The organism is Armatimonadota bacterium, from assembly GCA_023511795.1.
Classification (GTDB): domain Bacteria; phylum Armatimonadota; class UBA5829; order DTJY01; family DTJY01; genus JAIMAU01.
Genome location: JAIMAU010000003.1, coordinates 115,343 through 230,685, shown reverse-complemented (window position 1 = coordinate 230,685; position 115,343 = coordinate 115,343). Strand labels below are relative to the sequence as shown.

Sequence of the window (115,343 nt, the reverse complement as noted above, 5' to 3'; positions counted from 1 at the left end):
CGCATATTTCTTATCCCAAGATGAAGTAAAGTTAGCAGGATTGCTACTGCTTTTTGTTCATACCATGAAAGTATAAGAGAAAGCGGCAGGTCATTTACGCCTACACCAAAAGCATCTGCAAGGGCCGTTGCTATTTGGATTGCCGAATAAGCATCATTGCACTGGCCAATGTCGAGTAACCTTGGGATTCCTCCAATGTCTCCCAGGTCCATTTTGTTGAAGCGGTACTTTCCGCATGCTAATGTGAGTATGACGGTGTCCTTTGGAGCTTTTTCAACAAACTCTGTGTAGTAATTTCGTCCCGCTTTGGCACCATCGCACCCACCGACGAGAAAGAAGTGGCGTATCGCTCCACTTTTGACTGCTTCTATGATTGCACCGGCTACACTGAGCACTGCCTGCCGCCCAAAGCCTACGGTTATATATTTCTCCTCGCCATCTTCTGTGAATCCGGGTGCAGCGAGCGATGCCTCGATTACTGGTGTGAAGTCTTTGTTCGCTATGTGTTTTACGCCCGGCCAGCCAACAAGACCTGTGGTGAAAATGCGGTCCTTATAAACGTCACTCGGGCGCTGCAGGCAGTTTGTTGTCATAAGTATTGCGCCTGGGAAGGCGGCAAACTCCCTTATCTGGTTTTGCCAGGCGCTTCCATAATTGCCAACTAGATGCTTATACGCCTTAAGCTTTGGATATCCGTGCGCCGGAAGCATCTCACCATGGGTGTAAATGTTTATTCCCTTCCCCTCCGTCTGCTTTAGTAGCTCCTCGAGGTCTTTGAGATCATGGCCAGAGACAGCAATTGCTTTTCCCTTAACAGGCTCGATGCGAACCTTTGTTGGCTTGGGATGACCATATGCACTCGTGTTTGCCGCATCTAAGAGCTCCATAGCTTTCAGATTTAGTTCGCCGACTTTTAGGCACATTCCAAGCAACTCTTCAACGGTCGCATTCTCTTTCGTAAGAAAGTCTAAGCCTTCATGAAATCTGGCATAGACTTCATCGGATTCCTTGCCGAGAATTTGTGCATGGTCTGCGTATGCAGCTGCACCTTTCAAACCATACAACACAAGATCTTGAAGCGCAGTAATCTCTTCGCCAAGTTTTTTCCTACGTGCAATGACGCCTACCGATTCACCTTGATGAAGAAGACCATCACGATCGGTTGCCGGAGTCCATCTCGCAGGGCCATCAAGTGCTTCGGGGGACTTGCCGGATTTTCGAGCAGCTTCTTCATAAAGCTTACGTGCTTTTTCTTTTATCTCTGCCGCTTTTCTTACGAGTTCTTCAATTCGGTCAGCGTCGAAATCGACGTTTGTCACCGTGGAAAATAACGCTTCGAGTACGAACACATCCACGGTGCGGTCGGATGATCCTAACTGTCTAGCTCGATGAGCGTACATGGATATGCCTTCGGTTGCATAGACAAGAAGATCCATCAAAGTTGCCGCTACAGGGTCTTTGCCGCAAACGCCTTGAATGGTGCATCCGGTTCCTTTTGCTGTTTGCTCGCACTGGTAACAGAACATTTCCATAATCTATCTCCTTTTCTTTAGTTTTATATTTTTCGCCGAAAACAAAGGTTGGCGGGTTGTAGCCTTCTTAGCTGTTTATCTCCTCACCGCGAATTGAAATAATAATCTCCTTAATGGGTATTTCTTTTCCCGATGCAGCGACCGCCATTTGGGCAATCCTTGTAAGGCCGCTACAGCAGGGAACTTCCATACGCGCAACCGTTAAACTTTTTATGTCAGAATAAGCTAGTATTTCTGTGAGTTTTTCAATGTAATAAGGTGCATCGTCGAGCTTTGGACAGCCAATAATCAGCACTTTGCCATGTAACATTTTGCGGTGGAAAGCCGAATATGCGAACGGTACGCAGTCTGCCGCTAGCAGAACGTTTGCGCCCTGAAAATAGGGAGCATTGGATGGTACCAATCGTAGCTGGACCGGCCAATTGCCAAGAGAGGATAGGGCGACGTCGCCTTGCTCCGATTCGCTGGTTGTGGTGGGAGTTAGTATTTGAACATTAGTACCTGGACATCCACAGGGGAGTTGTCCGTTGTTTCTTGTTTCTGGAGTTTGAAATCCAGTTCCCGACTTTTGAATTGTCAGTTGTTGGGCAACCCATTCTTTGGCTTTATGTTCGTCAAAGGAATCAGCTTCTCGTTCTTCAATCGTTATTGCTCCTTGGGGACATTTCCCAATGCATGCGCCCAAGCCATCACAATAGCTTTCGCTTACCAGTCGAGCTTTGCCTTCGATAATCTTGATTGCTCCTTCAGCACATGCGTCCACACAAAGCCCACACCCGTTGCATTTCTCTTCGTCGATTTTGATGATTTTTCTGACCACCATTTGCATGCTCCTTTTACGATTTGCAACACAGATAATCTAGCGTTGTAGAAGCTAGATATTCTTTGACTTGTGTGTTTACGGAATGAATGAGATTGCCGAAGATACACTTGTTTCTCTGGCACACAGGTTTGCCCAAGAAGCAGTCCATTGGTTTTAGGATACCTTCGATTGCCTCGTAAACCTCCAGAAGCGTAATTTCAGTCGGTGATTTTGCCAAACGAAATCCTCCACGTGGACCGCGGACAGACTCGACCAATCCTGCTTTAGCGAGACGCTGGCAAACTTTTGCCAAATGGTTTTCGGAAACACCTAGCTCAGAGGCGATCTCCCGAGTTGATACCCATCTCCCAGGAGATTGGACTAGAAAAGCCATGGTATGAAATGCCAGTGAGGCTCCATCTGTTATTCTTAACATATTTGACATCGCTTCACCAAATGAATTAGGTATTTCGGTACTCTTATACCCATTTTTTATCGCTTTGTCAACATGTTAGATAAACTTTTTGTGATTTATTTTTGCAAGGCTACTCTTCGGGTGGTGTGTTCCTCTGTATGTTGGGAACGCCCTTCGTCGTTAATCCAAGCGGACTAACTGGTAGGCGGATTATTGAGATGTCGTCAACCCAAGCTCGCGCTTTCGAGTGCTGGCGCATTACATTGATAAGTACTTCGATTGAATCTGTGCCTGCAGGAGTGGTATAAGTCATGCGGAACTCCTGCCATTGGGTGGTTGGGGTCATTGGCTCTCTTATCCAATTTATGATTTTGTTGCCACTTTTTGCATTTACCCTGAGACCATAAAGGGCGGCGACATTGTTTGGGCGAGGATGTTCCAATGAGCGTAGCCAGACAGAAATTAGGAATTTCTCGCCTGGACCTGCCTGAACCCTTTTAACGATACTTGATGATTTGCAGTTCCAAATAATCGCACACCGCTCGCCGGAGTGGGGTTTCTCATGTGTGATGGCTACTGAGCCTTGTTTTGGTTCATCGTGCTGTAGCTCAGGCTTTACTCCACCCTCAAAGCTGCCATCGTTAGCGAGGTTGGTTAAGTTTTGTTTCGATGCCATTGCAAGAACTGCCTGTGCGGACTGGGCAATAATTGGGTCGGGGTCTTTAGCGAGGCGTTGCCACTCCGGGTCTTTTGGATTGGCTTTAAACGCCATCTCGAAGCCTTTGTCTATTGCCTGGTGGACCTCCTGCGGTATTTCACCAACTTTAATAAAGTCATACGGCTCACGGTAAATCATGTGCCATTGTTTGATTGGTTCTTTTTCCATGACTTTCTCTTTATACTCGGCTTTTGCTCGAGCAAGGCGTAGAACCTCGCGAGCTTGACTGGCGGCTTCGGATGCACTGCGGCATTTTGGTAGCGACTTTGTAAGCCAATATTCATGGTCGCACATGCGCACAAATTCGAATATTGCTTTTACGATTTGAATACGTTCCTTCACTTTCGCATCTCGTGCTTTTGCTTCGGCTTTTTGAAGAGCTTCCCATGCTAAATCCGCGCCTCTCGCTGTCAGAACCTGGAATTGTTCATAATCATGGTCGAGATCAAGGTCGCTTCTGTCGGGCCCATAAGGGTGCGGTGGTGAGGTATTCTTTAGCCATGTTTCGTAATCTTTTTCGAGCAATTCATAAAATCTTTGCATTTCTTTTGCTGATTCACCGAACATATCGAAGTAATATTGCGCAAGGATTTTATCTTCGTCGAGACGAGGATCCCATTGAAGTTCAGCAGTTACGATGGCGGCATGGGCATCTAGCGGGTAGGTTGGATTAAATTCTTTATAGTAGCCGCGCTGTACTCCGCTGCCAACCATGTACCGAATTCGCCGTGCTTCTTGGTGGGGGTTAATCTTTGGGATGATGAACCATCGGTCATCATGGTAGCCATAGTGGCCCATGTTCTTAGCTCCAGCGGCAATCCACGAATCCCAGCCGCGATAAAGTCCTTGCCCCATGGCGCAGAAATAAGGCACAAGATTTGGGTGGAGTTTTACGGTTTTTGGTGGGAATCGGACGCCCCCATATGCAAGAAAACCAATCAATCTATCTGGGTGTTTTGCTGTTACTTTCTCGGCTACGGCATTCATAAATTTGACATACCTATCGGTCAGCTGGGTTGTGTTTATGTCGGATTCAGGCGCATCCATCGCTCTGCAATTCGTACACTCGCAATGACCTGCCCCATCGTTTACGGAGAGTGCGTGGCAGATTCGATAGGGGTCTCTGTCAAATGCGGCAGTGATTTTCTGTGCGCAAATATCTACTACCTCAGGATTGCTGACACAAGGTTGCCAATGTATCTGCTTAGTCGGGACAAAGCGTTTGCCGTTTATTTCGGGGAAGTACTCAGGATGCGTTTTTCCGTATTCTTCAGGCGAAACGAGACTAAAAAAGTTGTGCATCATCGAGAGTGTCGTTCCACACCGATACCAAAAGAACATCCAGGGTGGATTGCCTTCCTTCTGCGTAAATTCCCAGCCCTTGGGGTTAAAGCCTACATGGCGGCTAATAAGATACGGCCAGTCAATCCAGGTGAGCTTTGGCACAGTTAGCGTTGGTCGCTTTTCGAAGACGTCGCCAATCCCTCCAGGTTCTGATGGCCAATAACGCCGAACCCCTAGATACTCGCGGATAAAAGAGTAGGTTGCGTAATTATTGCCTATATCCTTATTGCCCCGAATTACTAGTGTGTTCTGGTTAACCGTCTTTACCATGAAGCCGTGTAGGTTCGGGAGCGCGAGGTCGCCATATTTAATCGGCGGCAGCTGGGGCATGGCTTTCTTGCCAACATCTGTGTTTCCAATATAAATTGCCGGGCCAAGCGTGAAAGGTTCTGACTTGATATCAAACTCGGCACCTGTGACCAATTTTAAGTAAAGCTTCAGTAATTCAGCGCATTTTGTTTCATAATTAGTTGGCTTCGCGGGAATTACGATTGTACATGCAGGTTTTCCGTCCTTGGCGATAGTAAAGTAGTCAGGTTCACCAACCTCTCTGGGTGGCGGCCAGTTGAAATCCACCTTCTCGACGGGTAAAATCTTTGGGTGCCACTCGTCAGCCATTACTGATGAGGTGATTGAGCAACTTGCGATTAAAGATATCAAAACAAAAAATGCTAAAATTCTCATAAGAACCATTATGCCTCCTACCGATATATTTTCTAAAGGTATTTGCAAGTCCTACATACTTTTACAAGTTTGCTTATTTTTGTGGAACTTTCGATTGGTGGAAAGGAGTATTTTGGATTTAGATGGCTGAAATAATATACCTTTTTCATTGGGTAACTTGGAATACTTTTCTTGCAATCATACCTGTTGCGGCGGGTTACAGCATCCGTTACCTTGCTGATAAGCGACGGATGCGTGGATTAAATTTGGCAACTGTGTTCTTGTTTTTTCTTGGTGTTATCTGGCTTGCTTTCCTGCCGAATACATGCTATCTCCTCACCGAATGGAGGCATTTCCTAAATAGAGTTGGCCACTCAGGGCTCTACGCAAAATGGACAGTAGACCACGGTGCGGCATTAGATCTCATGATCTACACGTTGTTTTACCTTTGCTATAGTGGCATAGGGGTGCTAACGTTCACGCTTGCTGTGCGGCCAATTGCTAGAATGCTTAAGGCGAGAGGGGCAACGCTGTGGGTGTGGGGAATTCCATTTTTCTTATTAATGTCAGTCGGCGTGTATCTCGGCTTGGTGCTGAGGTTCAACAGCTGGGATTTATTTACTAGACCCGCGAAAGTCTGGGAATCGGTAGTCAACCTGTGGTCACGGCCTGCGCCAAGCTTTTTTATTGTCTCTTTTGCCGCGTTCCTTTGGTTGCTTTTCATTGTTATGGATATTTGGGTAGATGGTTTAATTGCCCGCTGGAAATCAACCCACAAAGAACAATAGAAAAAGTTGTTAGGTTTATACTTTAAGCCAGATATTTACTGCCAGCTAGTGCCTACCTAGGTTTTGGCGTTTACTATTTTGCTTGGATTGGTCATCCCTCCCCGAACTTTCCCTATATTCGTATGAAGGATGAGATACTTGCACGCTATGTCTTCGTTTGTTACACTTGAGGGCGTATATTTTCTAAGTATGCTTGAGCTGATTAGAATGGAGGATAATAATGAAGAACGCATTGATGGTGTGGGGCGGATGGGATGGCCATGAGCCCAAACAGTGTGTTGACATTGTCGCGCCCGTTCTTGAGGCTAACGGTTTTTCTGTCGAGATTTCGAATACCATGGACTCGTATCTCAACGAGGAAAAAATGAGGTCGCTCAGCTTAGTAGTGCCATGTTGGACAATGGGGCAGATTACGCCCGAACAGGAGAAAGGGCTTCTCGATGCGATAAAGAGCGGCGTTGGAATCGCTGGCTGGCATGGAGGTATGGGAGATTCCTTTAGGAGCAACACAGCGTATCAATTTATGGTCGGCGGCCAGTGGGTAGAGCATCCAGGCGGCATAGTGGACTATGTGGTCAATATTACTAAGCCTGAAGATCCAATCGTCAAGGGGCTCGACGATTTCAAAATGAAGTCCGAACAGTACTACATGCATGTAGACCCTTCGAATGAGGTTTTGGCAACGACCACATTTAGTGGCGAACATTATCCATGGATTGCAGGATGTGTTATGCCTGTAGTTTGGAAGCGAAAGTACGGCGAAGGCAGGGTATTCTACATGTCGCTAGGCCACGTAGCGAAGGATTTTGAAGTGCCTGAAGTACTCGAGATCATCAAGCGTGGAGCAATTTGGGCGGCGAGATAGCAAATGGCCGCAACAAGTTATTATATGCCGATCCGATGTAATCCAAAGAGTAGAAATATTACAGCTGTAGGTTATAAAACGACCAAGCAAACCCAGAAAACTAATAATTCACTTTGCATGGAAAATGCATCGGTGTTTGCAATTTTAGGGAGGCTTCTATGGAAACTGCAAAAATTGGCATTGTTGGATGCGGAAACATTTCTGGTATTTATTTCCAAAACGCAAAGATGCTGGAGGCAATCGAGGTTTCTGCGTGCGCTGACATCATCCCTGAGAGGGCGAAGGCGAAGGCGGAAGAATTTGGGTGCAGGGCGGTGAGCGTCGAAGAGCTACTCGCGGACCCGGAAATCGAAATTGTGCTCAATCTTACGATTCCTAACGCCCATGCTTCGGTTGCAATGGCGGCGCTTGAAGCAGGAAAGTCGGTCTACAACGAGAAGCCGCTAGCTATTACTCGTGAAGATGGCCGCAGGATGCTTGAGTTGGCAAAATCGAAAGGTTTACTTGTTGGATGTGCGCCTGATACATTCATGGGTGGTGGGATACAGACTTGTCGGAAGCTTATTGATGATGGGTGGATTGGCGAGCCTGTTGCCGCGACTGCTTTTATGATGTGCCATGGTCATGAGGGGTGGCATCCAGACCCTGAGTTCTACTACAAACCTGGTGGCGGCCCAATGTTCGATATGGGGCCCTACTACCTCACGGCTCTAGTTAATCTTATTGGGCCAGTGCGCCGCGTGACCGGGTCGGCAAGGATAACATTCCCCGAGCGGATAATTGGAAGTGAGCCGAAGCGCGGCATGGTTATTAAGGTTGATGTTCCAACCCATGTTGCGGGAATCATGGATTTTGCAAATGGTGCAGTTGGAACGATAATCACCAGCTTCGACGTGTGGGCGGCGAACTTACCTAGAATCGAAATCTATGGCACAGAGGGTTCACTCTGCGTTCCCGACCCAAACATATTTGGCGGACCGGTTAGAATAAAGCGCGCTGGTGAAAAAGAATGGGCGGAAGTACCACTTTCTCACGGTTATGCTGAGAATTCCAGGGGGCTTGGTGTTGCGGACATGGCTTATGCACTGCGCTCGGGAAGGGCACACCGTGCAAGCGGTGAACTTGCTTATCATGTGCTAGACATCATGCATGCTTTCCATGATGCTTCGGAGAAAGGCGTGCATATCATGCTTGAAAGCACTTGTGAGCGACCATCAGCGCTTCCACTCGGACTTCCCAAAGGAAAGTTGGACGAATAGGCGTATTTTGCGGGTTGACGCCAACCATTTAACTTTACCATTCTTTGGTTAACTATTATGGCAACGCGGTTTGCATTGGGAGTAGATGGCGGCGGAACAAAGAGCGACGCCGTTCTAGTTGACGAATTCGGAAATATCGTTGGTTGGGGTCGAGGTGGGACTGGCCAGAGCCATTGGGCAGGTAGAGAAGGGGCACTCGAGTCCTATTCTACTGCAGTTCGCGGTGCCCTCGGAGACCGCTATCCTGAGGATTTGTGGGTTGCCGGCATATATTGGCCATATCTGGAACGAATTGGGATTAATATATCTTCCTCGAAATATGTTAATGCAGGCGAGGTTGAGCGTGGTTTAGCGGCTGGGTTGGAAACCCATGGTATAGTGGTCCTCTCAGGGACGGGTTCTTTCGTCGCTGGTTTAACAGAGGATGGCAGGTGTCTTACACTTGATGGGTTGGGGCCTGTGCTTGGAGACTATGGGAGCGGTTACCAGATTGGGCTTGCGGGAATGCGTGCGGCTATGGCTTCTTCATGGGGACCAAGCCGCAAAACAATTCTAGAGACATTGATTCCCCAATCGCTTGGGGTTGAAAATACCGAAGGCATTTTCCGCCTTGTCTACTTCGACGAATTTGGTAGATCGCAAACGGCATCGGTGGCAAAGGTAGTTGCTCGTGCTGCTGAAGAGGGCGATGATGTAGCTCGCAAAATAATCCTTCGTGCAGCAGACGACATATCTGAAGTGGCTGCGGATGTAATTAGGCAGCTTGGGCTCGAGAATAGCAACTATGCCCTTGTTGCTTCTGGTGGGGTGGCACAGGGTTGTTCCATGTATTGGGAGCGGGTTGTTGAGCGCGTGCTAGAAATCGCTCCAAACCTTCGGCCAATTCGGCCCATCCTTAAGCCATGTGTTGGCGCTGCTTTACTGGCTTTAAAGGCAATGGGCGTCCAATGGACACCTGAGCTAGTTGACCGCATAAAGGAAACTCAGCAGGCATTCGCTCAGAATTATGATACACTGCTTAAAGGGTCATAAAATGTATGAGAAACTTTGCGCGTTGTTTTTGCTTTTCATAGTCACGCCTATTTCAAGCATGGGCGGAGGGGAGGATAAAAAAGTGGCTTTCAAACTTGAGAATAAATATGCTATGTTTGCAGTTGGTGCCGATGCCAAGAGCGTTAGCCTAATAGATAAACGCACAGGAAAAGATTATTGCGTCTCCCCTCAGACTGCTTTTGCTCGCGTGCGGAAGGCGGGCAAGGTCTATGATGCGTCAACTGTCTCGTTTGCTGACGGGCTATTAGCCTTGAATTTCGGTGATTCTGGCATCAGGGCTATTCTCAAAACTGTGGTGAATGAGCGGTATTTTACATTTGAAGTAGAGGCTGTCACTGGCCAGCCGGATGAATTCATATTCATTAATGTAGATGTAAACTTCTTGCCGCATGATAAAGATCCGTTTTCAGCTTGTGTCATGGCGCTTAATCTCAAGACCAATGTCCTCGAAATTCCAGGGGTGAGCACCCATCTCAGAGCCATGTGCTATCCAAAATTTGGCTTCGAGGGTGCAAAGGTTGCCATCATAGCATGCCCTTTCAGCGAAATGCGAGGCATTATGCAAGATGTCGTGCTGTCATCTAGTGACCTACCACATTCTAGCTTAGGCGGCCCGTGGGCGCTTGACCAAGAAATCAATAGGGGCTCTTACATATTTAACTTCGACGGCATAAGCGAGGAGACAGTTGATGAATGGATAGCTTTGGCAAAGAAATACGGAATGACCCAGATTGATTTCCACGGTGGTTCGTCCTTTCGCTTTGGTGACTGTCAACCAAATCTTCAGCGCTATCCTAAAGGGCGCGCAAGCTTGAAGGCAGTCATTGATAAGCTCCATGCTGCAGGCCTAAAAGCTGGTCTGCACCCATATGCTTTTTTTATTGCAAAAGATTGTCCCTGGGTAACGCCGGTGCCCGACCCGCGGCTTGCGAAAGATGCCACGTTTACTTTGGCAGAAGATATTGCAGAGGATTCAAATGCCATTCCTGTCGTGGAACCAACTGATGAGATGTCTGCAGTTACGGGTTTCTTTGTTCGAAATAGCGTTACACTTCAAATAGATGATGAGTTAATAACATATTCTGGCGTATCAAAAGAGCCGCCCTATTCTTTTACTGGTTGTAAAAGAGGTGCATATGGGACAAAAGTTTCGGCGCACAAGAAGGGAGCGAAGGTTCACCACCTTAAAGAATGTTTCTTCCTCTTTGCGCCCGATGGCGATTCCACCCTGCTTGCGGAAGTAGCAAAATCAATCGCGGACACGTTCAGTGAGTGCGGCTTTGATATGATGTATCTTGATGCTTTGGATGGCGAGGATGTGCTCGGAGGCGGAGAATATGGCTGGCACTATGGGTCCAAGTTCGTGTTTGAAATATGCAAGCACCTAAAAAAGCCTGCACTGATGGAAATGAGCACTTTCCGCCACCACCTCTGGTATGTGCGGTCACGTATCGGAGCTTGGGACCATCCAACCCGAAGTTATAAGCGGTTTATCGATCTTCATTGCCGCGACAATGAAAAAGGTAAGTACATTTTTATGCCAGTGCATCTCGGCTGGTGGCATATAATTACCGGTGAAGGTCCTGCCGTGATTCAGAATGAGCGTACTTATCCAGATGACATTGAGTATCTTCTTTGCAAAGCCTTGGGAAATGACGCAAGCCTTTCCTTGACTGGTTTTGGACCAACAACACCTGGTTATCAAAGGCTTGCGACATTATTCCATAACTATGAGAACCTGCGCCATATTGGTTACTTCTCTGAGACAGTTAAGGCTCAGTTGCGCGAACCTGGTAAGGAGTTTACGCTAGAGAAGAACGGCGATAAGTGGCAGTTTCGCCGTATGAACTATAATGTCCATAAGGTGGATAGCGAGCATACCACTCAATGGGAAGTGAATAATCCTTTCGCAAGTCAGCCAATGCGACTTCGGATTGAGGCTCTTTTTTCGGCGGCAGATTATGACTCTCCTGAAAGCACGGTTATTGCAGATTTTAGCAACCCGTCGGATTACCCGGACCACGAAGCCGCGCAGAACGTAACAGCGAGTCTTTATGCCTCAACAGACCAGGCTATGGCTGGAAAGCCGTGTGCAGTATTCACCGCAAAAAGTGTCCTTCCGAAGCGAGATGCATCTTGGGCGAAGTTTGGTAAGATACTAAGCCCAGACCTAAATATTGCAGATAAGCAAGCACTTGGGGTATGGGTATATGGCGATGGACAAGGAGAGATTCTCAATCTTCAATTGCTCAGCCCTCCCCACATGGTTGGTGGTATAGCAGACCACTACATCAAGGTTGATTTTAAAGGTTGGCGCTACTTCGAACTAATAGAGGCTGAGGGAGGCAACATAGACAATTACTCGTGGCCATATAATGCTGGGGCTGCCGAACATGGCTATGGCTATCTTTATAAGGTTTACCGCGAATCGGTCGACTATGGGCATATTGGTTCAATTTCGCTCTGGTGTAATAACCTGCCTCCAGGGAAATCCATAAAATGCCTTCTTAGTCCAGTTAAGGCTCTTCCTTTGGTTAAGGCAAAGCTTAAGAATCCCTCATTAACGATAGGCGGCAAAACCATTGTTTTTCCTGTCGAAATGGAAAGTGGATCATGGCTTGAGTTCAACTCTCTTAGCGACTGTAAACTTTATGCTCCTAATGGTGAATTGATTCGAGAAGTAGAGCCAAGGGGTGACGTTCCCATGCTGTCGGCTGGCGGCAACGAGGTGGAATTCAATTGCGAGGTATCCCCAAGCGTTACTCCGAGGGTGAAGGTTACTATAATAACTAGCGGCGACTTGATAGGAGAATGAAATGTTAGCAAAAAATTATATTCAGACCCTCCACAGCCTACTTAATCGCATTGCCGATGAGCAGATGGCGAACATCCGTAGAGCAGGCGAAATGATAGCCGATACTTGGGCTTCGGGTGGAGCCGTGTTCATTACCGACATGGGGCATGGGGTTGCCTCCGAGCTTACTGGTCGAGCTGGGGGTTTAATGGCGCTGAGGAGGTTCGGCTTCTCCATGCACCTAGACAATCCAATTGCCGATTGTCAACGCAACCGCCCGAGAAGTGAGCCTATTGAGGTGGATTTAGAACAGATTCGCACAGCAGTTCGCACTAGCCAACTAAGAGCAGGCGACTTGGTGCTCGTCGGTTCGGTCTCAGGGCGGAACAAATGGCCGATTGAAGTGGCGATGGAATGCAGGAGGCTCGGAGTTAAAGTCATAGTTCTCACATCGTTGGAATACACATCGCAGGTCAATTCTTTGCATCCCTCGGGCAAGAAGCTCGCAGATGTTGGCGACCTTGTCATCGACATATGCGCTCCGTATGGCGATGCTTCCCAGGAAGTGGATGGGCTCCCTGTAAAAGTCCTTCCAGTTTCGGGCATTGGGTTTATTACCATCCTTTGGATGATTTGCGGAGAGGCAATCGAGAAGATGCTCGAAAAAGGGTTGCGGCCACATGTTTATATGAGCAACAACCGCGACGATGGCCCTGAGTTTAACGAAAGGGAGCTTGCCGAATACAACAAGGTGGGCTATTAGTTCGGTCTGCCACAATGTGGTATGTCAACCTTATGTGAATCACTCGCTGTTTTAAAAATGTTCCTTACGGCTTTTGCGATTTTGGAACGTGATGCCAGGAGAATATGCAACTCTCATTTTGAATTCTTGGCGGTAAAGGTAAGTAGTGAAAACCTGGCGATTTCAAAGTCTTTTCCTTCAATCAGCTGTTGGCATATGATTTATCATTTTCGAATGTAGAGTTTAATATCCTTGTGCCAACGCCAGGGGCAGTTTAACCTCAAAATGGTCAATAGAGGAGGACTATATCTTGGAGAAAGGGAATCTACGTTTGATGTTAATTGTCCTTTAGGAGCGCGCGGATGAAAGATACGTTTTTCGCTGCTTTGTTTCTCCTCACTTTGTGCAGTTTTACTAATGCAGATTTCTACGTTGCGCCAAATGGTAATGACGAAAATCCCGGGACAAAATCGAAGCCATTTGCCACCCTTGAGCGAGCCCGAGACGCAATCCGCGTCCTCAAAGAGAGTGTAGGCCTTCCGTCGGGAGGAATAACAGTATGGATAAGAGGTGGCGATTACCAGAGGGACAGTGTATTTCAACTGACTGCCGAGGATTCAGGTACAAAGGAATCGCCCGTTGTCTATCGGTCTTACTTTGGTGAAAGAGTTCGTTTGATTGGCGGGCGAAAAATCAAAGGATTTAAGCCTCTGAGTAAACAATATGATCCGTCAATTCTTCCGTCAATTCAGCCGAAGGCTCGCAGCAAAATATTCACAATCAATCTTCGGAAGTTGGGAGTGTCTGATTTAGGAAGGTTGTCACCCCGAGGTTTTGGGAGGGCTTCAACTCCTGCACACTTGGAGCTGTTTTTTAACGGGATGCCCATGACCCTTGCGCGCTGGCCCAATGACGCTTGGGCGAAGATTGCCGACGTTCCGAATGGTCCCCAGGGCGGGAAATTCACCTATCATGGAAGCCGACCTAGCCGATGGAGCAAGGCGGCGGATATTTGGTTGCATGGTTATTGGACGTGGGACTGGGCGGATTCCTATGTTAAGGTGAGGGCGATTGATACGCGGGCGAAAGAAATTATTACCGAAGAGCCCCACGGAGTGTATGGGTATAAGGCTGGTGCCAGGTATTATGCGCTAAACCTGCTTGAGGAGCTAGATCAACCTGGTGAATACTATCTCGACCATGTATCCGGAATCCTTTACTTCTGGCCGCCAGGTCCTCTCGACGAAGCTGAGGTAATGGTTTCGCTTCTTGAACAGCCAATAATGCGGCTGGAAAATGTGCAACATTTAACTGTTCGCGGGCTCACGTTTGAATGCACCAGAGGCAATGGGATTGAAATCAAAGGGTGTTCAGATGTCCTAATCGCAGGTTGCACCCTTTCAAATATTGGAAATACAGCTGTAATCATTACAGGCTCTATTAGAAGCGGCGTGTTGTCATGCAATCTTTCGCACATCGGCGATACTGGAATTTCAATCGCATGCGGTGACCGTCAAACGCTTAGCCCTGGCCGGTGCTTTGCCGTGAATAACTATATTCAATACTTCAGCAGATGGACGAGGACATACCATCCGGCCATTAGCCTCCATGGAGTTGGCAATCGTGCGGCATATAACTTGATGTGCAATGCACCCCATAGCGCCATACTGTTCGGCGGAAACGATCATATAATGGAGTTTAACGAGGTGCATCATGTTTGCATGGAAACCAGCGACGCCGGTGCCTTTTATGCTGGCCGTGATTTCTCTTGGCAGGGGAACGTGATAAGATACAACTTCTTCCACCATATGGGCACGGCCGACGTCCGCTCAGTATATCTTGACGACAACCTAAGCGGGGTGCGAGTTTACGGCAATGTCTTCTACAAAGCGAAGACGGGAGTGTGCATAGGCGGTGGTCGGAATAATGTAGTGGAAAACAATATCTTCGTGGATTGTGAGCCGTCGGTGCATATAGACAACCGTGGCCAAAACTGGGCAAAGCCGACTGTTGATGGGTATATGAAGCAACAACTTGAGGCAGTGCCATATAGGGAATTACCCTGGAAGGAACGTTACCCCATGCTTCTCACGATTTATGATGATGACCCTGGTACGCCGAAGTATAATAAGATTGAGCGCAACATCTCATTTGGCGGCAAGTGGTTGAATATCTATAGCAAAAATTATGATTCTACTATCTCGATTAAGGATAACCTGGTAGATGTTGATCCCTGCTTTGTGGATGCCGCCTCAATGAAATTTCAACTCAGGGATAATTCGCCTGCTTTTGAGCTTGGTTTCAAGCGTATACCCATTGAGAAAATAGGACTCTATAAGGATAAGTATCGCAGAGTCCTGCCGCCAAAGTAGTGCCAAGCCATGCGAAAATCCATTGCCACACGAATTAGTCATAAGAAAGCACAATATCTAGGCGCATTAACTATTGTTGTCCTAACGGCTGCTGCTTACATTCCGGCAATGCAGGCTGATTTTGTTTGGGATGATGACGTTTATGTCACGAAGAATCCGCTTGTAATATTTCCTGGCGGTTTAACGAAGATATGGTTTTCGCTTGATTCCCCATCTCAATATTTCCCGCTCGTCTACTCAATGTTTCGAGTCGAATATACCCTTTGGGGGTTGAACCCAGTCGGCTACCATGTAGTGAATATAGCACTTCATATCATGAATGCACTTCTCGTTTGGGTTGTATTGAGCTATCTTCGGGTTCGAGGTTCATGGCTTGCCGCTGTCCTTTGGGCTCTCCACCCAGTGAATGTAGAGTCGGTCGCTTGGATAACTGAACGAAAGAACACGCTTTCCACGCTTTTCTACCTCCTGGCAGTAATTGCCTGGGGAAAATTCATAGATAAAGAGACCAAACGTGCTTGGGGATATTACATCCTATCCATAGGTTTGTATGCGCTTGCGCTTTTTGCAAAAACAACTGCGTGCACTCTTCCCATAGCTTTGTTTCTAATATGGTGGTTGCAGAGAAATAGAGCAATTGAGGGTCAACCACATGGGCTTAATCATAATTTGGTTGGCAAGCATGAAGCAACCGCTCCAAGCTTTGCTAATGATGGCATGGTGAGAAGGATAATCCAGTTGGTTCCATTTTTGGTGCTGGGATTTACAATGGGGCTTATCTCAATATGGTGGGAGCAACATCATCAGGGCACAGCAGGGCAGGAATTTGCATTCACCCCTGTTGAGCGTCTCTTAATCGCCAGCAGAGCCATCTGGTTCTACATAGCCAAACTTATATGGCCCGCCCGATTAGCGTTTAGTTACCCAAGATGGGAAATCAACGCATCCGACCCAAATCAGTATATTTGGATTGTAGCATGCATAGTTGCCGTGGTTGTGCTGTGGATATGGAGACGGTCGCTAGGTAAAGAATCGTTAGCTGCTATTATCTTTTTTGTGTCAGCCCTTGCGCCAACTCTGGGTTTTATTTCCATTTATACATTCAAGTACTCATTTGTTGCGGATCATTATCAGTATGTTGCTTGCATAGGCCCCATAGCGCTCTTTAGTGGGGCAATCGTGAGCAGATTTAAAGCATGTAATATTCTGAGGAATGTAATTCCGGCTGTCATCATTTTAGTGCTTGCAATCCTTACTTGGCGGCAAGCCCACATCTATAGGGATGAAGAAGTTCTCTGGCGTGATACAATTGCAAAGAACCCAGGAAGTTCAATGGCTTACAATAATCTTGCGAACTATCTAGCAAACAAGCAAAGGCTTGATGAAGCGCTCGTGATATTCGGAGAAGTACTCAAACGCAGGCCAAAAGACCCCAATTCCTACTACAACATTGCTGGCGTTTTAATGGCTCAAGGGTATATTGAACAGGCAAAGGAATGGTATTTAAAGTCGCTAGAAATTGATCCTAGCTTCGGTCGTAGCCATGCCAACCTGGCAGTCATATTGAACATGGAAGGGAAGATTTCCGAGGCAATCTCTCACCTGCAAAAGGCGGCGGCTTCCGTCCCAAATAATCCTGAGATACGATATAATCTTGCCTGTTTGTTAGCAGAACAGGGGGACCTAGGGGGAGCCATTGAACAATACCGCGAAGCTATTCGCTTGGCTCCGTGGATGGTTGAGGCGCAATGTCATCTAGGGCAAAATCTGCTTCGTATTGGCAGAGTAAAAGAAGCTATCTCTCACTTTGAAACAGCCCTTCGCTTTAAGCCTGATTACCTCGAAGCCCAAAGTGCTCTTGAGGAGGCTAGAGATTTATTAGTAAAAGAAAACAACCGCTGACTTGTTGAAACAATAGGTTTGTAGTAGTATTCTAAATTTTTGAGTACTTTTGGGGCATTTTTAGTTAAACTGTTTAAGATAATTTGCCTGGGATTTTAGGGCATTTTGAAGCGTTAAAAATTTCTCAGAAACTTTGCATTTTCAATAGCGGGGGATGAAATATGGCGTTTCTTAATGAGGTAAAGGAGAAAAGCAAGGTTCTACGTGACCTAACAGCTTTTTACCAACGAGATGAGGGCCGTAGCCTTTTGGAAAAGCTATGGGCAATGGCCTCTCGAAGGCCGAGAAGCTTTATATTCACTGGCATGGGTACTTCCGAATTTGTTTCCCAGGTATTGGTTGAATACCTATCTAGGAAGTCGCCTGTGCCTTTTATTTTTTGGGAAGCCGGCGAACTGCTCCACTACGGTATCGAAAGCATTCGAGATGATGATGTTGTCATTGCTGTGTCGCAATCTGGTGAGAGCATAGAAACGCGTCGCATTACCGAACATCTTTCCTATCACTTACGGTTGGTGGCGGTTACAAACAATCCTGAAAGCTATATGGCACGCTACTCTAGAGTTAACCTTCCAATGCTTGCAGGCAAGGAGGCATCTATTTCGAATAAGACCTATTCAAACAGCATGGCTCTAATGCTCCTTATCGGGCGGGCATTGATTGGAGAAGATTACGATGAGGTATTTGCCGACCTTGAACAAGTTGCTAATGAAATGGATCGGTTTCTTGCCGAGCGTCAGAATGAAATCGCCCAGGCCGCAGGGTTGCTTCGGGATGCGACTTTTGTGTACTTTATATCTCGCGGGCCATCCCTTGCAGCTGCTAGGCAAGCTGGCTTGACCTACCAAGAAGGTGTGCGTATTTTTACCTCAGTCCTTCCAGGCGGAAGTTTTCGCCATGGGCCCTTCGAGATAGTAGGGCAAGGACACTACGCAATTATGTTTGCCTCCGATGGGCATGGCGGCGACTTGGTAAGAAACATGGCACTTGAGATGGCAGAACTTGGTAGCAAAGTTGTTTTATTTACGTCCAAAAATGCCGGTGAACATAAAAACTTGTTAAATATTGTGCTGATGCCTGCAGCTCCCGAACTTTTCCCACTTGCATGTGCCCTCCCTCAAGAACTTCTTCTTTACCATATGGCCGCAGACCGAGGATGGGAAGCAGGCGTTTTCCAACGTGGAAGTAAGGTAACTTTGCGAGAATAACAACAGAGAGCTGATAAAAAGAAACCCACCTTTCGGTGGGTTCGTTATGCTGCTACTTCTCTAAGGCACAACGAAGAAGACTCTTGCAATCACCCAATTAAATTATGAACGATTTTTATGAAATCTTGAGATAAATTCTGCTCCTTGACTAGAAAAAAGCTTAAATTGCCGTCTTGGGTATTTCCTTGAATCAAGCCATTGAGAAGGAATAGACATATTATATGCTTAACGTGACTCTAAAAATGCAAAGCATTTTTAATTGTATTGAGCCCAATCTTTTGAAAGGATTGATTGCAATGGCCGGACGTATGAACCGAAGAGAATTTTTGGAAACAAGTGGCAAAGCAGCACTGGGTGTCGGCCTCGGGGTGGCGGTGGCGGAGGCGCTTGCAACCCCCACTTACGCCCAAAAGCCGAAGGTTTCTCCTAACGACAAGATTGTGGTTGGCTGCATTGGGATGGGCGGTATGGGCATGGTAAATATGCGCGGTTTCATGAGCAACCCTGATGTAGAGGTTGCCGCCGTATGCGATGTGGACTCAAATAATCTCAAGAATGCCGCAAAGGCAGTCAATGAAAAATATGGCAGGTTACCACTTGCTGTTAAAGATTTTCGGCATGTGCTCGACCGCAAGGATATTGATGCAGTTGTTATAAGTACCCCAGATCATTGGCACGCGCTTCCATTCATAATGGCATGCGAGGCAGGTAAGGATGTCTTTTGTGAAAAGCCAATCTCACACGACATCGTTGAGGGCAAAGCAATGGTTGCGGCCGCCAAATACTTCAAGCGCGTATGCCAAATTAACACTTGGCAGCGAAGTGTGGGGTTTTTTCGGCAGGCGATAGACTTTGTTCGGTCGGGCAAAATGGGCAAAATAAGCATCTGTCGCGCATGGGTCTGCGGTCCAGGCGGTCTTGGCAAGAATCCAATTGAGGACCCACCTCCACACCTTGATTGGGACTTTTGGTGTGGTCCCGCCCCCAAGGTGCCTTATCATGACACGTATCACCCCGGCATGTGGCGGCTTTACTATGATTTTGGCACAGGGATGAGCGGCGATTGGGGAGTCCACATGATAGACATTGTCTTGCTTGGCATGAATGAGTGGCACCCCCTTGAGGTAGCGGCTTACGGTGGAAAGCTGAGGTGTGCGCCGGATGATGACCGAACGACGCCTGATACCATGATAGCAATTTATAAATTCTCGAACTGGATACTCCAGTGGGAAATACATGTTGGCGGCGAGGGTTTGGATGGCGGCGGCGGCCACGGCGCAGAATTTATCGGTGAAAAAGGAAAGTTAATCGTTGACAGGAGCGGGATTAAGTGGCATCCTTATGGCGATCATCCAGGGCCAGAGGAAGCTGGTAAAGATCAAGGTGGTGATGCACCTCATCGCTGGGCAGATGCAAACCACATTCGCAATTTCTTGGAGAACATTCGCACTCGGGGCAAGTGCACCTCAGATATCGAGACAATGCATTACACGACGGCGTGTTGCCACCTCTCGAACATTGCCTATTTGCACGGAAAAAGCATCAAATGGGACGGCGAAAAAGGCGTCATTGTAGGCGATAAGAAGGCGATGGAGGTTCAATGCTATCAGCGCGAATATCGAAAGCCTTGGAAGCTCCCAATGTATAAGATTTGATAGCGAGTTGCAAATATAGCCCGAAAAAGATAGAATGAGGGCGTGATGAAGAGATCCATATTCCTAATCCTAGTTGCTGTGAGCACAGCAGTACTGTTATTGGCTGCTGCTGGGGAGTCGCATTTGCGCGGTCAGCCGCAACTATATACTGCCGTCTATTGGTTCGGCGGCCTTGTCGCCATTGCTGTCTTTGGGATTATGCTCTCTGGGTATTACCTCCATTCACGGAGAATCTTCCTCTACCTCGGTGCAGGTTTTCTAGCAGCGGGCGTCATGGATGTTTGGATTGCGCTATCTTTCTCCATCCCTGGACACGATGCAATTAGGAGCCAAACAGGATATGCCATTTGGATGGCCAGCCGCCTAACGCTGGGCACCCTTGCGGTAGTTGGATTTATAAGACATCGAACGCCTGCCCTCAGGAGCCGAAGTGCGCTTGAGGTCGCTACTTTCACAGCTAGTGCTGTCCTTTGGGCATCAATTCTCATTTTTCTTGCTTCCACATTTCCACTCGGGAGGTTCTTCTCCGCAAGAGGTGTGAGCCCAATTGTAAATGCGGTCTGCACAGTGCTTTTCGCAGTCGCATGTGTTGGATACTCCAGAGCTAGCGTCCATCGTGGAAACCTTCTTGTTGCATGGATGACCTATGGTTTTATGTTTGCAACATTTGGCCAGCTTGCAATAGGATTGGCAAAGAATCCTGTAGGGCTTCTTTTCGGTTTTTCCAACGTTATGAAGGTTCTCGGCTACCTGACGCCGCTCGCTGGTCTTCTTGCAGAGCAGTCCAGGCTTCAAAGACGCCTTCATCGGCAGAGCAGCGAATTCTATGGACTTATGCAAGCTCAACAGGCCGTTGTTGAAACGAGTGATCCTCTTAAGGCATTCCAAAAAATTGTTGAAGCAGCGAAAGCATCCCTTGATGCACAAGCTGCTTGCCTAATGGTGCACGACCGAGCACGAAATATATTGGAAATAGCCGCTCATACCGGTTTTGACAATGAAGTGGCAGAGGCCCTAATTTTCAGACCAGCCGAGGGAGCCTTTGGCAGTGCCTTTGCCACAAAGGCGACAATCGCACTTTTTGAAATTTCAGAAGATTCAGCTCTGACAGGAAAGCTTGGAGATAGCGTAGGTTTGGCATCTGTTGTTTGTGCGCCCCTGGTTGTGAAAGGTGAGGCGACTGGCGTTTTGGGGCTTTTCTTCGAAAAGCCTACCAAGCTTACGAAAGAGCAAATGCGAGTTCTCGATGCTTTCGCTGGGCAAGCTGGACTTGCCATAGAAAACCTGCAGGTTCGTGGACAAGCAAAGGATTCGCTCAAGGCAATTTCCGAGCGGACTAAAGAATTGGAGATTGTCTATGAAGTTAGCCAAGCTATCACATCAAAACTTGAACTTCATGAATTGGTTGATACACTTGCAGAAAAGCTGAAGTCGAGTGTCCAAGCTCATGCGTGCTCGGTTCTATTGTTTGAGCCGGACAATGATTCTTTGCGGATACTGGGGCATAATAAGCTGTCGAGATATGTAGCGGTTGAAGGCCATGTGGACCAATGTGACATGGTTGCAGTCTCGGTGGCCAAGGAAGGGAAGGCAAGGCTGATTGCCAATGTGCCGAATAGCTTGCATTGCAAATACCCTGACCTTGCAGGAGACGATGGCGGCAAGCACCATCTGCTTTCTGTGCCGATGTTCTCACAGGGTGTATCAATTGGCGCAATTAATGTTTTTCGGCGCGGCGATGAGCCGTTTGGAGAGCGAGAAAAGCGCTTGATGACCTTGCTTGCTAATGTTGTTGCAGTAGGAATAGCAAATTCGCGTCGATATGAGTATCAGAAAAGAATCGCAGACAGCCTACAGAGTACTTTTGCGCCAAAGTTAGAGATTATACCTGCTGGGACTGAAGTCTATACTTTGTATCGCCCAGGGATGAGCGAGTCTGACCTTGGCGGCGATTTCTATGACATCATTCATCTTGGCGGGCCCAAGTATGCGCTTGTAATTGGTGATGTGGCTGGCAAGGGACTCGATGCGGCGGTTTATACGGGAATGAGCCGGTATATGGTACAGGCTTATTCACACGAAGATCCAGACCCTGTATCGGTAATAACAAGGGTGAACAATGCGCTGTGCCGGTACACTCCCACCAGCAAGTTTGTAACAATGATCTATGGTGTCTTTAATGCAGAGACAAGGGAATTTACGTACGTAAATGCTGGCCATGAGCTTCCGCTTCTTTTTAGGCAGTTGGAGGGAAACATCGAAAGGCTCAACACCTCCGGGCCAGCAGTTGGGGCGCTAACTGAGGCAGAGTATGCCTCAAGCGCTGTCATTCTTTCGCCGGGAGATGCACTTGTGTTTTATACAGACGGTGCAACTGATGCGCGCAAGGAGGGGAAGTTCCTCGGGACAGAGGGTTTGGAGAAAATCGTTGCATCAGAACTACGACGCAATATTGGCGACCCAGCTGAGGGGATATTCGAAGGAATAAATTCCTACGCGAACGGTTATCTTCGCGACGATGTGGCTATTCTTATAGTTAAAGTTCGCAAACCTGGCTCATTGTTCTAGAAGCAAAAAGTCAGCCGCCGACCTTTAGTGAAAAAGCCGGCGGCTGATAGCGATAGCAGTTATATCTCTTTTACCCACGCATGCCTAGGATCATCGGAAAGTGCCCCAGGCTTGCGAATGTCACCAGCCATCGCCCAAGTATAATGAAGCGTATATCCTGGCGCGGCGGCAACTGGGTGGTAGCCCCTAGGAATGACTACTGTATCTCCGTTTTCCACTACATAAACTTCATCCATTGGCCCTGGATCGTTTGGCTCGGTATAAATGCGAATAATCCCAAATCCCTGGCTTGGATTGAGCTGAAAATAGTAAATTTCTTCCAAGGGCACTTCATTTGGCGGGACAAATGCATCGTGCTTATGCGGTGGATAGCTTGACCAATTCCCAGGGGGATTGACTGTTTCCCCAAAGATTGTTTTTGTGGCGGGCAAGTTATTGCCAATTGCAGTGTAAACATGCCTCAACCAATTATCTTTGCCTGGAGTGGTTACAATGTTGTCCTCAGGGCGTATGATTGTAACATTAGCCTCGGAGGAAGTTGCGGCCGCAGAGAAAACAGCAATGTCAGCTGGTCCTTCGACGACACTTAGGCGGTAGGACGTCTGCGGCGGTAGATAAATCACTGTGGCCAGTTCTTCGAATACATTTTTGCGGTTACCAAGCCGCTCAAAGTTCGCCGAATTGGTCTCTAGCGAGACTACGCCCGAGTAGATGTCCATAACAACCTCGCAGTCCTTGCTGTCCGACGACCATTCGCCTGATGTGAGCCAAAGGCGCCCAAACTCGAGGTGCTTCAATCCCTTTTCACCTCTACCTACGATTTTTGTATATCCCTCCGAAATAGTTTTTGCTTTTATAAGCAAATTCTCGGTGCATTGCTCAGAGCGGCTCATGTCCCGTATCTCCTATCCAAGTTATATCTTCGCCCATGCCTCGTTTAGAACACGCTTTGCGCCAGCTACTACAAGCTCTGAACTCTCGCCAGGAAGTGGTTTGACCTCAAAGCTGACTACTGCCATTCCTGTCGGAAGTTGCTTGTTGAAAAAGCCAATATCCATCAGGCAACGAAGGTATTCAGCAACCTCATTCACATCGTTCTCGCCTAAGTCACAGCCAAATGCAGGATGTGCATCTCCATAAGCGGGATTCGAGGGGTCGCGCATTACGCAGTTGCCCATATGAGCGTGAATAAGATACTCAGATGCTCCTCTTACCATCTCAGAAATTGACTCCGAGAGTAGCGGCTGATGGCTGAGGTCTATAGTGAGACCGAAGTTTGAACACTCTTTTTTAACACGCTTTGCCAGCTCGACAGCTTCTTTTGTTGGACCAATCAAGCACTTCTTTTCAATGGTACGGTCGAATGTTTCGAGTGAAATGTATATCGGATTTTCTTGCCGCTGGGCTTTTGCATAATCGCAGATTTGGCAAAGCGAATCTACTAGTCGGTTCATTGCATTAGCTCTATCTGCATCTCCGGGGTCTGGCCCGCTCAGGATGGCAACTAGGTGGGCGCCGAGTTCGTAAGCTTGATCCACAGAATCCTTAGTTTGGTCAATTGCACGCTTCCGAGCAGCTTCATCGGCCGCATTGAGGTCAAGCCCTTGTGTGAGAAGTGGCGGTTGTCCGGCGAAAACTACCTCGACGTGGGCAGTCTTTAGCATCTTTGCGGCTTCTGCTCGAACTTTCTTATCCTTTATCCATGTTACTTCGACAGCACTGAAGTAATCATCCTCCAAGATTTTTTCTAATGTCTCAAGAATTGGGCCTTCGCCCTTGATAACCGAAGGATATGCCATGGGGTGTATAAGCCCCACCCGGAAATACTTCGAAATGGGTTCCTGCACCTTATTTTACCTCCTGGTTTGAGTTTTATTGCCGGCGCGGAGAGTTGCCAGCTTCTTGAGATTATAACCTTTGGCAGAAGTTGGTGTCAACGCTGGCATTGGAGGCAATTAATTATAAGCTATTTAAGTTTCTAGAACAAAACTTCTGTTTATTGGTTGAATCTCTGCCAACACAAAAATAGGTCGGAAGTATTTTAAGAGCTTGCCGAAGGATTGAATCTCATTTATGTTGTAAATCAAAGTATAATTTCGATTTAGGAGGGAAAGATGAGTATTTATGGGTTGCTAACAATAAGCACGTTATTGTGTATGGCAATTGGATCATCTGCGGTAAATATGCTCGATGTAAAGCAATTTGGTGTAAAGGGAGATGGTAAGGTAGATGATTCTGCGGCGATTCAAAAGGCGCTCGATGCCTGTGCGGCAAATGGCGGCGGCACTGTGAAGCTACCTGCGGGAAAATATAAGCTTTCAAAACCGATTACCGTGCCTTCCGGTGTTATGCTCGCAGGCGAGTGGGAAGCGCCACACCACGCCCAGCTTTTGAAGGGCACTGTGATACTTGCCTATGCCGATAGAGGCAAGGAAGACGGCCCAGCACTTGTGACTCTCTCGCCAAGTAGTGGAATTAAGGGAATGACTTTCTTTTATCCTATGCAGAGAATTCCTGGCGTGAAACCTTACCCTTGGACAATTAGGGGGTATGGAATGCACTGCAGCGTAATCAATGTGACACTTGTCAATTCATACAAAGGTATCGATTTTGCAACCGAGCCGAATGAGCTTCACTATATCCGCAATGTATTTGGTTGTCCGCTTAAAATAGGCATTGCGGTAGATAAATGCGCCGATATCGGGCGCATTGAGAATGTCCACTTCAACCCTCACCATTGGATGCGTGCCGAGGTTGAGGGAATACCCACATGGCAAGACTTGCGAAATTACCTTCTGGAAAATTGTACTGCTTTTGAGTTCGGGCGCACAGATTGGGAATATGTGCTTAACACTTTTTCCTACGGGTGCAAAGTTGGAATGCGCTTTTACGCTAGCAAAAACGGAGCTTGTAACGGAAACTTCCTTGGGTGTGGCGTTGATTGGGCGCGAACTGCAGTGCTAATTGAACAGACTCAAGAGCCGGGACTTCTCTTCACTAATGGCGAGTTTGTTGGGGCAGATATTGCCGATGCTGAAATTGAGGTCGTACCTGGATTTACAGGAGTCGCCCAATTCTCTAACTGTGCCTTCTGGGGTCCAACTCAGCAAATTGCTAAAATGGCAGGCGACGGCTTCGTAAGCTTCTCTCAGTGCAATTTCCAAGTGTGGGATAGGATGAATAATGGTACGCCGGCGCTGGAAGCAACAAAAGGCAGTATCGCAATTCATTCCTGCAGGTTCGGGCGTGACTTGAACCAAATCAAACTTGGTCCTGATGTAAAGACAGCCACAATCATTGGAAATACCTTGGCTGGCCCGCAGAAAATAGAAAATCAAAGCAAAGGTGATGTGCAGATAAGCATGAACGTGAGCCGCACAGGAAAATAATTGGGTGTCCTCGGTAGTTTGCTGTGTTCCGCCTCCTCCGAGGCCTATGTGCTACATAACAATGGCACGGAGGCCGTGCGGTAGGAGACGCGGTACCAGCTTTCGAGTAAGCTGCCGGGGAAAGGGGGATCCGGAACCCCTTTCGCTGGGCCCCGGCAGGCTTTTCGGCCTCCATGCCAAAAAGAAAAAAGAGGAACACAGAACCAAGTTCTGTGCCCCTCTTTTTCGCGTTCCATAAGTATTATTCCATTTTCTTGTAAGATTTGGTATGTGAATCTCTTGGTTGTCCCAAGGAATTTGCAATTAATTCTTAAGATGGTATTATTACCTTATAGGTTTACTCAGGTGAAAATTAGCATTTTTGATGCTTTCGTTTGCTGAAGGGGATAGGCCATATTTACAGAGAACGGTTAAACTTGAGCATGTTTACTCAGGAGGCAGTTTATGGATTCGCGCGAGAGGATTCTCACGACGCTTAAAGGCGGTATCCCGGACAGGGTTGGCAGGCAGGAATCGCTGTGGAGTGAAACGCTTGCACTTTGGAAAACCCAGGGTCTTGAGGAGGGTCAGGACATATCCGAGCTTTTTGGTTTTGACTTCCACAGTCTGCCATGGATGGATATGAGTTTGCGATTGCCTGTCGAGATTTATGAGGATACAGATGAATACGTGCTTCAAAAGGATGCTAATGGTGTAACTAGAAAAGATGTCAAACGCGAATCTGGTCATACGCCCCATTGGATTGCGCATACCGTCCAAACTGCAAGAGATTGGTATGAGTATAAAGAGCGTCTAACACCAGATGAAGTACGCATACCAGCAAATATCCGCGAGGTTTATGAAGCGGGACGGGCAAAAAAGAAATTCGTCCACTACGCTGGCATAGAGGCGTATGAGTGTGCGTGGCCAGTTTTTGGTCAGGTTAATATCTTTATGCTAATGATGGATGAGCCCAAAGTAGTTGCCGATGTTTTTAACACTTACACCGACCTTCAGATTGCCCTAGCGCAAAAGGTTCTCGATATGGGGCTAGATTTTGATGGCGCATGGATGTATGGCGATATGGGATATCGGAATTCTACGCTGTTTTCGCCGGAATGTTATGAACAGCTACTTTGGCCAGCACACAAGCGCATGTGTGATTTCTTTAACTCCCACGGCAAGCCGGTTATACTGCACTCATGTGGAAAAATCGAGGCGCTGATTCCGAAGCTAATTGAGGCAGGATTTGCGGCGATTCAGCCGCTTGAGGCGAAGTGCGGCCAGGATGTCCGGGTGCTCAAGGAACTTTATGGGAATAAAATTACGCTCTTCGGCAACATCGACATTCGAAAGCTCTCCGGCACTAAAGCCGACATTGAGGAGGAAATCTCCAGCAAGGTCCCGATTGCCATGAAAGGCGGCGGGTACATCTTCCATTCAGACCACTCCGTTCCCCCGACAGTCTCGTTTGACAACTACCGATATGCGATTGAGTTGTTGGAAAAGTACGGGAGGTACTGAGTGTTATTAAAAAGCCCATCCCAGGAACTTTGGGATGGGCTTTTAGCTATCGTCCACCTATTGATGGTGTTTTATACCTTGAGCGGCTCGGCTTTCTCTGCCTTTTTGAAGATTACCTTGCCGTCGTCGAGCTCAGCGCGGATGACGTCACCTTCGCTGAAGCGCCCCATAAGTATCTCTTCGCTGAGCGGATCTTCAATTATCCTTTGTACAGCCCTGCGCAAGGGCCTTGCGCCAAACGCCGGGTCGAAGCCTTCTTTCGCCAGTACTTCCTTTACCTCGTCGCTTGCTTCAAGGTCCATGCCTTGGACCTTGAGCTGTTCGCGCACTCTGTTCAGCATTAGGTCGACGATTTGCAGAATCTGCGCCGAAGTAAGCGAGTGGAACACTATAACTTCGTCCACCCGGTTCAGGAACTCAGGCCGGAAGACTTTCTTCATCTCCTCGGTTACTCGGTTTTTCATTGCCTCGTATGCACGAGTATCCTCGTCAACCTTTTTTGCGGTTCGGAAACCAATGCCGCCATCGCTGCTTATTAGCTGTGCTCCTATGTTTGAGGTCATTATCATAACCGTATTCTTGAAGTCGACAACACGTCCTTGTGAGTCCGTTAGTCGACCGTCCTCCATAACTTGGAGCAAGATGTTGAATACTTCTGGATGCGCCTTTTCTATCTCGTCGAGTAGCACAACCGAGTAGGGTTGCCGACGAACAGCTTCGGTAAGCTGTCCGCCTTCTTCGTAGCCCACATACCCAGGTGGCGCACCTACAAGTCTTGATACGGCGAACCGCTCCATATATTCAGACATGTCTATGCGAATTAAGTTATCCTCATTGTTGAATAGAAACGCCGCTAGCGCCCGTGCAAGCTCCGTCTTTCCGACGCCAGTGGGGCCTAGGAATATGAACGAACCAGTAGGCCGCTTGGGGTCCTTTAGCCCTGACCTAGCCCGTCTGATTGCACGGGAAACCGCCACAATTGCTTCGTCCTGTCCGATAATTCTCTCGTGCAAAGCCTGCTCCATGTTCAAAAGCTTGGCTGTCTCTGTTTCAACTAGTCTTGAAACAGGAATGCCTGTCCAGCTGAACACAATGTGAGCAATTTCATCTTCTGTCACGACCGGCTCTGTTGCATTCACGCTTTCCTGCCATTGACGGTCAAGCTCTCGGATTTTTTCAGTAAGATACCGCTCCTGAGCTTGGAGCTCGATTGCGCGATCGTATTGCCCCGTTGCAGGCAGTGACTCTAGTTCCTGCGTTACCAAACGTAGCTCAGCCTTTGCTGCTCGGAGTTCGGCAGGTGGCAACGTTCTTTGCAATCTTACTCGCGAAGCTGCTTCGTCTATTAGGTCAATTGCCTTGTCTGGCAGGCAACGATCGGTTATATACCTATCAGCAAGACGAGCTGCGGCGTAGAGGGCGTCATCTCGAATCTTTACATGATGATGCCCCTCATATCTATCTCTCAATCCCTTGAGGATGTCTATTGCTTCTTCAACGGTGGGCTCGCGGACCTGGATGGGCTGGAATCTTCGCTCCAGAGCGGCATCGCGCTCGATATACTTGCGGTATTCGTCCATCGTTGTTGCGCCAATGCACTGGAGCTCACCGCGCGCAAGGGCTGGCTTCATGATGTTCGAAGCATCGATTGCTCCCTCGGCTGCACCTGCGCCAACCAAGGTGTGTAGCTCGTCAATAAAGAGGATTACCTCACCGTTGGCTTTGCGCACTTCATCTATAATGCGCTTCATCCGCTCTTCGAATTCGCCTCGATACTTCGTGCCAGCAACCACACCCGCAAGGTCAAGAGCCACAATCCGGCGGTCTTTCAGCATTTCAGGGATGTCGCCGGATACAATGCGCTGGGCAAGACCTTCGGCGATTGCTGTCTTACCTACACCAGGCTCTCCAATCAGCACAGGGTTGTTTTTCGTCCTTCTGCTCAGGATTTGGATGACGCGCTCGATCTCGGTATTTCTGCCGACAACTGGGTCGAGCTTATCTTGTCTGGCTAAATCTGTCAGGTCGCGGCCGAATTCATCCAGTGTGGGAGTCCTCGACCTTGTCCTGGTTGTTGCCATAGAACTATCATCGCTTTGGAGATTCATTACTTCTCGTCTTGTTCTTTCTAGATCAACTCCAAGCTTGGCTAGAACGCGTGCTGCAAGCCCTTCACCCTCTCGGATGAGGCCGAGTAGCAGGTGTTCCGTGCCTATGTAGTTGTTGTTCAGTTGCCTAGCTTCGTCGTATGCCAGGTCGATCACGCGCTTTGCGCGTGGGGTTAGTTGCATGGTATCCTGGCTGAGCCGGCCGTCTCCTCTTGTAACCTGCCGCTCGATTTCAGCCCGGATCCGGTTAAGGCTTACGCCCATCCGGTCGAGTATTCGCGCGGCTACGCTATCGCTCTCGCGTACAAGGCCAAGAAGCAGGTGCTCTGTCGTGACAAAATTCTCGCCAAGCCTGCTGGCCTCTTCCTGAGCGAAGAAAACGACTCTACGCGCCCTCTCAGTAAACCGCTGCCACATTCCGCTGTCCCTCCTTTTCTATGGAATGGGTGTTACATAACCCGACCGGAAACTCGAGTTATATAATACTTATTGCTTTCTAGCTTTTTGATTGCAAGTATTAGTAAACTTATGAGCCCCCTTCGGGGGATTCTTCTATTTATAATTACGTCTTTTTTAATTACAAGGTTCTCCTTATTCGGAAAGCCTCAGTTGGGCAATCGCACTTTCCTCCGCAAGCTTTTCACGCACTTGCCGGGCACGTCTCACTTCAGCGCCTATAGTTTCTGCAATGGGCAGGCCGCGCCTTTCGATTGAGGCGGTTGCCCCTATCTGCATTAATGCGAGAAGTTCGCTAAATGCTGTCGCCGATATTCCTGGCGGTATCCCAAGCCCGGCTGCAAGCCGGAGTGTGGAGAGATGTGCTAGCGCTTCTTCTCCACTCAGCGCACGCGCCGTTAATAATCTGGCTCGCGCTTCGTTTGCCAGATTGGTGATTTCTTCCTTTTTATTATGAAGAATTATTCTCCGTGCCTCACGTTCCCTTGCTATTAGGTGTTCGGCCGCACCTCTTACTCTGGAGGTTATCTCCTTTTCGGAGAACCCTATTGTTGTTTCGTTTGATACCTGAAAAAGATCTCCCAGAGCTTTTGTACCCTCTCCGAAAAGCCCGCGCACAGAGATTTTTAGTTGCGCGGCCGCAGTCAATGTCGAAACCACCTCTCCAAGCATAGTCAAGCCTGCGAGATGAAGCATTACCGAAAGCCTAAGCCCTGTGCCTATATTGCTTAGAGATGCTGTTAGGTATCCATAATTGTCAGCCCAGGCATACCGAATTTGTTCGCCAAGAAATGTATCGAACTCGCGAACGACTTCCAGCGCTCTTAATGGCTGTAGCCCCGGCAGGATGCACTGTATCCTCATGTGGTCTTCTTCGTTTACCATGAGGCTTAAAGTGCCGCTTTCATTTAACACCACAGGGCGGTAACTCCCGCCAGCTACATGCTGACTGCTTGCAAGGTGCGAATCAATCAGAGCAAATCTTTCGAAGGCTGTCATGTGCCGAGGATGCAACACATAGAACCTGCCGAACCTTTCATCTGTTTTGTAAATCGTGTCTAAAACTCGGTCGGCAACCTTTTTAAGGTCTGCATCACGTGCACGGCAGGGAAATGGCAGGCCTTCTATGTTTCGTGCCAGGCGGGCGCGAGTGGAAACCGCAACATCGCTGGCAGGGCCTTCAGAGCGGGCCCAAGCCGGCATTATAGTCTTTTTCTCTGCACGGTTTTTCAGCATTTTATAATGGTTTACCCCGACTCACAGTATATCCATGCAACTCAGCTATGATAGCGCCTACTTCCTCTTCGAATACCATATAGCACGTCGGACATCCTACCATGCCTGTCTGCCGAGTATCTTCTATTGTATTCCCACAGTTGGGGCAAACCTTTGTTCGATTTTGTTCTTTACTAGAGGCAGAGAGTTTGCTTAAGTGTATGTTTACCAGCTCGGTAAGCAATAAGCCGCTATTACCGTAAATTATCTTCTCTCTGTCTCCAGTGCATTTAGCGCAGAGTCGCCGCTCCTCGCGCCGTTCGTTTCTGCTTATTTTGCAGACAACGAATTCAGCTTGCCTTTTCCTGCATAACTCACAAAGTCTTGCGCGCATCAGAACGGCACGCCTTCTGTTTTTGTCAAAGTTCTAAAGGCTTCAATCAGCCTTTTTGTCATATTGCCTGGCTGGCCATTGCCGATTGTGCGTCCATCTACTTGAACTACCGGGATTACTTCTGCGGCAGTACCAGTTAGGAAGCACTCGTCGGCTATGTAGACATCAAAGAGAGTAAAAAGTCTCTCTTCGACTGGTATACCCATGCCTTTCGCAAGGTCAATCACTGTGTTTCGTGTTATCCCCTCCAATATACCTGCATAGGGTGGTGGGGTAATTAGCTTATCATCTTTTACGATGAAAATGTTGTCGCCTGTTGCTTCGGCAACATAGCCTTCAGTGTTGAGCATCAAACCCTCGCCTGCGTTAACCCTGTTTGCTTCAATTTTCGCTTGAATGTTCGCAACGTACTTCCCGAGCGACTTGATTCTTGGTTCTAAGCACTGCGCCGGGCACACTCTTGTGGACACGGTCACCACGTGAAGGCCGTTGCGGTACATTTCTTCAGGGTAAAGGCTGAGCTTGTCGCTCATTATAATTATCGTGGGGGTCTTGCAAACACGCGGGTCTAGCCCGAGGCCGACTCCTCTAGTTACGGTTATTCTTATGTAACCATCCTGGACCTCATTTCGCCGAAGGAGTTCGAGAATTGCTTCTTCCATCTCCTTCTGCGATATAGGCAGGTTGATCATCATTGCATGGGTTGAACGATACAACCTTTGTATATGTTCGCGAAGCTTAAATACTTTGCGGGAGTAGACCCGAATTCCCTCGAACGCTCCGTCCCCATAGAGCAAGCCGTGATCGTATACCGTGATCTTTGCGTCCTCCAGAGGGACGAATTTTCCGTTCAAGTATACGACTTGACCCATCAGTACCCCCTAAATTCTGTGTTTTATAGTATATCATAATACAAGCTTAGTTGCAACACGCAATTATGCTGGTTGTCAGTCCATCTTGAGAAGCGATTTGGTGTTTGTGTCGCATAAGGGGCGCTTAAAATTCTAAGCGCCCCTTGTTTGGTATACGTTCCTCTGCTTAAGAATCCGTGAGCTCTTTGGGTTTTGGTGCTGTGAATTTCATCAGCCCCGCATGATGTTTTGCTCCTATCCAACAAAGTATGGCAACAGCCTATTCTATGCCCAGAATGCTTCGCTCGGTTTCTTTGAAATTACCACCTCTTTTAGGAATGAGACAGCCTTTTCAAAGCCTTCGGTTTGCGCCATAAGGCTGTCTTCGTGTTCAATGGAAAGCACCCAATCATAACCTACGAGTCGTAATGCACTTACAATGTCCTTCCAAACGTCAGCGTCGTGTCCGTAGCCGATGGTTCGGAAAATCCAGCTTCGGTTGATTTCATCAGTGTAGGTTTTTGTGTCCAGTACGCCGTTTACCTCTGCGTTTATTGGATCAACTCGGCAATCCTTGGCGTGAACGTGGTAGATTGCGTCGCCAAGCTTTCGAATGGCTTTTACTGGGTCAATTCCTTGCCAGAAGAGGTGGCTTGGGTCAAAGTTCGCACCAATGGCATCGCCGCAAGCATTTCGAAGTTTGAGGAGCGTTTCCGGGTTATACACCACAAACCCCGGATGCATCTCGAAGCAAATCTTGACGCCGTGTTCTTTGGCAAACTTTGCTTCTGCGCGCCAGTAGGGAATGACCTTTCGCTTCCACTGCCATTCAATAATCTCCCTGAAATCTGGTGGCCAAGGGCATGTAACCCAGTTTGGGTATTTCGCTCGTGGTGAGTCGCCTGGGCAACCAGAGAAGTTTATAACCCTCTCAACCCCAAGTTTCTGTGCTAGTTCGACTGTCTTGCGGTGCACTGTATGATGCTCGTTTGCAATTTGCTTGTTTGGATGGAGAGGGTTCCCATGACAAGAGAGCGCGCTTATCACCAAGCCGCGAGACTCAATAGCTTTGAGAAAAGCTTTCCGCTGTGTCTCGCTTGAGAGAAGTTTGTCAAGGTCGCAGTGGCAGTTAGGCGGATAGTTTCCTGTGCCGATTTCCACCGCTTCTACACCGACGCTCTTTACATAATCGAGCGCCTCTTCGAACTTTAGGTGTCCAAATGCTACTGTGAAAACTCCAATCTTCACTGTCTGTTACCTCCTTTTGAATCGAAGGAATTGATGGTTTAGATATTCCATTTTTGAGATTCTTGAGTAGCAAAAACTTATTTCATTATCACCTCTCTGCCTGTCTCGGCAGATTTATACAAGGCATCTAGAATCCGAACAATCTCCAAGCCATGTTCGCCAGTTGATATCGGTTCTTTGCCGTGTATTATGCAATCTATAAAGTGTCGAATTTCCATCTCATGGCCTGAGACATTTGGGCATTGAGGCATAATGTCCGAGCTTGTGCCGTGGATGTCTGTGTAAATGCGCAGTGGGTCGAGCTCGGCGCCGCCTTTTGTTCCTAGTAATTGTGTGTAAATTATGTCGCACTTGATGTGCGATGCCCAGCTAGCTTCGAGCATTACGGTTGCACCGTTTTCAAGTCGAATAAATCCAGCCGCAAAGTCCTCGACGTCGAAAACGCCGCTAGCATCCATAGTTCCCCAGGTGCCAGTTCCTTCACCTTTTGGACCAAACTTGGCATAGGTGCTACCAGTAACAGAAATGGCTTTAGGATTGCCCATCAGCCACAGGGCGAGATCAAGAACGTGAACACCAATATCAATTAGCGGCCCTCCGCCAGCTTTTTCTTTCTGCGTAAACCAGCTGCCCATGCCAGGAATGCCTTTTCGCCTGACCCAGCCGGTTTTAGCAAAGTAAATTTCACCTAGCTCGCCGTTTTCGATGAACTTTTTAAGAGTTTGGGTGTCCCCTCGAAACCGATTGTTGAATGCGGTCATGAATATTTTCCCTGCCTTTTTCCCAGCCGCTACCATTGCTTCTCCTTCCGCAGGGTTTATTGCAAGGGGCTTCTCGCAAATGACGTGTTTTCCGGCTTCGAAGCTGTCAATCGTCATTTGTGCGTGCGTATAGTTTGGTGTGCACACGCTTACAGCGTCAAGACCAGGCAATGCTAGCATGTCGCGATAATCGGTATATATGTGAGGAATCCCAAACTCGGTAGCAACCCGTCGGGCACGGTCCTCTCTTGCATCACATACAGCGACAACCTCTGCTTCGGGGCATTTAACGTAAGATTGGATATGAAGCCGGCCAATGCCGACTCCAATCACGCCAACACGTACTCTTTCAAGTTTGCTTTTTGACTTTGCCATTCTGCTCTCCCAATCTTAAGAAGTATCGCCTTGCAAGGCATAAGTCTATTAATCCGACACATTGTAGCACAACAGACTTAGGGTGTCTAGAATAGTAGAGTAGGAAGTAAGCAGATAATTAAGTGCGTGTTTGCATGCCATACAACGTGAAACCCGTTGCCTCTGAAATCATAATGGCTGTGAATGCTTTCACAAAGCCAATCGGATTACTACAAAAGATTGCAAGCAGTAAAGTGTAAATTGCGGCTTGAAATACTAGAATTATGAAAAGCACAAGGGCCCACGAAGCAAGCCTTGCTTTTGCGGATGAATGGACGGAAAAAGCCATCAAAATTTGTTTCTCGGTAGTCGCAAGCACTATCGCCGTAATTAGCAGGGTCGAAGCTGGCATTAGAAAGTAAATCATAAGCCCACTTGGTATACCGATGCCGGCAGTTGCAACACCAGCCAAGGGCGTAATCAGGAGAATCCAAAGTAGAACTCTCTTTCGCATCATTAGCTTTAACTCACGGATTGTGAGAATGAAGATGATTTCCAATTTTTATCTCCATTTTTTCTATAGATGTGTAGTCTCTTCTTTTTTCGCTATGAGCTCTGCTAGAATTGAATCAACTTTTCGAGGGCTTAGGCGAACTGCGCTGATTTCGCCGTGCATCTGTTTTATGATTTCCGAGGGCCGAACTTTAGCTGAAAGTTCGATAATAAGCGACCCATTCTGCTCGATTGCGGTAATTCCCTTGTATTGCCGCATTTTTGCAATAGATTTACCGGCTTCAATGGGTTGGATTATTAGTTCTTCGGGGCCAGTGGCATTTCTAAGTTCGTCTAGGGTTCCGCATCCAACCAATCTTCCTTTGTGAATCAGTGCAATGCGGTCGCAGATTTCAGCATCTTCTGGGCGGCTAGTTGCGATTAAAATTGTATGTTTCTTTGAAACCCTGCGTGCTAGAAGATGTTCCCAAAGTCGTTCTCGCGTTGGCGGGTCAATGTCAGCCATTGGCTCGTCGGCAAGAAGCACCTCTGAAGGTGATAGCAGTGCTCGGGCAGCCTCAAGTTGCTTTAGCATCCCTTTGGAAAATGATTTCGCTGGTTCGTTTCGCAGGTCATCAAGCCCGACTAGCGATAAGATGTCTCTAATCATTGATCGTCGCCTGCGCCTTGGGATGCCGTATAAAGTTGCGCTAATCCATAGAGTTTCAAAAGGAGTAAGCTGGGGATCGACTGCTGGCTTTTCGAACCATATTGCCGGGGATGTGTTTGTGCTCATCGTTACTGTGCCAGCATCGGATTTGATAATTCCAGCAAGGGAATAGATGAGTGTCGTTTTCCCTGAGCCGGAAAATCCAAATATGCCGAACACTTCACTCTTATAAACTTCGAGCGTAACCCCAGCAAGAGCGGTCCTAATACCGAATTTCTTTATTATGTTCTCCGCTCTGATAATTTGCTGCATCTTCTTTTTAAGGAGTATGCTTTAAATTGTGAAATTGAGGCTGACTTACCGATTATAACATTAGGGATTTGAATATACAAACGCTGCTTGTCAAATTTTGGTTTGATTTCTTTTTAAATTGGGGAGTTTTCCTAAAAAGAAGGATAGCTTCCTGTTTTGTCAAATTAAAGATAAAAAAGTAAAGGAGGGAATTGTTGTGAGGAAGGAGTTGTTGTTTGCATTAGCAGCAATCTGCATCACGACGCTTGTTGCTGGATGCGGAGGCGGAGGCAACGGCGGAGCGCCAGGCACCTTATTAACGATTGGTGTCGATGTTTTTACTGGTGACACAGCAGGTGTTGAGTCCATTAGGGCAGATACTACTTTAGTTGCCCCTCTTGATCCAGGGACATTAGTAGTGGCCTACGACTTCAAAACAGGCAAAGAGGTCGTGCGTGGAACGTTGGATTCCACTGGATGGTGCACCCTTAGAATCACTCCTGGTCTAACTGTGGCTGTGGTGGCAACTGGCACGAGAAATAGCAAAAATTATAGGTTTTCGACAATTATCCCTCAAGTGCCAGTAAACTCTAGCGAGTACGTCTTAAAGGCTGAGACAACAATAGCAGCAGAAGCAATCGCCCAGAAGTTCTTTAAGACAGGCACTCCAATCGACGAAGACACGTTTAATAAAGTTGTTGAAGCCGCGCGTGCTTTTGTGCAAGCTAATGCAGATGCCGATTATTCGCTGGAAGGCAATGTTGTTGGTGGAAGTACTTTTGGAGCAAGCAATAGCCTTTCTGATGAGGTTAAGTCCGAGGTAGAAGACGAAATTCCAGGCACTATTGATGAAAAGCTTGTCATGGCGAAACAGGCTGTCCAGCAAATTAAAGAAGCCGGGGTGCCAATTGAAGCCATGGTAAGCCAAGAGCCACAGGAAATCAAAAACATCTTTACCGACCAAGTTACATCTAAGTACAGTGCGCTTTTCGACCGGCTTTCCAAGCTTATTATGCCTGCCATTTCAGGCGATATGACTTATGGAACATCTGAAAATATACGTGTGTTTGAGCTGACGATGGGCCAGGCATACAAAGCAACTGCAGGCTTGGATGGACGGTTGAGCCTCGAGAATACAACTGGCGGCGAAGCTGGCAAGATAATTATTTTCTACTCGGAAGCGCCAGCAGGTACTTACAAGCTTACTGCAACAAAGGCGGGAAGCACATGGACAGTAAAACAAACACTGTCCAGTGACCCCGCGCAGGCATATGTTGTTACCCTTCCTGAAATTCCTGAAACTGGGCCTGGTGCAAATCCCTCGTTTACGGGGACCGTCAGCCTTAAGGATTCAGTGTTTACCTCTCCATTAACCTTCAATGGGACAATAAGTGCATCGGGGCCAGATAAGGACCATTATTCCCAAGTAGTTTTTCAAGGAAGCTTAGATACTCCCAATTTGGATGCCCAGGGTAGATTCCAGGCTAATTTCTTATCCAGTTTGCCAAGCGGTGCCAGCCCGGATGATTCCATCTATAACTATTTAACCAGTGCTTCCATGACGAATGCGAGTATAACGGCGACTGGTGGCGGAACAACCATCACGGTTGGAGGGAATATCTCTGTTTCGCAGGCGCTTGTAACCTCTAATGGATATCCTGAAATGGCAGGTAAGCATGTGGAAATTTCGGGGTCTTACAGCGACAGCCATAGCGGCCTCAACTTTGCAGGCAACATATCATTTGACAGGGCGAATCCTGAAGTTGAATTGGACGAGCCCAATGCAAGTGCGACACTTGTTCTGCATGGTGAACTAGTTCGTTCTGGCCACCCAACATATTATGCCGATATGCGCTTCACTTTGGCCAACAGCAAGGTTACAAGTCAGATAGACTTAAGAGCTGGCAGCAATACCCTTGCTGGCACAGGGAGCTTGCAGCTAAGTGAAGGTGAGCCGACAAGCGGTTCGCTTACCTTAACGAACCAGAGCGGTGTGGAGTTTGCTATTTCAAGAAATGCGTCTGGTGTTCTATCAGGAACAGTCAAAGTTGGAGGCGAAACTAAAGCAAATATTACTAAGGAAGACAACATTCTGAAGATCACCTATACAGATGGAACGTTCGACGCTTTTGAGCTATAGAAAAGAGTATTCGCAGCTTTAAATGTTGGCAGGGGGTGGGTGGCAAACTCGCCCTGCCACATCCTTTTTGCGGAATTTGGCGCCAATATGAGGCATTTTCGCGGAAAAGCTCTTGAATTTGCTTTCAGCATTTGCTTTATCTTGTGTTTAGCTTTTCTGCCCCAACTTGAAGGCTTAGCTGAACCTTCGGTAAATCTCCCGGCTTTCTATGATGCCAATGACCTATTTCAATTGTATTTCAAAGACTCGAAGGTTGCTAGCTTCCACGTTGTGGCGGGAGCAATGGCTTCTGGAACAAACAATGTTGGCTCGCTTTGGGACGTTGGAAAGGAGAATCAACCGTCGAGAGTTTTTAGAAACAATAGCGCTTATGTTACCATAAGTACCAATAATTGGATACGGATTGCTTCTCGCGAGTGGTGGGTTGGCTTCGGAAGGGGCAAGCGCGAGGAATACCGGGGGAATGGGGACGCGGCCCAGCTTTGGATTGACCTCAATTCCGGCATAAATACCAAGCAGTCATATGCCCCTTCGGTACAAAGCGCTAGAATTTCAGGCGATTGGGTTGGCGTTGGGCGATATGTCTCCTTCAAAGCGGGTGATGTCCATGGGACCGCTGAGATAGCATTTCGGAGCATCAATGCGGAGGAATATCTAGCTCGTAGCCTTGTGGGTAATGTTTCAGGTGAGAATTTTGAGGGAATGTTGAGAATCAAATCGTCAAACTCATCACTGGGGAGTGTTAGGGGCAGGGGATGGTCTCTCGATGCCAGCGCTGGCTTCACAATTGGCAATCATTGGATGGGCAAGTTCAGCGTGGAAGGTTTAGCTGGAAAAATTCGCTGGCGCGGATTGTTCGTTGACGATGGTTGGATTACTTCGCCCGGAGTATTTACCGACCCAGAGGGCTTCTTGCATGATTGTGGTGGGATAAGCGGCGCGTCTTGGCGTGAGGATGCAACTCTTAAGATTAACCCATGTTGGCGTCTAGACCTTACACTGATTGGCAATCCTAATCTGCTAGTTGGGGTAATTGGACGACCGGGAGACCGCACTCTTCCCAGTATAGGCGCCGCATGGCCACAAAGGACGCGGTGGCTGCCCTACTTTCGTTGTTACCCAACGCAAAGTCGCCTTGAAGTGGGGGCGGTTGGCAGAAGTTGGCAATTCCGCATATCTGGGGATGACTGGATTTTTTCTTCTCCCAAGCATGCTGAGATCGCCGTCTCAGCGGCGGCGATCTCATTCTAAGCAAGGTAAAGCGTGGGCTACTATAGCGATATCACGTTGAATGCGAAAATCATAAGCTGGTGCTTAATTGAAATAATCTAAAGTCTTACGTCTATTATTGCGCTAACACCAACGCCGCTCACGCGTTTTAGATCCTTCACGACATCCTTTGACTCGACGGGTACAAGCGCTTTGATGCGGAACGTTCGGCCTGAAAAACTTGTTTCAAGCTGAGCGACAGCCTTGACTTTTTCAACGAGGTGTGCCGGTCCACTTACTTGAACAGCGCCTACATATCCTCCTTGGCCAATGCTGATAATAGGCACTACTTTGGTTCTGTCCTCAACACCAACACCTTTATTCAGAGTTAGTTTGTTGATAGTGTTGTTTATTTCATCACTGAACTTGTCAACAAGAATTGCAATTCCAGCTCCTTTTAGGACGTTGCCAAGGTTTGCTCCAAATGCAGCCATTGTTCCGATTAAGGTGCCGAAAAGAAGCAATCCTGCAAGGCCGGTGGCATATAGTCTGCTCTTGGTTTTCATATTCGCTACCTCCGGAAGTTAAATGTGAAATCTACAAATGTATACGACGGATTTATGCGATAGTTACATGAAAAACCCCCGGAGTAGATGCTCCGGGGGTTTTGTTGCTTAATTTAGGCAGCGCCCTTAGAACTTGAGCTGGAACTGGGCAGCAGCCTTGCCACCACGGTAGTCGCTGCCTGCGGTGCCATAAGGAGAAGGCACGCCCTGCTCATACTCGATGATCTGATAGAGCAGCTTCAGGCTTGCATTCGGGTTAATCGAATGCCCAATACCGATGGAGATATATCTTTCCTCGGTATCGCTACCGGTTGCCGGCTCCCAGTTCACTTGCTCCCAACCTAGATCGATTGTATTGGCAGAAGTCAGACCATATTTCAGTCCGGCTCGCCAGTATGTAATCTTGTCTAGGCCAGAAGCGCTAACAACCGCGCCTTGGTTGATGGCGCTGCGGCCAGTGATTGCTACGGCATCGTCGCTTGGCTCGAGGAACTGCCCCTCGGCGGAAAGGCTGATCTTTGAGGTCAGCGTGTAGTTCAGGCTTGCCATCGGGCCTTCGACGTTAGCGAGGTTCACAGCACGACCCAGTCTGGACCAGTAGCCCGGGGCATTGTAGCTCGCTTCGATGGTGGAGAATCCACCAGCTATGGCGAGGTTCCCGGTCTGCCAGCTCAGCTTGGCATTCCAAGCTGTGTTGTCGTCGTCCAGTGCAGGATTGATCGCTGTCAGCGTATCATTGGGGTCGGTCTGTGCCCATTCGGCTGCAAACCCAAGATTGCCAAATGTTAGGTTTACGTCGGCGCCGAATACTTGCTCACGACCAACTGACGGAGCAAGGCCAGCCTGGTAGTATGTCAGACCGAGGTTGTTGCCCTCTGAAATGCCAATGACGGCCCTTGCGCCCCCAAGCTGTGATACCTCGATGTCACCCTGAAGATCAGGAGTGATTAGGTCGGCGACGCTGCTCACAGCCTTGCCAGCAAATGCAGTAAGTGCAACCTTGCCGAGATTGAAGGTCGCGCTTCCACCATCGAGCAAGTAGTTGCCCGAGTCGAGGATGCTGACGTTTGTGTAGCTGTCAGGATCCACGAACTTCATGGTCAACGGCGTAAGCTGGAGTGGGAATCGTCCAACCAATAGCTGGGTGGTGCCGAGAGGCCCGAGCTTCATCGCTCCGTCAAAATATGCATTCCAGAGTGTAAAGTCATCCACAGAGCCAATTGCATAGTTCAGGTAGTCTCCGGCAACTACTAGGGCCTTGACTGCCTGAGCATTGCTCACCCTGCCTGTGATTCCGAGCTGGAAGTCCGGCAGGAATCTTGAATTGGCAAGCGGGTTGTCAGGCGTTGCGGCGCCCTGAACACCTAACGGTCTGCTGTCTCTGTCTACAGCAGCGCCTTCGTTCACGACATCGCCAAGGGCGATCGCATTGGCCTCACCTGTCAGCCTGACGCGGCCTACCTCGGCTTCGAGAGCCGAGACGCGCTCGTTAAGCGCTGCCACGTCTCTGCGAACGGCTTCTACATCCACGCCTAAAGCGGCAAGCTCATCGCGGAACTCGTCAACAAGCTTCTTGAGTGCCGCCAGCTCTTCAGCTCCGACGCCAGGCTTACCCTCAGGTCCCGGAGGTCCGGCAGGTCCGGCAGGTCCCGGAGGTCCCTGAACTCCACCCGCGGCAGTCGCCTTCTCGACGATTGCTGGGATGGCTCTCGCCAATGCCTCAGCAAACTCGTAGCGGGTCATGGCGCGCTTTCCTGCAAATGTGCCGTCAGGGTAGCCCACTATGATTCCCGCATCTACGAGCTGCTGCACAGCGTCGTATGCCCAGTGATCAGGCGGGACATCAGGAAATTCCTGAGCTAATGCTAGGCCTGCTGCACCGAAAATGACGGTAGCAGCAATCAGAATCGCTAGTTTTTTCATTCACATCCTCCTTGAATGTGTTTTTTTGGTTTCCTCGGCTGGAGGATGTTTTTTAATTGACGGGTCTATCGTATCGCCGCAAGAGGTTAGAGAGTATCCATGTTTCCTCTCTGCTCCTTTGGTTTTGTTTCCGTCCATCCTCCGGCCTATCTATCACCACAAGGTCCCTCACAGGCCATTCAAGGTATCCTTTTCACCTCCTTTCAAACCTGTGACCTCATAGTGTGATAGCCTAGCTAACAAGCATACTAGCAAAATTACCAGGTTTTGTCAAGGGCTAACTTATAAGTTTTTTCGAAAAACTTGTATTTGCCTGCAAGATTACCAAAATAAGCTCTTCTATGCCTGTTATTTTCACCAGTTGCCGAATACTTATACGATGGCTTTGCCTCCTTGGTTACAGTGATTTTTTGTTTGGGGATTTTTGCGTAAAGCCTCGATTAAGTATTATCGGCTAGGTAATTTTTACAGATTAGCCCGATTTGTATAATGTCCTTTTTGAGAAACATTCAATCGCATAAACCTAGCGCTTCTTAATAAATGCTGAGTTTCTCTTATTTTGACTACCCATCAAGTATTTTGGCTAAACATTTTAGATTTTTGACGTGGGTTTGGGAGGAGGGGGTGTGTTTTGAAGCTAGTTACCGGTTTATGTAATCCTCTGCGAGGATTACAGCAACATAGTCATCGTATGGGCGGTTTGGTGTAAGCATGCCTCTTGGTATTAGACGCAAGAGACCTTTTGGGGGATTCTCTTTGAAAAAACGCACTCGCGCTCGAAGCGTAGAATTCTCCTCATTAACGAGTTCAATTGGAAGATTTGTTTTGCTTTGAATGTTTTTGAGTAGAGTTGCACTGCCTGTTCCAGAACCTATAATGATGCAAGTGACGCCATACTTTTGCAGAAGAGCGCCTACTTTGCTTGGTATCTCAGTTGTCTGTGCCACCTCTTTGTGAAGAGTGCCTGCTTCGCTCACCACAGCCAAACCACTTTTTTCGTGCCCAGGGTCAATGGAGAGTACTATTCTCATGAAGGCTCACCGATTATGAAATTGAGGGTAACGGGGTCTGCTGACCATATCTGAGTCTTGGCTATTGCCCTTACTTCTACAGGCTTTCCAGTAGATTTGATTTTGTCGACTGTCTCCAATAGTTGCTCACCTGGTATTTCTACGACGGACATCTGACCATCTTCATCATACGTAGGAATAACGCCTTTCCCGATTGCTGCTGAGCGAACTTCGCCCTTGAGAAAGCTAATCAATTGTCCGAGGATTTCGCCACGAGAAGCATTCCCATTGATAATTGTGCTTGCAACTTCGTCCCCAGGTGCGTATATTAGGCGGTTGTAGTTCAGCACAAAGTCTACCAGCGTAGTTTCGCCTTCGATTGCGTTGTCGGCTGAAATTAGTCTTACAACCACCGTGCCAATGCCTTCGGAGATTTCGTCTACCACGGCATCGATGTTCTCAGCCTCGGTTGCGAACCGTCTCTGCCCTGAGTTGCTACTCACAATCTCTTTTGGATATATTTCGACAGCGCGTCCATTTTCGCCCACTTTGGCTCCTAATGTTTCTGCACGTTGGCTAGCCTCGTTAAGCAAGCTTACTAGTTGAGACCGGATGTTTGCTTTTGAATCGGCACAATTAACTACTTTTCTGACAATTTCTTGGTTGGATCTGAATATAACAGTTTTTTGGCGCATGGCTGCATACTGCCTGCCTTTTGCTTCCAAGCTTCCCCAATATGCTTCGGCTCGCTTTGCAAGCTCAGCAACTTCTTTTTTGCGCTTCTCAACCTCGATCAGCCTGGCCGCCAGCTCGGCTTTCGCTTGACGAAGTTGTTCGTTGGAGTGTGCAAGCTCTGCTTTTCTTTGCTCTAGCTCAGCGCGATTGCGGGAAAGGTCTGATTTGAGTGTCTTCAAATCTTTTCTGAGGCTAGCAATTTCTGCCACCAACTTGTCTCGTTGTTTCACTGCGTCTTCTGCTTTTCGCCGTGCCTCAGCTACAAACTCTTGCTGGCGGGTTAGTTCTTTCGTTGCCCGCTCTATGGCTTCCTTTGCTGCGATGTATTCTTTTCGGTAAACTTTATTTTGTCTAATTAGCTTTTCGCCTTGTAGGATAAGAATTCGCGCTTGTTCGCTTGCTATCATCATGAAGCTGATGGTTAGGATGGCAATAATCATGCCAGTGATTGTGGTGGTGACGATGGCTGTATATCTGGGGCGCATTCCGAAAAGGCTGAGCCGACGCTTGCCTAATCGTCTTCCCAGCATATCTCCCCAATACGCTATGAAGCCGCATACTCCTACGAATACGGCGATTGCAACAATTGTTCGCCACGTCATAATTACTCTTATTTGTAGTTTTATAAAGCCTAAATGCTATTTTGCGGCACGCACAATAAGCGCTATGCCGGCAACCACCCCTACTAGCGTGGGAAAGAAGCTAGCTGCGGCGGGTGAGATAGTCCCATTTCGTCCCAAAATGAACATGTAATGGGTAAACACCCAATATGCAAATATGATAACTATTGATAGACCCAAACCCATCGCTGAACTGCTTCGATGGGGCCGCAAGCCAAGTGGCGTTCCAATTAAGGCAAATACCAGGCTTGCAAGAGGTACAGCGATTTTTTGATAAAGTCGGACCCTGTATTCGCTGACGTCCGCTCCCTGTTCCTGGAGCATGCGAATATAGTCCCTAAGCTGCGAGAAACTAAGCTCATCATATTTATGCTGGTAAAGAGCCAGTTGTTCCGGTGTCTTGTCAATCTTGATTTCTCGTGTCTTTGATTCTCGAAAAGGCACTATTACCGTTGTGCCAGAGCCAAGGTTTTGTGAGTATCCGTTTTTTAGAATCCATTCATTATCGCCTTTCCAGATGGCCTCATTGGCGTAGATGAATATTGCTGGCTTGTTATTCCAATATTGGATTATTGCTACGTTGCGTAAGGTGCCTGTTGATGCATTAAATCCTTTCTGGACATAAAAAACCATATTTGTGATTCCGTTATTGGCCGAGATTACCCAAAAAGGTTTGTCGCTGGTAAGCGGTTCGTTTGTCAGTTTGCGCCGGATTGCTTCGTGCTGGGCATTTGAAACGGGGACAACCATTTCATTTAGCACAAAACTTCCTGCAGTTACAAATAAGGACATTGCGATAACTGGTATTGCTATTCGATATAAGCTTATGCCGCCAGCAAAGAGTGCCACGGTCTCGCTGTCGCTCGATAGCCGACCAAAGCCTAGAAGTGCCGCAAGTAGCATTGCCATTGGGAGCGTCATTACCACTAGCGACGGCAGATGAAGCATAACGAGCTGTGCCGCTTTGAGGAGCGGAGCGTGGTATTCGGCAAGAAGCTCAGTTATTTTAAAGAGCTCCTTACCTGCAAACATCAAGCTGGTAAAAGCGGCAACTCCGAAAAAGAACGGCCCAATCAGCTCTAATAGTATATATTTGTCTAACGTTTTCATTATTGAATTTTGTGGAATTGGGAATTTTTTAATGCTGGCAGGGCTAGCGCTTTATTCTTTTTGTTAGTCTTTATTCATTTTAGTCAAATAACGTACCTCTCGCCTAGGTAGTATTGCCTGGCGATCGGATCGTTCGGCAATTCACTTGACGAACCCGATGTCATTATTTTGCCATCGGAAATAATATACGCACGGTCGGTTATGGCAAGCGTCTCTCGGACATTGTGGTCTGTTATGATAATGCCGATGTCTTTCTTTCGTAAATCGGCGATAATGTCTTGGATATCGCCAATTGAAATTGGGTCAACCCCGGTGAAAGGTTCATCTAAGAGGAGGAACTTGGGAGATACTGCTAGTGCTCGAGCAATTTCGACACGCCTCCTCTCTCCCCCTGAAAGCATGTAGCCTTTGTAGTCCTTCACCTGCTCAAGTTTAAGCTCGGAAAGGAGTTCCTTTATACGGGCGGCCCGAGTCTTCTTGGGTATGCCGTGCATTTCGAGCACAAGCTGGATATTTTCTGTGACTGTAAGCTTGCGGAATACCGATGGTTCTTGTGCAAGGTAGCCAATTCCTCGTCGTGCACGCATGTACATCGGGAGGTCTGTAATATCCTTGCCCTCAAGGTAAACTTTGCCTGAAGTAGGTTTGACTAGGCCCACAATCATATAGAATGTCGTGGTTTTGCCGGCACCATTTGGACCCAAAAGGCCGACGATCTCTCCTTGCTGGATGTGCAATGAGACACCGTTAACTACATTTCTTCCCCTGTAAGTTTTTACTAGATTGTCAGTGATAATCTCCAATTTCGGTCTACTTCTTTTCGCTTTGTTTATTTGCCTTTGGAGTAAGGTTCAGCTCCGCCTGTTTGCCAGCGCCCTGCTGAGCTTCAATCTTGCTTGTTTTAAGGAAGACAGTAATGGTTTCCCCGCTGAGCGACGCAGGCTCGGCGAGATCTGGATCGCTAATCTTGACGCGAGCATTGCCGCTTAGGATTATGCGGTCATCACCTGTGGCCTCTGCATTTTGGGCATTGGCATCCACTACTCTTGACATATTGGTTTTTTTGTCGGTTTGCCGTGCATGTATTATAACGTTGCCTGATGCGATTGCTTTGCCAATGGTAAGCTTCCCATCTTTGCCCTTCACCAGCGAAATCTTGATTGTTTTTGCAGTTACCAGTGCGTCCGGCATCTGAAGCTTTGGTTCGCCAGTAGCTAAAACTAGGTCCTTTTCGATGGTTATAACGGCGGCTGAAAGCTTGATATTGCCAATGGCTAAGCTTTCCGCGCCGATTAGTCCTGCATACAATATTAAAATGATAGCTGGGATTACAAGGACTGCCGACTTTCTCATCGTTGTCTCCTTTTAGGAATCTTTCAATGAAAAAATAATGAACAAGCGCCAACTTCTCTTTTTTCTACTCCAGGCTTACCTCAGCGCTCTGGAGAACCAGCTTCGTGAGCCCAGTATCGGCATTGAAAGATTTTGCATAAGCTCGAAGGTTACCGCGATATACTTTTACCTCGCCAATGCCAATAATTTTGCCTTCACGTGCCTTCCAAATGATTTGACTAACGTTTGCCGACGTCTTTGCGATGGCTGAGATAATCTTCACGCCACCAATAGCTCTAACCTCTTTTGTTCGGCTGTCAGCAGCTATGTCAGGGGCAATTAAGGTGCTTGCAATTTTGCCATCTTGATATAAATTAGCCTTGACGCCCAGGAGTTTCACTTGTGTCTCATCTCCCCGAAAGGCTTTTGCCTCCTTGAACTCAGCCTCCCATAGCGTTCGGCCTTGCTCGTCGTTCCAGATAATTTTTGCCCCTTTGAATTGAGCTTCAATTTTCAACTTCGCAGGTCGTTCAGTCGCTGCTGGAGTCTTTCCCCCTTTGGGTTTCTGACGACCGCACCCAAAGCATAGAACTGTCGCTACCAAGGCAACAAGCAAAAGTTGGAAAACTTTCCAGGCTAGATGGCGATTCATTTGGTGTTTTTCCGCGCTACAGCCACGAATAGGGAATCATCACGAGTGTACCATAACAAATGTACCTTTGCAACCAACCACCATTGATAATTGAAGGTTTATAGTGGCAACCGAATAATACTTAATTTGATTGTGAATAAAAATCTTTTTAAAAGGGTGATTTTCTTGACGCCACGAGAACGAGCAGTCGCAGCTTTTGAACTTCATGAGCCGGACGACATTGTTCCGACGTTTGAGCTCCAATTTCAACTTGCTGAGTGGTTGCTAGGAAAGAAGCATATTTCACAAGAGGAGCTCGACATGGCTTCCGGCGCTGAACGAGATAGGCTCCTCCATGAAAATGCAGAGCTTTACTTGGAAGAGGCTGAACGGCTGGATTATTCACTGATTAACGTATCCATGGGACCGAGAAAATTTGAAGATTTAATTGAAACTATAAAGATACTACGCAGGCTTGCTGGCAATAAGTATATGATTACAGCGCATGCCGATGGGACTATGGCAATCCCAAATGGCCAGAATATGATGGATGTGGCTATTAGGCTTGCCGAAAAAGCTGACGAAGTGCATGAGGAGCTTCGGAGGAATGCTGATTCGACAATCGAATATGCAAAGAAGCTTGTTGACGCTGGCGCAGAATGTTTTGCTATGTGCGCAGATTACTGTTTTAACGATGGACCATTTCTTTCGCCACGCATGTTTCGCGAGTTCGTGACCCCTTACCTTGCTTATATCATTGCCGCAATGCGTGAAATGGGCGCGTATACGATAAAGCATACTGATGGCAATATCATGCCGATACTTGACCAACTTGTCGAATGCCGGCCGCATGCAATCCACTCAATTGATCCGCAAGCTGGCGTTGACCTTAAAAAGGTCAAGAATCTCGTTGGCGATAAGGTTGCTCTCTGCGGGAATGTAAGTTGTGCAATTCTCCAGACGGGCACGGTTGAGGATGTGATTCGTGATTCCGAGCGTGCTCTTCGTGATGGAATGCCTGGCGGGGGCTTCTTCTTCTGTACAAGCAACACCCCCTTTGTAGGAATGCCTCTTGAAAATTACCTAGCAATGCTTGATGTAAGAAAGCGGCTTGGAACCTATAGAAAATGCTGTGAGTAGTGGGCCAACAACAATTTGAAACGCTCTTATAGTATACTAAGTAGGTTGACAAAGCTTCATTATTGACCTACTATCGGGTGGATAGAAATTGTTTGTTGGCTAAAGGAGGGCTTTGTGGTTACTGGTCATCTTCATGTCATAGATTGGATTTTCATTGTTGGATATATTGCATTCGCCATTGGACTGGGGCTTTATCATTCGAGAAAAGCCAAAGAATCTATTAAGGAATATTTCGCGTCGGGGCAGGACGCACCGTGGTGGATACTTGGCACATCAATCGTCGCCACTACCTTTGCTGCAGATACCCCACTCGCAGTGAGCGGCCTTGTCGTTCGGCGCGGAATAGCAGGCAATTGGTATTGGTGGAATGGTGCACTGATGGGCATGTTTGCCGTCTTTTTCTTTTCGCGGTTTTGGCGGAGAGCGAATGTCTTGACGGACACAGAGCTTGCCGAGCTTCGCTATAGTGGCAAATCAGCGGCTGTACTCCGCGGTTTCCGTGCTTTATATTTTGGCTTGCCATACAACTGTATAATCATGGGCTGGGTTAATCTAGCGATGGCGAAAATTATTACTGTTACGCTAGGGTTACCCGATACGCCCGAAACAAAGTTCTGGGCAGTAACTTTTTGCTTCTTTTTAACGCTTGTCTATACAGCCCTTGCAGGAATCACAGGCGTCATGCTTACCGATTTCATGCAGTTTATCCTGGCAATGTTTACGTCCGTGCTAATAGCTGTGCTAGCTGTTATACGGATTGGCGGAATGGATGTTGTTCTCCAAAAAATTGGTGAAATATATGGTCATTCACAAGCCAATTCGATGACGTCTATCATACCAACCACAGTTGAAGGTGCGATGATGCCCATTGGTTTCTTCTTAATCTATGTTGGCCTTCAATGGTGGACAAGTGGAAATACCGACGGCGGTGGGTATGCCGCTCAGCGTTTGATTTCTGCAAAGAATGAGAAACATGCAATGCTAGGGTATTTGTGGTATAACATAGCGCATTTCTGCCTTCGCCCTTGGCCATGGATTGTCGTTGGTCTGGTGGCCGCCGTAATGTTCCCATGCCGGCCTGATGCGACAGGCGCTCTAGTACCTGACCCTGAACAAGGCTATATTAAGGTTATGGTGAACGTTCTGCCAGTTGGAATTTTAGGACTAGCATTAGCTGCGTTTTTTGCAGCGTATATGTCAACCGTTGATACCCAGATGAACTGGGGTGCCTCGTATTTGATTAATGATTTCTACAAGCGGTTCATCGCGAGGAATAAACAAGAGAAACATTATGTTTTGGCATCTGTGGTTGCAACTGTGATTATTGCATTGTTTGGCGCTATCGTTACCTTCCTGATGCAGTCAATCGTCAGCGGATGGGAGTTGCTCACTCAAATCGTCGCCGGAATTGGTGTCGTTTATATTCTCCGCTGGTATTGGTGGCGCGTGAATGCTTGGTCTGAACTTTCGGCACTTGCGACATCCTTTGTAACCGCCATCATTCTTAAAATCTTTGCCAGCCCATGGTTCGCCGCAAAATATCTCACGGTCGAGAAGCTGGCTTCTATGCCACAATGGCTTGGCTCAACGCTCAAGTTCCTTCATACGATGGTGTTCCCGACTACCCTACTCGTGCTGGTGCCAGTTTGCACGATTGTCTGGTTGCTTGTTACGTTTCTCACTAAACCAGTTGATGATGCAACTTTAATAGAATTCTATAAACGAGTGCGTCCCCCCGGGCCAGGTTGGAATCGAATCAGGAAGCTCATGGAAAATGATGCACCTTATCCGATTGGGAGTATAAAGAAAAACCTTGTGAGCTACATAATTGGCATAGTGTCAGTGTATAGCGCGTTATTTGGCATCGGCCGGTTGATTCTGGGTCCCTGGAGTGTTGGGCTGGCGCTCCTTGCCGTGTCGGTCATTGGTGGTTTCCTTCTATCGCGCCGGCTTTCCGAAGAAAAGTTTGCTTAGCGATGCCCTTAATTTCTGATTTATTAACCTGATTAGAGGTTTTTATTTAATAGTCTAAGGCGGAACGAATCTCAGTCGAGACCATTGCATCGGTTTCCCGGTATAGCGCAGATTCAAGAGCGTTCTTTGCAGGCAAAGTGCCAATTTTGCCAAGTGCCCAGGCGGCGTGAGCTCGTATCACTGGCTTAGGGTCTGAGAGGGCTTCGATGAGGCTGGGAACTGCCGCTTCGTCACCAATGTTTCCAAGTGCTACTGCTATGTTACGACGGAATCGCGTACGCCCAATCCACCCTACTGTTGTTGGACCAATCTGTCTCTTAAACTCCGCAGGTGAAATGTTCAGCAGAGGAATCAGCTCTGGGTGGGCGCCAAATCCTGAGGATGCTAGATAAGACTCGGAAGTATCTCTTTCCTCGTGCGCCAGAGCGACTGAAGAGGTCTTGGATGAGGACGGCGGCGTTTGGAAATCGACAACATTTACTATTTTTGCATTTTTATTTAATGGGCAAGCGGTTTGGCAAGTATCGCATCCATATATTCTATTACCGAGTTTCTCGCGAAGAGGAAACGGAATAAATCCCTTCATTTGCGTGATATATGAGAGGCAAATTCGCACATCCACTTTAAACGGAGCGCGTATTGCATTTGTAGGACATGCTTTCATACATGCATCACATTCTCCGCAAATATCAAGCAAGCCAGGTTTGTCTGGCATTAGCTCAAGATTTGTGACAAGCTCGCCAAGCACAACCCATGATTTGTATTCTCCAACATAGACGCACGTATTTTTTCCACGCGAGCCAATACCCGCTCGAATTGCGACCGAACGGTCCAGGAGCGGACCCGTATCCACAATTGAGTAAATTTGAACCGAGGTTTGTACTTTGCTTTTTATCACCTTTGCGAGTAATGCTAGTCTTTCTTGCAGAACAAGATGATAGTCGCGTCCTCGGGCGAACCTTGCGATAAACCCGCGAGGTACGTCAGTACGCAGAGACTGGCGTTCGGTTTCGCTAGTTAGATAGGAGAGAGCGACTGAGATAATTGACTGGGCCATTGGGAACGACTCGCGCGGGTGAGTGTATAACCTTATTGTTTCGGGGTTAAAGCTAGTTCCGTTAAGAAATCCTCGTTCAAAGCGCTCGATGAGGGCGTGCTCAGCTTCGTCAAATGGCTCCGCACTGGTGATTCCCACTGCGTGAAAGCCAAGTTCGAGGGCATAAGACTTGATTGCGGAGCTGAGGTGCGCCGGTGAATTGTGCATTTAATCAGACGTCAGTCCTCCAGCGAATAAGGCTCCCCTCCACTCTATATTCTTTGATGGCTAGTTTTTAAACCCGTACGCCAAATGAAAGGGACCCTTTGTGTTTTATCTACACGATTGACTTCACTGCGCGAACAATATCATCTCTACTTGGGACGACTGCATCCTCCAAAGGCTCGCTCATTGGGATTGGCACATCCTTGCCAGCGAGGACGACTGGCGGCGCATCGAGATAGTCAAAGCAGAGAGTGCCATCAGCGAATCTGAATTCACTTACCTGGCGCACAATAGTTTCGCCAACGCCGCATGCTGGATAACCCTCTGATACAGTAATCAACCGACCGGTTTTGCGTACTGAGTTTGCAATTGTCTCTACATCTAGTGGTTTGAGTGTCCGAGGATCAACCACCTCGATGCTTATTCCTTCTTTTTCCAGTTCGCAAGCTGCGTCAAGGGCGAAGTGTAGCATTCGGGAGTATGCCACAACTGTTGCATCCGTTCCCTCTCGCTTAATATCCGCAACTCCAAGCGGAATGATGTAATCTTCCGAAGGCACGGGGCCCATCACGCCGCTGTAGAGTACCTTGTGCTCAATGAAAATAACCGGGTTGTCATCGCGGATGGATGCTTTTAGCAACCCCTTTGCGTCGTAAGGCGTGGATGGCATTACGACATATAGACCAGGAATATGCACAAACCAGGCTTCCAAGCTCTCGGAATGGTGGGCTGCAATACATCGGCCTACTCCTCCTTCGGTGCGAAGTACACACGGCACTTTGGTTTTCCCGCCGAACATATAGCGGTTGTAAGCCATATTGTGCACTATCTGGTCAGAGGCAATCGTAGCGAAGTCAATGTACATTATTTCAGCGATTGGCCGCATTCCACGCATCGCCGCTGCTGCCGCCGCTCCTGCAATTGCCGCTTCTGAGATTGCCGTATCAATAACTCGCTTTGGGCCAAACTCTGCATATAAGCCTCGAGTGGCCGCGTATGCACCGCCATAAAGCCCAACATCTTCGCCCATGATAAAAACGCGTTCGTCCCGCTTCATTTCTTCGCGTTGGGCATCAACGATTGCTTGGCCATATGTTATGATTGGAATGCCGTATTTCTCTTCGAATTGAGCGACAGCCTCTTTGTTCAATTTGGGTAAAGCTGCTTTTGGGACACCGCCAGACTGCTGGCGGGTGAAGGCGCGGATTTCAGCCTCGATAGCCTTTATTTTCTCCGAAAGCGGTTTTTCACGAGCTTTTTCTGCCTCCCACCGCTCGATGTCAAGCGGGACGTAAACGTCGTCATAGAGTTCGCTAACGTCAGGGTAGGGGCTGTTCATAGCGAACTCGGTTGCTTTCTCGATGGTTTCAAATGCCGTATCGCGTATCTTATTTAACTCTTCTTCGGTGAAGCCAGCTTCTTTTTGTAGCCTGATGCGGAAGTTCTCAATTGGGCATTTGCTCTTCCATTCTGCTTCCTCTTCCTTTGTGCGGTAGATGCGCTGGTCTGAGATTGAGTGGCCAAACCAGCGATATGTTTTGGCTTCTATTAGCGTTGGGCCCTCACCTTGGCGCGCACGCTCAACAGCGCGAAGAACAACATCTCGGACTGCCAAGACATCCATGCCATTTACTATGTAACCTGGTATGCCGTAGGCTGAAGCTCGGTCAGCGACATTCTCAATCTTCGATGCCCGTCCCGCATCCTCTACCGATTTTTTATGAAAGGCAACCGACATGCCATAAAGATTGTTTTCACATATATAAACCACCGGCAGCCCACCAAGAAGTGATGCCCCCATGTTTAGCGATTCGTGGAAAGCGCCCGTGTTGCTTGCGCCATCACCAAAGAAGCACAGTACGACGTTTTTTGTTCCCTTTAGTTTTTCTGCAAGCGCTGCACCGGTGCCAATTGGAATATTACCGCCAACTATGCCCGTGGACCCAAGATTTCCCTTCGCGACGTCGGCAATGTGCATGGAACCCCCACGGCCCTTGCAGTATCCCGCGGCTTTGCCCATAAGCTCAGCCATCATTTTATTCCAATGCTCTTGGCGTTCGGCTTCTGTGTGTGCATGTTTCACGCCAATGGCGCCACAGTGGCCATGGCCGCGGTGAGTGCTGGCAATGACATCGTTTTCTGTAATTGCGGAAATTGCACCTACTGCCACGGCTTCCTCGCCAGCGTATAAGTGCGAGGCCCCTTTGATGATTCCCATCTTGAGCAATTCGGCGACTTTCTCTTCGAAAAATCGTATCTCATACATCTGCCGAAGGAAATCGGCAAGCTGTTCACGAGGCAGTCCAAGATTTGTTTCTATAACCGGGGTTTCTTTTTCAGTCTTTGCCATCGTAGAGCTCCTTTTTATTTCAGAAGACACTAATAAACTGTTTCATATATTCCCACCTATAAGCTTTCTTGGCAGGCCAAACTTATTTTAAACTCTACGCCCGTGTTCGTCAACACAACCACGAATCCACTGACTTAATTACCTTTTCGATGGCTCTGTAGAATGTTTTTTTGGAAATTAGGGCAAACTATGTCATTAATGCTTTGTTTTAAATACTTTGGTGTGAAAACTACTGGGCTAAGACGTTAAATAACTGGTAAAATTACCTGTTTTTAAAAATATCAGAAAAATCACCTTGACAACCTTGGCAATTGGGTTTATACTGCACATGTTGGTATCGGTAGAAAACTTACCGACCAACATAGTTTCCGGGGAGCGGTGACCCACAGCCGCTGCAAAATAATATGGCATGTGGCGAGCCCCTAGGAAGCAAAATAATTTTGCAGTGTAAGGGACAGGAGAAAAAGAGGCTGATGGTTTCCCAGCATACCTCTTGATTACCTCTATTCTCCTTCAAAACCATTTTCTGGTTTGAAGAAAATCTTTGTTCGTACAGCCGGCGATTCCGATTCCTAGCCCGGGGCACCGGAGGGTTTGATGCCCTTCGAAAAGGAGGTGAGCAAGAGCGTGTATAAATTTTTCCGCTTCGTGGTTGTGATTGCGCTTCTTGCCTTCGTCACCAGCTCAGGTGCACTTGCTGTTACTTTCCCGACAGTCCAGTATTTGGGTTTTAACCCGAACACGTGGACGTATACCTACAAAGTAACCCAATGGAACGTGCCTGATTCGATCTACTCTTTTGACCATTTTGAGGTTAGAGCTTATACTCCCTTAAACTTTGCCTATTCAATGTCAGGGATAATTGTTGATGGTGAAAGCTGGGGGTGGAGTAACCGGCTAACTTATTGGAATCCTGGCTCTGGGGATGTTTCTCTTTACATTTGGTATTCTGGAATGGGCGACCCAGTTCCGCCAGGTCAATATCTTGATGCTCCACTTGTTGGTTACTTTTACCTCACCGTACCAAACACTCGACCTGTCCCGGGAATTATTGGAACTATGGGCGGTGGTTTGCTGGAAAGCCGCAATGAAACAAGCCTAATGGTTCCTGGCATGATACCCGAGCCGTCAAGTTTGGCAATATTAGCGGGTATGTTTGTGGGGGGCATACCCGTTATCATCATGCGCGGGCGTAGAAAATAAACAGGCCCTTTGCAATTTTAAAATACTTCTAAGGGGCTGAGGAGGTGAGTTGGAGTATGAAAATGGTCCTTCGGCTAGCTGCAATGCTCGCACTTGCAGGAATTTGCTTCGGGGGTGCTTGGGCTCAGGAATTTGTTCCACCCAGCTGTGAGTTTGTAAGCTTTGACCCGCAAACTTACGAGTATGTCTACAAGGTCACATGCTATGAAAACCAAACGATACCATTCGGCCAGCTGATAGTCCGTGCGGAGGTGCCAAACACAGGCATTTACAAGCCATGGGTTGGTTCTGGGCCTGTGAACCATCCGGAGGTTACTTGGAATTTCTGGATTCAAACGCGACAGTGGGTGCCGAGAAAAGACAATGCAATTTGGACGGCGAATAGCTTGGAGGATGTCATTCCAGACCACACTGCTTGGGAGGGCTACTTCCACTTAATAGTTCCCAATAGCTACCTTACCGAGGGAATTGCAGTGACGATGGACGGAATGGCCCCCGGCACGGAATGGACTGTATACGTGCCCGGCCCAGCTATGTTGATTCCGGAGCCGAGCTCGATGCTGGCGTTGTTTGGTCTCACTGGCGGGTTGCTCCCAATCCTTAGAAGGAGAAAATAGAAAAACCAGTAACACGAGTTTTTAATTCGTGAATCAGTTGGTCTTGGTAAGGAAGAAAGCGATTTGAGACGTCTGTCCTTCGTGCTGGCGGGCGATTTTAAAAGGCAGAAGGACAGACGTTTTTGCGCTTTAGGGAGAAACAAACTTGTGTGAGTGCGACATTTGAGAAGTGTTTTAAGCAGATGCCCTTGTGTTTTTCAATTACTTTAACACAAAAATGTTTCCGCGAGTTGACCAGCAATGTTTAGAAATAGGCCGCTTATTGGTGTACTGCTTGCAGCTTTGGCGAGTATTTGTTTGCCCAGCATTTGCATTGGCGGTGGGGGACCAAAAAACGTTCTTCTCGTCGTAAATGACAATAGCCCCATCTCACAGTCGATAGCCGCATATTATCAGCAGAGACGCGGTATCCCTGCAAAGAATGTTTGTCACATTCGGTGCTCAACATCCGAATATACTAGCAAGTCGGATTGTGAGAACAATATCGTTGCGCCTATACGCGACTACATAAACAACACTCCAGGGTTACACGACCGCATTGATTACATTGTTCTAACCAAAGGAATTCCTCTTGGGGCTCATTACGATGATGTTGCCTTCAGCGGCCCGCTCTCGGTTAACAGCATCCTGACTTGTGTTGGAGAACCAAGTATTAAGGACGTGATACAAAACCCTTATGGTCCAACTGCTAATCCGCCAGCTCCTGTTCAGTACTTCACTCACAAACTTGATTTCAATGGTAAGCATTTCTACGCCGTAACCCGTCTTGATGCTCGTACGGAGGCTGATATTCGCCGAATGATTGATGACTCTTTAGCAGCCCAGCCTAATAACGGCCTCTTCATTCTGGACGGTGCGAGTAGTGGATATGCTCAATACATGCTTGTTAACGATCGCATCCGGGCAGCAAACCATGCTTTGTTTAGTGCTGGATGGCAGACCTACTATGATGACGTGACTTTTGATTCAAGAATGAATGAGTTTGTCGGCGGCCAGCAGGGTGTAATGGGTTACTTTGGTTGGGGAAGCGCAGAGGCGAGTTTTAGCTATTCCTTATATACTTCGAATTATTTTGCGCCTGGGTCCATTGCTGACACAGTAGTTTCTAGCAGTGGAAGGACATTTACCGACCCGTGGACACCGGGTACTCAATCGCTAATAGTTGATTTAATTGCCCAAGGAGCATCAGCCGTTAATGGTTTTGTCTCCGAGCCGTTCGTTACTGTAGCGACATATCCCACAATTTTGTTCGATAGATACCTTCAGGGCTATAATGTGGCGGAGAGCTTTTTAGCGGCAACACCTTGTATTTATTGGAAATCTGTGGTGTCTGGTGACCCGCTTATGGCGCCTTACGCAACTCCGCCAAGTGTGAGCATAACTAGCCCCAACCCTGAAAAAGTGGCGCATGGTTTGGTCGCAATTGCTGTCGAAGCAAGTGATGCCTCTGGCATTGCCAAAGTTGAATTCTATATAGATGACAATCTAGTTGCCACCCAAACATCTCCACCTTACCAGTATATGTGGGATACTACTGCGGTTGCTGATGGCACACATGTCATCGAGGCAATAGCTTACGAGAATTCAAGCGTATATACACAAGGCATGGCAAAGCTGAATGTTCAAGTGGTTAATACTGTCTTAGATGTCCCCACTATTGGGGACATCTCTTCGCTTCAGGAGGGCAGGTTAGTCCGACTTAGCAACAAGCCTGTTATCGCAGGGAGCGATGCTTTCACTGACTGCATATGGATATGTGAAAGCGACCGTTCTGCTGGAATACAGGTCAATGGTAATTGTGAAGCACTTACAGGCTCGCTAGCAACCCTAACAGGCGAAGTTCAGGTCGTTGGTGGTCAGAAACTTATACATGCGTATGTTTTCGAAAGTCGTGGGAGCAACAATGCTCCGCCTCCATTGGGGACGCCCAACTTGTACGTTGGAAATCGCGGTAGTGGGATGGGTTCATTATATGAAGATTTATTGCAAGGACTCTCAAACGCGGGTCTTCTAGTCAAGACTTGGGGCAAGGTGACTCAAGTTGGAACTGAGTGGTTCAATATATCAGATGGGACTTTGCCTAAATTACCCAGCGAGTTGACCGTTTCGCTTTCCAATCTGAGGAACCCGATTCCTGAACCGCCTGTTGGTAGCTATGTTACAGTAACAGGTGTTTGCACGCTTGCTTTGGAAGCCGGGCAGCTAAAACCTCAGATTCGCCCGAGATTCGCAAGTGATATTGTTTGTGATATACCTTTGGAGGTCTACACATCGCCAAAAGGCACTGTCATACCAGGGGCCAATCTGATTTCCATTCCGGCAATTTCTGCGACATCTAAGCCTGAGCAGGTATTTGCAGGAATACCAATAGACGGGTTGCTAGCACACTGGGATAATTTTACCAAATCATTCGTTATTTATGATAGTTATCAGTCGTATACCTTTCCCGTAATTCGATTGGGTTTGGGTTTGTGCCTTTTATCGTCGCAGAATCATACCATTGTATTTGAAGGTTTGGGGAATTATGAGCCAAGAGCAGATTTTTGGATTGGTTTGCCGAATACCGGTTACCATATGATTGGGCATCCATTTAACTATATTGTTGATGTGAACAGCTGTTTAGTTTCTAACGGCAAAAGCGTTATTTCAGTTGAGACGGCAGCAGACTATGGTTGGATTGAACCATGCCTTTATTTCTGGGACAACGTCCACTCAGAGTATGGAGCAGTAGATATTGGCTTTGGCAATATTTGCATACTTGAGCCCTGGCGTGGCTATTGGATTAAGACCTATCATCCCAATCTTGCGTTAATAATCCCATTTGAGCCAAGTTAAGCGATATTCTTATTTTATGCGTGCGATGCCGCAAGTTTCTTTAGTGCAATAATAAGAGCTTGCGTACCTTTTTCGCCCATGCCTGCGGCTTCGACTGCTCGGAATAGTTGATGAACGAGGCTTGTTCCTGGTAGAGGTAGCTTCATCTCCTCGGCTGCTCCAAGTGCGAGCCGGAGGTCTTTTTGCTGGAGAATGACTTTGAATCCAGGTTCGTAGTCTTCCGCAAGCATTTTTGGGGCAAGGTTGGATAACATCCAACTGTTCGCTGCTCCAGCTGAAACAACCGATAGAAGCTTTTCCATGTTTAGCCCAGCTTTCTCACCCAGCATGAGACCTTCGCATACCGCTAGGATGTTCAGTGCGCAGATAATCTGGTTGCAGAGCTTCGTCATCTGCCCAGTTCCGCTTTCTCCCATGTATGTTATGTTTTTTCCAAGAGCCTGAAAAATGGGGAGGCACTTGTCGAATGCCGCTTTGTCGCCGCCGACCATTATTGAAAGGCTGGCGGCAATTGCGCCAGGCTCTCCTCCGCTAACTGGAGCATCGAGGAAATAGATTCCCTTCTCAGCAGCTTCCTTGGCAATTTCTTTGGCAACTGCTGGGGAGATTGTGCTCATATCAATTATCACCGATTCAGGCCGCGCACCTTCTAATACACCCGAGGGACCAGTTACGACCAACTTTACATCAGGAGAATCGGGGAGCATGGTGATAACGACTCCCGAGCGACGGGCGACCTCTGCTGGTGAACCTGCGGGTACTGCTCCTTCTGCTGCAAGCTCATCCATAATTGGCTTTCGCCGCCCATATATGTTAACCCTAAATCCACTTTTCAGCAGATTTCGCACCATGGGCCGCCCCATGGTTCCGAGGCCAATGAAACCTACGTCCATTTTTTTCACCTACCGAAGCTTTTCTGCGCAGAACTTGCAGAAGATTTTTCCATCAATAATAGTCTTGCATTCATTACATACAGGCAGGTGGCAAAAAGAACAATGTCCAACGGCTGGCTCATCGGTGTGCCTAGCACAAGCTTGCCCTTGGTCTAGCTCTTCCTCTTCCTTCATTACGTGTTTAAGGGCTTCCCTGGCTTTCTCGTAGTTCGGGTCTAGCTCAAGTGCCTTTTCGAATTCCTCGCGTGCCTTTTCGGGAAGGCCGTCGGCGTCGTATGCGAGCCCAAGGTTGTAGTGGACGCTGGGGATATCCGGGCGAATTTGTATTGTCTTGTTGAATGCTCCTATGGCTCTGTTGAAAAGCTTCTTCTGTGCGTAAGCAATTCCTAGATAGTTGAACGCTCTGTAATCGCTCGGATCCATTTCACAAGCTAGCTCGAGTTGACCGATTGCTTCATCTATTTTTCCAGCTTTCAGAAGCTCCAGACCCTGCTTCAGTTGGTTTTGGTCGGACACGGTGAATCCCTCCGCTCATGATGGCATCCTGCCTGAACTTTCTCTTGCTAACTCAACTCTACTGCGTTTGCGTCCATATGTCAATCGTTTATTAACTTTCGTACCGAAAGTATCGCTCCGATTGCAAAGAGACCAATGAGAATTTCAGTCCAGAAGAGACCCAGGTGTCTTGATGCAAATATGGCAAAAAAGTTGATTCCAGCATGGATGCCTATTGCAAGAACCAGCCAGGACCTGTCTTGCCTTGAAAAAGCCTGCAGAACTACCAGCGAGAGAGCAACATGAACGGGAAGTGTCGCAATGCGCTCGAAAGCGCCTGCCATGGGAAGCCATCCGGTTTTAGCAAATTCAATAACGTCAAGGGTCTGAGCGTTGAGATGAACAGCTGAAATGTCTAATCTTTCATAGGCGGAAAGCATCCGTAATACCGAAAGCATCTGAAGGGCGACGAGTGATGTTTCGAACCCACCGTGTCCTAGCCCGTACATTACCGCATTCTGAGGATTGCGCTCGCCACGAAAAAGAAATAAAAAGCCAATATATCGCGCTACCTCTTCGAAAAAGCCTGCGGTGAGTGCAAGAGATGCCAACCAAAGAATTGTGGCAGACTCATGTTGTTCACCGGTGGCCCTTCTAATTATTTCAAGCGTGGGGAGGCGTAAGACTTGGGAGATAATGAACGTTAGAATCCCATAGGCGAGGTATTTCAATGGGGCATGAAGTTTCCGGTGCATCCAGAGAGCCGATGTGATTGGGACCCCAATAACAATACAGATTGCTAGCCCATAGTAAAAATAGGTATAAGAGCTCATGTGGAGAATATCCATGTAGCCAGCGTTTACTGGCACGTCAGCTATGAGCATTATATCATTAGGGCTACTCAAGCATCAATTTTGTAAACTCCTGTGATTAATCGAGCATGAGAAGTGGCTTTCTTGGTTGCTTATGCACGCCTAACGTTTGACACCGAATCAGTGCAGTGTTAAATTTTACAATTGAGCCCAAATAAAGTTGAAGTGAAAAAGAGCTGAATGCTTGGAATTGCGCATCTTAATCTTCTTACCGCCCTATTCCTGAAGTACTTAGCAACGGAAGAGGGATACCATGGACAAACAGGCAGCCGCTGCCAGAATTGAAGAGCTTAGACGGCAAATTAACTATCACAACTATCGGTATTATGTTCTTGACCAGCCGTTAATTTCTGACGCAGAATATGACCGGTTGATGCAAGAGCTAATCTCTCTTGAGGAAGCATTCCCAGACCTTGTCACGCCTGATTCTCCAACTCAGCGAATTGGTGCTCCTCCAGCAACCGAGTTTGAGTCATACACACATCGCCAACCTATGCTAAGCCTTAGCAATGCGTTCGGCGAAGAAGAGCTCTTAGCCTTCGACCAGCGAATCAAGCGAATGCTTGGCATGAACCCTGGCGATGACATTGAATACGTGGCGGAGCTAAAAATTGACGGATTGGCTGTGTCGCTCACTTACGAGAATGGGTATTTCGTTCGCGGGGCAACCCGTGGAGATGGCTACACTGGCGAGGATGTTACAGCCAATTTAAAAACGATAAGATCAATCCCATTGGTTTTAATTCAACCACAAGGGTCCACAGAATGGCCATCTGCCGTTGCTGCCACTCAAAGTCGAGGGGATACACTGCCGTTATTCAACTCGGAATCTATAGGTGACCTAGGTTGTTATCCGATTCCCGAAATTGTCGAAGTTCGGGGCGAGGTGTTCATGCTCCACGAAGAATTTCGTCGAATAAATCGTGAGCGAGAAGAAAAAGGCGAACCTACCTTTGCAAACCCTCGGAATGCTGCAGCGGGGTCGGTCAGGCAGCTTGACTCTTCTGTCACTGCAAGCCGGAAGCTTGATATCTTCATTTATGGCATCGGCTTCGTGCAGGGCGTAGAATTCCGAACGCATTATGAGATTCTCCAGGCACTCAAGTCGTGGGGCTTCAAAGTCAATCCAAATACACGCCTTTGTCCAAATATTAATTGTGTTAAAGAGTTCGTGGCTGAATGGACTGAAAAGCGCGGAACCCTAGGTTATGACATAGACGGCGTTGTAGTTAAGGTGAACTCGCTTGACCTGCAGAATCGCCTCGGTTACGTGGCAAGAAGCCCACGATGGGCTGTAGCGTACAAATTTCCTGCGATGCAGGAGACAACCAAGATCCTGGACATCGTTGTGCAGGTTGGCCGTACTGGTGCATTAACTCCAGTTGCAATCATGGAACCTGTTGAGGTTGGAGGGGTAACGGTTAGCCGAGCGACCCTTCATAATGAAGACGAAATCCGACGAAAGGACATTCGAATTGGCGATACTGTAGTGGTTCAGCGTGCAGGCGATGTTATTCCCGAAGTTGTGCAAGTCATAAAAGAGAAGCGAACCGGCGATGAACGAGAGTTTGTGATGCCCAACAAGTGTCCAGAGTGTGGAGGTGAGGTTGAGAGGCCGGAGGGTGAGGCAGTTGCTCGGTGTGTCAACCTAGCGTGCCCGGCGCAAGTAAAAGAGAGGATCGTCCACTTTGCTTCTCGAGGTGCGATGAACATCGAAGGAGTTGGGCCAGCACAGGTTGACCAACTCGTTGATAAAGGGCTCGTACACGATCCTGCTGACCTATACTTGCTTAAAATGGATGATCTCTTGCTTCTTGAACGAATGGGCAAGAAGCTAGCATCAAATATCCTGGAAGCCATCGAAAAGAGCAAAAACACAACACTTCCTAGGCTGATTTACGGCCTTGGAATTAGGCATGTTGGAGAACATGTGGCTCAGGTGCTTGCGGACCATTTTGGTTCGCTAGAGGCGTTAGAAAACGCCAGCTATGAGGAGCTGTGCGGTATTCCTGAAATTGGGCCAGTTATTGCTAAAAGTATTGCGACTTTCTTTGCCCAACCAGAGAACCGTGCGGTACTCGAAAAACTCCGCAAGGCTGGAGTAATTCCCAAGATAGCATCGCGGACAGGGGCCGCCCTTGCAGGCAAGACATTTGTGTTCACCGGTGGACTAAAAACAATGACCCGAGAAGAGGCAGAGGAGAAAGTTAGGCTTCTCGGAGGCAGGGCGGCATCAAGCGTTAGCAGGAATACCGATTTTGTTGTTGCAGGGGCGGGCGCCGGCTCAAAGCTTGAAAAGGCCAAGGAGCTGGGAATTACAATATTGACTGAAGATGAATTCATTCGGATGATCTCATGAGCCAAAATCAAGTCGGCGGAGTGCAGTGTTCAAAGCAAGGATCATGGTTAGGGCCGTGGCTACCGGTGTTGATTTACATGGGTGCTATCTTTTTCCTTTCATCACAACCGACGCTTCCCTCACCGCCGGGAGTTTTTGGAAAAGATAAATTCGAGCATATATTGGCTTATTTTGGACTTGGAATATTGGTGTTTCGAGGCTCGTTGTTGTGGCCGCTCTTGAGTTGGCCTGGTATATACACTCAAACATTTGGAATAATAGCACTTTATGGGATAACTGATGAGTTTCATCAGCGATTTGTCCCAGGACGTAGATGCGAGCTCTATGATTGGATTGCCGATATTTTCGGTGCTGCTTTGGCAGTGATACTGATTGCATTTATACGGTCCTATCGGAGAAACGGAGGGAAAAGAATTGAGCGAGGAAGATAAGGAATATGAGGTTGTTGATAAGCGCAAAATTAAGATTAATGAGGACGGGGATGTGGAAGTAGTCGAGGGCGCAAATCGCCAAACTAATGAGTCCCCACAACCAAACGAGGAAGGAACTTCAGCAAAAACCGAAGAAGCGGCTGGAGAAGAAGAGTACCAAATGCAGCCGGCAGATGTGTACTCACTTCTTAAGTCTTTCATCGGTATACTAGGAGCACATGCCTGGCAGTGGCTTGGATTGGTAAAGAATCCTTTAACTGGAAAGATTGAAAAAGATCTTGGCCAGGCAAAAGTTGCAATTGATGCGCTTGCGCTTTTGATTGGGCACATTGAGAGCAATCTCCAGCCGGAAGAGATAAATGAATTGAAAGGAATGCTTAGCGATTTGCGGATGAATTTTGTCCGCCAGAGTGGAATGGGTTAACCGATGAAGCGTTTGTGGGCACCATGGAGAATGAAGTATATTCAACAGGGCGAGATGGAGGGCTGTATATTTTGTGATAAGCCAAAAGAGAATAGAGATAAAGAAAACCTGATTCTCTGGCGTGGAAAAACAGCGTTCATAATGCTGAACAGCTTTCCCTATAACCCTGGCCATTTAATGATTGCGCCGTTTAAACATACGGCAGATATGTATGACCTAGGCGATGACGAGCTTCTCGAGATTAGTAAACTTTTAAGGTATTCAATGCGGCTTTTGACCGCTGAGATGAACCCCGACGGTTTCAACTTGGGCGTTAATCTTGGTCGGCCAGCTGGTGCGGGAATCGAAGACCATTTACACTGGCATGTTGTTCCGCGTTGGAATGGCGATACAAACTTTATGCCTGTAGTCGGAGAGACGAAGGTTTTACCCGAGAGTCTCGAGGCAACCTATGAGAAGCTAAAGAAGAAGATGGAAAACTTGGGGGCGCCATAGCATGTCTGAAGTAGTCGAACGCATGGAAAGGCTGAAGGCGGAAGCTCTTGAATGTCGGCGGTGTGAGCTTTGTGAGACTCGGACGAACGTTGTTTTTGGCGAAGGGAATCCCGAGACACCGTTGGTAATAATTGGAGAAGGTCCAGGGGCAACAGAGGACGCTACAGGGCGACCATTCGTCGGCAGGGCTGGTCAGCTTCTTGATCAGGCACTTAGGGAGAATGGCATCACCCGAAAGCATGTGTATATCTGCAATGTTCTCAAATGCAGGGCAATCACAGTCGAAGACGGTTCTGTGCGAAATCGGCCGCCTAATGCTAATGAGATTGCAATGTGTCTTCCCTGGCTCCAAAAGCAAATTGAGATTATTCAGCCGCTGGTTATATTATGTCTGGGCGCGCCTGCAGCAAACACAATCATTCACAAGGGTTTTCAAATGACAAAGGAGCGGGGCCAATGGTTTCCCACTCCATATGCAAGATATGCTACGGCAGCGCTACACCCGGCTTACATTTTGCGCCAACATGGCGAGGCTTTCGAAAGCGCTCGCGCTTCTCTGGTGGCTGACATTGCGGCTGCTCGCCTAAAGGTTATTGAGGCGAAAAAGGAGCCTAAACTCAGCTTGTTCTGAAAGGACCGTTTCTTTTGAGTAGCCGTGCTTCGTATCTAGCAATCAAGAGCCCTTCTATGTTGACCCAGAAATTACCGTTCTGGGTTGAGCCGGCGCAGGTTTTCGAGCATATTGCCTGCCTGTCTGGCTCGATGCTTCTTGAAAGCCAGCCAGGCGCACTTTATGGAAGATTATCGATTATTTGCACCAATCCCTTTGGGACCCTCCGCACAATTGGCCGCAGCAGTTTTCTAAATATGCCCGGTGAAAGATTGGAAACAAATTTATCTCCATTTGAAATACTTCGGGATTTGCTTTTTCGTTTTCAAACCGAGCCCAATCTACTTGCGGGTGCCATTGTTGGATACTTTGGATATGAAATGGGCGGTTTAATTGAGAATCTACCGGAGCCTCAACCTGATGATATTGGCATGCCAGACTGCTTTCTGGGCTTCTATAATCACTTGGCAATCTTTGACCATACAGAGAAGGCAATATTTCTGAATGGATGCTCCCTAGATGGGGCACCAGATCCATTGCCTGGAATCATGGCACTAGAAAAATTGATTATTGACGCGCAAGGCAAAGCCAATCAACATCATTTGCCTAGAGCAGACGGGCGTATAATTGCGCCTTGCTCAAGCTTTACAATGGATGAATACTGCGCGGTTGTTAATAAGTGCAAAGAGTACATTGCGGCTGGCGATATCTACCAGGTAAACATTTCTCAAAGGTTTAAAGTGCCGCTTACAATGTCACCCTGGAGTATGTATCTTAAATTGAGAGATGTCAACCCGTCGCCCTATGCTGCCTATTTGAACTGCGGCGGTTTCCAAGTTGTATGTTCCTCACCCGAATGTTTCCTTAACTACTGCCCCGGCACGCGAATTGTGATTACAAAACCAATTAAAGGCACTCGGCCACGTGGAAGAACCCCAAGCGAGGATGAGAGGTTTGCGAGAGAGCTTGCCGCAAGTGAGAAAGACATGGCAGAGAATATCATGATTGTGGACCTTGAAAGGAACGACCTTGGGAGGGTATGTGAGTTTGGTTCGGTAGATGTGCCGCTTCTCGCGCAGGTGGAAAGCCATTCGACAGTGCATCACCTTGTAACGACTGTTAGGGGTCGCTTGCGGCAAGGGCTAGGAGCAGTGGATTTGCTGACGGCTTGTTTCCCTAGCGGTTCTATTACCGGTGCACCAAAAATACGCTCGATGGAGATTATCAACGAACTCGAGCCGGTTCGCCGCGGAGTATATACTGGCTCGATAGGTTATCTTGGGTTTGACGGCTCGGTTAACTTGAACGTAGTAATTAGGACAGCAATAACAAAGGGTGATTTGTGTTATTTCCATGTTGGTGGGGGCATTGTTGCTGATTCCGAGCCAGATGCCGAGTACCAAGAGACCCTTGACAAGGGTCGAGCATTCATGGAGGTTCTAGGATGTCTGAAAAGCTCATCAAAGAATGGGGCAAAGTTTGCATAAATGGAAAGCTTGTCGCGGCAGAAGAAGCGACAGTTTCGGCTATTGATAGGGGCTTTTTGTATGGAGATGGAATATTTGAAACGATGCGAGTCTATAAGGGAGTACCATTTATGCTCAATGCGCACCTTGCACGCATGGCGGAAGGTTGCTCAGTGATTTCGATGCCCACTCCAAATATGGAACAAGTCAAGCTTTGGGTTGAGGAGACCCTCTCAGCAAATTGTCTAAGCGATGCTTATTTGAGAATTACGGCAACTAGAGGAGCAACCGGTTTGCTTTGGTATGACCTTGATACTTCCAGTCTGACTGTGGTGATTATGGCTAAGCCAATGGTGCAAGAAAGATTCAGTGAGGGGTTACGCTTGATGGTGTCAAGCTTCCGAAGTGATGAGCTTAGCCCTCTTAGTCGTATAAAGCATACTGGAATCCTCTGGAAGATTATGGCTCGGGCGGAGGCTAGGCGTGCTGGAGTGGATGACGCTCTCTTGCTCAACACCAAAGGGCATGTCTCTGAAGCCACTGCCGCAAACATATTTTGGGTATGCGATGGAAAGCTCTTTACGCCAGCGCTGGATTGCGGAATACTTGCAGGAATTACCCGTGCAATTGTTATTGAGATAGCAAATGCCGTCGGAATTGAGACGCAGGAAGGTTATTTCACACTAGACGACATTTTCAAAGCTGAGGAGGTCTTTCTAACCAGCTCGACCAGAGAGCTTGTGCCGGTACGCTCGCTTGGCAATAAACAGTTTGGAGACATGGGTTATGGCCGGATGACCAAGCTGTTGTTGAGCCTGTACCAAGAACGTCTTCCTTCATGAACTTTTTCTTTTTAGCAAGAAATGATTTTGTTTGCTATTAAAAAGTTAGTACCTTTTTAATAATAATGTTGCCTTCGAATATTGACACAACATAGCGCTCGGTGCAAAATGTATTGGGAGGTAAGAAGCATGGCGGAAAACAAACTCCTTGGTGAGATAATGATAGATATGGGTTTTGCATCGCGGGAAGTAATCATGGAATGTCTTAAAATGCAAACAGAGATTCATCAAAAAGGGCTTGACCCTGTTCCCATCGGGCGGCTGCTCATAAAAACTGGCCACATTACAATGGAACAGCTAGAGAAAGCCTTGGCTAAGCAGGCAAAATCTCGACTGCCAAGTTAGGTTTTGCTTTTATAGATAGATGAAATTGCTCCTAATTGTAAACCAACATCGCTTGTCCAGCAGGAGTTTACTTTTCGCGCAGCCTCTTTAACACCCCGAGATCATGGATATCTGTCTCGATAGACTTCGCGGGAACTTCAATTACGCCGGCAAGGTTTGCAAGTGGCTGGTAATGCAGTAAAGCATGGAAGCCCTGCTCGCCAATTTTCCCCACTCCTATATTTGCGTGCCGGTCAACACGCGAGCCAAGCTCAACTTTGGTGTCGTTTAGGTGTAAGAGCTTGAGATGTTTCATTCCGACAATCGAGTCAAATGCCTCGAATGTTCGTTCAATCTCATCTTTATTTGACACATCGTATCCCGCTCCCCAAAGATGAGCGGTGTCGAGGCATATCCCCAGCTTGACTGCGCAATCGCTTAGTTGGTCAAGAATTGCCCGCAGGTTCTCGAATTTCGAACCGATTGAATCGCCAGAGCCGGCGGAATTTTCAAGAAGGAGCGCCGTCTTTCCAGTTGATTGATTCAGTGCTTTTGAAATGGCACTGGCCACGCGTTTGATTCCCTGCTCAATTCCTGAGCCCTTGTGACTCCCTATATGAGTTACGACGAAATTGGCACCAATTGCTTCAGCACGGCGCACATGGTCTGCTAGTACGTGAGCTGATGCCAAATAAATACGCCAATCAGGCGATGCGAGATTAAGCAAGTATGGTGTGTGGACAGCTACCGGGTGGAGGCCGAAATCGGTTGTGAGCTTTCTAAAGAGTGCACCGTTGGCAGGTTCGATTGGTGGCGAATTCCAAGCGTTTGGATTGGCGGCGAAAACCTGGATTGTCTCACATCCGATCTCCGCAGCTGTCCTTGCCGCTGCTTCCAAACCCTCGCTTATTCGCATGTGTACGCCAAGTCGCATTGGGCGTGCGCAGCGTTACTCCTCTTCCTCATCAAACTCATCAAGTTCTGTGGGGCAATAGCTGAATGAGCTGATTTCTTCTCCGCGGAATATTGTGACTAGCATTTCCTCGCGTTCAAAGCTGGGAAGATAGGACGATACTATTTGATCGTCAATTTCAGCAAGCAACTGCTCTTCTTGTTGTAGTGAGACATCTACTTCAAAGAACAGTGTGAGGTATATGGTATAGTGGGCGTAGTGGAGATGGACTTGTCCGATTCGTCGTTCTCCTTGCCAAATTATATAGATTTCTGAAGATACTGTGCGTACTATTCTCGAAAGCTTGTAATCTTCTGCCACTCTCGTTTCTCCTTGCCCGTGATTTTTAACCATGTTTCAAAAATATTATACGCCAATAAAAGCCATTCCGCAAGACAAATGCGCTAAGTTAGTCATTTGCTATCGGTTGTTTGCCAATTGCATTTCCGAGCATTCTACGTTTCGATTTGCTGAGTAGAGGGTACAGCAAATTATGATTATTTTCGCGGGTTTGGAGATAATCATTGGTGGTGGGGTTCAATGATATGGCTGATTGTTTTCGTAGGCGTCATTGCCTTATGTAATCTTTTGCTGCTAGGCACAGTTGCTTATCTTGCATTAATGGTTAGAGGACTTATTAATAAGTCAGTTCAACCAGCAATGGCTGAAGTAACGTCGACAATAAAGTCGGTCAATGGCTTTGTTGAGAAAGTAGAAAACAGAGCAGAACATGTAATGGAAATTAGCGAGGAGACTGCTAAGAAAGTATCGAGCAAAATTGTAGCGACGACTGATATTATCAAACACGCGGTTTCGTCACCGCTTATTGGCATTCTAAGCATAATAGCGGGTGTCTCGCGTGCGATTAGCGAGTATAAGCGGACATCAGTGCAAAAATAGAAGGAGGGGTATGCAATGGCACGCAAGGGAAATTTTTGGCTCGGCATCCTTATTGGTGCAGCCGCAGGAGCTATGACCGCTTTGCTTTACGCTCCCAAGAAGGGTGAAGAGCTTCGAAGCGATATTGGCGAGAAAGCCCGTGAGGCTGGAAGAAAAGCGGGTGAAGCATGGGGTGAGATGAAAGCGAAGGCTTCCACCTTTGCATCAACTGCAAAGGGACAAATTTCCCAAGCGGCAGTTAAGAGCCGTGAAATGGTTGCAGCAACTAAATCAAAAGTCAAGGAAGCCGTGGAGGCTGGACGTCAAGCCGCTGAAGAAAAGCGGAAAGAGCTCGAAGCTCAAATGGAGGAGAAAGAACGCGAGTCCCCTTGTGAGTAAGAATAGTAATAATTTGGAAATACCCGTAAAACGAAAGAACAGGGGAAATAAATACAAAAAACTGCTAAATTGGCTGGAATGGCTCATTTATCACGGTTGCATTTCCCCTGTTCTTGCTTTTTTCTTGTTAATATCTTGATTTGACTCCTACCAGCTGAAGTACTGCGCCGAGCAGCATAAGTAGCATTGATATTAGGAAAACAAACCTGATATCGATATGGCTTGTTCTAAAGAATGCAACTAGCGCTGCTCCTATAAATGGTGCTATCGTTCCTCTGATGCCTAATAAGAATGAGTGCAATGCCTGGTAGTGTGATTCTCTGCCTTCTTTTGCAAAGTAGAGAATACTATTAAAGTAGCTGAGCTCTATTCCAGCCATGGTGATTCCATTGATTATCGCAGCTGGAATCAACATCCAAACATTGTTTGCCAAGAAGTAAGCAAAGGGCACTAGGCTTACCATCAAGACATTTACCATCACTGCTTTTAATGGGCTCTGCATATCCACATATTTTCCCCAATATAGATAAGAGAACATCCAAATAACTGTTGTAATGTTTGATAACATGGCGACTTGTGCTGCTGTAATGTGCAGTTGGTCTACCTGAAATACAGGATAGAGTGGCGCCACAATCAAATTTCCAAATCCGAACGTGAATACCGAGAGCGCAAACCAAGCATAGTTGCGGTCTTCTTTGAAGATGGCAAGCGTGCTCTGCAAAAACTGAACTGTTGATGGTTTGTAATTGTTTGATTTTGGGTCAATGGGAGCTGTTCTTATGGTTCCGAAAACCAAGGACGATGTGATGCCGAAAAGAGCACCAATTGGGAATATGTAGTTAAAATCGAGAATATGCCTTTTAAGCAGTTGGCCAACCGCTAAGGTGGAAAAGAAGCTTGTTGCCGCAAGTCCAACCCTGATATAGCCCATTATTCGGCCTCGATGTTCATCAGGGTAAATCTCTTTGAGTACTGCGGCATAGGCTGGTCCGGAAACTGTGGCTACGAGCTGTGCGGCTGATGCAATTAGCGCGAAACGAAGAGGGGTCATCGTGAAAAGAGTAAGTAGAAATAGTGCTCGCGCGATTACACCTGACCAAACTACATAAGGCATTTTAGCCTTGCCTTCCATTGCGTTTGCGTAAAACAATGCAAACATGCTTCCCACATAGGGAGCTGATGTTATCAAAGCAATTAGCGAAGTACTGGAGTGAAGCTCGTCTCTTGCAATGAACCCAATAAATGGAAAAATTGCACCGTTGTATACGCCAACTAGCAATCCGGACAATGCGTCGCGGCGATATGCATTCCTTACCTCTTTTGGTACGGCTTTTTCGAAGAACACTTTTGTTTTCTGCCAGCTGTTGTAGTTGTCTCGTCGGCGGCCGGCACCTCCATTGTTTCCTTTAGTTCAATGGAATTGTCTCTCCTCCACTGCCTGTAAACCTGCAGGTTTACAGGCAAATGTAACTCAAATTGATTTGGTTTTGCAATCTAATATTCTAAATAAAGTTTTCAAGGGAAATTTTGCTAAAATAAACTTTAGCTGGTACCAAATTTGACCTAAGTGTATGGCTTTATGAATGTTATTTCTGCTAGCAGAAGAACAGATATCCCTGCTTTTTATTCAGAATGGTTCATAAGCCGGATTCGAAAGGGTTACGTTCGATGGATGAATCCGTTTTCAAATGTAGTATATGATGTATCGCTACTTCCAAAAGATGTATTGGCGATTGTCTTCTGGTCGAAGAATTACCTGCCTCTTTTGCCCTATCTCGACGAACTTGATGCTGGTGGTTATCAAATGGTTTTTCATTTTACAATTACAGGATTGCCAAAGGTGTTCGAACCAAGGGTGCCAGACACGGCAGATATGGTAAAATGCGCCCGAATACTTTCAGGGCGATATGGTGCTGAGAGCGTTCTGTGGCGTTATGACCCCATCCTAATATCGACTGCGACAGATAGCGAATACCATTTTAGGCGGTTTCGTGAACTTTGTGCTCAATTAGAAGGAGTAGTGAAGCGCTGTTATTTCAGCTTTGTTTACTATTATGAAAAAGTCTTACGAAATACTAAGATTCATGCTATCAAAACTGGAATCGAATGCATAGATTTGCCCCAACCCGAGCGAATTACGCTAGCCAATATCCTTGCGGACATCGCGGCCAATCATGGAATCGAGATGTATTCTTGTTGTGGAGATTATCTTGTTGGGAGCAAAATAAAGAAGGCGCACTGTGTTGATGGAGAGCTCCTAAAGCAATTGTTTCCTGATAGAGTGACTAATTTAGTCGAACATCCCACGAGGAAAGAATGTGGGTGCTATGAGAGTAAGGATATTGGAACATATGATACCTGCCCCCATGGTTGCGTATACTGCTACGCAAACTCAAATAAACGTGCTACGATTCGTAGTTATGAAGCTCATGACCCAGGAGCTGATATCTTAGGTCTCAAATGTTGATCTCGAGTTGGATTGGCTCCCTAAAAATTAAATGCCCTGGTGGGAAATCAGGGCTTAAAGCTTAGTCCTTCTACTGCGAAGTGCCAATATTCAAGTTCTTATTTTGGTGGGCCCACTCGGATTCGAACCAAGGACCAACCGGTTATGAGCCGGCCGCTCTACCGCTGAGCTATGGGCCCGCGCGCTCCTATCTTGCAGCAAGCATCAAAATTATATCAACATTTTGTGTTGCAGTCAAGAATTTGCATAATGGACGGAAGGGCTAGTTCTGCGATTTTTCCTTCAATGCACGGTTGAGTACAACTGCAGTGTGTTCGACCTGGCGCAGAATTCTGGCAATTGAAAACATTTCTCGCAGTTGGAGAATGCACACAGGGCAACCGGTCGCAACTAGGTCCGCCTCGGTCTTCAAAACATTATCTACCTTTCTTGCGCCTATCTTTCGTGACATGTCTGGATGGTAGATGCTGTATGCACCACCGCCTCCACAGCATGTGTCTGCGCTTGCGAGCTCGACATACCTTGTGTCAGCCAACGATGAGAGCAGTTTTCTGGGTTGATTTTGTACCCCCATACCTCTGACGAGGTGGCATGGGTCATGATACGTGATAGTCTTTGCCTTTGGTATATGTGCACTAAGAGAAACTGCCAAACAATCGGTGAGAAATTCAGTAATATCATAGACTTTTGACGTTAGCTCACTTGGGACTTCAATTCCTAGGAGATCGTGCCATTCATGCTTTATCGTTGTGCCGCAGGACCCACAAGCGGTGATAATTGCGTCAACATCCAAGTTGCTCAAGACTTTAAGGTTTTGTCTTGCTAGATGTGTTGCACCTTCAAAATCACCTGAGGTGAATACTGGTGTCCCACAGCACATTTGCTTGCGTGGGATGACGACTTCGACTCCAAAGTAAGTTAATAGATTGACGACTGCTTCTCCAATCTCCGGGTAAATCAGGTTTGCCCCACACCCCACAAAGTATGCTACGCGGTACTTTCTATTTGTTGTTGGTATGACCTCCGGCATGCGGTCGCGAAAGGTTTTGAGCTGAAAGTAAGGAATTGCTTTGTCAAATGGAAGGCCAAGGATGGGTAGGATTAGCCTGGCTGGACTGTATCTGCTTTGTAGGATGATTGCTCGCTGAAGGAAACCGAGAAGTTTGGCACTTGCGGGGAACATCCTTCTAGCAGTCATTGCACGACGGAATATCAGGCGCTTTATTAGGGGGATGCCGCATTCAATCGCAAGATGATGTCGTGCATTGAGTACCGCCTGATTGGGGCTGACGCCGCTTGGGCACTCTGCTGTGCATGCACGACAGCTTATGCATAATTCGATGAGTTTGCGATATCTTTGACTAAGCGAGACATCGCCGGCATATACTCCCCGAATCAGGCGAACGCGTCCTCTAGGTGAAGCAGCTTCTTCGCCAATTTCCTTATAAACGGGGCATGCTGCTTTGCAATAACCACACTTTATGCAATTAAAAGTCAGGCGGTCGAGTTCATTTAACATAAGCTCATGTCGTTTGGTCAGTAAATATCTTTCCGGGGTTCAGAATCCCTTTTGGGTCTAGGGCAGATTTAATGGTGCGCATCATACCTAAAGCACCTGGGCCGACTTCGCAAGCTAGGTATCTTGATTTAGCAAATCCGATTCCGTGCTCGCCAGAGACAGTTCCGCCAAGCTGCAGAGCCGCATTGAATATCTCGTCGATGGCTTTCTCGACACGCGCCATTTCCTCTTTATCTCGCTGGTCAGTCAGGATTGTTGGATGAAGGTTGCCATCTCCTGCATGTCCAAATGTTCCAATCGTAAGAGAATATTTGTTTGCAATACGATTAATTTCGCTAACCATGTCGGCGAGTTGATTTCGCGGCACAGTGGCATCTTCAAGAATAGCGGTAGGGCGAACTCGAGCCAATGCGGCAAGGGCCGAACGCCTTGCTTCCCAAACCTTGTCCCGCTCCTCATGGGTTGAGGCTATTTGAACTTCTGAAGCGTTATGCGATGTCATTATGCGGGCTGCCTTGTCTGCTTCCTCGACAACTTGGGCAGATGCGCCGTCAACTTCCAGCAAAAGCATAGCGCCTGCGTCAATCGGAAGTCCAATTTTCTTGAACTCCTCTACAGTGCGAATGGTCACATTGTCCATTATCTCCAGCGTGGCAGGCATAATGCCTGCGCTAATAATAGCTGATACCGTTTCTGCTGCTTGTGTTAGCTGTGGGAAAAGACCAACCATGGAACGGCGTGCCTTTGGTAAAGGAAGGAGCTTGAAGGTAAGTTTTGTGAACACCGCCAGTGTACCTTCAGAGCCACATAAGAGATGCACTAAATCATAACCAGCTACTGATTTCATGGTGACTGCTCCAGCTTTGAAAAACTCACCTGTTGGGGTTGCCCCTTCAATCGCCTTAATATAGTCTGCTGTTACTCCATATTTAATTGCTCGAAGACCACCCGCATTCTCAGCTACGTTGCCACCCAAAGTCGAAACCTTGATGCTTCCTGGGTCAGGTGGGTACATGAGACCAACTGCCTCGACTGCGGATGCGAGGTCGGCGGTGATAACGCCAGGCTCAACCGTCGCGAGCAGATTTGATTGGTCAATCTCAATAATTCGGTTCATGCGTCCTAGATCAAGTACAAGCCCCCCAGCAGCAGGAACAGAGCCGCCGCTTAACCCAGTGCCAGCACCACGGGGTGTAACATGCAAACCTTCCTCGTTTGCCAAGCGAAGGATTGCACAGACTTCCTCGGCACTGCCAGCTCTTACGATAGCTTCTGGGCAATACTCAACGTGTTGAGCATCATAGCCATAGCAAACCAAGTCCTCTGGAGCAGTAAGCACATACTTAGATCCTGATATCTCTTGTAATTTATGTAATATGGATTTGCGCATTTTTAGCACCCTAGTTACTTATTAGTTCATATTCTCAGACGATGAAGTAAGGAGGACATTAAGTTAGTTTATTAGGTAAGAGCTTAATCATTGAGTATTCTCACCGTTGGTTGCCAGTCAAGTTTTCTCAGAAGTTCAATATAGTCTTGTTCCGTCATTTCTTCTGGTCGCTTACCTGATAGTGCTACAAGGATTCCCTCGACTACATTTGTTGCAAATGTTCTTCCATCGAACTCCCGAGTAGATGTAACCAGCATTTTGACTTTGCAGGCTTTCATGTTGTCAATGTCAGATTGGGTAAGCGTATTTGTAATAATTACCTTACCAGCCATAGCTTCGGACTCGGGCATGGGCATAAACCTCTTTATTATTTTGTAGTCGCCTGCCACGACATCTGCCCAGCGGAAGTACTTCTCGTGTCTAGGCGTATTCTTCTCCTGTTGCTCGCCGATTGGATAGAGCCATTTGAACGGCAGCCTGCAGATTAGCGGCAGGAAAATCAGTCCAAGTATTTTTAGCATGCCCCATGAGGTTATTGGTATCGGCACGCCAACATTGAACAGCAAATCGCCATAGATAACTCGGCCTTTGGGTCGTGTTAATCGCCAAAGTGATTCTGCCATGCCGAAGCGGTCCACCCCGCAAACTAGCAAGACTTTCTTGGTTTGGAAGTCCACGATTCCCTCGCGCTGAAGCCATTCGATGGTCTCGCGTTCAAGTGTGTTTTTGATGCCACTACCATCAACAACTGGGGTTTTAATGGCTAAGCGTGCTAATTTATCTGCGTCTCGGATTGTATACCGTCGTTTCCCAGCATAAAGATATCGGTCTATGCCACCAAGTCCGATTGCGTCTACTTTCCCGTCTAATTCGCGCATTAACTCGGCAAATCGTTTGAAGTCGCCATTTGTCCCAATCCTGGCTATCTCGAACTCTTCGCCCAGAAGAGTAGCCCTAACTGTTTTATCTCCTTTCGGCGAGCCTAGGCTCACGCTGACAATGCGCTTCATTCTTATCTCCTATTTTCCAGGAAAAACAAGGGGCTTGACTTCTTGAACTCAGCGATTGTGTAAAGCAATATGTAGTCTTCCACTCCAGTTTCCTCGGAAACGGCTTGTGCAATCTTCTCGCAATCTACCTCTGTTCGCCCGTGAATCATAGTATATATGTTGTAGGGAAAATCATGAAGCCTAGGGCGTTGGTAGCAGTGGCTTATCTCACGATACCTCGTTGCAATACCCGCAAAGCTTTCTATTAAAGTATCTGGTACGTTCCACACGCCCATTGCATTAGCTTGGAAGCCTGCCTGATGATGTCTGACCAAGGCGCCAAAGCGGCGAATAGTCCCGTCGGATTTCCATGCTTTAAGCTGAGAAAGGAGTTCCTCTTCGGCGATGCCAATGGCTTCTGATACCGCTTTGAATGGTTCTTTCTCAACCGGCAAGCCATTATTAAAGACACGTATTATGCTTTTTTGTTTCTCGTTCATTAGAACCTAAAGTTCACGTCTATTTTGAACATTCGCTCAGCTGGTAGCAAATATATGTCCGAGATGCCTGTTTTGGCTCTAATTTGGGATACGATATTGTCTATTTCAGACGAATTTTGGCATACCAATGTAAACCACAGATTATATTTGTGTCTTCTGCCATAATTGTGTGTCACCTGTGGAAACTCGTTCACAATGGTTGCAACTTCCAAAAGGCGATTTTCTGGAACTTTCATTGCTATGAGGGTGCTTTCATAGCCAAGCTTACGAGAATCAAACACTGGTCCAATCTTTCGAATAACACCGGATTCGATAAGTTGTCTAACACGTAAGAGGATTTCTGATTCAGTAGTCCCCAAGCGCTCTGCAATTGTTTGAAACGGCCGAGATTCAAGAGGGAAGTCTGTTTGAATAATGTTCAAAATCTGTCTATCCAGGTAGTCCACCGCACGTTCTCCACGGCATAGCCTTTCACAAGTATAACGTTAGTAGTTCTTCTCGTCAAATCTGGTAGGAATACGAGTGTAGTTTGGCATGGATATTGAAGCTTGATTTAGTGAGACCAAAAGAATAGACCTTCAATAAAGAAATGTAACAGGTGGTAAGCGGAATGCATATTACTTTTAGCAAAGAGAGTATTGTACTGATTGCAATATGCCTAGCCGATATGCTGTTCACCATTGTAGTTATTGCAATGGGCAAAGCAGTGGAGGCAAACCCATTAATGGCTGAATGCATTCGCCGGGGCTTTTGGCATTTCTGTTTAGTTAAGATTGGTGTTGTTATTCCGCTTGTAGTGCTTGCTGAGTGGTATAGGAACTATAACCCAGTTTTCGTGCGGAAAGCTCTACGCGTTGGAATCACAGGGTATATTAGTCTATATTTTGGCGTACTGCTTGCCGTTAATCTTTTTTAATCAACCTCCGTACCTCCACTCCTCCGGCATCGGGGCGGATTCCCGGGAGTCCGCCCCGGTTTCCTTTTTTAGTTCTTTGCAGATAGCTTTTCAATAAGTTCTGCGACCTCTTCTCTTGCTTTCAATAAAACGTGCGGATCGAGAGTATATTCCCTAGGTGAACGTACTACTGTGTCGCTAACTGCGAGAATCTTTTGAATTTTGCTTTTAGAATTGGAATCAGCCTTCCAGGCTAATTTGTTTAACAAATAGAAATATTCATAGTCCTCAATGCCGTCACGGATGCATTCCAACCTAATTGAGCTAAAAGGCTTCCCACCCGGACCTGGGTAAATAAGGTGGCCGTCGCCGTTATAGTCGTCGAAAGTAAATGTGTTCCAAGGCACATCAGGCCAGCGCTTTCCTTCTCTTATGGCTTCTAAGGCTTTTGGGTCTTCATGCGCCCGATGTTCTTCAGGTAAGCCAGCTGCTACTCGGTTTGTGGTCCAGTTATTCACGGCATAATAGAGAAATCCGGGTATGCGGTACTTCCAATTCATCCAAAAGATGACCCGCGGGTCTATTGCTGGGTAATCAATGAAGAAATTTGGATATGGATGTGCTGGCACACAGCAAACATACCACCAGACTTCATCACCTGCTTTTGTATATTCCTCGGCGTCATTCTGCTGCCAGTTGGAAGTTAGCGGCACCCAAATATCAACATAGCCTTTCAATTCTTTATTTGGAGCAACAGTGCACATCCGAGGCAAGTCTGGGAACTCTTTTTTCACCCAACCGTACATGTCGCGAAGCTCAGCATATTTATCGGGTTTGATTTCATCAAAGCCATATAGGTATGCTTTGTCCCACCAACCTCTTTCTTTGAGAAAAGCCTCATATTCCTTAATCATTTTGGCCAATTCAGACCGGCCATTTTTATCCCTATTGTGTGTGTAGGCAAGGCAAAAGGCATTCAGGCCACGCTGGATGCAAAATGGCAGGTCCTCTTTACTTGGGGCAGGTGTGTTAGTGTAAATATTGGTTGGATTGAGGCGATGCTCAAGCATGAATTCGTAATACCTGAGCTTAATTTCTTCTGTCATGCCGCCATACCAAGCAGAAATTTCATGGGGAAACAATGCAAAGGCTGTCTTTAAATGTAATGTGGTTGGGAGCGAAAAATTCCAAACCTTGACCTCGATTGGCAGTGAGGATTCCGGGGCGTTGGCTGGCTTGACGGTGATTGCCCCTTTGTAGACTCCTGCCGGAATATCTGCAGGCGAATGCACAGTCAGCCAGATGGGCTGGATGAAATCGGGCGTGACGTCGAATGTCTTCATTTCGAGAAGCGGGTCAGGCCACCAGCCGACATATTCTACGTCGTATCTAGGCTTTCTAGTTTTTACATAATCCACTAATTCGAGCTTAATTCTATCTGCCGGTATGACGGCGCCACCAGGCCCGTTAAGCGGCGAAATGGCTACCTTGACGTCTTTGAGTGCACGAGCGTATGGTAGTATGAGTACCTGGCCTGATTCATACTCATTGCGAGCTAAACTTAGCTTTAAGGGAGCCCCAATCTCACCTTCAAAAAGCTTTTCTCGGAATACCTTATTTAGAGAAACCTCTGGCGCGAGCAAGTATCCCTTGCTTTCTTTGTCGGCGCAAGCATATCGTGCGCGTGCGACGTCACTTTCTATGGCATCCAGTTTCTCTGTAAATTTGGCCCACTTTTCAGTGCTTGTATTTGCCGTTAGCGAGAAAGAGAGTATCTCATCAAGTTTCGATTTTAGTTGGCTGATAGCTTTTGAAATCTCTGGAGTTCTGGCCGTACAACCCCGCACGATTGCGCGGTATTTTTCCAAACGGGCACGATTTGGAGCGATATTGATAGAAACCGGTGCACTTCTGGCGATTTCATGCTCTGTCGGACTTTTCAATACTGCGAGGCTTAATTTGTGCTTGCCCTCTGGAACACTAACCGAAACATTCAATTCCGAATCTCCTGGAAGTACCTTACTGCTTCCCAAAGAAATCAACTTTTCGTCAAGCAGGGCTTCTGCATGAATGGATACCATCTTCTCCGTGGGATTTGAAATTTTAATTTTGAACTGATGTTTCTTCGGGAGGAGAATTTGAGTAGGGCTTATGCATGCGATAAGCACGTTGTTACCCTGGAATACTATGCGCCCAAAGTTAGCTGGTTCGTTAAATTCTACTTCAACAGGAGACCACGTGCTGAACTCTTGTCTTGATATCTGGTGCCTAGCAAAGTTTGCTTTCCATACTTCGCCTGGCTTTGGCGCCGACACCTCCAATGAATCGAATGGAATTATGAAAGTAGCCGTCCATGCGTCTTTTTCGGTATTTGTGACTACCGACCAATTGCCGTCCCAGGATTTTCCATCGGTTGATTGTCCTCTAGAGTCGTACCTTGTTCCTGCGCAGTTTGCGACCAAGTGAAAGAATGTCTTGCTATCGCATTTGGGATCAAGAAAAACCTCGACCGAGTCGTCTCTCCATGCTGGGCCATCTCTTTCCAAAACTTTGGAGCCAAGGTTCTGGGCATTTGGGTCAAAGCATCGAAAGGCAATGTACAGGTTGGCATTATCATAAGCAAGACGAACCTCGGTTTGCATAGTAGGCAAGCTTTTGCTCCTAAACCCAACAAAACCCGATATTGAAGCGGGAAAGTTTCGCATAAAATCCAGCGCAACGTTATTATTAGGAGATTTGCCATTTTGCATTATGTGCGCTACTGCTTTTGGTTCGGATATCATGCGCACAGTGACTAATGGTGAAATTACCTTTTCCGCTGAGGCAGATATCGCAATTAGAGCAAAAATAGGTATTAGGGCACGGCGAAACATCGGCCACCTCCTTGAGTTTTTGCTGTTAGCCTGATTTAGTTTAACAGAAGGGTGCAGTCTCAGCAATCCTGGACTTTTCCGATATTTCTAATCAAGCTAAGCAAAGATGTTTTCTTAATGAGTAATAAGGTGCTGAAGGATTAACTAAGAATTCGACTAATCACCTTAAATGGTAAAGCTGCTACTTTAAAGCGAAGGGATGGAACTATGGAAAAAGTTAGAATGGCAGTAATAGGCGTCGGCGGGATGGGAGCATATCACGCAAACTACCTGAGAGCTGGCGAAGTCAAAGGGGCAGAGCTTACAGCTGTATGCGATATTGACGAAAGCAAGCTGACTAAGTGGTCAGACTTGCCGACTTTTAAAGATAGCAAAGAGCTGATTCGCTCTGGGCTAGTTGATGCGGTGCTAATTGCCACACCGCATTATGATCATACGACCATTGGCATTGGTGCCATGCAGTTGGGCATTCACGTTCTCACCGAGAAGCCAATTGCTGTGCACAAAGCCGATGCTGAGCGGATGATTGAGGCGCAAAAGGCAAAAAACGTTGTCTTCGCAGCAATGTTCCAAATGCGAACGGAGCCGCTGTGGAAAAAGATTAAGCAGCTGGTGGACAACGGCGAGCTGGGCGCAATTGTTCGGATAAACTGGATTGTAACTGATTGGTTCCGAACAGAGGCATACTACGCTAGCGGTGGATGGCGTGCGACGTGGCGCGGCGAAGGTGGTGGGGTGCTACTTAACCAATGCCCGCACAACTTAGATCTTCTGCAGTGGATATTTGGCATGCCATCCAGAATTCGGGCGTTCTGCAGGTTTGGAGCTTTCCATGACATCGAAGTCGAAGATCAAGTCAGTGCCTACTTGGAGTATCCCAATGGTGCAACTGGCGTGTTCATAACAAGCACGGGCGAAGCACCAGGAACAAATAGGCTGGAGGTTGCCGGCGATAGGGGTAAGCTCGTCTATGAAAACGGAAAGATATCTTTTGCCAGGAACGAAGTTCTTGCATCCGAATTCCTCCGCACTTCGCCAATGGCATTTGCAAAACCACCTATTTGGAATGTAGAGATACCATTTAGTGGAGAGCGTGGTGGGCACAAAGTAATCACGCAGAACTTTGTTGATGCAATACTGACTGGCACGCCGCTGATTGCTCCGGCGGCTGAAGGCATCAATTCGGTTGAGATTGCGAATTGCATGCTTTATTCGACATGGACCAACTCAACGGTCGAGCTTCCTCTCGATTCGACGGCGTATGAGGCGGCGCTGAAGGAGCGAATTGCAACTTCGCGCTATGTAAAGAAAACGCTGGAGAAAGCAGAAGAAGATATTACTACTTCGTTCAAGTAGTTAGAAAAAGGGAGTGGCTGGAACGATTTTATTTCACCAATTAGCCACTCCCTTTTCTAACTATTTTTATTTGCTTTAACGTCGAATTGGGTTTTAACTTTCTGCCCAGTGGAACTTTGAATCGCCCAGTAAGAGCTGAATGTAATTAATCTGCCCATCATGGTAAGTCATATGGTTTGCAGGCAAGAAAATTGCTTCATAAAGCGGAAAAACTGCTCCCCATGGCATTGTTATCTGCTTTTCTAGATCAGCCTCCGAGTGGTTGTCAATTGCCCGGCAGACAATGTCGGCGCTGTCCTTCACCAACTGCCCAAGCTCAGTCAGTGTTGATGCCTTTCCAACGCGGTCTACAAACTCTTCTTCAAATTTGCCTGGTGTTTCACCTCTGATTGAAGCAGCCATCTGAATGTTTGAGCACGCGATTTCCTTGAGAATATCGGCGGCAGTTTTTGCGCAACCTAGCGCACACCAAAAGAGCTTTTCTGCGGGGATGTAACCAGAGTCTTTGATCAGTGTTTCGGCTTGATTTCTTATTAATTGTTTTGCAACTTCAAGAATTGATTTCATAGTTTTCCCTCCTTTGTTGTCTGTAGGCAACCGGAACTTTCGCTGGGATATTTCGTTTCCCTTATAGAATATACAAATTACGTTTGTTTTAGTTAGCACCTGGTGTTTTTTACCCATTTGTTTTTTCGCTTCTTTATCTAACCTACTATTAATCTTAGTGCTGCGATGCCCGCCAACACAAGGATAGCAGTGTTAAAAGTTCTCTGAGACATTCTAGGAAGTAGCCATTTGCCGATGAGAACGCCAGCTAAAACGGCCGGAAAAAGGGCAATATTGAACAAAAGTGAGCTGCCGGTAACAATTGGTTTTTTTGGATTGATGGCAGTCAGCAAAAAGTAAATCGGGAGTTTTCCTACATTAATAATGAAGAAGTACCAGGCAATTGTGCCCATGAATTGCTCCTTGGGGAGCTTGTGTGCCATCAAGTAGATCTGCATGATGGGCCCGGCCGCATTTGAAACTGTTGTCGCAAAGCCCGCTGATATTCCGGTGGAAGCCACTCCAATCGGCGACTTTGGAGTCAATTGCTCGCCTAGAAATCGCTGTGCAAAATGAAGTGAGAGCATTATTAGTATTAGGCTTCCGATGACAATGTCGAGAATATCGCGGTTGGTCTTTAGCAAAGCAAACTGCCAGAGGGCAATTGCCCCAACACCTACGCCAGCTACGACCCATGGCAGAAGTCCAACTAGCTTGTCCCACTGTGTATGTTTCTTATACCAGATGACTGCGAAGACGTCGCCCATTATGAGCATCGGGAGCATTATCCCTATTGAAGGGCGCGAACCGAATGCTTGTGCAAGCATCGGGACAACTAGAATTCCTATTCCAGGAATGCCGGTTTTCGATATCCCAACTAGTAAAGCTGCAACTGCTCCAAAAATCCACTGCCAAGGTTCGAGATGCACGACTACGTTCCTTTCCAGCCATAAAGGGCAACTTCACAAGCCATTGTAAGCGAAGGCGGCCTTCAACAGCAAGTTGGCATATTCTCACTGCTTATGCCAGGATTTGGGATCGCCCGTGAGTCCGATAGTACCTAAGGCCTTCTACCAGAGTTTTGATATTTTCCCATGGAGTTCCAGGAACAATAGAGCTGGATGCTCCGAGGAAAAGGCCGGTCTTCGGTCCTTTTTCGACTAGCCACGAGATTTCTCGTTTAATGTCTGATGGCTTTCCGAACGGCAGTGTCTTTGTTACTGAAACTCCAGCGATTATTATGAGGTCTGAGCCATCGCGCGCCTTCATGCGGCATATACGCTCGTAGTCCATTCCGTCCTCATACTGGAATCCTTGGAAGCCGCGAAGACCAACATCAAGCAAGCGAGGCACCATCTCCATAAGATTGCCATCACAGTGCCAAATGAGGCGAACACCAACCTTAATTAAAGGCTCCAGACAGCGGGCGAAATGCGGAAACCAAAGCCTATCCAGGGTTTCAATACGAACAAGCGTGCCACGTGAATCCGCCATATCATGGTCCATGCGGTAAAGTGGGGGCAGATTACCCTCAGCATAAGCTCTTGCTGCTGCTTTATTGTTGAGTAGTGCGAGGTCTGCCTGCAGCGAAAAGTGTTTTTCCATTATCTCTGGATATAAGCCATAGGCAGAAAAGTAGTGCACATAACCGTAGGTTCCGTATGCCAAGGTTGGAAAGCTTACAAACCCATGGCCACTCTTAAGTATGGTGGGACCGAGGCGCTTTTGAATCGCATGTTCTCTTTCAATAATTTGCTTCGAACGTGCATCTTCGTCAAAACTTGCCACGGCCGCTTGAAGTTTGGGGAAGACAAATTTTTCCATGTGCTCGACCACGGCTTCCGCAGAGTCAATCACCATCCCGTCAACAATCACTTCTTGCGCTCCAGTCGTTGCACCGTGATTGCGATTCTCATAGCCTTTATTGCCCATGGTGAGAGGATTGTCCCAAAGGTATTGGTCAAGTAGGCAAGTACCAATATTTCGCTGCATGGCAAGGTAGGTTTCTTCGGGATTCGCCATATACTCGCCAGATTCAACACCAGCAAGGCGTTCGATATGGGAGTGCTCCATAATATGAAGCATCCAGCTTGGGATGCCTTTCGTCGGCTTTTGTAGGATTGTGTCGAGCGCAAGTTGTGCACTTTGAGCCATTTTCATGCTTGTGGTTATCAGCTTCTCTGGCTTTTGGTTTAATTGGCGCTTAAGGCGAACTTTTGGACCATTTCAGCGAATTTTATAAGGGCTTTTCATCTTTTAGTATATTTGGAATGTACTCTAATCGCAAGGTATCTCGTGATAATGTCAAGTTAGATACGATTCCCGAACGCAATCGCGAATTGCAAGCGTTTGCTAAATCGGTCGGATGCCTACCACCACATATTGTAGCTACCCCTGTAGAAGCTTATTTCGGCGGCAATATGCATAATGGCCCATACAAACTTATTGCACCTACTCTTCATGTTTTCAATTTGAGAAAATTGCTCCTAATGGCTGTTATTGTTGCTTAGGTCTCAAGGTATTTCTCGAATAGATGTTTCCAGCGATGAGCAGTGGCTTTTATGTGACGAGGGGTGAAAAAGTATAAATATTTCATAGCAAGTATTGACATTGCACCTCTGCTTTGTTATACTTAGTGTCCAATTAAAACAAGAGGAATTGAATTGCGGAGCACCATGCTTTGAAGCTAGTTATCGAAAAATCAAAGCTTGGAGGCCAAGTACTTATCCCAGCCTCGAAGTCGCATACTATCCGAGCTGTAGCTATTGCCTCGCTTGCACATGGAACTAGTTTTTTGCGAAATCCCCTGTCTTCCTCAGACACGCTTGCGGCCGTAGATGTTTATCGCAGGCTTGGAGCTGATATCACCACAGGTAATGAGTGGATTGTAAAAGGGACAGGTGCAAAGCTTAACATACCCGAAGATATTCTCAATGTGGCTAATTCGGGCACAACGCTTCACATATCAATGGGCACCGCGGCGTTAATTGATGGCTATAGTGTATTCACTGGCGACTCACAAATAAGAAGTAGGCCGTCTGGTCCGTTAGTTGATGCACTTAATCAACTTGGTGCCCAGGCATTTTCGACGCGCGGAAATGGTTGTCCCCCTGTGGTGATAAGAGGACGGATGCAGGGAGGCAAGGTTAATCTAGATGGGAGCAAGAGCTCCCAATATCTTACCAGCCTCTTGATTAACTGTCCGCTTGTGGCGTCAGATACGGAAATTTTTGTTAGTAATGCTGTTGAAACGCCATATATCGAAATGACGCTTGGTTGGCTAGACGAGCAGGGGATAAGCTATGAGCGTGAAGGCTTTGAACAATTCCGTATACGAGGTGGGCAAGAGTATCGTGCTTTTGAGAAAGGTATCCCTGGCGATTTTTCCTCTGCGGCGTTTTTCCTATGTGCTGCAGCAATAACCAGTTCTGAGCTTACCCTCCTGGGACTTGACATAAATGATTCCCAGGGAGATAAGGCAATCTTAGATATGCTTAGTAAAATGGGTGCTGAGGTCCAAGTTGTCCAGGAGGGAATTTGTATTCGTGGAGGTGATCTTCAAGGCAAAGAGTTCGACTTAAATGCAACTCCTGATTTACTCCCGGCAATGGCGGTGACTGCATGCTTCGCACATGGTACGACAAGATTGGTGAATGTTTCTCAGGCACGGCACAAGGAAACCGACCGAATTAGGGTGATGTGCAAAGAGCTTAGCAAAATGGGTGCGGAAATAAAAGAATTGCCTGATGGCCTTGAGATTGTTGGTAGGCCGCTCCATGGTGCGGCTGTTCATGGGCATAGTGACCATAGAGTCGTAATGGCACTTGCGGTTGCCGGACTTGCCACGGAAGGGCGAACAGAAGTTGACACTGCTGAGGCTGTCAGCGTCACATTTCCAAATTTTGCGGAATTGATGCGGGCCGTAGGCGCAAACATGAAATAGGGAGGTATCTATATTGGTAGGAAATACGTTTGGAAGGCTCTTCAGAGTAACAGCGTGCGGAGAATCCTATGGAGACGCGCTACTCTGTATTGTTGACGGCGTCCCAGCTGGAATGGAATTGAGTGACTCCGATATTCAAAAGGAGCTCGACCGCCGTCGCCCCGGCCAGTCGCCTATTGATTCTCCACGCAAGGAAACTGACCAAGTCAAGATTGTCGCTGGCTTGCTTGAAGGCAAAACCACAGGTGCCCCAGTGGGCATGATTATTTACAACGTTGATCGCCAGCCCATACATGTTCAGCAGTATCGCGATGTAAAGAATCTTATTCGACCAGGTCATGCCGAATATACCTATTTTATTAAGTACGGGGAGTACGCCGATTGGTGTGGCGCAGGGCGTGCGAGCGGCAGAGAGACTTGCATGAGGGTGGCAGCAGGCGCCTTGGCAAAAAAGATTCTCGCAACTGAAGGCATCAAGGTTGTTGGCTACACAAAGGCATGCATGGGGATAGAGGCGAAGAACATTCCGCCTTTTGAGAAGATTGAAGAAGAGGCGCGGAAGAATATAATCGTCTGCCCTGACCAAGAGGCTGCTGAGAAAATGATTGCCCAAGTATTGGAGATTAAAGAGGAAGGCGAGACCGCTGGGGGAATCATTGAAGTTATTGCGCGCGGGGTGCCGCCTGGTCTTGGGGAGCCTGTATTCGACAAGCTTAGTGCATGTCTTGCCCATGCCCTTATGAGCATTGGTGCAATTAAGGGTTTGGAGTTTGGAGCAGGGTTCAAAGTTGCTGAGATGAAAGGCTCAGAGTGCAATGATTTCCCATATCTTGACGAAAATGGCCGGGTTCGCTTCCGAACAAACAATGCAGGCGGAATGCTTGGCGGCATTTCGAATGGCGAGGATATCGTTGCACGCCTTGCGGTGAAACCAACGCCCACTGTATCAGTTGCCCAGCCCTCAATTGATATGGAGAAAATGGAGGAAACAACTCTTGGGGCGATAACGCGGCGAGACCCGACGCTTCTATCGCGCATTATTCCAGTCGCCGAGGCTATGATGGCAATTACGTTGGTCGACCATCTGATGATGTGGCGTGGCTATGATAGCCTCCAGAAGTTCGAGCATAAATGGAAATAAAGGTTAATATCATTGCGCTGTAGGATATCACAATCCGGCAAGGCGTGCTCATGAGGATAGCAGTAATAGGCGGAACTGGGCATATCGGGCGGTTCTTGTGCGGCATGCTCCTGAAAAATGGTCATGAGGTTGTTATTATTCATTCAGGAAGGACGTCTGTTTGTGATCCGGTAATTGCAGAGAAGTCGCTCGTTGTTACTTTGCGGTATCAGGATATGTTGGCAGATGGAACCTTTGCGTCTCTCCTAGCTGACCAACATATCGAGGTAGTTATTGACATCTTGCAGGGTGACATTCAGCGAGTATATGCCGATTGCCTGAGCACCAAAGTTGAGCATCTGATTGCTTGCGGTTCGGTTTGGATGTATGGACGGCCAAAAGTCGTGCCAACTCCGGAAGTAGCGCAAACCGAGTGTCTGTTTGAGGGTTATCGTCAGCGATATGCCGAGTTGCTTGCCACCATTGAAGTAGCTCGACAGGATGGCATACCTGTAACGGCAATAATGCCACCGAATATTTGTGGGCCAGGAAAAGTGCCACTGGAGTGCAGTGGCGGCCGCTCAATCGAAGTCCACAAAGCCCATCGGCGCGGTGAACCAGTAATCTTGCCTTTTCCAGGCACAAATCTTATTGGGCCCTGCGATGCAGAAGATGTCGCCCAGGGTTTCTTATGCGCTGTGGAAAATAGAAGAGCGGCAGCATTTGAGATATTTAATGTGGGTTCTGCTTATGCTCTGACGGCGGAGAAGTTCGTAAAAACCTATGAAGAAATTTATAAGACGACTATCCCTATCGAGTACGTAAGCCCTGAGATATACGCTAGGGAAATATCGCCCAATATCAGTGCAAATTTTCATTTCCTCGAACACATGTGCCCTGATATCTCGAAGATATCTTCTAGACTGGGATATGAACCATTATATACGCCGGAAGAAACAATGGAACGGGCAGTCAAGTGGATGAATGACGAAGGATTTTTTGATTGAAATGGCTGATGCGATTAAGTTGCAAATTAAGCTAGGCGAACGGAGCTATGATATACATATCTCCTACGGTCTTCTCGATAAGGCTGGAGAGCTAATCGCCTCCGTTTGCAAAGGCAAAAAAGCGGCAATCATTACAAATCCTAAAGTTGGCAGCCTATATGCTGATTGCCTAGCATATAGTCTCAGCAGGGCAGGCGTTGAGTCTCATATAATCGCCATTCCTGCTGGCGAGCGCTATAAGAACCTAAACACTGTCCAGAGAGTTTATAACCGCTTGCTCGACTGCCGAATTGACCGCACTGGTATGGTTATTGGCCTTGGGGGCGGGGTTATTGGAGATCTTGCGGGTTTCATAGCCGCAACATACCTCCGAGGCGTAGATTTTGTTCAGGTGCCGACCTCACTGCTTGCACAGGTAGATGCTAGCGTTGGTGGAAAGGTTGGCGTTGATCTACCCCGGGGCAAGAACCTTGTTGGAGCATTCTACCAACCGAAAATAGTCGTCATTGATACAGCAACCTTATCTACCCTTCCGCCAAGAGAGCTCCGCACTGGCCTGGCCGAAATAATCAAACATGGGATAATTCTTGATAGTGGTTATTTTTCTTTTGTCGAAGCTGAACTGCCTATGATCAAGCGTCTGGAGCCAGAGTCAATTATGCGCGCGGTAGCTGGTTCGTGCCAGATCAAAGCTCGTGTTGTCGAGCAAGATGAGCGTGAATTCGGCTTGCGAGCAATACTTAACTTTGGCCATACGGTCGGTCATGCTTTAGAAGCAATTACTGGCTATAAGACATATAGACACGGCGAGGCCGTCGCTATTGGGATGGTTACGGCAACTATTATCTCTGCGAAGATGGGTCTTATTGACAAGCAAGTAGTTGAGGCGATTTCAAAAGTAATTCAAAAAGCAGGTTTGCCAATAAAACCAAAGGATGAAATCAGCAGTTTGAATCTTTTAGAGGTAATGAAACTTGACAAGAAGGTTATCCAAGAGCGACTAAGATTTGTGCTTATCAAAGGCATTGGATCTGCTTTTGTCTCGGATGAGGTAACGCCAAAAGTATTGATGGATGCACTCGAAGAACAAAAGAGGCTTTCTGCTGAGTGCTCGAGTTTAAGAAAAAAATGAACAATCTTAAGCAATACCTAGTTGAACTAGCAGCGGCAACTTGGCTAATTATTGTAGCCATTTATTTTGTTGCTGGTTACTTTTTCTAGATAAGGTAATTAATGATTACCCTCTGCCATCATTCTCCGTGCTCCCCTAACATCTTTTTCTCTAATCTTGGTTTTCCTTGACGCACATACTGGCCCTAGCCTATACTGGTCGTAAGATGGGAGAAGAACCTGCGAGGCAATGCAAATGTCTGAATTATGGTGCGTAGATCTCGGTCAGATTGGCTATTCTCCATGTTTATCAATACAGTACAAGCTTGCCAAACTCAGGGCTGAAGGCTTGATAGAAGATACGCTTCTCTTGCTGGAACATGAGCCCGTTATCACATTCGGAAGATCAGGCGGGGAAGAAAGCCTTCTTGTTCCGATAGAAAAAATCAAAGAAGCTGGAATCGAGATATTTTATACCGACCGTGGAGGCGACGCTACCTACCATGGTCCTGGCCAACTTGTCGGCTATCCGATCTTTAGTTTAGGACAACATGGCAAGGATGTTCACTTATTTCTTCGCAATATTGAACGCTCGGTTATGGATTGTCTTTCGGATTTTGGCATTTCTTCGCAAGCTGTTCCCGGATATACCGGCGTGTGGGTCGGCGATGAAAAAATATGCTCGATAGGGATTGCAGTTCGTAGATGGGTTAGCTACCATGGTTTTGCTTTAAATGTAAATCCTAACTTTGACCATTGGGCTCTGCTTCATCCTTGTGGGCTCGTCGGCCGAAGGGTAACGTCTATCGAACGTTTGCTCGGTAAACCTATAAGCATGCAATCAGTGAAAGATGTTATTGTGAGTAGGTTTGCACAAGTTTTTGGTATAAAGCCTGTGCAGATAGATAAAAAAACGCTATTTGATAGAATTGCAGCTGAGGAGCATGAATATGAGCAGTGGGCTTCCTGAATGGCTCACCGTAAGATCACCAGATATGGGTGTTTTTGAGGATATGGTCGAGTACCTGAAATCCCTTGGCATTCATACAGTTTGCCAAAGTGCGGGTTGCCCAAATATTGGTGATTGTTTTACAAGGCGCACAGCGACATTTATGATTCTTGGCAATATCTGCACGCGAAATTGTGGGTTTTGCGGCGTACAAAGCGGTGTGCCAAGTCTTGTAGACCCAGATGAGCCAAAACGAATTGCAAAAGCAGCGGCAGGCCTGGGATTGGCATATGTAGTTGTTACTTCGGTTACGCGCGACGACTTGAGAGACGGAGGTGCTTCGCATTTTGCTGAAACCATCCGGCAAATCAAGTCAGCCGTCCCACGGGCGAAAGTCGAGGTGCTCATACCTGATTTTAAGGGCGATGAAGAAGCATTGGCTCATGTGCTTGATGCAGGCCCACTCGTGATTAATCACAATGTCGAAACTGTTCCGCGTTTGTATCCTACTGTTCGTCCTCAGGCAGATTACAAGCGGTCGCTTAAACTTCTTGAAACCGCTGGGAAGTTCAGTTCGTCTATATATAAGAAATCCGGCTTTATGGTAGGCCTTGGGGAATCGGAAGCTGAGATCATTGATTTGCTTAAAGACCTTCGTGACGTAGGTTGTGACTTTGTGACCATTGGTCAGTATCTCAGGCCATCGAAGAAAAATCTTCCGGTTGTAGAATACGTCCATCCTGCGAAATTTGAGGAATATAAAGCAATCGGAGAAAGCATGGGCTTCCGGTATGTCGCCGCAGGGCCGTTTGTTCGAAGTTCCTACCATGCTGCGGACCTTTTCTCGCATGCTACATGCTAAGTGAAAGCAGTCGCCAGTCATAACCTCTCGCGATGCCGAGAGGTTGATTAGGTGCTTAAATAAAGGATAGCTTTTCGAGTTCATGGGCAGGATTAAACGTATCAGCTTATTAGTAATAATTGCGCCGGTTATTCTGATGGCCGCAGTTTTTGCGGCATTTTTCGTAAGCCGCCCATATTTTGCCTCGGAGATTGTCAGACAGGCAGTTGTTGCCATTGCTTCACAGCATATAAATGCAAGGGTAACTATCGGTAGTTTCCATGTCTCTCCGACTGGCAAGATACTTCTAGAGGACGTGAAAATCCTTGGTCCAGAGGATAGCCTGCCCATCCTAAGTGCGAGCCGCGTAATTTTTAAATTCAGGCTCTTGGATTTTGCTTTCCGCCGAGTTAACCCCATAAAAAGCATTCAGTCTGTCCATGTTATATCCCCACGCTTATATTTGCGGCGAGGAAAAGACGGGCGCTGGAATATTGCGAATCTCTTGAAACCTACCAAGCCGACTGCTCCATTTGAGGGAATAATAAAAGTGCAATCAGGTCGCCTAACCATCCAAGACCTAGCACACGATCCAAATGTAGCTTATGTGAATAAGCTCCGCTCCATCAATGCAGTCGTTGATTTTTCGAACCATCCGGTGGCTGCATTTGTCGCTTCTGCTGTTGGCGAAGGCGACCGCGCTGGAAAGATACACCTGGAGGGCAAGTATGATTTAGGCAATCGTTCATTCAAAGCCGAGCTTGATGCCGTGAACTTAAATGCAAAATTTTGGTCTTCTTATCCAAAACGCCTGAAATTCATGAAGGTTCTTTCAGGTTCGGTTAATGCTTTTTTATTTCTCAATCGGAAGAAAGACCAACCACTGAACTATCAAGTAGTGCTGGACCTCAAAGATGGAAAAGTCAATTTTTCAAAAATCAAAAAATCTATAGAAAAAATAAACGGCAGGCTCTTAATTGAAAATGACACAGTTGATATGGATTTGAACTCTAGAATTGGGGCTACGCGTTTTGCCGTTTTCGGCAGTGTGATTGGCTTCAAGCATCCTAGACTTTCTCTCGATTTTCGCTCAGATTGTGCCAATCTCCGAGAATTCTCGCATTTCTTGAAAAACTCTAATATGCTCTCCAAATTCAACATCCCTTCTAGTGGCATTTGCCATTTGGTTGCAATTGGACCCGCTCGTAATCCTGAAATAAGCTTTGAAGTAAACACCCCATATTTAGGTTACAGGCAGTGGCGCGCCACCGATTTTCATGTGATTGGGGTTTACAAGGGCGGACACATTAACCTTGCCAAGGCAGAGGGCAAGGCATATGGGGGAAAGTTGATTGCTCGAGGGCATATCTATACCTCCAGTAAGCCATCAGTTAGCTTGGTAGGCAAGGCAACAGGTGTTGAGCTAGCACAAATCCCATCGATCCAAGACCGTGGATTGGCGGCCTCATCTAATGGCCACTTTAAAGCACATTGGACTTCCGATTTTGTTCAGATTGACTATCAAGGTTCTCTTGGTTCTGGGAGCTTCCGAGGCTTCCATTTTGACGATGGGGCTGCTTCAATTAGGTATAAGAATGGTCAATTTGAGATTAACGAGGTCAGCGCTCGCGTTATGGGTGGACTTGTGAGCGTTTCTGGAAAGATAGGGGGGGACGGCACGCTCAACCTTAGTGTTTCATCTGCTGACATAGACCTTGCCAAATTTGGACGAAAGTACTGGCGGAAGCCAACTGTGGGGCGAATGTATCTCATGGGCAGGCTCACCGGCACGGTGGAAAACCCATTGTATGAAGGCAGGGTAGTTGCACAACCAGTGGCGGTGTCTGGCTATCAGGCCGAACGCATGGAAGCCCAAGTAACTGCTGGGCGCTACCTATTGAGCTTGCATGACTTAGTGATTCATCAATGGCCAGGAAGGATAACTATTTCTGGCTCGGTAGTTCAGCCCTTAGAAAGAACGCGGTCATTAAATCTCATAGCAAAGGCTGACTCATTAGACATTCGGCAACTGGTGCATCCTTCAAGTAAATTGGGCGAGGTGAGCGGTCTACTTTCTGCTGATGTTTCTATTACAATCCTTGGCTCTGCGCCAGCATTTGCCGGGGACGTATGGATTGAGAATGGGCGGATTCATAACCATATTCTTGATTTGGCACGTGCAAAAATATATTACGCCGGCGATACACTTGCGCTTAAAGAAGTCAGTATCCATTCGGGCAAGGCTTCGCTAAAAGCAGACGCAAGTTATACAAGCAATGGGGGCATTAGAGCTACATTTAGTGGCGAAGGTTTTCAGCTAGCTGATATCATTAAGTCATCCAGTAAGTATCCAAGTGTTTCTGGTTTAGTGAACTTCCAAGGTACTGCTAATGGGACAATTGAGCAACCTTGGCTTGACCTGGCCTTGAACGGGAGCGACATTAAAATAGACGGCGAGCCCTTTAAGCAGTTCGCGGGCAATGTGAAAATATCAGAAGGCAAGTTATCGGCAACCAACCTAATGCTAACCGACGCCAACTCGTCAGTCAAATTCCCAGTCCTAGAATACCGGCGTGATGAGGGCTCACTGCAAGTGGATGCGGTTATAGAAGATATACCTTTTTCGAAATTTCTTTCAATAACCAAAAGAAATCTTGCTATCTATGACCCCAAAGGAAGAATAAACCAACTAATATACAAGTTCTCGAGCAACACGCCAGGCCTCGTTACAGGGCGGGTAGAGGGGAATCTAAAACTTGTTGGAGGCCTTAAGCCAAACTTGCATTGTGAGGGTACATTTTCAAATTCAAACCCCAAGGCCGAAGCAGGACAAATTCATGCTGTATACCTTAAGGGGTCATGCACTGATAACATAGTAGCTGTTAACGAGTTTGAAGCAGTTAGCGACGAGGCCGTTATCTCCGGCAAAGCAAGTGTTGGACCAGCTGACTCACTGCATCTTAACCTTGATGCACACGGTTTGAATTTGACCGACCTCTCCCATTGGCTTAAACTTCCGCATAACATTTCAGGCACCGCAGACGTAACAATAGTTGCAGGTGGAACTACCTCTCAACCGGTAGGGCAGGCGTCTGTGGATATCATAAATCCCATAATTGGAAATGCGAAATTTGACCAATTGAGGCTTCGTTTGTCAACAGGGGAACACAATATGCCAGCACAACAAGTTAACATAGACGAGCTAACCCTTGTTCTTGATCAAAAGGAAGTTACGGCATCCGGTTTTATCCCGGTAAGCTGGCGACCGCTGAGCATTCTGGAGGATAATGCACTCTCTCTCAAATTGGTTTTTGATAATGCAGGACTTGATCTCCTACCCGGCTTTGTGAGTTCCATCGCAAAGAATAGCATGGGAGGAATTCTTGCTGGGTCAGTGCTTATCAATGTACCTGCAGGTGGAGGTAAACTAAAAACACCTACTCTCCAGGGCGATTTGACTTGGACAAAGGGAACAATTCGGTTTTCACAGCTAGATACTTCTTTTCAAGACATTGATATGCATTGTGTTTTAAAAGGCGATGAGCTTATTATCGAAAAATGTACTGGCATTTCTGCCAAAGGCGGAGGCTTTGATATTGGTGGAAGCATTAAATTTACTGAGCTCAATCCTACGCTTGATTTGCTTGTGCATACAAGCTCGCTAGGTTTATCTGAGAAAAACTTATCCAATGAATATGGAGAAAGCATTCGATGCAGGCTTGATTCGACGCTAAAAATAATGGGTGATTGGCGAAAACCGCTTGTAGCTGGCGACATAGCTGTTAAAGACGGCTCAATTGATATTGCCGGGAAGGCGGAAAAATCAAAGGGCAAAAGGAAGCAATCAGTTGATCCTACATTCTCCGTTGTGGTCGATATATCGAAGAGTGTTGAGCTTAGGAGTAGCCGTGTAAAAACGCCACTTGTGGGCCGCTTAAACATTGCTGGTTCGTTGTCAAAGCCATCAGTCGATGGTCAGGCCAACCTCACAGATGGAATTATTATGTTCCCTATGCATACGTTTAAAATTCTGCCTGGCAGCACTATGAGATTGCGGATTCATCCTAGTGAGCCCCCGAGTGTTATGATTGATGTACGAGCACAAACGCGGCTGATGGCACTAACAGGGCTTGGCAGACGAAAGCGATATACGGTAACTATGGAAGTAAGTGGCCCGTGGGACAATCTTCAGCCGAGATTTACTGCATCACCGCCGGATTTATCGGAACAGAGAATACTTGCAATGGTCACGGGACAACAGAGCATAGAGCAGATTTTTGGCGATGGTCAGCGGCGGAACATAGGTGAGCAGCTGTCAGGATTATTCTCGGCGGCAATGATGCCAACAGTATTGGGCTCTATTGGCGACGTCGTTGGCGAGGCTTTAGGGTTTGAGGAATTTACGCTTGAAATGGGTTATAAAGAGCCACTGCAACTTAGCATTAGCGAACAACTTCTGGATGGTCTTTACCTAAACTACTCGTCTACTTTGGGCGCGAGGCCTGATTATGCCGATAGCCAATACCAATTTAAACTTTCTTATCGGCTGCCGAAAGGCGTTGAATTGGGGTTGTCAACAAACGAGCGCAAGCAGTCTGAAATCACCATAGAAGGAAAGATGAAGTTCTGATAACAAAGAGGATAATTCATCGGTAAGGAGAAACAGTTATTCTAAGAGGGTTGAAAGGGAGAATAAAACCGTTATATGCATCCTCAGTGCTGGAATTACAGGATGAATCGTTCAGGTTTTTGACGCTTTTAAGGCATAATCAAGAAGCCAATGAACCTGAGCCTTCATCCCAGCAGGATACTTTAGCTAGCAAAGGTCTCCCCGATTTTGAAACTGTGCTGAGATTATATCATAAGAAGGTTTTTAGTCTGATATACCGTTTGGTTGGAGATATGGAAGAAGCTTCGGACCTCACACAGGAAACATTCGTCAAGGCGTATCGGGCTTATCCAAAGTTTCGAGGTCCAGCTGAAGCAGTTTTCCCGTGGCTTTGCCAGATAAGCGTTAACAGCTGCAAAAATAAATTTCGGGAAATAAACCGCCGAGAGAGATATGAATGGCGCTCGCTCGATGAGCCGGTGAGCATAGAGGAAGAGCAAGTTTTTTCAGAAATCGAGGACAGTGCTGGCGACCCGTCGAAGGTTATAGAAAAGCGGGAGCTTGAGAAGAAAGTCCAGGAATCAATACAACAGCTCCCGCCCGAATATCGCACCGTTGTAGTTTTGCGGGATATGCATGGACTGAGCTATCAAGAGGTCGCAGACGCAGCGGGGATAAGCGTGGAATTGGTAAAAGTGAGGCTTTTCAGAGCACGTGAAATCATTAGGAGACGGTTGGCGCCGTACCTTTAATTGCAGGTAGTGATTCTTTAATTTTTATCATTCCCAAGCTTATTTTGCTTTACAAGCTGCTTGCAGAAAACTCAGCTTTTAGAGTATTTTAGAAGAGTATTTGCAAATGCAAAAACTCTTAGGTTGGCAGATTATTGGGACATGTTTTGCCAGTTTTAAAGCGAACGCAGTAGGAGGAGGATAAATTCAACATGTTTCTGAAAATGTGGCTCCAAAAAGTTTTAATATTGCTAATCGCTTGCATGTTCATCCCCCAGATTGCATTTGCTCAGGAGAAGCAGATAACGGAAATTGTAGTTACCGGAAACGATCGCATATCCAAGGATGCGATTCTTGCCGCTATAAGCTTAAAGCCAGGCATGGCTTTCTCCGAAAGTGAAGTACAGGCTGCAAGGGATGCTATTCAGAACATGGGTTACTTCGAGCGTGTGACTGTTGGCACAGAATCTGTAGATAGCGGGGTCAAGGTTATATTCAGCGTTGTCGAAAATCCTGTCGTCAAGGAAATCAAAATCACTGGCAACACCGCTATTCCAACGGAGAAGATTCTCAGCCTTATGAGGACCTCAGTCGGCAGCGTGCTTAATATCAATACACTCGAACAGGATATTGAAGCTATTAGGAAGTATTACACCGAGAAGCGTTACATCGCGACGGTAACGGAACAAGTGGGTATAGATCCAGCCACCGGGGTGCTGACCATTCCAATTCAGGAAGCCCGGGTGGAAGCAATCAAAATTGTCGGCAATAAGAAAACAAAAACATACGTTATCCTGCGTGAAATGAAGCTCAAGCCTGGCGATGTTTTCAATGGCGACGTTCTCGCCAAGGACATCATGCGGATTTACGACCTTGGGATATTTGATCGCGAAAGCCCAGAGCCTTATAGGCTTGAAGCTGGGTCTGATGTAGATAAAGTTGTTGTTATAATCCCCGTCAAAGAACTTAAAACAGGAGAGGTTTCGCTTGGCGTGGGCTATAGTTCGAAAACAGGTCTCGTTGGCCAGGCAAGAGTATCGGAGAGTAATTTCAGGGGACGCGGGCAAGCTGTAAGCATACTTGGCGAAATCGGTGGGAGCGACAACGGGAATAGCTACGAGGTAAGTTTCTACGAACCCTGGCTTGATGTCAAACACACTTCTTTAGGGGTGAATGTTTACAGCAAATTCCTCTACAGATTTTCATCCAACGTTTTTGGTGTCAATGGTGATGATGAATATGACGAACGTCGGAAAGGAGGAAGCGTTACCCTTAGCAGGCCACTAAGCGAAGTCAGCAGAGGATTTGTTACATTAAGAAGCGAATCCGTAGATATCCCCGAGTTTTCAACACTTCCTGCTGCTGTGTTCCGAGACGGAACGGTGACAAGCGGCACGTTGCGTCTAACGAATGATTATCGAGACTCTGTTATCGAGCCTTTCACTGGAAATTACATTTCTTACGCAGTTGAACTTGGAAAGGCAGACCTAGATGCTGTCGCGTCCGCTGTTCCACCTTTGTTGGCAAGCAACTCGACGTTCGCGAAGTATAGCATCGATTTCAGGCGCTATATTAGCAAAGGAGGTCCCCGAACCGACGTTTCAGAACAGCGCAGGGTGTTAGCCATTAGATTGATGGCTGGCAGTCTAAGCGGAGATGTGCCATTCTTCGAACAGTACTTTGTAGGTGGAGCAGAAACACTCCGCGGATACAGAGAGGACAGGTTTTGGGGGAAAAATATGTTTCTCCTAAGCACTGAGTATAGGTTCCCGCTTGCTCCAAGTCTTAAAGGAGTGGCTTTTGTGGACTACGGCGACGCGTGGGGCGCAGACGAACAGTTCTTAAATATAAATCTTTTTGGCACTGAATTTGCCCAGCATAAGGATTTTTCTCCCAAAGTAGGCTATGGTGTAGGTATCCGAGTAGTTACTCCGATAGGACTACTCCGTTTGGACTATGGATTTAGCGACGAAGGCTCGCGGGCGCACTTCAGTATAGGACATGCTTTTTAATCGGCTGGGACTAAAAAGTCGAGGCAAGGGAAGCGCTGTATGTTATAGCCGACTGAAGTACACAATTAATTATTACCTTCAAAGGATTTTTACTTTTAGGTTGTCGGTATTGTTGGGCGTCTGTTATAATCTCAACGCCCTTGGATTACAATGAAAAAGCCCTTCAGGGGTAGAGTCGAAATTCATTTAGAAGGAGTATTCAAATGTCAACGTTACGCAATATTACAACAATCGCCATTGCAGCGAGCCTTATTATTTGTGCTATGACTGTGGCAATCGCTGCAGATGCGAAAGCCGCAATGCAGTTCGGCACAGTGGATATCGAGAAAGCTTACGCTGGTTACCAAAAGAGTGCCCAAATCAAAGATGAGCTCAAAGCAGCTTATGATAAAGCAAATCTTAAACTCGACCTGATGAAAGCCAACAAGCTTCTCACTTCAGAAGAGATTGCTGAGTTGGTGGAGCTGAGTACAAAAGACAAGCAGACCGAAGCCGACAAGGCAAGAATAAACACTCTCCTAGATGCCTCCAAGAAGCGCGACCAAGAGATGCAGATGCTTGAGCAGAAACAGGACGCATCGGATGCAGAGAAGGCAAGGCTCCAGCAGCTTATCGAACAGCGTAAGAATTCGGAAGAGGCCTACAAGAAATCATTTGAAACTTTGCAGAAAGAGCTTACCAACAAAGAAAATGAGCTACTTAGCGCGGCGAAGAAAGATATTGTAGATGCCGTCGCTACTGTGGCGAAGGAAAAGGGTATCTCAATAGTATTCAACCGAAGTATTGGGTTGGCGGATTTCATAATCTATTCTGCTGTAGATATCACCGACGACGTGATTAAGAAGCTAAACAAGAAGTAAAACAATGCGAGCATTTATGGCAATTAGTCTCCTATTTCCCATCTTGTTGTCATGCGGTGGGTGCGGGATTTGTCCACGGGAGGCTGGATTGAACCAAGAAAAGCACACAGCTCAACTGTCAGCAGGAAAATTACCAGAGGGGCCAGGCATTGAGCATTTGCTACCACGTCGGCGATGTGTATCCCCGATTGGTATGCCTGCTGGCGTGGATATCGGCGATTTTTCATGGGCAAAACCAAATTACAGCGTATCAGACGATATCATGAGGCGAATCGAAGCCATGGAGTCTGTAAGGTATGATAGCAAAAAAGTGGTGGTTGCCGGTTTAGCCTCTACGACGGTTCCAAAGGGCGGCGAAGCAGAATTGAACTGTGTAGACAAGCCGTTCTCTAATTCGATTCTTGCTGGACAGCAAAGATATACGGCAGAAGTTCTCAATTGCTACATTCGAATAAGGGTTCTGAAAGCGCAGTTAGCTGATGCAAATCCCCTCACAGAGTCGATGCTTCGCCGAAAATTAAAGGAAGCAGAATCCCAGCTGGAGACTGTTTTGGGTGCATCACAGAGAAATAGTGGGTACGAAGCATTAGTGATGGGAGACGAACGGAATAGCCAAAGCACGATTGGTAACGCAACGCCGGTATCAGTCAGATAACATGCATCCATGTTGCATAGGGGCAATGGTGAATCGGAACCATGGGAAACAGCATGGTTACCAAAACTCTAAAAGAGCTTGCCGAGCTGGTTGGCGGCGAGACAAGCGGCGACCTTAATACCATTATTACTGGTGCAGCGGACATCTCCGATGCTGTGGAAGGTGATATTGTCTTTGCGGAGAGTCCTAAGCTAATGGTCGAGGCTGAGAAATCTGCAGCATCAGCAATAATAACAAGCTTTGGAATCTCTGGCGATTCAAAGCCAGTAATCAGAGTACAAAATCCTAGATATGCTTTCGCTTGCGTTCTAGAGGCATTTTCTCCAGTAGTGGAGCGTGAGATTGGCGTTCATCCTTCTGCTTATATTGGGCAGAATGTTACAATTGGCGAAAGGGTATCTATTGGCTTCAATGCTTATATAGGAAATGACGTTGTTTTAGGGAATGACGTCACAATTCGTCCGTTCGCCTATGTAGGGAATTCTGTTAACATTGGCGACGGATGCACAATTCATCCATTTGTTGCAATCTATGACGGCATAACAATTGGTAATAGAGTGATTATTCATTCAGGCTCCGTGATTGGCGCTGATGGGTTTGGCTATACAAGAGTCGGCGATACACACTACAAAATCCCACAAATCGGAACTGTCATTATCTGCGACGATGTCGAGATTGGCGCAAATGTTACGATTGACAGGGCTAGAACTGGCAAGACAGAAATAGGTCGCGGCACGAAAATAGATAATCTGGTGCAGATAGGGCACAACTGTAGCATCGGGGAAAATTGCATTATAGTGGCTCAGGTTGGACTATCTGGAAGCATTACTGTTGGCAACCGCGTAATCCTTGCAGGGCAAGCAGGTTTAAAGGACCACATAACAATTGGCGATGATGCAATTATATGCGCTCGTTCAGGTGTCATCGGAGATATTCCCCCGGGGGCATTTGTTTCTGGCTATCCGGCGCGGTCCCACAAAGAGCAGTTACGGATAGCTGCGGCTACTCAAAAGCTTCCCGAGCTTGCAAAATTGGTTCAAGAGCTTGAGAAGCGAATAAAGGCGCTTGAAGAAGAATCTAAATAGGGGCCGGGATGCACCAATCAACTTTGAAAACCAGTGTTGGAATCGAAGGAATTGGTCTTCATACCGGCGAACCATGCCAGCTGACCATATTTCCTGCACCGGCAAACACTGGTATTATATTTGTGACCCCCAATGGAGAGGTTGCCGCAGTTGCGGAGAACGTTGAATCAACAAATAGAGGAACGACTCTCCGGAAGGGGACAGCTCAGGTTCATACGGTCGAGCATTTACTTTCGGCTTTCGCAGGAATGCAGATAGATAATGCCATCGTTCAGGTAGGCGGGCCAGAGGTTCCTTCTGTTGATGGCAGCGCTCTACCATTTGTTGAGCTTATCGAACGTGCAGGCATCGAGCCGCAATCTGCTGAGGTGATGCCAATCCGAGTAGAAGATACGGTGTGGATTGGAAAAGAAAATACACACGTGATTGCACTTCAAAATGCTAATTATAGGGTAACCGGGGTTATTTCCTTTTCCCACCCCATGATTGGCGAGCAAACGATAGATTTACAAGTCGAACCAGAAATTTTCAAGCGAGAGGTGGCTCCAGCTAGGACATTCTGCACCGAAGAAGAGATTGAGGCAATACTTTGTAGCGGTTTGGGGAGAGGTGGGACATTGGCAAATGTAGTAATAGTAAAAGAGAAAGAGTATTCTACTTCTCTTCGTTTTCGAGATGAGTTTGTAAGACATAAAGTGTTGGATTTAATCGGCGACCTGTATCTTGTTGGAGGCAGGTTGGCCGCTCACGTCATAACCATCAAAGCCGGCCATGCTTTGCATGCCGCCCTGGCTGGCAGAATTAGACAATCGTGGGCAAGGCGGCGGCAAGGAGGGTGATATTATGTTAGATGTCGAGGATATCCGTTCAATACTCCCGCATCGCTACCCATTTCTGCTTGTAGACAAAATACTTGAACTAGAACCTGGGAAGCGCGCAGTTGGCCTAAAGAATGTAACTATCAATGAAGGGTTCTTCGAAGGACACTTCCCCGGTCATGCAGTTATGCCTGGAGTATTAGTATTGGAAGCAATGGCTCAGGTTGGTGGCGTGCTACTCCTAAGCATGACCGGAAACGAAGGCAAGCTTGCCTATTTCGGTGGAATGGACAAAGTGCGCTTTAGAAAGACCGTTCGACCAGGCGATGCTCTAATTACCGAGGTGGAGCTAATTAAAAATCGCGGAGGAGTAGGCAAAGTTAAAGTGGTTGGTCGTGTAAATCGAGATGTCGTTGCCGAGGGTGAATTCACCTTTGCACTAGTCAACCGTGATTTGAAAACTGGGGAGGAAAAAGATGAAGCCCTGGCAGAGGAGCCCGACCGGACTCTCGTTGCCAAATGAGAGCAAGGCCTTGGAAACAGCAATTCATGAAACTGCTATTGTTCACCCCGATGCCGAACTCGGTGTAGGCGTACAGGTTGGCCCATATTGCGTTATTGGTCCTAACACAGTCATCGGCGACGGCACAATAATCGAATCGCATGTGGTTATAGAACCTTGGACCACCATCGGAGCCAATTGTCGCATATGCACTGGTGTTGTCCTTGGAGGAGAGCCCCAAGACCACAAATTTAAAGGCGAACGAAGCTTTCTAAAGATAGGTGACCGGAACATCATACGTGAGTACGTGACGATTCATCGAGCGACTGGCGAAGACAACGCTACCGTGGTTGGCAACGACAACATGTTAATGGCTTACTGCCATATTGGGCATAATTGCAATATTGGCAGCGGCATCATGATGGCAAACACTGTTGGCATTAGTGGCCACGTCGTCATCGAGGACAAAGCAGTTTTTGGCGGAATGGCGGGTGTGCATCAATATGTTCGGATAGGCAAGCTAGCGATGATTGGTGGACACTCAAAGATAGTACAAGATGTTCCGCCGTTTATGATGGCAGATGGTCGCCCGGCGCGTGTATGCGAGCTCAACGTAATTGGCTTAAGGCGAAGTGGCGTGCCACCCAAGGTGCGCGCAGAGCTTAGACAAGCCTATAAACTGCTCTACCGCTCGAACCTTAATTTATCACAAGCAATTGAGACGATAGTTGCAGATATCGAGCCAAGCCCGGAGCGAGATTACCTCCTTGATTTCGTTCGGAACATCAAGTTTGGCTTTGCAGGCAGGCAACTAGAGCATCGGCATTAGATGAGCAGCGCCGCCCCATCTATAGTCTTGATTGCCGGAGAAGCATCGGGCGACCTCAATGGTGCACACTTGGCTGTCGAGATCAAAAGGAGGCTGCCAGCTGCCAGGATCTGGGGCGTTGGGGGCCGGAGAATGGCTGAGGCAGGCGTCGAGTTGCTTTATGACAGCTCGACCTGGAGCGCCATTGGCATAGCAGAAGGAATCAAAGTAGGTCCTCGCCTTTTGCGCACTTTCTATGAGCTAAAAATACGCCTTAGGAACGACACCCCGAACGTATTGATACTTATAGATTTCGGTTTTTTTAATGTCAGGCTGGCTAAAAGCTTGCGGTTGGAGCGCACAAAAGTACTTTACTATTTTCCACCAGGTTCGTGGCGTCGAAATGCCAGTTATCAAAAGCTCAAGGGCGTTGCTGACGTAATTGTTACGCCGTTCTCATGGTCAGCAGAGGTGCTTCAAGAGCAAGGCTTTTGCGCCAAATTCTTTGGCCACCCACTTCTTGATATCGTTCGGCCAAGGCTGACAAGAAAAGAGTTTTGCGAGTACTTGGGTTTGGATTCAGAAAGCGAGATAGTCGGGCTTCTGCCCGGTAGCAGAGCGCACGAGGTAAGATATAATCTTCCGGCATTATTAGGTGCCGCGGAAAAAATAAGTAAGAAGTTTTCGAAGGTGCAATTTGTTATCCCGTTAGCACAGTCGATAAATCCAGAGGAAATTAATGAGAAATTGTCTCGATATAAGGGAACAAAGTTCTTTATGGCAACGGATATTACATATGAAACATTGGTGTATTCCCGAGCGGCGGTGATTGCATCAGGAACAGCAACAATCGAGGCAGCGATACTTGGGTGCCCTATGGTGATAATTTACAAAGGCTCGAAACTTCTTGCGCTCGAATACAAAATGCGCAGGAGGGCTATAAAGTTCATCGGAATGCCTAATATCATCTTAGATCGCTTAGCATGTCCCGAACTTATTCAAGAAGAGGCATCACCAGAAAGAATTTCAGAATTAATGGCTAAGCTCATTTCCCAGACACCCGAGCGTGAAAAGATGATAGGTGATCTTGCGGAGGTCAAGGCACTTTTGGGAAGCCCTGGGGCAGTTGAGAAGACTGCTGATTTGGTAATTGAGTTGCTAAATAACAAGGAACATGAAAAAACTAGATAAAATCAAAGAGGATAAATTCGAGGAACAGAAGAATATAGGCGAGCTTTCTCCCGAAAAGCGCCTGTTAAGGTACTATACGGCACATTGGCATCTATTCGGGTTGGGGTTGGTATGTACTGCCGCAATTGCTGGCATCCAATATTGGTTTATTGAATTGATAACCGATGTAGTTAATGCTGCCGCCCTGCGAAATTCGCGGCTCGTTGCACTTGCTTCGCTACAAATAGTTGGAATCCACATATTGAAATGGTTCCTGACGTATGGCCAAGTTTTCTTAATCTCGTCGGCTACTACCAAGATTGCAGTACGTTTGAGGAATGATCTTTTTTCACATCTCCAGAACCTTTCATTGGGCTTTTTCGAGCGGACAAAAACTGGACACTTGCTTTCGCGAATGACGAATGACATAAGCCTTGTGCAGAACTCCTCGCATAGCATTATACAAGTTGTCTCTGCTCCACTTACCATCTTGGTTCTTACAGGCAAGGTTTTCATGATGAACTGGAAACTAGCATTAATCTCGCTTATCCTTCTGCCGCTTATGTACTATGTGGTCATCAAAATCAGCAGAGGCATGAGAAGTCTCACCGAGGTTTTGCAAGTAAAGCTTGCCGACATAGCGGCAATTGTCCAAGAGACGTTGTCTGCAATAGCAATTGTGAAGTCATTCAGCATGGAGGACTACGAAAAGTCAAGATTCAAGGATGAAAACCGGCGGACCTATGGGGCTGCGATGTTGGCCGTAAGGCGAAGTGCGGCGATGGCGCCGACTCTTGAGCTCATAGGAGTATCTGGCATAGCATTTGTCTTGTGGTATGGTGGTAGCATGGTAGGCAGCCCGGAGTTCCCACAATTTACAGTTGGTGCGCTGTTTGGCTTCCTAGTTGCCTTGGAGCGAATCAGCGTGGCGGCAAAGGATGTTGGCAGGATAAGCGTCACATATCACCAAACCATGGCTGGAGCGCAAAGGATTTTTGACATACTAGATGAAATTCCAGAAGTTCAAGACAAGCCCGATGCAATTGACATGCCACCAATCAAGGGATTGGTTGAATTTAAAGATGTTTGCTTTTCTTACCAAACTGGAGAGACTGTTCTTAAAAACATATCGTTCACCATCGAGCCCGGCCAGCACGTTGCGCTCGTAGGCCCAAGCGGCGCAGGAAAATCAACGGTTGCTAGTCTCATCCTCCGATTCTACGACGTCACGAGCGGCGCTGTGCTCATAGATGGTATTGATGTGCGTGATGTGAAAGCAAGCTCCCTTAGAAAACAGATAGGCATTGTCCCGCAGGATACTGTTCTTTTCAGCTCCAGTGTGAAAGAAAACATAGCGTACGGACGAATAGGAGCGACAGATTCGGAGATCATCGAAGCTGCAAAGGCGGCGAATGCTCACGATTTCATCGAGCGTTTGCCGCAAGGTTACAATACTCTTGTTGGCGAGCGCGGTGTAAAACTTTCAGGTGGCGAGAGACAGCGCTTGGCAATCGCACGGGCACTTCTGAAGAATCCAAAACTTCTAATTCTTGATGAGGCCACATCATCGCTTGATGTTGCTTCTGAGGCAATTGTGCAAGAAGCGCTCGACCGCTTAATGAGCAATCGGACTACCCTTATTATCGCCCATCGTTTGTCTACAATTGTCAATGCCGACAAAATTATCGTAATGGACAAAGGTCAAATCGTTGAGATGGGCACACACAATGAACTAATCAAACAAAACGGCCTCTATGCCAAGCTCTACTCTGTCCAAAGCCGAAACAACGCCCAAGTCAACACGGCTGCCAAGGGGAGATAGCTTGTGCGTCTGCTAGGAGAGGACACAAAGTGCCGGTTAATATCTTTCCTTGCCTGGCTATTTGTTAGCATCATCGGGCTGACTACTCGCAAAAAAGTTGTTGGCTTTGAGCATGTGCAGAAGCTTATTGAGTCAGGGCAAGGGTTCATTATGGCTGTGTGGCATGGACGAACGCTTCTGCCCATATACCACTGCCGCGGAATGGGCATATGGGCGATAACCTCGCTTTCACGGGATGGCGAAATACAAACAGGAGTAGTTAGCAGATTTGGATACAAAACAATTCGAGGTTCCTCAGGTCGCGGCGCAGTCAAGGCCGCCCTCGCTGCTTGCAAGAAATTGGAGGATGGTGAGATACTCGCAATAACTCCAGACGGACCAAAGGGTCCACGTAGGCAAGTCCAAGAAGGTATTATATTTATGGCTCAGCGTTCTGGCTGTCCTATAATTCCAATCGGCGCTGCTGCCCGAAGACAGAAGCTGCTACCAACATGGGATAAGTATGCAATACCTTTGCCTTTCTCAAAGTGCGCAATCGTCTACAGCGAACCTATCACTTTAGGCAAGGGTGCGACTTTGGAAGCAGTTGAGAAGCCAGAGCTAATGCTAAAGAGAATCTTGGACGATGTTCAACGTCAAGCTGAGGAAATGGTAGGAGAGGAGAAAAGCGATTGACGGCGCTTGTTTATAACCTGCTACTTTTCCTTTGCTTGCCTGGGATCTTTATTTATTATCTATGGCGCATTTTTGTTAGCCGTAAATCTAATAAATCCTGGCGTGAAAACCTTGGGGGACTTCCCAAGTTAGCAATGCGCCAGCAAGGGCGTAAAGCAATATGGGTTCATGCAGCTTCTGTGGGCGAGATAATTGCGTCTGTTCCTCTTTTAAACGCATTGCGCTTGCTTAGACCGGATGACCTAATACTTGTAACTACAATTACTCAGACAGGCAATGAGGTTGCTCAAAAATCTGCAAAAGCTGCCGACAAGGTCTCGTATTTCCCGCTTGACTACCCATTTATTGTGGCTCGTGCGCTGAATAGAGTGCATCCTGATGTATTTGTAATGGTAGAAACAGAGATATGGCCAAATTTCCTTGCTGCTGCAAAGCGAAGAGGGGTGCCAACAGTTCTTGTAAATGGAAGGATATCCGACCGAAGCTTTAAGCGCGGAATGAGATGGCGTTGGCTCCTGTCGTGGGCAATTAAGAATGTTGACTATTGCTGCATGCAGTCTGATATGGACGCTGAGAGAATACTTGCGCTTGGTGCCCGGCCTGAATCTGTTCAGGTAGTCGGAAATTTGAAGTTTGACCAGGATGGGGCCGAGATGCATGAAAGTGAGGTCAGCAAGCTCCGTGCTGACCTAGGAATCGCGGAAGGTATTCCAGTCTTGGTTGCCGGTAGCACGAATCCGGGGGAGGAAAAAATTGTTCTTGATGCGTATGGTTCATTAAAACAAGACTTACCTAATCTTAAGTTGGTAATTGCACCGCGGCAAATAGAACGTGCGGATGAGATAGTGTCTTTCGTGACAAGCAAAGGTTTTTCTTGTACAAGGCGTACGGTTGGAAGGACTGAGGGGTTTGACGTGCTAGTTCTAGATACTTTTGGTGAGCTAGCGTCTGTATATTCTGTTGCAAACGTTACCTTTGTTGGTGGTAGTTTGGTTCCAAAGGGTGGGCATAGCATTTTTCAGCCAATCCTCCAGGGGAAGCCGGTGATTTTTGGGCCATATATGCAGAATTTCCGTGATATAAGCCAACTAGCAATTTCTGCTGGTGTCGGCTTTGAGGTTAGAAATGCCGGAGAGCTTGCTGAGCGTGCGAGGCTACTCCTAACCAATCCAGAAAACTTGGCAAACATAACAGCGGTCTGCCGAAAGCTGGTTGCAGACAATAGAGGTGCTTCGGAGCGGTGTGCCGAGTTGATTGCACACCTCATAGGGGGACAACGTGGAGGTTAGCCGCAGCACAGAAGATTTTCTCCTCGACGTGGTTTACGGAGGTCGCAAGGATTTGCTTGCACGCCTCATAAGGCTTGGCTTGCTAGGGCTTTCATGGATTTATCGGCTTGCAATTTGGCTTTACCTCCTACCATTTCACCTTCGCATAAGGCGAAAAAGGCGGCTTTGCTGCCCCGTAATAAGCATTGGAAATCTGACCGTCGGTGGAACCGGGAAGACGCCTGCCGTTAGATATGTTTGCGACGGATTGATAGGCAGGGGATGGAATCCTGCTGTATTAAGTTACGGATACGGCGGAATTCTCCACGGCCGCTTTGCACTGGTTTCCGATGGCAAAAACACGCTTATGTCTGCTGTTGATGTGGGCGATGAACCTGTCATGCTTGCGCGGCAGCTTAAAGGTGTGCCCATTCTAACGGGAAAGGATAGGGAGCATACAGGCAGGATGGCTACACAAGACTTTGGTGCAAATGTGTGCGTGCTGGATGATGGCCTCCAAGTCTGGAAGCTCCACCGAGACCTTGATGTCGTATTGGTTGATGGAAACAATCCCTTTGACAATGGCAGATTGATTCCAGCAGGTCGCCTTCGAGAGCCTCCGAACGCTCTTAAAAAGGCAGGGATTATCCTTATTACTGGCAAGCTCTATACGCGTTCGGAAAAGGATATAGCTGAGGCTGTATCTAAAATTAAAAAAGTAGCCCCGAACGCCAAGATCTTTATAACAGGCTATCGAGTCACACATCTAACATGTTTGCAGGATGGTGGTCATCTGCATCAGAAAGAAATAAAAGGTAGGAAGGTCTTTGTTCTTTCATCTATCGCACGCCCCGAGGCTTTCGAGCAAACGGTTGAGCGGATTGGAGCAATAATTGCGGGCCGTGCACACTTTCGCGACCATCATCTCTATTCAAAAGAAGACTTGACAAGGGTATGCGCATTAGCAAAAAAGAGCGGTGCTGAGTTTATCATTACTACTGAAAAAGACTCTGTAAAGCTGAGCTCCGAAATGGAGTTTCCTGTTGTAGTTGTGGGGATAACAATGTATCTTGACGATGAGGAAGGTTTTTGGAATATTGTTGCCAATTGTGTCGAGAATTTTGATGGACCAAAATGACAAGAAGATTATCACTGACAGGCTCCGAGCGGATATTAATAATAAAGCTGAGTTCAATAGGCGATGTTGTGATGGCAACGCCAGTTGTAAAAGCATTGAGGCAAGCTTTTCCGAAAGCATATATTGCTTGGATAGTAGAAGAGAAATCAAAGGATATCTTAATTGGTAATCCATATCTCGATGAGGTAATAGTTTGGACCCGCAATTTGACTAAGGGTGGGGTACTCACCCGCTTGAGGTATTTCTTGTCAGGCTTAACCGAAATAAACGCTATTTTGAGGAGCAAGCGTTTTGACTTAGTGATTGACTTGCAAGGGCTTCTTCGTAGTGCAATTATAGGGTTGCTAACCGGAGCACGTTATCGTCTGGGTTTCGATTGCGTTCGAGAAGGAGCATCGCTTTTCTATAACATTCGTTATCCAAGCAACGAAACCAGAATACGCAACTCACAGGCTTACTTGGATATATTGCGTCCTCTAGGAATCGAGTCTGAGGACATTCACATGCACGTTCCTATCAACGAAGACGACCGTGCTTGTGCTTGCAGCCTTATCGGAAAGTATCTTTCGGGAGAACAGCGACCAATAGTTGCGCTTTGCCCGGCGACCACTTGGCCAAACAAGCATTGGACGGAAGAGGGGTGGGCCATACTGGCGGATAGACTTGTCTCTTGCTTTAACGCGCTTCCCGTTTTTCTGGGTTCATCGGTAGATATACCTCTGATTGAAAGAATAAAAATTCAAATGAGGCATGAGGCAGTTAGCCTTGCGGGACGAACCACATTGAGGCAAGCAGCGGCGGTAATTGAACAGTGTAATCTTATCATAGCAGTTGATACAGGCCTTCTTCATGTAGCAGTAGCCCTAGACCGGCCGGTCGTCGGGGTTTTTGGACCAAGTGGATGGCAGTACTTTGTGAAGAAGCACAACTTTATCCCCGTTGCTAAGAATCTTCCTTGCATACCTTGTTTCCGACACCCGACATGTAAAGATTTTGATTGCATGAAAGCTATTTCGCCTGAGGATATATTAGCTGCTGTTGAGAGACTATTGACTCTAGAAACAAATGTCCAATCTGCATGCAGGAGAAATCCTTGAAAAAGAAACTTTGCACGGTACATATTGAGACGGGGATGAATTCCCTTGGCGGGCCCACGCAAGTCGTCTATCTTGTTGATGGTCTTATACGTCGTGGGCATGAGGCAAACCTGATATGTCCTGCCGGCAGTGGTATCCACCAAGAAATGCTTGCGGCGGGGCTACCTGTTGTGCCGATACGATTCAGAAATGAGCTTGACATAACTTTGTTTTTTAAGATATTAAGCTTTCTGCGAAAATCCCAGCCTGATATTGTCCACCTCCATAGCCGCCGAGGTGCCGATTTTTGGGGTGGCATTGCAGCACGTATTTGCAAGACAAGTGCAGTAATTCTCTCAAGACGGGTAGATTATCCGATTAATAACCGCTTCATCTCCCAGCTAAAATACGGTTGCCTCTGCGATAAGATCATAACTGTTTCGAATGCCATTAGAGATATACTTATCGCTGGTGGTGTTGAACCTTCAAAAATAGTCTGCGTTCACAGTACTATTGATGCTAGTGTTTATGGAAATGGCGGCGATGGTCTACTGAGAAAGGAATTAGGAATACCCGAAGATGCATTGCTTATCGGAATTATTGCTCAGCTTATCGAGCGCAAAGGGCATAAATACCTTTTTGAAGCTTTCCCCGCTGTGCTCAAAAAGTGCCCAAATGCTAGGTTGCTTGTATTAGGCAAAGGTGTCTTGCTGCCGAAACTTAAACAGCATGCTGAGCATCTCGGAATCGCCGATAAGGTTATATTCGCGGGGTTCAGAAGGGATATTCCGCGCATTTTGTCGGAACTTGATTTGCTCGTGCATCCGGCAATTATGGAAGGGCTTGGGGTCGCCATACTTCAAGCAATGGCTGCTGGTCTTCCCGTTATCGCCACACCGGTTGGGGGCATTCCTGAAGTCGTCCAGGATGGCGTAAGTGGTCTATTAATACCCCCCAAAGATCCAGATGCGCTTGGTCAGGCGATTTTGTCGATTTTGCCCTACCCGGATGTGCGGCGGCATATGGGAGAAGAAGGTAGGCGCATAGTCCGAGAACAATTTAGTGTAGATAGAATGGTTGATAGAACGCTTAGGGTGTATGAAGAGGTTCTTGCGTCAAAGGGAATTCCAGTTCAATTATCCAATGAGCTTACAGCCCCACATCGTTAGCTTTCTAGTTTTACCGCATGAGGATGACCCAATTGAACAATCCTGAAAAAATAGTGTGTTTTCACCTTAACCAACTTGGTGATCTAATGTTTACACTCCCTGCACTTTATAATCTTCGGCATCATTTTCAAAAGGCACGCATAGTAAGCGTGGCGCGTTCAGCCCATCGGGAGTTGTTAATGCTCACGGGCCTAGTTGATAGTGTTTTGGAGCGTCCTTATGGTCCCTTGTCGGCAAAAATTAGGCTGGCGCTAAAACTACGCAGGGAGCGAGTTGATCTAGCCATGCTCTTTTCAATGTCAACTGAGAGTGCGATTCTTGCGGCGATTGCCGGACCTAAAGCTAAAGTTGGATTTAGAGGCCCTGGTTTGACTTACCGGGTCAAAAAGTTTGGTCCTCCATCTATATCTAATAGTCTGCGACTGGTAGAAGCAATTGGATGCCCTATTGAGAAAAATGATTACGTAGGCTTAATAAAACTCACGAAGGCAGAGCGGCAACGGGCAAGCGATTTGCTTAGTTCAGCTGGGCTCCCTAAGTCTGCAAATTATGCAGTTCTTGCTCCAGGTTCAACCCGTGAAATAAAACAATGGACACATGAAGGCTTTGTTTCTCTTGCTAGTCTTCTCCATAGCGAGTTCGGCTTTGCATCAGTAATAGTGGGTGCTGAACGCGATAGAATCATTGAACAATCAGACGGTGCCATTGTGGACTTGTTAGGAAAAACATCAGTGGCAGATCTTGCGGCTGTACTGGAAATGGCTAAGGTTTTTGTTGGAGTGGACTCGGGAGTAATGCATCTTGCCGCTACCATGGGTGTGCCTGTTGTTGCACTGTTTGGGCCCACTAGGCATGATTTGACCGGACCTTTGGGCAATAGAAACCGCATTGTTACTGCTGGGGTGCCGTGTGCACCGTGCATGAAGACAAGTTGCAGTGATCGCATATGCATGAGAAATATCACGGTTGAGAAAGTTGTGGAGGCGGTAGGCGAATGTCTAAAGTAAATATAGTAGAGCCATCCGTCGCAGCAATAGTTCTGAATTGGCGAACACCTGAGTTGACTTCACAGTGTGTTGAGTCTCTACTAACCTCTGATTTCGACGGAGTGCTTTCAATCATTGTGGTGGATAACAATTCTAGGGACGGTTCGGTTGATTTATTGAAGGAACGCTTTGGTAATCGAATAGAGGTAATTGAAAACAAAGAAAACCTAGGATACGCGGGTGGCATGAATGTCGGCATCAGTAGGGCAATGGAGATTGGGGCGAAGTATGCTTTCCTTTTGAACTCAGATATCAAGCTGGATTCCTCTGCCTTGGCAGAACTTTTTAGGGCGGCAGAGGAACATCCAGATGGGGTGTTCTTCGGTCCTAGAATTTTTGATATTGGCAAACCTGATGACCAATGGTTCATAGGTGGCCGATGGGATTGGTTGCAGGGAACAATCCGCATAGTGCGAGGGTATGCTAACAAGAAGCTACCGCTTGACCCATGGAAAATTGAGTTTGTGAATGGCGCGGCAATGTTTGCGCGGGTGTCTTGCATCCGAAATATAGGCATGTTTGATGAACGGTTTGGCTTATATTTCGAAGAAAGCGATCTTTGCTCAAGAGCGGCTAAAGCAGGATATACACTTTGGCACGTTCCTAGCGCATCTGTTTACCATCAATGTGGCGCAAGCATGTCTAAGGCTATTGATAAAACTAGCCGTGATATAGGACAATATTATCGCACAAGAAACCGCCTGTTGTGGGGCAAGAAGAACCTTTTAGGTCTGCGTTCAGTTGTGTTTTGGGCGAATGTTATCGTTCGATTTCCACTCAAGTACCTGTTGCTTTTAATTTCCGGTCAGACATCTAAAAGGCGGGGGTTCGAGGGGGGCGTTAGAGATTTTGTGATGGGCAGGTTTGGCATGCGTTATTTTTTGGAGGAATAAGTGACTAGGACATCTGTGGTAATCATTACGAAGAATGAAGAGGCAAATATTCGCCGTTGTTTAGAGAGTGTGAAGTGGGCGGATGAGATAATTGTTGTTGACTCGGGAAGCACAGATACTACCCTAGATATATGCAAAGAATATGAATGTAGAGTTTTCCATCGCGAATGGGACGGCTATGCAAATCAAAAGAACTATGCACTAGACCAAGCCAACGGTGATTGGATATTAAGCCTCGATGCAGACGAAGAGGTCACTTCCGAGTTGGCTAAAGAACTTTGGTGGGCTGTCAACTCCGACAGCGCCGATGCTTATTCAATTCCCCGTTTAAACAATTTCCTCGGCCGTTGGATGCGCCATGGTGGATGGTATCCCGACCGCCAGCTGCGGTTCTTCAAGCGAAATGTGGGGAGGTTCAAGGTCATACCGCTACATGAGTGTGTAGAGATTAAGGACCCAAGTGTTCGGATAGGGAAACTCTCTGCGCCATTAAGACACTATACTTACCAGACAGTGGCCGATTTTGTTAGGAAAGCTGACAGATATACATCAATCGAGGCTGATGCTATGATAAAGGAGGGGCGACTGCCCAAATCAATAACACTTTCATTGATAATGGCGATGCCTAGCAAGTTTGTGGAGGTTTACTTTTACAAGGGAGGCTGGCGCGACGGTTTGCATGGGTTTATTGCAGCGGTTCTTATGTCTGCCCGCGTGTTTTTGAGATATGTCAAGCTCTGGGAGGCACTAGGGATAAAAAATGGGGTCAAAATACGATGAAATAGACTTATCGGGGCTTAAAAAGCTGAGCATCAAAGACAGGACAAGCATGGTCAATGCAGAGCAGTTTGGCAAGGCACCGGCTGCGGGCAGAAGTTTCGCCGAATTTCTAAACTCCATTCCAAATATACTTGCTGGGAGTTCGTTACGTGAGCTTGTGTTCGCTATTGCTTGCGCTCGAAGGGCTGGGAAACCGGTGATTGCTTGCATGG

Annotated in this window: 99 protein-coding genes and 1 tRNA gene (2 of these 100 running past the window's edge); 60 read left to right on the top strand and 40 right to left on the bottom strand. The window is 47.2% G+C overall.

The window, feature by feature from the left end; translation table 11 throughout:
* The 4 genes from hcp to K6T99_05275 form a co-directional block, all read right to left on the bottom strand.
* On the bottom strand, window positions 1-1,526 hold the 5' portion of the coding sequence (hcp, locus tag K6T99_05290; protein ID MCL6519224.1) for a hydroxylamine reductase. 118 nt of this gene lie to the left of the window's left edge; the window shows 1,526 of its 1,644 coding nt (coding positions 1-1,526); it begins with the start codon at window positions 1,524-1,526; the stop codon falls past the left edge of the window.
* A gap of 73 nt (window positions 1,527-1,599) precedes the next feature.
* Entirely contained in the window at window positions 1,600-2,352 is a 753-nt protein-coding gene (locus K6T99_05285) for a 4Fe-4S binding protein (protein ID MCL6519223.1), read from the bottom strand.
* A gap of 16 nt (window positions 2,353-2,368) precedes the next feature.
* Entirely contained in the window at window positions 2,369-2,779 is a 411-nt protein-coding gene (locus tag K6T99_05280; GenBank protein ID MCL6519222.1) for an Rrf2 family transcriptional regulator, read from the bottom strand.
* Between the two features lie 100 nt (window positions 2,780-2,879).
* A complete protein-coding gene (locus K6T99_05275) occupies window positions 2,880-5,504 on the bottom strand; it encodes a DUF4838 domain-containing protein (protein MCL6519221.1) in 2,625 nt (874 codons plus the stop codon).
* 113 nt (window positions 5,505-5,617) lie between these two features.
* Between K6T99_05275 and K6T99_05270 the strand changes: the two genes are divergently transcribed.
* From K6T99_05270 to K6T99_05220, 11 genes are all read left to right on the top strand, one after another.
* Complete coding sequence (locus tag K6T99_05270) at window positions 5,618-6,262, top strand: DUF1361 domain-containing protein (GenBank protein MCL6519220.1); 645 nt, start codon at window positions 5,618-5,620, stop codon at window positions 6,260-6,262.
* Between the two features lie 220 nt (window positions 6,263-6,482).
* Entirely contained in the window at window positions 6,483-7,127 is a 645-nt protein-coding gene (locus K6T99_05265; protein MCL6519219.1) for a ThuA domain-containing protein, read from the top strand.
* A gap of 158 nt (window positions 7,128-7,285) precedes the next feature.
* Window positions 7,286-8,386 (top strand): Gfo/Idh/MocA family oxidoreductase, encoded by a 1,101-nt coding sequence (locus K6T99_05260; protein MCL6519218.1) that lies wholly within the window; start codon window positions 7,286-7,288, stop codon window positions 8,384-8,386.
* 57 nt (window positions 8,387-8,443) lie between these two features.
* Window positions 8,444-9,418, top strand: a complete 975-nt coding sequence (locus tag K6T99_05255; protein ID MCL6519217.1) for a hypothetical protein — start codon at window positions 8,444-8,446, stop codon at window positions 9,416-9,418.
* An 82-nt stretch (window positions 9,419-9,500) separates the two neighbouring features.
* Window positions 9,501-12,254 carry a hypothetical protein gene (locus K6T99_05250; protein ID MCL6519216.1) on the top strand — a complete coding sequence of 918 codons (2,754 nt, stop codon included), beginning with the start codon at window positions 9,501-9,503 and terminating at the stop codon, window positions 12,252-12,254.
* Between the two features lies 1 nt (window position 12,255).
* Window positions 12,256-12,996 carry a sugar isomerase domain-containing protein gene (locus tag K6T99_05245; protein ID MCL6519215.1) on the top strand — a complete coding sequence of 247 codons (741 nt, stop codon included), beginning with the start codon at window positions 12,256-12,258 and terminating at the stop codon, window positions 12,994-12,996.
* Window positions 12,997-13,337: 341 nt separating this feature from the next.
* On the top strand, window positions 13,338-15,347 hold the full coding sequence (locus K6T99_05240; protein ID MCL6519214.1) for a right-handed parallel beta-helix repeat-containing protein: 2,010 nt from the start codon (window positions 13,338-13,340) through the stop codon (window positions 15,345-15,347).
* Window positions 15,348-15,356: 9 nt separating this feature from the next.
* On the top strand, window positions 15,357-17,249 hold the full coding sequence (locus K6T99_05235; protein ID MCL6519213.1) for a tetratricopeptide repeat protein: 1,893 nt from the start codon (window positions 15,357-15,359) through the stop codon (window positions 17,247-17,249).
* Between the two features lie 161 nt (window positions 17,250-17,410).
* Complete coding sequence (locus K6T99_05230; GenBank protein ID MCL6519212.1) at window positions 17,411-18,457, top strand: SIS domain-containing protein; 1,047 nt, start codon at window positions 17,411-17,413, stop codon at window positions 18,455-18,457.
* Between the two features lie 278 nt (window positions 18,458-18,735).
* The gene (locus K6T99_05225) at window positions 18,736-20,112 is read left to right on the top strand and encodes a Gfo/Idh/MocA family oxidoreductase (GenBank protein MCL6519211.1); all 1,377 of its coding nucleotides are present in this window, start codon (window positions 18,736-18,738) and stop codon (window positions 20,110-20,112) included.
* 45 nt (window positions 20,113-20,157) lie between these two features.
* Window positions 20,158-22,680, top strand: coding sequence for a SpoIIE family protein phosphatase (locus K6T99_05220; GenBank protein MCL6519210.1), 2,523 nt, complete (start codon window positions 20,158-20,160; stop codon window positions 22,678-22,680).
* Between the two features lie 59 nt (window positions 22,681-22,739).
* On the opposite strand, the gene iolB is transcribed toward K6T99_05220, so the two are convergent.
* Together iolB and K6T99_05210 are read right to left on the bottom strand one after the other, a co-directional pair.
* Window positions 22,740-23,573 carry a 5-deoxy-glucuronate isomerase gene (gene iolB / locus K6T99_05215; protein MCL6519209.1) on the bottom strand — a complete coding sequence of 278 codons (834 nt, stop codon included), beginning with the start codon at window positions 23,571-23,573 and terminating at the stop codon, window positions 22,740-22,742.
* Window positions 23,574-23,594: 21 nt separating this feature from the next.
* A complete protein-coding gene (locus tag K6T99_05210; protein MCL6519208.1) occupies window positions 23,595-24,527 on the bottom strand; it encodes a sugar phosphate isomerase/epimerase in 933 nt (310 codons plus the stop codon).
* Window positions 24,528-24,794: 267 nt separating this feature from the next.
* Here K6T99_05210 and K6T99_05205 point away from each other — a divergent pair, with 267 nt between their 5' ends.
* Window positions 24,795-26,069: a glycoside hydrolase family 55 protein gene (locus tag K6T99_05205; GenBank protein ID MCL6519207.1), complete on the top strand. Its 1,275-nt coding sequence runs from the start codon at window positions 24,795-24,797 to the stop codon at window positions 26,067-26,069.
* A gap of 444 nt (window positions 26,070-26,513) precedes the next feature.
* Entirely contained in the window at window positions 26,514-27,572 is a 1,059-nt protein-coding gene (locus K6T99_05200) for a hypothetical protein (GenBank protein MCL6519206.1), read from the top strand.
* A gap of 71 nt (window positions 27,573-27,643) precedes the next feature.
* On the opposite strand, the gene K6T99_05195 is transcribed toward K6T99_05200, so the two are convergent.
* From K6T99_05195 to K6T99_05160, 8 genes are all read right to left on the bottom strand, one after another.
* Window positions 27,644-30,097 (bottom strand): ATP-dependent Clp protease ATP-binding subunit, encoded by a 2,454-nt coding sequence (locus tag K6T99_05195; GenBank protein MCL6519205.1) that lies wholly within the window; start codon window positions 30,095-30,097, stop codon window positions 27,644-27,646.
* A 174-nt stretch (window positions 30,098-30,271) separates the two neighbouring features.
* A complete protein-coding gene (locus K6T99_05190; GenBank protein ID MCL6519204.1) occupies window positions 30,272-31,339 on the bottom strand; it encodes an ATP--guanido phosphotransferase in 1,068 nt (355 codons plus the stop codon).
* A 34-nt stretch (window positions 31,340-31,373) separates the two neighbouring features.
* Window positions 31,374-31,745 (bottom strand): hypothetical protein, encoded by a 372-nt coding sequence (locus K6T99_05185; protein MCL6519203.1) that lies wholly within the window; start codon window positions 31,743-31,745, stop codon window positions 31,374-31,376.
* A complete protein-coding gene (gene ilvE / locus K6T99_05180) occupies window positions 31,745-32,617 on the bottom strand; it encodes a branched-chain-amino-acid transaminase (protein MCL6519202.1) in 873 nt (290 codons plus the stop codon). The genes K6T99_05185 and ilvE overlap by 1 nt, the downstream gene beginning before the upstream one ends.
* A 264-nt stretch (window positions 32,618-32,881) precedes the next feature.
* Entirely contained in the window at window positions 32,882-33,844 is a 963-nt protein-coding gene (locus K6T99_05175; GenBank protein ID MCL6519201.1) for a sugar phosphate isomerase/epimerase, read from the bottom strand.
* Between the two features lie 77 nt (window positions 33,845-33,921).
* The gene (locus K6T99_05170; protein MCL6519200.1) at window positions 33,922-34,980 is read right to left on the bottom strand and encodes a Gfo/Idh/MocA family oxidoreductase; all 1,059 of its coding nucleotides are present in this window, start codon (window positions 34,978-34,980) and stop codon (window positions 33,922-33,924) included.
* Window positions 34,981-35,098: 118 nt separating this feature from the next.
* Window positions 35,099-35,518, bottom strand: a complete 420-nt coding sequence (locus tag K6T99_05165; protein MCL6519199.1) for a hypothetical protein — start codon at window positions 35,516-35,518, stop codon at window positions 35,099-35,101.
* Between the two features lie 18 nt (window positions 35,519-35,536).
* On the bottom strand, window positions 35,537-36,433 hold the full coding sequence (locus K6T99_05160; protein MCL6519198.1) for an ABC transporter ATP-binding protein: 897 nt from the start codon (window positions 36,431-36,433) through the stop codon (window positions 35,537-35,539).
* A gap of 196 nt (window positions 36,434-36,629) precedes the next feature.
* On the opposite strand from K6T99_05160, the gene K6T99_05155 reads away from it, so the two are divergent.
* Window positions 36,630-38,552 (top strand): hypothetical protein, encoded by a 1,923-nt coding sequence (locus K6T99_05155; GenBank protein ID MCL6519197.1) that lies wholly within the window; start codon window positions 36,630-36,632, stop codon window positions 38,550-38,552.
* Between the two features lie 87 nt (window positions 38,553-38,639).
* Window positions 38,640-39,803: a hypothetical protein gene (locus K6T99_05150; protein MCL6519196.1), complete on the top strand. Its 1,164-nt coding sequence runs from the start codon at window positions 38,640-38,642 to the stop codon at window positions 39,801-39,803.
* 77 nt (window positions 39,804-39,880) lie between these two features.
* On the opposite strand, the gene K6T99_05145 is transcribed toward K6T99_05150, so the two are convergent.
* The 8 genes from K6T99_05145 to K6T99_05110 form a co-directional block, all read right to left on the bottom strand.
* A complete protein-coding gene (locus tag K6T99_05145; GenBank protein MCL6519195.1) occupies window positions 39,881-40,327 on the bottom strand; it encodes a hypothetical protein in 447 nt (148 codons plus the stop codon).
* 126 nt (window positions 40,328-40,453) lie between these two features.
* Window positions 40,454-42,250 (bottom strand): S-layer homology domain-containing protein, encoded by a 1,797-nt coding sequence (locus K6T99_05140; protein MCL6519194.1) that lies wholly within the window; start codon window positions 42,248-42,250, stop codon window positions 40,454-40,456.
* Window positions 42,251-42,891: 641 nt separating this feature from the next.
* Window positions 42,892-43,281 carry a hypothetical protein gene (locus K6T99_05135; protein MCL6519193.1) on the bottom strand — a complete coding sequence of 130 codons (390 nt, stop codon included), beginning with the start codon at window positions 43,279-43,281 and terminating at the stop codon, window positions 42,892-42,894.
* A complete protein-coding gene (locus tag K6T99_05130; GenBank protein MCL6519192.1) occupies window positions 43,278-44,597 on the bottom strand; it encodes a DUF3084 domain-containing protein in 1,320 nt (439 codons plus the stop codon). Before K6T99_05130 ends, K6T99_05135 begins: the two co-directional genes overlap by 4 nt.
* 36 nt (window positions 44,598-44,633) lie before the next feature.
* On the bottom strand, window positions 44,634-45,725 hold the full coding sequence (locus tag K6T99_05125) for an LptF/LptG family permease (protein ID MCL6519191.1): 1,092 nt from the start codon (window positions 45,723-45,725) through the stop codon (window positions 44,634-44,636).
* An 83-nt stretch (window positions 45,726-45,808) separates the two neighbouring features.
* Window positions 45,809-46,528, bottom strand: coding sequence for an LPS export ABC transporter ATP-binding protein (lptB, locus tag K6T99_05120; GenBank protein ID MCL6519190.1), 720 nt, complete (start codon window positions 46,526-46,528; stop codon window positions 45,809-45,811).
* Window positions 46,529-46,535: 7 nt separating this feature from the next.
* Entirely contained in the window at window positions 46,536-47,078 is a 543-nt protein-coding gene (locus K6T99_05115) for a hypothetical protein (protein ID MCL6519189.1), read from the bottom strand.
* A gap of 64 nt (window positions 47,079-47,142) precedes the next feature.
* Window positions 47,143-47,709, bottom strand: coding sequence for a hypothetical protein (locus K6T99_05110; protein ID MCL6519188.1), 567 nt, complete (start codon window positions 47,707-47,709; stop codon window positions 47,143-47,145).
* A 156-nt stretch (window positions 47,710-47,865) separates the two neighbouring features.
* On the opposite strand from K6T99_05110, the gene K6T99_05105 reads away from it, so the two are divergent.
* Entirely contained in the window at window positions 47,866-48,828 is a 963-nt protein-coding gene (locus tag K6T99_05105) for a uroporphyrinogen decarboxylase family protein (GenBank protein MCL6519187.1), read from the top strand.
* Window positions 48,829-48,942: 114 nt separating this feature from the next.
* Window positions 48,943-50,802, top strand: a complete 1,860-nt coding sequence (locus K6T99_05100) for a Na+:solute symporter (GenBank protein MCL6519186.1) — start codon at window positions 48,943-48,945, stop codon at window positions 50,800-50,802.
* 46 nt (window positions 50,803-50,848) lie between these two features.
* Here the strand turns inward: K6T99_05100 and queG are convergent, their stop codons facing one another.
* Window positions 50,849-52,066, bottom strand: a complete 1,218-nt coding sequence (queG, locus tag K6T99_05095; protein ID MCL6519185.1) for a tRNA epoxyqueuosine(34) reductase QueG — start codon at window positions 52,064-52,066, stop codon at window positions 50,849-50,851.
* A 109-nt stretch (window positions 52,067-52,175) separates the two neighbouring features.
* A complete protein-coding gene (locus K6T99_05090) occupies window positions 52,176-53,402 on the bottom strand; it encodes an alpha-ketoacid dehydrogenase subunit beta (protein MCL6519184.1) in 1,227 nt (408 codons plus the stop codon).
* A 1,608-nt stretch (window positions 53,403-55,010) separates the two neighbouring features.
* On the opposite strand from K6T99_05090, the gene K6T99_05085 reads away from it, so the two are divergent.
* The 3 genes from K6T99_05085 to K6T99_05075 all read left to right on the top strand — a co-directional run bounded on the left by K6T99_05085 (window position 55,011) and on the right by K6T99_05075 (window position 59,068).
* Window positions 55,011-55,616 carry a hypothetical protein gene (locus K6T99_05085; GenBank protein MCL6519183.1) on the top strand — a complete coding sequence of 202 codons (606 nt, stop codon included), beginning with the start codon at window positions 55,011-55,013 and terminating at the stop codon, window positions 55,614-55,616.
* Between the two features lie 56 nt (window positions 55,617-55,672).
* Entirely contained in the window at window positions 55,673-56,233 is a 561-nt protein-coding gene (locus K6T99_05080) for a PEP-CTERM sorting domain-containing protein (protein MCL6519182.1), read from the top strand.
* 240 nt (window positions 56,234-56,473) lie between these two features.
* Window positions 56,474-59,068, top strand: a complete 2,595-nt coding sequence (locus K6T99_05075) for a TIGR03790 family protein (protein ID MCL6519181.1) — start codon at window positions 56,474-56,476, stop codon at window positions 59,066-59,068.
* Window positions 59,069-59,082: 14 nt separating this feature from the next.
* Here the strand turns inward: K6T99_05075 and K6T99_05070 are convergent, their stop codons facing one another.
* The 3 genes from K6T99_05070 to K6T99_05060 all read right to left on the bottom strand — a co-directional run bounded on the left by K6T99_05070 (window position 59,083) and on the right by K6T99_05060 (window position 61,340).
* Window positions 59,083-59,961 (bottom strand): NAD(P)-dependent oxidoreductase, encoded by an 879-nt coding sequence (locus K6T99_05070; protein MCL6519180.1) that lies wholly within the window; start codon window positions 59,959-59,961, stop codon window positions 59,083-59,085.
* Between the two features lie 9 nt (window positions 59,962-59,970).
* A complete protein-coding gene (locus K6T99_05065; GenBank protein MCL6519179.1) occupies window positions 59,971-60,477 on the bottom strand; it encodes a tetratricopeptide repeat protein in 507 nt (168 codons plus the stop codon).
* Window positions 60,478-60,557: 80 nt separating this feature from the next.
* A complete protein-coding gene (locus tag K6T99_05060) occupies window positions 60,558-61,340 on the bottom strand; it encodes a YhfC family intramembrane metalloprotease (protein MCL6519178.1) in 783 nt (260 codons plus the stop codon).
* A gap of 241 nt (window positions 61,341-61,581) precedes the next feature.
* On the opposite strand from K6T99_05060, the gene ligA reads away from it, so the two are divergent.
* The 8 genes from ligA to K6T99_05020 all read left to right on the top strand — a co-directional run bounded on the left by ligA (window position 61,582) and on the right by K6T99_05020 (window position 68,300).
* Entirely contained in the window at window positions 61,582-63,687 is a 2,106-nt protein-coding gene (gene ligA / locus K6T99_05055; protein ID MCL6519177.1) for an NAD-dependent DNA ligase LigA, read from the top strand.
* Window positions 63,684-64,118: a VanZ family protein gene (locus K6T99_05050; GenBank protein ID MCL6519176.1), complete on the top strand. Its 435-nt coding sequence runs from the start codon at window positions 63,684-63,686 to the stop codon at window positions 64,116-64,118. The genes ligA and K6T99_05050 overlap by 4 nt, the downstream gene beginning before the upstream one ends.
* Window positions 64,102-64,542: a DUF1844 domain-containing protein gene (locus tag K6T99_05045; GenBank protein MCL6519175.1), complete on the top strand. Its 441-nt coding sequence runs from the start codon at window positions 64,102-64,104 to the stop codon at window positions 64,540-64,542. Before K6T99_05050 ends, K6T99_05045 begins: the two co-directional genes overlap by 17 nt.
* A gap of 3 nt (window positions 64,543-64,545) precedes the next feature.
* Window positions 64,546-65,037 carry an HIT domain-containing protein gene (locus tag K6T99_05040; GenBank protein ID MCL6519174.1) on the top strand — a complete coding sequence of 164 codons (492 nt, stop codon included), beginning with the start codon at window positions 64,546-64,548 and terminating at the stop codon, window positions 65,035-65,037.
* Window position 65,038: 1 nt separating this feature from the next.
* Window positions 65,039-65,668 (top strand): uracil-DNA glycosylase, encoded by a 630-nt coding sequence (locus tag K6T99_05035; protein MCL6519173.1) that lies wholly within the window; start codon window positions 65,039-65,041, stop codon window positions 65,666-65,668.
* A gap of 56 nt (window positions 65,669-65,724) precedes the next feature.
* A complete protein-coding gene (gene pabB, locus K6T99_05030; protein MCL6519172.1) occupies window positions 65,725-67,134 on the top strand; it encodes an aminodeoxychorismate synthase component I in 1,410 nt (469 codons plus the stop codon).
* Window positions 67,092-67,955 (top strand): aminotransferase class IV, encoded by an 864-nt coding sequence (locus tag K6T99_05025; protein MCL6519171.1) that lies wholly within the window; start codon window positions 67,092-67,094, stop codon window positions 67,953-67,955. The genes pabB and K6T99_05025 overlap by 43 nt, the downstream gene beginning before the upstream one ends.
* Before the next feature lie 129 nt (window positions 67,956-68,084).
* Window positions 68,085-68,300 (top strand): hypothetical protein, encoded by a 216-nt coding sequence (locus tag K6T99_05020; protein ID MCL6519170.1) that lies wholly within the window; start codon window positions 68,085-68,087, stop codon window positions 68,298-68,300.
* Between the two features lie 67 nt (window positions 68,301-68,367).
* Here K6T99_05020 and K6T99_05015 read toward each other — a convergent pair whose 3' ends face one another.
* Both K6T99_05015 and K6T99_05010 read right to left on the bottom strand, forming a co-directional pair.
* Window positions 68,368-69,213, bottom strand: a complete 846-nt coding sequence (locus K6T99_05015; protein MCL6519169.1) for a deoxyribonuclease IV — start codon at window positions 69,211-69,213, stop codon at window positions 68,368-68,370.
* A 15-nt stretch (window positions 69,214-69,228) separates the two neighbouring features.
* Complete coding sequence (locus K6T99_05010) at window positions 69,229-69,552, bottom strand: hypothetical protein (protein ID MCL6519168.1); 324 nt, start codon at window positions 69,550-69,552, stop codon at window positions 69,229-69,231.
* 219 nt (window positions 69,553-69,771) lie between these two features.
* On the opposite strand from K6T99_05010, the gene K6T99_05005 reads away from it, so the two are divergent.
* Together K6T99_05005 and K6T99_05000 are read left to right on the top strand one after the other, a co-directional pair.
* Entirely contained in the window at window positions 69,772-70,131 is a 360-nt protein-coding gene (locus K6T99_05005) for a hypothetical protein (protein ID MCL6519167.1), read from the top strand.
* Between the two features lie 15 nt (window positions 70,132-70,146).
* On the top strand, window positions 70,147-70,509 hold the full coding sequence (locus tag K6T99_05000) for a YtxH domain-containing protein (GenBank protein ID MCL6519166.1): 363 nt from the start codon (window positions 70,147-70,149) through the stop codon (window positions 70,507-70,509).
* A gap of 127 nt (window positions 70,510-70,636) precedes the next feature.
* On the opposite strand, the gene K6T99_04995 is transcribed toward K6T99_05000, so the two are convergent.
* Window positions 70,637-71,854, bottom strand: a complete 1,218-nt coding sequence (locus tag K6T99_04995; GenBank protein ID MCL6519165.1) for an MFS transporter — start codon at window positions 71,852-71,854, stop codon at window positions 70,637-70,639.
* Between the two features lie 234 nt (window positions 71,855-72,088).
* Here K6T99_04995 and K6T99_04990 point away from each other — a divergent pair, with 234 nt between their 5' ends.
* Window positions 72,089-72,976: a DUF1848 domain-containing protein gene (locus K6T99_04990; protein ID MCL6519164.1), complete on the top strand. Its 888-nt coding sequence runs from the start codon at window positions 72,089-72,091 to the stop codon at window positions 72,974-72,976.
* A gap of 104 nt (window positions 72,977-73,080) precedes the next feature.
* Here the strand turns inward: K6T99_04990 and K6T99_04985 are convergent.
* The 6 genes from K6T99_04985 to K6T99_04960 all read right to left on the bottom strand — a co-directional run bounded on the left by K6T99_04985 (window position 73,081) and on the right by K6T99_04960 (window position 77,820).
* Window positions 73,081-73,155, bottom strand: a tRNA-Ile gene (locus K6T99_04985).
* A gap of 83 nt (window positions 73,156-73,238) precedes the next feature.
* The gene (locus K6T99_04980; GenBank protein ID MCL6519163.1) at window positions 73,239-74,495 is read right to left on the bottom strand and encodes a (Fe-S)-binding protein; all 1,257 of its coding nucleotides are present in this window, start codon (window positions 74,493-74,495) and stop codon (window positions 73,239-73,241) included.
* Window positions 74,496-74,499: 4 nt separating this feature from the next.
* Complete coding sequence (locus K6T99_04975; protein ID MCL6519162.1) at window positions 74,500-75,885, bottom strand: FAD-binding protein; 1,386 nt, start codon at window positions 75,883-75,885, stop codon at window positions 74,500-74,502.
* Window positions 75,886-75,968: 83 nt separating this feature from the next.
* A complete protein-coding gene (locus K6T99_04970; GenBank protein ID MCL6519161.1) occupies window positions 75,969-76,895 on the bottom strand; it encodes a quinate 5-dehydrogenase in 927 nt (308 codons plus the stop codon).
* Between the two features lie 2 nt (window positions 76,896-76,897).
* Window positions 76,898-77,374 carry an Lrp/AsnC family transcriptional regulator gene (locus tag K6T99_04965; protein MCL6519160.1) on the bottom strand — a complete coding sequence of 159 codons (477 nt, stop codon included), beginning with the start codon at window positions 77,372-77,374 and terminating at the stop codon, window positions 76,898-76,900.
* Window positions 77,374-77,820: an AsnC family transcriptional regulator gene (locus tag K6T99_04960; protein MCL6519159.1), complete on the bottom strand. Its 447-nt coding sequence runs from the start codon at window positions 77,818-77,820 to the stop codon at window positions 77,374-77,376. Before K6T99_04960 ends, K6T99_04965 begins: the two co-directional genes overlap by 1 nt.
* Window positions 77,821-77,984: 164 nt before the next feature.
* Here K6T99_04960 and K6T99_04955 point away from each other — a divergent pair, with 164 nt between their 5' ends.
* Window positions 77,985-78,290 carry a DUF5658 family protein gene (locus K6T99_04955; GenBank protein ID MCL6519158.1) on the top strand — a complete coding sequence of 102 codons (306 nt, stop codon included), beginning with the start codon at window positions 77,985-77,987 and terminating at the stop codon, window positions 78,288-78,290.
* A 68-nt stretch (window positions 78,291-78,358) separates the two neighbouring features.
* Here the strand turns inward: K6T99_04955 and K6T99_04950 are convergent, their stop codons facing one another.
* Entirely contained in the window at window positions 78,359-81,142 is a 2,784-nt protein-coding gene (locus tag K6T99_04950; GenBank protein MCL6519157.1) for a DUF6067 family protein, read from the bottom strand.
* Window positions 81,143-81,349: 207 nt separating this feature from the next.
* Between K6T99_04950 and K6T99_04945 the strand changes: the two genes are divergently transcribed.
* Complete coding sequence (locus K6T99_04945; protein MCL6519156.1) at window positions 81,350-82,498, top strand: Gfo/Idh/MocA family oxidoreductase; 1,149 nt, start codon at window positions 81,350-81,352, stop codon at window positions 82,496-82,498.
* A gap of 93 nt (window positions 82,499-82,591) precedes the next feature.
* Here K6T99_04945 and K6T99_04940 read toward each other — a convergent pair whose 3' ends face one another.
* From K6T99_04940 to K6T99_04930, 3 genes are all read right to left on the bottom strand, one after another.
* Window positions 82,592-83,065 (bottom strand): DUF1572 domain-containing protein, encoded by a 474-nt coding sequence (locus K6T99_04940; GenBank protein ID MCL6519155.1) that lies wholly within the window; start codon window positions 83,063-83,065, stop codon window positions 82,592-82,594.
* 137 nt (window positions 83,066-83,202) lie between these two features.
* Complete coding sequence (locus K6T99_04935; protein ID MCL6519154.1) at window positions 83,203-83,973, bottom strand: sulfite exporter TauE/SafE family protein; 771 nt, start codon at window positions 83,971-83,973, stop codon at window positions 83,203-83,205.
* A gap of 91 nt (window positions 83,974-84,064) precedes the next feature.
* A complete protein-coding gene (locus K6T99_04930; protein ID MCL6519153.1) occupies window positions 84,065-85,198 on the bottom strand; it encodes a hypothetical protein in 1,134 nt (377 codons plus the stop codon).
* Window positions 85,199-85,314: 116 nt separating this feature from the next.
* On the opposite strand from K6T99_04930, the gene K6T99_04925 reads away from it, so the two are divergent.
* The 27 genes from K6T99_04925 to K6T99_04795 form a co-directional block, all read left to right on the top strand.
* Window positions 85,315-85,554, top strand: a complete 240-nt coding sequence (locus tag K6T99_04925) for a hypothetical protein (protein ID MCL6519152.1) — start codon at window positions 85,315-85,317, stop codon at window positions 85,552-85,554.
* Between the two features lie 170 nt (window positions 85,555-85,724).
* Window positions 85,725-86,987 carry a 3-phosphoshikimate 1-carboxyvinyltransferase gene (aroA, locus tag K6T99_04920; GenBank protein ID MCL6519151.1) on the top strand — a complete coding sequence of 421 codons (1,263 nt, stop codon included), beginning with the start codon at window positions 85,725-85,727 and terminating at the stop codon, window positions 86,985-86,987.
* A 13-nt stretch (window positions 86,988-87,000) separates the two neighbouring features.
* Window positions 87,001-88,128 (top strand): chorismate synthase, encoded by a 1,128-nt coding sequence (gene aroC / locus K6T99_04915; GenBank protein ID MCL6519150.1) that lies wholly within the window; start codon window positions 87,001-87,003, stop codon window positions 88,126-88,128.
* A gap of 50 nt (window positions 88,129-88,178) precedes the next feature.
* A complete protein-coding gene (locus tag K6T99_04910) occupies window positions 88,179-89,114 on the top strand; it encodes an NAD(P)-dependent oxidoreductase (GenBank protein ID MCL6519149.1) in 936 nt (311 codons plus the stop codon).
* 1 nt (window position 89,115) lies between these two features.
* Window positions 89,116-90,246: a 3-dehydroquinate synthase gene (gene aroB / locus K6T99_04905; GenBank protein MCL6519148.1), complete on the top strand. Its 1,131-nt coding sequence runs from the start codon at window positions 89,116-89,118 to the stop codon at window positions 90,244-90,246.
* A 234-nt stretch (window positions 90,247-90,480) separates the two neighbouring features.
* On the top strand, window positions 90,481-91,194 hold the full coding sequence (lipB, locus tag K6T99_04900; GenBank protein ID MCL6519147.1) for a lipoyl(octanoyl) transferase LipB: 714 nt from the start codon (window positions 90,481-90,483) through the stop codon (window positions 91,192-91,194).
* A complete protein-coding gene (lipA, locus tag K6T99_04895; protein MCL6519146.1) occupies window positions 91,175-92,035 on the top strand; it encodes a lipoyl synthase in 861 nt (286 codons plus the stop codon). Before lipB ends, lipA begins: the two co-directional genes overlap by 20 nt.
* A gap of 82 nt (window positions 92,036-92,117) precedes the next feature.
* Window positions 92,118-96,644, top strand: coding sequence for a translocation/assembly module TamB domain-containing protein (locus tag K6T99_04890; GenBank protein MCL6519145.1), 4,527 nt, complete (start codon window positions 92,118-92,120; stop codon window positions 96,642-96,644).
* Window positions 96,645-96,694: 50 nt separating this feature from the next.
* Complete coding sequence (locus K6T99_04885) at window positions 96,695-97,375, top strand: sigma-70 family RNA polymerase sigma factor (protein ID MCL6519144.1); 681 nt, start codon at window positions 96,695-96,697, stop codon at window positions 97,373-97,375.
* 191 nt (window positions 97,376-97,566) lie between these two features.
* The gene (locus K6T99_04880; GenBank protein MCL6519143.1) at window positions 97,567-99,366 is read left to right on the top strand and encodes an FtsQ-type POTRA domain-containing protein; all 1,800 of its coding nucleotides are present in this window, start codon (window positions 97,567-97,569) and stop codon (window positions 99,364-99,366) included.
* Window positions 99,367-99,569: 203 nt separating this feature from the next.
* The gene (locus tag K6T99_04875) at window positions 99,570-100,226 is read left to right on the top strand and encodes an OmpH family outer membrane protein (GenBank protein ID MCL6519142.1); all 657 of its coding nucleotides are present in this window, start codon (window positions 99,570-99,572) and stop codon (window positions 100,224-100,226) included.
* Between the two features lie 88 nt (window positions 100,227-100,314).
* A complete protein-coding gene (locus tag K6T99_04870) occupies window positions 100,315-100,881 on the top strand; it encodes a hypothetical protein (protein MCL6519141.1) in 567 nt (188 codons plus the stop codon).
* Between the two features lie 41 nt (window positions 100,882-100,922).
* Window positions 100,923-101,966 (top strand): UDP-3-O-(3-hydroxymyristoyl)glucosamine N-acyltransferase, encoded by a 1,044-nt coding sequence (gene lpxD / locus K6T99_04865; GenBank protein MCL6519140.1) that lies wholly within the window; start codon window positions 100,923-100,925, stop codon window positions 101,964-101,966.
* A 23-nt stretch (window positions 101,967-101,989) separates the two neighbouring features.
* Window positions 101,990-102,805 (top strand): UDP-3-O-acyl-N-acetylglucosamine deacetylase, encoded by an 816-nt coding sequence (lpxC, locus tag K6T99_04860; protein ID MCL6519139.1) that lies wholly within the window; start codon window positions 101,990-101,992, stop codon window positions 102,803-102,805.
* Window positions 102,806-102,809: 4 nt separating this feature from the next.
* Window positions 102,810-103,307 carry a 3-hydroxyacyl-ACP dehydratase FabZ gene (gene fabZ / locus K6T99_04855; protein MCL6519138.1) on the top strand — a complete coding sequence of 166 codons (498 nt, stop codon included), beginning with the start codon at window positions 102,810-102,812 and terminating at the stop codon, window positions 103,305-103,307.
* The gene (gene lpxA, locus K6T99_04850) at window positions 103,261-104,115 is read left to right on the top strand and encodes an acyl-ACP--UDP-N-acetylglucosamine O-acyltransferase (GenBank protein MCL6519137.1); all 855 of its coding nucleotides are present in this window, start codon (window positions 103,261-103,263) and stop codon (window positions 104,113-104,115) included. Before fabZ ends, lpxA begins: the two co-directional genes overlap by 47 nt.
* Window positions 104,116-105,285, top strand: coding sequence for a lipid-A-disaccharide synthase (gene lpxB, locus K6T99_04845; GenBank protein ID MCL6519136.1), 1,170 nt, complete (start codon window positions 104,116-104,118; stop codon window positions 105,283-105,285).
* On the top strand, window positions 105,269-107,086 hold the full coding sequence (locus K6T99_04840; GenBank protein ID MCL6519135.1) for an ABC transporter ATP-binding protein/permease: 1,818 nt from the start codon (window positions 105,269-105,271) through the stop codon (window positions 107,084-107,086). The genes lpxB and K6T99_04840 overlap by 17 nt, the downstream gene beginning before the upstream one ends.
* A 3-nt stretch (window positions 107,087-107,089) precedes the next feature.
* On the top strand, window positions 107,090-107,761 hold the full coding sequence (locus tag K6T99_04835; GenBank protein ID MCL6519134.1) for a lysophospholipid acyltransferase family protein: 672 nt from the start codon (window positions 107,090-107,092) through the stop codon (window positions 107,759-107,761).
* Window positions 107,758-109,050 carry a 3-deoxy-D-manno-octulosonic acid transferase gene (locus K6T99_04830; protein MCL6519133.1) on the top strand — a complete coding sequence of 431 codons (1,293 nt, stop codon included), beginning with the start codon at window positions 107,758-107,760 and terminating at the stop codon, window positions 109,048-109,050. The genes K6T99_04835 and K6T99_04830 overlap by 4 nt, the downstream gene beginning before the upstream one ends.
* Window positions 109,040-110,167 carry a tetraacyldisaccharide 4'-kinase gene (gene lpxK / locus K6T99_04825; GenBank protein MCL6519132.1) on the top strand — a complete coding sequence of 376 codons (1,128 nt, stop codon included), beginning with the start codon at window positions 109,040-109,042 and terminating at the stop codon, window positions 110,165-110,167. Before K6T99_04830 ends, lpxK begins: the two co-directional genes overlap by 11 nt.
* Entirely contained in the window at window positions 110,164-111,264 is a 1,101-nt protein-coding gene (gene waaF / locus K6T99_04820) for a lipopolysaccharide heptosyltransferase II (GenBank protein ID MCL6519131.1), read from the top strand. The genes lpxK and waaF overlap by 4 nt, the downstream gene beginning before the upstream one ends.
* Window positions 111,261-112,412 (top strand): glycosyltransferase family 4 protein, encoded by a 1,152-nt coding sequence (locus K6T99_04815; GenBank protein ID MCL6519130.1) that lies wholly within the window; start codon window positions 111,261-111,263, stop codon window positions 112,410-112,412. The genes waaF and K6T99_04815 overlap by 4 nt, the downstream gene beginning before the upstream one ends.
* A gap of 32 nt (window positions 112,413-112,444) precedes the next feature.
* Window positions 112,445-113,419 carry a glycosyltransferase family 9 protein gene (locus tag K6T99_04810; protein MCL6519129.1) on the top strand — a complete coding sequence of 325 codons (975 nt, stop codon included), beginning with the start codon at window positions 112,445-112,447 and terminating at the stop codon, window positions 113,417-113,419.
* Entirely contained in the window at window positions 113,407-114,351 is a 945-nt protein-coding gene (locus tag K6T99_04805; GenBank protein ID MCL6519128.1) for a glycosyltransferase family 2 protein, read from the top strand. The genes K6T99_04810 and K6T99_04805 overlap by 13 nt, the downstream gene beginning before the upstream one ends.
* Window positions 114,352-115,131, top strand: coding sequence for a glycosyltransferase family 2 protein (locus K6T99_04800; protein MCL6519127.1), 780 nt, complete (start codon window positions 114,352-114,354; stop codon window positions 115,129-115,131).
* A protein-coding gene (locus tag K6T99_04795; GenBank protein MCL6519126.1) for a hypothetical protein crosses the window boundary here: on the top strand, window positions 115,112-115,343 show its beginning. Its footprint extends 734 nt past the window's final position; only the first 232 of its 966 coding nucleotides appear in the window; its start codon is at window positions 115,112-115,114; the stop codon falls past the right edge of the window. Before K6T99_04800 ends, K6T99_04795 begins: the two co-directional genes overlap by 20 nt.

What these genes read in the sequence shown, in the direction of transcription:
- K6T99_05280 (MCL6519222.1), bottom strand. Translation starts at nt 2,779, where the DNA reads ATGTCAAATATGTTAAGAATAACAGATGGAGCCTCACTGGCATTTCAT.
- K6T99_05275 (MCL6519221.1), bottom strand. Translation starts at nt 5,504, where the DNA reads ATGGTTCTTATGAGAATTTTAGCATTTTTTGTTTTGATATCTTTAATC.
- K6T99_05270 (MCL6519220.1), top strand. Translation starts at nt 5,618, where the DNA reads ATGGCTGAAATAATATACCTTTTTCATTGGGTAACTTGGAATACTTTT.
- K6T99_05265 (MCL6519219.1), top strand. Translation starts at nt 6,483, where the DNA reads ATGAAGAACGCATTGATGGTGTGGGGCGGATGGGATGGCCATGAGCCC.
- K6T99_05260 (MCL6519218.1), top strand. Translation starts at nt 7,286, where the DNA reads ATGGAAACTGCAAAAATTGGCATTGTTGGATGCGGAAACATTTCTGGT.
- K6T99_05255 (MCL6519217.1), top strand. Translation starts at nt 8,444, where the DNA reads ATGGCAACGCGGTTTGCATTGGGAGTAGATGGCGGCGGAACAAAGAGC.
- K6T99_05245 (MCL6519215.1), top strand. Translation starts at nt 12,256, where the DNA reads ATGTTAGCAAAAAATTATATTCAGACCCTCCACAGCCTACTTAATCGC.
- K6T99_05240 (MCL6519214.1), top strand. Translation starts at nt 13,338, where the DNA reads ATGAAAGATACGTTTTTCGCTGCTTTGTTTCTCCTCACTTTGTGCAGT.
- K6T99_05235 (MCL6519213.1), top strand. Translation starts at nt 15,357, where the DNA reads ATGCGAAAATCCATTGCCACACGAATTAGTCATAAGAAAGCACAATAT.
- K6T99_05230 (MCL6519212.1), top strand. Translation starts at nt 17,411, where the DNA reads ATGGCGTTTCTTAATGAGGTAAAGGAGAAAAGCAAGGTTCTACGTGAC.
- K6T99_05220 (MCL6519210.1), top strand. Translation starts at nt 20,158, where the DNA reads ATGAAGAGATCCATATTCCTAATCCTAGTTGCTGTGAGCACAGCAGTA.
- iolB (MCL6519209.1), bottom strand. Translation starts at nt 23,573, where the DNA reads ATGAGCCGCTCTGAGCAATGCACCGAGAATTTGCTTATAAAAGCAAAA.
- K6T99_05205 (MCL6519207.1), top strand. Translation starts at nt 24,795, where the DNA reads ATGAGTATTTATGGGTTGCTAACAATAAGCACGTTATTGTGTATGGCA.
- K6T99_05200 (MCL6519206.1), top strand. Translation starts at nt 26,514, where the DNA reads ATGGATTCGCGCGAGAGGATTCTCACGACGCTTAAAGGCGGTATCCCG.
- K6T99_05195 (MCL6519205.1), bottom strand. Translation starts at nt 30,097, where the DNA reads ATGTGGCAGCGGTTTACTGAGAGGGCGCGTAGAGTCGTTTTCTTCGCT.
- K6T99_05190 (MCL6519204.1), bottom strand. Translation starts at nt 31,339, where the DNA reads ATGCCGGCTTGGGCCCGCTCTGAAGGCCCTGCCAGCGATGTTGCGGTT.
- K6T99_05185 (MCL6519203.1), bottom strand. Translation starts at nt 31,745, where the DNA reads ATGCGCGCAAGACTTTGTGAGTTATGCAGGAAAAGGCAAGCTGAATTC.
- ilvE (MCL6519202.1), bottom strand. Translation starts at nt 32,617, where the DNA reads ATGGGTCAAGTCGTATACTTGAACGGAAAATTCGTCCCTCTGGAGGAC.
- K6T99_05170 (MCL6519200.1), bottom strand. Translation starts at nt 34,980, where the DNA reads ATGGCAAAGTCAAAAAGCAAACTTGAAAGAGTACGTGTTGGCGTGATT.
- K6T99_05160 (MCL6519198.1), bottom strand. Translation starts at nt 36,433, where the DNA reads ATGCAGCAAATTATCAGAGCGGAGAACATAATAAAGAAATTCGGTATT.
- K6T99_05150 (MCL6519196.1), top strand. Translation starts at nt 38,640, where the DNA reads ATGAGGCATTTTCGCGGAAAAGCTCTTGAATTTGCTTTCAGCATTTGC.
- K6T99_05145 (MCL6519195.1), bottom strand. Translation starts at nt 40,327, where the DNA reads ATGAAAACCAAGAGCAGACTATATGCCACCGGCCTTGCAGGATTGCTT.
- K6T99_05140 (MCL6519194.1), bottom strand. Translation starts at nt 42,250, where the DNA reads ATGAAAAAACTAGCGATTCTGATTGCTGCTACCGTCATTTTCGGTGCA.
- K6T99_05135 (MCL6519193.1), bottom strand. Translation starts at nt 43,281, where the DNA reads ATGAGAATAGTACTCTCCATTGACCCTGGGCACGAAAAAAGTGGTTTG.
- K6T99_05130 (MCL6519192.1), bottom strand. Translation starts at nt 44,597, where the DNA reads ATGACGTGGCGAACAATTGTTGCAATCGCCGTATTCGTAGGAGTATGC.
- K6T99_05125 (MCL6519191.1), bottom strand. Translation starts at nt 45,725, where the DNA reads ATGAAAACGTTAGACAAATATATACTATTAGAGCTGATTGGGCCGTTC.
- K6T99_05115 (MCL6519189.1), bottom strand. Translation starts at nt 47,078, where the DNA reads ATGAGAAAGTCGGCAGTCCTTGTAATCCCAGCTATCATTTTAATATTG.
- K6T99_05110 (MCL6519188.1), bottom strand. Translation starts at nt 47,709, where the DNA reads ATGAATCGCCATCTAGCCTGGAAAGTTTTCCAACTTTTGCTTGTTGCC.
- queG (MCL6519185.1), bottom strand. Translation starts at nt 52,066, where the DNA reads ATGCACAATTCACCGGCGCACCTCAGCTCCGCAATCAAGTCTTATGCC.
- K6T99_05090 (MCL6519184.1), bottom strand. Translation starts at nt 53,402, where the DNA reads ATGAACAGCCCCTACCCTGACGTTAGCGAACTCTATGACGACGTTTAC.
- K6T99_05085 (MCL6519183.1), top strand. Translation starts at nt 55,011, where the DNA reads ATGCCCTTCGAAAAGGAGGTGAGCAAGAGCGTGTATAAATTTTTCCGC.
- K6T99_05080 (MCL6519182.1), top strand. Translation starts at nt 55,673, where the DNA reads ATGAAAATGGTCCTTCGGCTAGCTGCAATGCTCGCACTTGCAGGAATT.
- K6T99_05075 (MCL6519181.1), top strand. Translation starts at nt 56,474, where the DNA reads ATGTTTAGAAATAGGCCGCTTATTGGTGTACTGCTTGCAGCTTTGGCG.
- K6T99_05070 (MCL6519180.1), bottom strand. Translation starts at nt 59,961, where the DNA reads ATGGACGTAGGTTTCATTGGCCTCGGAACCATGGGGCGGCCCATGGTG.
- K6T99_05060 (MCL6519178.1), bottom strand. Translation starts at nt 61,340, where the DNA reads ATGCTCATAGCTGACGTGCCAGTAAACGCTGGCTACATGGATATTCTC.
- ligA (MCL6519177.1), top strand. Translation starts at nt 61,582, where the DNA reads ATGGACAAACAGGCAGCCGCTGCCAGAATTGAAGAGCTTAGACGGCAA.
- K6T99_05050 (MCL6519176.1), top strand. Translation starts at nt 63,684, where the DNA reads ATGAGCCAAAATCAAGTCGGCGGAGTGCAGTGTTCAAAGCAAGGATCA.
- K6T99_05040 (MCL6519174.1), top strand. Translation starts at nt 64,546, where the DNA reads ATGAAGCGTTTGTGGGCACCATGGAGAATGAAGTATATTCAACAGGGC.
- K6T99_05035 (MCL6519173.1), top strand. Translation starts at nt 65,039, where the DNA reads ATGTCTGAAGTAGTCGAACGCATGGAAAGGCTGAAGGCGGAAGCTCTT.
- pabB (MCL6519172.1), top strand. Translation starts at nt 65,725, where the DNA reads ATGTTGACCCAGAAATTACCGTTCTGGGTTGAGCCGGCGCAGGTTTTC.
- K6T99_05025 (MCL6519171.1), top strand. Translation starts at nt 67,092, where the DNA reads ATGTCTGAAAAGCTCATCAAAGAATGGGGCAAAGTTTGCATAAATGGA.
- K6T99_05020 (MCL6519170.1), top strand. Translation starts at nt 68,085, where the DNA reads ATGGCGGAAAACAAACTCCTTGGTGAGATAATGATAGATATGGGTTTT.
- K6T99_05015 (MCL6519169.1), bottom strand. Translation starts at nt 69,213, where the DNA reads ATGCGACTTGGCGTACACATGCGAATAAGCGAGGGTTTGGAAGCAGCG.
- K6T99_05005 (MCL6519167.1), top strand. Translation starts at nt 69,772, where the DNA reads ATGATATGGCTGATTGTTTTCGTAGGCGTCATTGCCTTATGTAATCTT.
- K6T99_05000 (MCL6519166.1), top strand. Translation starts at nt 70,147, where the DNA reads ATGGCACGCAAGGGAAATTTTTGGCTCGGCATCCTTATTGGTGCAGCC.
- K6T99_04990 (MCL6519164.1), top strand. Translation starts at nt 72,089, where the DNA reads ATGAATGTTATTTCTGCTAGCAGAAGAACAGATATCCCTGCTTTTTAT.
- K6T99_04980 (MCL6519163.1), bottom strand. Translation starts at nt 74,495, where the DNA reads ATGTTAAATGAACTCGACCGCCTGACTTTTAATTGCATAAAGTGTGGT.
- K6T99_04975 (MCL6519162.1), bottom strand. Translation starts at nt 75,885, where the DNA reads ATGCGCAAATCCATATTACATAAATTACAAGAGATATCAGGATCTAAG.
- K6T99_04970 (MCL6519161.1), bottom strand. Translation starts at nt 76,895, where the DNA reads ATGAAGCGCATTGTCAGCGTGAGCCTAGGCTCGCCGAAAGGAGATAAA.
- K6T99_04965 (MCL6519160.1), bottom strand. Translation starts at nt 77,374, where the DNA reads ATGAACGAGAAACAAAAAAGCATAATACGTGTCTTTAATAATGGCTTG.
- K6T99_04955 (MCL6519158.1), top strand. Translation starts at nt 77,985, where the DNA reads ATGCATATTACTTTTAGCAAAGAGAGTATTGTACTGATTGCAATATGC.
- K6T99_04950 (MCL6519157.1), bottom strand. Translation starts at nt 81,142, where the DNA reads ATGTTTCGCCGTGCCCTAATACCTATTTTTGCTCTAATTGCGATATCT.
- K6T99_04945 (MCL6519156.1), top strand. Translation starts at nt 81,350, where the DNA reads ATGGAAAAAGTTAGAATGGCAGTAATAGGCGTCGGCGGGATGGGAGCA.
- K6T99_04940 (MCL6519155.1), bottom strand. Translation starts at nt 83,065, where the DNA reads ATGAAATCAATTCTTGAAGTTGCAAAACAATTAATAAGAAATCAAGCC.
- K6T99_04930 (MCL6519153.1), bottom strand. Translation starts at nt 85,198, where the DNA reads ATGGCTCAAAGTGCACAACTTGCGCTCGACACAATCCTACAAAAGCCG.
- K6T99_04925 (MCL6519152.1), top strand. Translation starts at nt 85,315, where the DNA reads ATGTACTCTAATCGCAAGGTATCTCGTGATAATGTCAAGTTAGATACG.
- K6T99_04910 (MCL6519149.1), top strand. Translation starts at nt 88,179, where the DNA reads ATGAGGATAGCAGTAATAGGCGGAACTGGGCATATCGGGCGGTTCTTG.
- aroB (MCL6519148.1), top strand. Translation starts at nt 89,116, where the DNA reads ATGGCTGATGCGATTAAGTTGCAAATTAAGCTAGGCGAACGGAGCTAT.
- lipB (MCL6519147.1), top strand. Translation starts at nt 90,481, where the DNA reads ATGTCTGAATTATGGTGCGTAGATCTCGGTCAGATTGGCTATTCTCCA.
- lipA (MCL6519146.1), top strand. Translation starts at nt 91,175, where the DNA reads ATGAGCAGTGGGCTTCCTGAATGGCTCACCGTAAGATCACCAGATATG.
- K6T99_04890 (MCL6519145.1), top strand. Translation starts at nt 92,118, where the DNA reads ATGGGCAGGATTAAACGTATCAGCTTATTAGTAATAATTGCGCCGGTT.
- K6T99_04880 (MCL6519143.1), top strand. Translation starts at nt 97,567, where the DNA reads ATGTTTCTGAAAATGTGGCTCCAAAAAGTTTTAATATTGCTAATCGCT.
- K6T99_04875 (MCL6519142.1), top strand. Translation starts at nt 99,570, where the DNA reads ATGTCAACGTTACGCAATATTACAACAATCGCCATTGCAGCGAGCCTT.
- lpxD (MCL6519140.1), top strand. Translation starts at nt 100,923, where the DNA reads ATGGGAAACAGCATGGTTACCAAAACTCTAAAAGAGCTTGCCGAGCTG.
- fabZ (MCL6519138.1), top strand. Translation starts at nt 102,810, where the DNA reads ATGTTAGATGTCGAGGATATCCGTTCAATACTCCCGCATCGCTACCCA.
- lpxA (MCL6519137.1), top strand. Translation starts at nt 103,261, where the DNA reads ATGAAGCCCTGGCAGAGGAGCCCGACCGGACTCTCGTTGCCAAATGAG.
- lpxB (MCL6519136.1), top strand. Translation starts at nt 104,116, where the DNA reads ATGAGCAGCGCCGCCCCATCTATAGTCTTGATTGCCGGAGAAGCATCG.
- K6T99_04840 (MCL6519135.1), top strand. Translation starts at nt 105,269, where the DNA reads ATGAAAAAACTAGATAAAATCAAAGAGGATAAATTCGAGGAACAGAAG.
- waaF (MCL6519131.1), top strand. Translation starts at nt 110,164, where the DNA reads ATGACAAGAAGATTATCACTGACAGGCTCCGAGCGGATATTAATAATA.
- K6T99_04805 (MCL6519128.1), top strand. Translation starts at nt 113,407, where the DNA reads ATGTCTAAAGTAAATATAGTAGAGCCATCCGTCGCAGCAATAGTTCTG.